The sequence below is a fragment of the Paenibacillus sp. IHB B 3415 genome (assembly GCF_000802655.2).
Lineage (GTDB): Bacteria > Bacillota > Bacilli > Paenibacillales > Paenibacillaceae > Paenibacillus_AQ > Paenibacillus_AQ phytohabitans.
The window spans coordinates 1-115,343 of the sequence record NZ_JUEI01000004.1 but is presented as its reverse complement, the minus strand read 5'-3'; the positions used below and the strand labels follow the sequence as shown (position 1 = coordinate 115,343).

General features: G+C 51.0%; 101 protein-coding genes and 2 pseudogenes (1 of these 103 running past the window's edge). 86 read left to right on the top strand and 17 right to left on the bottom strand.

Annotated features, from left to right (window positions below):
- The 6 genes from QW71_RS02665 to QW71_RS02640 all read left to right on the top strand — a co-directional run.
- Window positions 1–230, top strand: the 3' portion of a protein-coding gene (locus QW71_RS02665) for a DivIVA domain-containing protein (protein WP_039292867.1). 154 nt of this gene lie to the left of the window's left edge; 230 of the gene's 384 nt are visible here — the last part of the coding sequence; the start codon falls outside the window, past its left edge; its stop codon occupies window positions 228–230.
- A gap of 100 nt (window positions 231–330) precedes the next feature.
- Complete coding sequence (locus tag QW71_RS02660; RefSeq protein WP_039292864.1) at window positions 331–3,072, top strand: CHASE3 domain-containing protein; 2,742 nt, start codon at window positions 331–333, stop codon at window positions 3,070–3,072.
- Window positions 3,073–3,408: 336 nt separating this feature from the next.
- Window positions 3,409–4,275: a PRD domain-containing protein gene (locus QW71_RS02655; RefSeq protein ID WP_039292861.1), complete on the top strand. Its 867-nt coding sequence runs from the start codon at window positions 3,409–3,411 to the stop codon at window positions 4,273–4,275.
- Between the two features lie 21 nt (window positions 4,276–4,296).
- Window positions 4,297–4,806 (top strand): PTS glucose transporter subunit IIA, encoded by a 510-nt coding sequence (locus QW71_RS02650; RefSeq protein WP_039292858.1) that lies wholly within the window; start codon window positions 4,297–4,299, stop codon window positions 4,804–4,806.
- Between the two features lie 42 nt (window positions 4,807–4,848).
- The gene (locus tag QW71_RS02645; protein WP_039292856.1) at window positions 4,849–6,303 is read left to right on the top strand and encodes a PTS transporter subunit EIIC; all 1,455 of its coding nucleotides are present in this window, start codon (window positions 4,849–4,851) and stop codon (window positions 6,301–6,303) included.
- 125 nt (window positions 6,304–6,428) lie between these two features.
- Entirely contained in the window at window positions 6,429–6,743 is a 315-nt protein-coding gene (locus QW71_RS02640) for a hypothetical protein (protein ID WP_039292853.1), read from the top strand.
- A gap of 172 nt (window positions 6,744–6,915) precedes the next feature.
- On the opposite strand, the gene QW71_RS02635 is transcribed toward QW71_RS02640, so the two are convergent.
- On the bottom strand, window positions 6,916–7,128 hold the full coding sequence (locus QW71_RS02635; protein WP_039292850.1) for a hypothetical protein: 213 nt from the start codon (window positions 7,126–7,128) through the stop codon (window positions 6,916–6,918).
- A 357-nt stretch (window positions 7,129–7,485) separates the two neighbouring features.
- Between QW71_RS02635 and QW71_RS02630 the strand changes: the two genes are divergently transcribed.
- From QW71_RS02630 to QW71_RS02615, 4 genes are read left to right on the top strand one after another with little or no spacing between them, the layout of a single operon-like run.
- Window positions 7,486–8,001, top strand: coding sequence for a sigma-70 family RNA polymerase sigma factor (locus QW71_RS02630; protein WP_039292846.1), 516 nt, complete (start codon window positions 7,486–7,488; stop codon window positions 7,999–8,001).
- Between the two features lie 23 nt (window positions 8,002–8,024).
- Window positions 8,025–9,149 carry a hypothetical protein gene (locus tag QW71_RS02625; RefSeq protein ID WP_039292842.1) on the top strand — a complete coding sequence of 375 codons (1,125 nt, stop codon included), beginning with the start codon at window positions 8,025–8,027 and terminating at the stop codon, window positions 9,147–9,149.
- Window positions 9,146–10,141: an ABC transporter ATP-binding protein gene (locus QW71_RS02620; protein ID WP_039292839.1), complete on the top strand. Its 996-nt coding sequence runs from the start codon at window positions 9,146–9,148 to the stop codon at window positions 10,139–10,141. The genes QW71_RS02625 and QW71_RS02620 overlap by 4 nt, the downstream gene beginning before the upstream one ends.
- Entirely contained in the window at window positions 10,138–11,019 is an 882-nt protein-coding gene (locus tag QW71_RS02615; RefSeq protein WP_039292836.1) for an ABC transporter permease, read from the top strand. The genes QW71_RS02620 and QW71_RS02615 overlap by 4 nt, the downstream gene beginning before the upstream one ends.
- A 74-nt stretch (window positions 11,020–11,093) precedes the next feature.
- On the opposite strand, the gene QW71_RS02610 is transcribed toward QW71_RS02615, so the two are convergent.
- Window positions 11,094–11,420, bottom strand: coding sequence for a helix-turn-helix domain-containing protein (locus QW71_RS02610; protein WP_039292833.1), 327 nt, complete (start codon window positions 11,418–11,420; stop codon window positions 11,094–11,096).
- Window positions 11,421–11,713: 293 nt separating this feature from the next.
- Between QW71_RS02610 and QW71_RS02605 the strand changes: the two genes are divergently transcribed.
- The 9 genes from QW71_RS02605 to QW71_RS02565 all read left to right on the top strand — a co-directional run bounded on the left by QW71_RS02605 (window position 11,714) and on the right by QW71_RS02565 (window position 19,593).
- Entirely contained in the window at window positions 11,714–12,496 is a 783-nt protein-coding gene (locus tag QW71_RS02605; RefSeq protein WP_039292830.1) for a GTP cyclohydrolase II, read from the top strand.
- A gap of 110 nt (window positions 12,497–12,606) precedes the next feature.
- Complete coding sequence (locus QW71_RS02600; protein WP_039292828.1) at window positions 12,607–13,662, top strand: ATP-binding cassette domain-containing protein; 1,056 nt, start codon at window positions 12,607–12,609, stop codon at window positions 13,660–13,662.
- A gap of 70 nt (window positions 13,663–13,732) precedes the next feature.
- Window positions 13,733–14,527, top strand: a complete 795-nt coding sequence (locus QW71_RS02595) for an ABC-2 family transporter protein (RefSeq protein WP_039292934.1) — start codon at window positions 13,733–13,735, stop codon at window positions 14,525–14,527.
- 6 nt (window positions 14,528–14,533) lie between these two features.
- Window positions 14,534–15,319 carry an ABC transporter permease gene (locus QW71_RS02590; RefSeq protein ID WP_039292825.1) on the top strand — a complete coding sequence of 262 codons (786 nt, stop codon included), beginning with the start codon at window positions 14,534–14,536 and terminating at the stop codon, window positions 15,317–15,319.
- Window positions 15,320–15,509: 190 nt separating this feature from the next.
- Window positions 15,510–16,484 (top strand): ROK family protein, encoded by a 975-nt coding sequence (locus tag QW71_RS02585; protein WP_039292821.1) that lies wholly within the window; start codon window positions 15,510–15,512, stop codon window positions 16,482–16,484.
- Window positions 16,485–16,802: 318 nt separating this feature from the next.
- The gene (locus QW71_RS02580) at window positions 16,803–17,735 is read left to right on the top strand and encodes an NAD-dependent epimerase/dehydratase family protein (protein WP_039292818.1); all 933 of its coding nucleotides are present in this window, start codon (window positions 16,803–16,805) and stop codon (window positions 17,733–17,735) included.
- A 31-nt stretch (window positions 17,736–17,766) separates the two neighbouring features.
- Window positions 17,767–18,513, top strand: coding sequence for a 4'-phosphopantetheinyl transferase superfamily protein (locus QW71_RS02575; protein ID WP_039292815.1), 747 nt, complete (start codon window positions 17,767–17,769; stop codon window positions 18,511–18,513).
- Window positions 18,514–18,728: 215 nt separating this feature from the next.
- On the top strand, window positions 18,729–19,262 hold the full coding sequence (locus tag QW71_RS02570; protein WP_039292813.1) for a hypothetical protein: 534 nt from the start codon (window positions 18,729–18,731) through the stop codon (window positions 19,260–19,262).
- Complete coding sequence (locus QW71_RS02565; protein ID WP_052769846.1) at window positions 19,249–19,593, top strand: DUF6054 family protein; 345 nt, start codon at window positions 19,249–19,251, stop codon at window positions 19,591–19,593. The genes QW71_RS02570 and QW71_RS02565 overlap by 14 nt, the downstream gene beginning before the upstream one ends.
- Before the next feature lie 107 nt (window positions 19,594–19,700).
- Here the strand turns inward: QW71_RS02565 and QW71_RS02560 are convergent, their stop codons facing one another.
- Window positions 19,701–20,144, bottom strand: a complete 444-nt coding sequence (locus tag QW71_RS02560; RefSeq protein WP_039292810.1) for a DUF4395 domain-containing protein — start codon at window positions 20,142–20,144, stop codon at window positions 19,701–19,703.
- A 184-nt stretch (window positions 20,145–20,328) separates the two neighbouring features.
- Between QW71_RS02560 and QW71_RS02555 the strand changes: the two genes are divergently transcribed.
- From QW71_RS02555 to QW71_RS02510, 10 genes are all read left to right on the top strand, one after another.
- Window positions 20,329–20,898, top strand: coding sequence for a TetR/AcrR family transcriptional regulator (locus QW71_RS02555; protein WP_039292808.1), 570 nt, complete (start codon window positions 20,329–20,331; stop codon window positions 20,896–20,898).
- 107 nt (window positions 20,899–21,005) lie between these two features.
- Entirely contained in the window at window positions 21,006–22,460 is a 1,455-nt protein-coding gene (locus QW71_RS02550; RefSeq protein ID WP_039292929.1) for a DHA2 family efflux MFS transporter permease subunit, read from the top strand.
- A 445-nt stretch (window positions 22,461–22,905) separates the two neighbouring features.
- Complete coding sequence (locus tag QW71_RS02545; protein ID WP_039292805.1) at window positions 22,906–23,238, top strand: PadR family transcriptional regulator; 333 nt, start codon at window positions 22,906–22,908, stop codon at window positions 23,236–23,238.
- Window positions 23,235–24,572, top strand: a complete 1,338-nt coding sequence (locus QW71_RS02540; protein ID WP_039292801.1) for an FtsW/RodA/SpoVE family cell cycle protein — start codon at window positions 23,235–23,237, stop codon at window positions 24,570–24,572. Before QW71_RS02545 ends, QW71_RS02540 begins: the two co-directional genes overlap by 4 nt.
- Before the next feature lie 64 nt (window positions 24,573–24,636).
- Window positions 24,637–25,407, top strand: coding sequence for a M15 family metallopeptidase (locus QW71_RS02535; protein ID WP_083442378.1), 771 nt, complete (start codon window positions 24,637–24,639; stop codon window positions 25,405–25,407).
- A gap of 100 nt (window positions 25,408–25,507) precedes the next feature.
- The gene (locus QW71_RS02530; RefSeq protein WP_039292798.1) at window positions 25,508–26,278 is read left to right on the top strand and encodes a stalk domain-containing protein; all 771 of its coding nucleotides are present in this window, start codon (window positions 25,508–25,510) and stop codon (window positions 26,276–26,278) included.
- Between the two features lie 206 nt (window positions 26,279–26,484).
- A complete protein-coding gene (locus tag QW71_RS02525; protein ID WP_042236179.1) occupies window positions 26,485–27,108 on the top strand; it encodes a TetR/AcrR family transcriptional regulator in 624 nt (207 codons plus the stop codon).
- A 30-nt stretch (window positions 27,109–27,138) separates the two neighbouring features.
- A complete protein-coding gene (locus QW71_RS02520) occupies window positions 27,139–28,638 on the top strand; it encodes a DHA2 family efflux MFS transporter permease subunit (protein ID WP_039292795.1) in 1,500 nt (499 codons plus the stop codon).
- Between the two features lie 516 nt (window positions 28,639–29,154).
- Window positions 29,155–29,718, top strand: a complete 564-nt coding sequence (locus tag QW71_RS37690; RefSeq protein ID WP_052769845.1) for a PadR family transcriptional regulator — start codon at window positions 29,155–29,157, stop codon at window positions 29,716–29,718.
- Complete coding sequence (locus QW71_RS02510; protein ID WP_052769844.1) at window positions 29,715–30,632, top strand: alpha/beta hydrolase fold domain-containing protein; 918 nt, start codon at window positions 29,715–29,717, stop codon at window positions 30,630–30,632. The genes QW71_RS37690 and QW71_RS02510 overlap by 4 nt, the downstream gene beginning before the upstream one ends.
- On the opposite strand, the gene QW71_RS02505 is transcribed toward QW71_RS02510, so the two are convergent.
- Complete coding sequence (locus QW71_RS02505; RefSeq protein WP_039292792.1) at window positions 30,627–31,529, bottom strand: DMT family transporter; 903 nt, start codon at window positions 31,527–31,529, stop codon at window positions 30,627–30,629. The genes QW71_RS02510 and QW71_RS02505 overlap by 6 nt on opposite strands.
- Window positions 31,530–31,648: 119 nt before the next feature.
- Here QW71_RS02505 and QW71_RS02500 point away from each other — a divergent pair, with 119 nt between their 5' ends.
- Entirely contained in the window at window positions 31,649–32,530 is an 882-nt protein-coding gene (locus QW71_RS02500; protein ID WP_039292789.1) for a LysR family transcriptional regulator, read from the top strand.
- A gap of 66 nt (window positions 32,531–32,596) precedes the next feature.
- Here the strand turns inward: QW71_RS02500 and QW71_RS02495 are convergent, their stop codons facing one another.
- Window positions 32,597–33,910 carry a hypothetical protein gene (locus QW71_RS02495; protein ID WP_039292787.1) on the bottom strand — a complete coding sequence of 438 codons (1,314 nt, stop codon included), beginning with the start codon at window positions 33,908–33,910 and terminating at the stop codon, window positions 32,597–32,599.
- A gap of 223 nt (window positions 33,911–34,133) precedes the next feature.
- Here QW71_RS02495 and QW71_RS02490 point away from each other — a divergent pair, with 223 nt between their 5' ends.
- The 5 genes from QW71_RS02490 to QW71_RS02470 all read left to right on the top strand — a co-directional run bounded on the left by QW71_RS02490 (window position 34,134) and on the right by QW71_RS02470 (window position 39,760).
- Complete coding sequence (locus tag QW71_RS02490; protein WP_039292916.1) at window positions 34,134–35,360, top strand: M20 family metallopeptidase; 1,227 nt, start codon at window positions 34,134–34,136, stop codon at window positions 35,358–35,360.
- Between the two features lie 29 nt (window positions 35,361–35,389).
- Window positions 35,390–36,229, top strand: a complete 840-nt coding sequence (locus tag QW71_RS02485; protein WP_039292784.1) for an enoyl-CoA hydratase/isomerase family protein — start codon at window positions 35,390–35,392, stop codon at window positions 36,227–36,229.
- Window positions 36,219–37,055 carry an enoyl-CoA hydratase/isomerase family protein gene (locus QW71_RS02480; RefSeq protein ID WP_039292781.1) on the top strand — a complete coding sequence of 279 codons (837 nt, stop codon included), beginning with the start codon at window positions 36,219–36,221 and terminating at the stop codon, window positions 37,053–37,055. Before QW71_RS02485 ends, QW71_RS02480 begins: the two co-directional genes overlap by 11 nt.
- A 63-nt stretch (window positions 37,056–37,118) precedes the next feature.
- Complete coding sequence (locus QW71_RS02475; RefSeq protein WP_039292780.1) at window positions 37,119–38,327, top strand: L-serine ammonia-lyase, iron-sulfur-dependent, subunit alpha; 1,209 nt, start codon at window positions 37,119–37,121, stop codon at window positions 38,325–38,327.
- A gap of 272 nt (window positions 38,328–38,599) precedes the next feature.
- Window positions 38,600–39,760, top strand: a complete 1,161-nt coding sequence (locus QW71_RS02470) for a Gfo/Idh/MocA family protein (protein WP_039292777.1) — start codon at window positions 38,600–38,602, stop codon at window positions 39,758–39,760.
- 57 nt (window positions 39,761–39,817) lie between these two features.
- Here QW71_RS02470 and QW71_RS02465 read toward each other — a convergent pair whose 3' ends face one another.
- Complete coding sequence (locus tag QW71_RS02465; RefSeq protein ID WP_039292774.1) at window positions 39,818–40,687, bottom strand: AraC family transcriptional regulator; 870 nt, start codon at window positions 40,685–40,687, stop codon at window positions 39,818–39,820.
- 124 nt (window positions 40,688–40,811) lie between these two features.
- On the opposite strand from QW71_RS02465, the gene QW71_RS02460 reads away from it, so the two are divergent.
- The 3 genes from QW71_RS02460 to QW71_RS02450 all read left to right on the top strand — a co-directional run bounded on the left by QW71_RS02460 (window position 40,812) and on the right by QW71_RS02450 (window position 43,599).
- Window positions 40,812–41,699: a sugar phosphate isomerase/epimerase gene (locus tag QW71_RS02460; protein ID WP_039292771.1), complete on the top strand. Its 888-nt coding sequence runs from the start codon at window positions 40,812–40,814 to the stop codon at window positions 41,697–41,699.
- Window positions 41,700–41,721: 22 nt separating this feature from the next.
- Complete coding sequence (locus QW71_RS02455) at window positions 41,722–42,786, top strand: Gfo/Idh/MocA family protein (RefSeq protein ID WP_039292768.1); 1,065 nt, start codon at window positions 41,722–41,724, stop codon at window positions 42,784–42,786.
- Between the two features lie 219 nt (window positions 42,787–43,005).
- On the top strand, window positions 43,006–43,599 hold the full coding sequence (locus tag QW71_RS02450; protein WP_047013577.1) for a protein distantly related to SAM-dependent methyltransferase: 594 nt from the start codon (window positions 43,006–43,008) through the stop codon (window positions 43,597–43,599).
- Window positions 43,600–43,693: 94 nt separating this feature from the next.
- On the opposite strand, the gene QW71_RS02445 is transcribed toward QW71_RS02450, so the two are convergent.
- On the bottom strand, window positions 43,694–43,900 hold the full coding sequence (locus QW71_RS02445; RefSeq protein WP_039292765.1) for a DUF1657 domain-containing protein: 207 nt from the start codon (window positions 43,898–43,900) through the stop codon (window positions 43,694–43,696).
- Window positions 43,901–44,117: 217 nt separating this feature from the next.
- Here QW71_RS02445 and QW71_RS02435 point away from each other — a divergent pair, with 217 nt between their 5' ends.
- From QW71_RS02435 to QW71_RS02385, 11 genes and pseudogenes are all read left to right on the top strand, one after another.
- Window positions 44,118–44,978, top strand: coding sequence for a DUF421 domain-containing protein (locus QW71_RS02435; protein ID WP_039292761.1), 861 nt, complete (start codon window positions 44,118–44,120; stop codon window positions 44,976–44,978).
- A 1,181-nt stretch (window positions 44,979–46,159) separates the two neighbouring features.
- A pseudogene (locus tag QW71_RS39655) lies at window positions 46,160–47,329 on the top strand (right-handed parallel beta-helix repeat-containing protein); the annotation flags it as partial.
- Window positions 47,330–47,426: 97 nt separating this feature from the next.
- Window positions 47,427–48,404 (top strand): aldo/keto reductase, encoded by a 978-nt coding sequence (locus QW71_RS02425; RefSeq protein ID WP_039292759.1) that lies wholly within the window; start codon window positions 47,427–47,429, stop codon window positions 48,402–48,404.
- A gap of 185 nt (window positions 48,405–48,589) precedes the next feature.
- A complete protein-coding gene (locus tag QW71_RS02420) occupies window positions 48,590–50,038 on the top strand; it encodes a spore germination protein (protein ID WP_039292756.1) in 1,449 nt (482 codons plus the stop codon).
- Window positions 50,035–51,183, top strand: coding sequence for a Ger(x)C family spore germination protein (locus QW71_RS02415; protein ID WP_039292754.1), 1,149 nt, complete (start codon window positions 50,035–50,037; stop codon window positions 51,181–51,183). Before QW71_RS02420 ends, QW71_RS02415 begins: the two co-directional genes overlap by 4 nt.
- Before the next feature lie 18 nt (window positions 51,184–51,201).
- Window positions 51,202–52,293, top strand: coding sequence for a GerAB/ArcD/ProY family transporter (locus tag QW71_RS02410; RefSeq protein ID WP_039292752.1), 1,092 nt, complete (start codon window positions 51,202–51,204; stop codon window positions 52,291–52,293).
- A 94-nt stretch (window positions 52,294–52,387) separates the two neighbouring features.
- On the top strand, window positions 52,388–53,365 hold the full coding sequence (locus QW71_RS02405) for a MoxR family ATPase (protein WP_039292749.1): 978 nt from the start codon (window positions 52,388–52,390) through the stop codon (window positions 53,363–53,365).
- Window positions 53,366–53,368: 3 nt separating this feature from the next.
- Window positions 53,369–54,457: a DUF58 domain-containing protein gene (locus QW71_RS02400; protein ID WP_039292748.1), complete on the top strand. Its 1,089-nt coding sequence runs from the start codon at window positions 53,369–53,371 to the stop codon at window positions 54,455–54,457.
- Window positions 54,454–55,797, top strand: a complete 1,344-nt coding sequence (locus QW71_RS02395) for a hypothetical protein (RefSeq protein ID WP_039292745.1) — start codon at window positions 54,454–54,456, stop codon at window positions 55,795–55,797. The genes QW71_RS02400 and QW71_RS02395 overlap by 4 nt, the downstream gene beginning before the upstream one ends.
- A 27-nt stretch (window positions 55,798–55,824) precedes the next feature.
- Window positions 55,825–56,232 carry a MerR family transcriptional regulator gene (locus QW71_RS02390; protein ID WP_047013569.1) on the top strand — a complete coding sequence of 136 codons (408 nt, stop codon included), beginning with the start codon at window positions 55,825–55,827 and terminating at the stop codon, window positions 56,230–56,232.
- A 98-nt stretch (window positions 56,233–56,330) separates the two neighbouring features.
- Window positions 56,331–57,272 carry an alpha/beta hydrolase gene (locus tag QW71_RS02385; RefSeq protein ID WP_039292742.1) on the top strand — a complete coding sequence of 314 codons (942 nt, stop codon included), beginning with the start codon at window positions 56,331–56,333 and terminating at the stop codon, window positions 57,270–57,272.
- 4 nt (window positions 57,273–57,276) lie between these two features.
- Here QW71_RS02385 and QW71_RS02380 read toward each other — a convergent pair whose 3' ends face one another.
- The 3 genes from QW71_RS02380 to QW71_RS02370 form a co-directional block, all read right to left on the bottom strand.
- Complete coding sequence (locus QW71_RS02380; protein ID WP_039292740.1) at window positions 57,277–57,603, bottom strand: AzlD domain-containing protein; 327 nt, start codon at window positions 57,601–57,603, stop codon at window positions 57,277–57,279.
- Window positions 57,594–58,313 (bottom strand): AzlC family ABC transporter permease, encoded by a 720-nt coding sequence (locus QW71_RS02375; protein ID WP_042141160.1) that lies wholly within the window; start codon window positions 58,311–58,313, stop codon window positions 57,594–57,596. Before QW71_RS02375 ends, QW71_RS02380 begins: the two co-directional genes overlap by 10 nt.
- 659 nt (window positions 58,314–58,972) lie before the next feature.
- Entirely contained in the window at window positions 58,973–61,036 is a 2,064-nt protein-coding gene (locus QW71_RS02370; protein WP_039292737.1) for a beta-galactosidase, read from the bottom strand.
- A 144-nt stretch (window positions 61,037–61,180) separates the two neighbouring features.
- Here QW71_RS02370 and QW71_RS02365 point away from each other — a divergent pair, with 144 nt between their 5' ends.
- The 5 genes and pseudogenes from QW71_RS02365 (at window position 61,181) to QW71_RS02345 (ending at window position 68,259) form a co-directional block, all read left to right on the top strand.
- A complete protein-coding gene (locus QW71_RS02365) occupies window positions 61,181–62,014 on the top strand; it encodes an AraC family transcriptional regulator (RefSeq protein WP_039292734.1) in 834 nt (277 codons plus the stop codon).
- A 183-nt stretch (window positions 62,015–62,197) separates the two neighbouring features.
- Complete coding sequence (locus QW71_RS02360) at window positions 62,198–64,810, top strand: hypothetical protein (RefSeq protein ID WP_039292905.1); 2,613 nt, start codon at window positions 62,198–62,200, stop codon at window positions 64,808–64,810.
- Window positions 64,811–64,858: 48 nt separating this feature from the next.
- Window positions 64,859–65,524: pseudogene (locus QW71_RS02355) on the top strand (ABC transporter ATP-binding protein); the annotation flags it as partial.
- 215 nt (window positions 65,525–65,739) lie between these two features.
- The gene (locus QW71_RS02350) at window positions 65,740–67,131 is read left to right on the top strand and encodes an ABC transporter permease (RefSeq protein WP_200905874.1); all 1,392 of its coding nucleotides are present in this window, start codon (window positions 65,740–65,742) and stop codon (window positions 67,129–67,131) included.
- Window positions 67,132–67,155: 24 nt separating this feature from the next.
- Entirely contained in the window at window positions 67,156–68,259 is a 1,104-nt protein-coding gene (locus QW71_RS02345; protein ID WP_306766017.1) for an efflux RND transporter periplasmic adaptor subunit, read from the top strand.
- A 58-nt stretch (window positions 68,260–68,317) separates the two neighbouring features.
- Here QW71_RS02345 and nagZ read toward each other — a convergent pair whose 3' ends face one another.
- Window positions 68,318–69,685, bottom strand: a complete 1,368-nt coding sequence (nagZ, locus tag QW71_RS02340; protein WP_047013568.1) for a beta-N-acetylhexosaminidase — start codon at window positions 69,683–69,685, stop codon at window positions 68,318–68,320.
- A 116-nt stretch (window positions 69,686–69,801) separates the two neighbouring features.
- Between nagZ and QW71_RS02335 the strand changes: the two genes are divergently transcribed.
- From QW71_RS02335 to QW71_RS02315, 5 genes are all read left to right on the top strand, one after another.
- The gene (locus QW71_RS02335) at window positions 69,802–70,305 is read left to right on the top strand and encodes a ferritin (protein ID WP_039292730.1); all 504 of its coding nucleotides are present in this window, start codon (window positions 69,802–69,804) and stop codon (window positions 70,303–70,305) included.
- Window positions 70,306–70,631: 326 nt separating this feature from the next.
- Window positions 70,632–71,495 carry a cation diffusion facilitator family transporter gene (locus tag QW71_RS02330; RefSeq protein ID WP_039292727.1) on the top strand — a complete coding sequence of 288 codons (864 nt, stop codon included), beginning with the start codon at window positions 70,632–70,634 and terminating at the stop codon, window positions 71,493–71,495.
- 120 nt (window positions 71,496–71,615) lie between these two features.
- Window positions 71,616–72,521 (top strand): NUDIX domain-containing protein, encoded by a 906-nt coding sequence (locus QW71_RS02325; protein WP_039292725.1) that lies wholly within the window; start codon window positions 71,616–71,618, stop codon window positions 72,519–72,521.
- 202 nt (window positions 72,522–72,723) lie between these two features.
- A complete protein-coding gene (locus tag QW71_RS02320; RefSeq protein WP_081969990.1) occupies window positions 72,724–73,137 on the top strand; it encodes a bacteriohemerythrin in 414 nt (137 codons plus the stop codon).
- Between the two features lie 67 nt (window positions 73,138–73,204).
- Window positions 73,205–73,621: an HIT family protein gene (locus QW71_RS02315; protein WP_039292722.1), complete on the top strand. Its 417-nt coding sequence runs from the start codon at window positions 73,205–73,207 to the stop codon at window positions 73,619–73,621.
- Between the two features lie 40 nt (window positions 73,622–73,661).
- On the opposite strand, the gene QW71_RS39650 is transcribed toward QW71_RS02315, so the two are convergent.
- Entirely contained in the window at window positions 73,662–74,291 is a 630-nt protein-coding gene (locus QW71_RS39650) for a hypothetical protein (RefSeq protein ID WP_152679674.1), read from the bottom strand.
- Window positions 74,292–74,498: 207 nt separating this feature from the next.
- Here QW71_RS39650 and QW71_RS02305 point away from each other — a divergent pair, with 207 nt between their 5' ends.
- The 7 genes from QW71_RS02305 (at window position 74,499) to QW71_RS02275 (ending at window position 82,187) form a co-directional block, all read left to right on the top strand.
- Complete coding sequence (locus QW71_RS02305; RefSeq protein ID WP_047013567.1) at window positions 74,499–75,689, top strand: metallophosphoesterase; 1,191 nt, start codon at window positions 74,499–74,501, stop codon at window positions 75,687–75,689.
- A gap of 979 nt (window positions 75,690–76,668) precedes the next feature.
- Complete coding sequence (locus QW71_RS02300) at window positions 76,669–77,247, top strand: MarR family winged helix-turn-helix transcriptional regulator (protein ID WP_235441363.1); 579 nt, start codon at window positions 76,669–76,671, stop codon at window positions 77,245–77,247.
- A 2-nt stretch (window positions 77,248–77,249) separates the two neighbouring features.
- A complete protein-coding gene (locus QW71_RS02295) occupies window positions 77,250–78,083 on the top strand; it encodes an NmrA family NAD(P)-binding protein (protein ID WP_039292719.1) in 834 nt (277 codons plus the stop codon).
- Between the two features lie 72 nt (window positions 78,084–78,155).
- Window positions 78,156–78,833: a response regulator transcription factor gene (locus QW71_RS02290; protein WP_039292716.1), complete on the top strand. Its 678-nt coding sequence runs from the start codon at window positions 78,156–78,158 to the stop codon at window positions 78,831–78,833.
- Window positions 78,830–80,215, top strand: a complete 1,386-nt coding sequence (locus tag QW71_RS02285) for a cell wall metabolism sensor histidine kinase WalK (protein WP_039292713.1) — start codon at window positions 78,830–78,832, stop codon at window positions 80,213–80,215. The genes QW71_RS02290 and QW71_RS02285 overlap by 4 nt, the downstream gene beginning before the upstream one ends.
- 173 nt (window positions 80,216–80,388) lie before the next feature.
- Window positions 80,389–81,513, top strand: a complete 1,125-nt coding sequence (locus QW71_RS02280; protein WP_039292709.1) for an ABC transporter permease — start codon at window positions 80,389–80,391, stop codon at window positions 81,511–81,513.
- Window positions 81,510–82,187, top strand: a complete 678-nt coding sequence (locus tag QW71_RS02275; protein ID WP_039292708.1) for an ABC transporter ATP-binding protein — start codon at window positions 81,510–81,512, stop codon at window positions 82,185–82,187. Before QW71_RS02280 ends, QW71_RS02275 begins: the two co-directional genes overlap by 4 nt.
- Window positions 82,188–82,513: 326 nt before the next feature.
- Here QW71_RS02275 and QW71_RS02270 read toward each other — a convergent pair whose 3' ends face one another.
- On the bottom strand, window positions 82,514–83,083 hold the full coding sequence (locus QW71_RS02270) for a TetR/AcrR family transcriptional regulator (protein ID WP_039292705.1): 570 nt from the start codon (window positions 83,081–83,083) through the stop codon (window positions 82,514–82,516).
- Window positions 83,084–83,204: 121 nt separating this feature from the next.
- On the opposite strand from QW71_RS02270, the gene QW71_RS02265 reads away from it, so the two are divergent.
- From QW71_RS02265 to QW71_RS02220, 10 genes are all read left to right on the top strand, one after another.
- On the top strand, window positions 83,205–84,215 hold the full coding sequence (locus tag QW71_RS02265; protein WP_047013566.1) for an NADP-dependent oxidoreductase: 1,011 nt from the start codon (window positions 83,205–83,207) through the stop codon (window positions 84,213–84,215).
- A gap of 93 nt (window positions 84,216–84,308) precedes the next feature.
- Window positions 84,309–84,608 (top strand): putative quinol monooxygenase, encoded by a 300-nt coding sequence (locus QW71_RS02260; RefSeq protein ID WP_039292700.1) that lies wholly within the window; start codon window positions 84,309–84,311, stop codon window positions 84,606–84,608.
- A gap of 1,335 nt (window positions 84,609–85,943) precedes the next feature.
- A complete protein-coding gene (locus QW71_RS02255; RefSeq protein WP_039292697.1) occupies window positions 85,944–88,214 on the top strand; it encodes a sialidase family protein in 2,271 nt (756 codons plus the stop codon).
- Window positions 88,215–88,372: 158 nt separating this feature from the next.
- On the top strand, window positions 88,373–91,378 hold the full coding sequence (locus QW71_RS37680) for a glycosyl hydrolase (protein ID WP_052769842.1): 3,006 nt from the start codon (window positions 88,373–88,375) through the stop codon (window positions 91,376–91,378).
- 239 nt (window positions 91,379–91,617) lie between these two features.
- Window positions 91,618–92,481 (top strand): ABC transporter permease, encoded by an 864-nt coding sequence (locus tag QW71_RS02245; protein WP_373604756.1) that lies wholly within the window; start codon window positions 91,618–91,620, stop codon window positions 92,479–92,481.
- A 76-nt stretch (window positions 92,482–92,557) separates the two neighbouring features.
- The gene (locus tag QW71_RS02240; protein ID WP_039292691.1) at window positions 92,558–93,457 is read left to right on the top strand and encodes a carbohydrate ABC transporter permease; all 900 of its coding nucleotides are present in this window, start codon (window positions 92,558–92,560) and stop codon (window positions 93,455–93,457) included.
- Between the two features lie 72 nt (window positions 93,458–93,529).
- Window positions 93,530–95,170, top strand: a complete 1,641-nt coding sequence (locus tag QW71_RS02235; RefSeq protein ID WP_039292688.1) for an extracellular solute-binding protein — start codon at window positions 93,530–93,532, stop codon at window positions 95,168–95,170.
- 138 nt (window positions 95,171–95,308) lie between these two features.
- Window positions 95,309–96,874: a response regulator gene (locus tag QW71_RS02230; RefSeq protein ID WP_039292685.1), complete on the top strand. Its 1,566-nt coding sequence runs from the start codon at window positions 95,309–95,311 to the stop codon at window positions 96,872–96,874.
- Window position 96,875: 1 nt separating this feature from the next.
- Window positions 96,876–98,594 carry a sensor histidine kinase gene (locus tag QW71_RS02225; protein ID WP_039292682.1) on the top strand — a complete coding sequence of 573 codons (1,719 nt, stop codon included), beginning with the start codon at window positions 96,876–96,878 and terminating at the stop codon, window positions 98,592–98,594.
- A gap of 42 nt (window positions 98,595–98,636) precedes the next feature.
- The gene (locus QW71_RS02220; protein ID WP_039292680.1) at window positions 98,637–100,430 is read left to right on the top strand and encodes a glycoside hydrolase family 36 protein; all 1,794 of its coding nucleotides are present in this window, start codon (window positions 98,637–98,639) and stop codon (window positions 100,428–100,430) included.
- Window positions 100,431–100,539: 109 nt separating this feature from the next.
- On the opposite strand, the gene QW71_RS02215 is transcribed toward QW71_RS02220, so the two are convergent.
- Complete coding sequence (locus tag QW71_RS02215) at window positions 100,540–101,415, bottom strand: LysR family transcriptional regulator (RefSeq protein ID WP_039292678.1); 876 nt, start codon at window positions 101,413–101,415, stop codon at window positions 100,540–100,542.
- Window positions 101,416–101,613: 198 nt separating this feature from the next.
- On the opposite strand from QW71_RS02215, the gene QW71_RS02210 reads away from it, so the two are divergent.
- Window positions 101,614–102,702: a YeiH family protein gene (locus tag QW71_RS02210; RefSeq protein WP_039292676.1), complete on the top strand. Its 1,089-nt coding sequence runs from the start codon at window positions 101,614–101,616 to the stop codon at window positions 102,700–102,702.
- Window positions 102,703–102,739: 37 nt separating this feature from the next.
- Here the strand turns inward: QW71_RS02210 and QW71_RS02205 are convergent, their stop codons facing one another.
- Both QW71_RS02205 and QW71_RS02200 read right to left on the bottom strand, forming a co-directional pair.
- Window positions 102,740–103,594: an SDR family oxidoreductase gene (locus QW71_RS02205; RefSeq protein ID WP_039292674.1), complete on the bottom strand. Its 855-nt coding sequence runs from the start codon at window positions 103,592–103,594 to the stop codon at window positions 102,740–102,742.
- Window positions 103,595–103,732: 138 nt separating this feature from the next.
- Window positions 103,733–104,410: a GntR family transcriptional regulator gene (locus QW71_RS02200; protein WP_039292670.1), complete on the bottom strand. Its 678-nt coding sequence runs from the start codon at window positions 104,408–104,410 to the stop codon at window positions 103,733–103,735.
- A gap of 210 nt (window positions 104,411–104,620) precedes the next feature.
- On the opposite strand from QW71_RS02200, the gene uxaC reads away from it, so the two are divergent.
- The gene (gene uxaC / locus QW71_RS02195) at window positions 104,621–106,030 is read left to right on the top strand and encodes a glucuronate isomerase (protein WP_039292667.1); all 1,410 of its coding nucleotides are present in this window, start codon (window positions 104,621–104,623) and stop codon (window positions 106,028–106,030) included.
- Window positions 106,031–106,528: 498 nt separating this feature from the next.
- On the opposite strand, the gene QW71_RS02190 is transcribed toward uxaC, so the two are convergent.
- A complete protein-coding gene (locus QW71_RS02190; RefSeq protein ID WP_306766016.1) occupies window positions 106,529–107,362 on the bottom strand; it encodes an AraC family transcriptional regulator in 834 nt (277 codons plus the stop codon).
- Between the two features lie 159 nt (window positions 107,363–107,521).
- Between QW71_RS02190 and QW71_RS02185 the strand changes: the two genes are divergently transcribed.
- From QW71_RS02185 to QW71_RS02150, 8 genes are all read left to right on the top strand, one after another.
- Window positions 107,522–108,685, top strand: coding sequence for a Gfo/Idh/MocA family protein (locus QW71_RS02185; RefSeq protein WP_039292663.1), 1,164 nt, complete (start codon window positions 107,522–107,524; stop codon window positions 108,683–108,685).
- A gap of 70 nt (window positions 108,686–108,755) precedes the next feature.
- Entirely contained in the window at window positions 108,756–109,532 is a 777-nt protein-coding gene (locus tag QW71_RS02180; protein ID WP_039292660.1) for a sugar phosphate isomerase/epimerase, read from the top strand.
- On the top strand, window positions 109,529–110,617 hold the full coding sequence (locus tag QW71_RS02175; RefSeq protein WP_039292657.1) for a Gfo/Idh/MocA family protein: 1,089 nt from the start codon (window positions 109,529–109,531) through the stop codon (window positions 110,615–110,617). Before QW71_RS02180 ends, QW71_RS02175 begins: the two co-directional genes overlap by 4 nt.
- A gap of 38 nt (window positions 110,618–110,655) precedes the next feature.
- Window positions 110,656–111,681 (top strand): Gfo/Idh/MocA family protein, encoded by a 1,026-nt coding sequence (locus tag QW71_RS02170; protein WP_039292654.1) that lies wholly within the window; start codon window positions 110,656–110,658, stop codon window positions 111,679–111,681.
- Window positions 111,682–111,852: 171 nt separating this feature from the next.
- On the top strand, window positions 111,853–112,434 hold the full coding sequence (locus tag QW71_RS02165) for a TetR/AcrR family transcriptional regulator (protein WP_039292651.1): 582 nt from the start codon (window positions 111,853–111,855) through the stop codon (window positions 112,432–112,434).
- A 22-nt stretch (window positions 112,435–112,456) separates the two neighbouring features.
- Complete coding sequence (locus tag QW71_RS02160; protein WP_039292648.1) at window positions 112,457–112,891, top strand: GNAT family N-acetyltransferase; 435 nt, start codon at window positions 112,457–112,459, stop codon at window positions 112,889–112,891.
- 95 nt (window positions 112,892–112,986) lie between these two features.
- Entirely contained in the window at window positions 112,987–113,499 is a 513-nt protein-coding gene (gene msrA / locus QW71_RS02155) for a peptide-methionine (S)-S-oxide reductase MsrA (protein ID WP_039292646.1), read from the top strand.
- A gap of 344 nt (window positions 113,500–113,843) precedes the next feature.
- The gene (locus tag QW71_RS02150) at window positions 113,844–115,202 is read left to right on the top strand and encodes a glycoside hydrolase family 64 protein (protein WP_039292644.1); all 1,359 of its coding nucleotides are present in this window, start codon (window positions 113,844–113,846) and stop codon (window positions 115,200–115,202) included.
- The last annotated feature ends 141 nt before the right edge of the window (window positions 115,203–115,343 follow it).

Below are 115,343 nucleotides of genomic sequence, written 5' to 3'. Positions count from 1 at the left end.
TAATTAAGGATTATGAGCGGTTCTATGCTACCATTGCCGATCTGATGGACAAGTGGCAGGAGCAGCAGATTGAAATGAAGGAGTTGAAGGCCGAGGCCAAGGCAGCAACAGCACCTGCTCCGGTTATCAAAGGGATCGACCCGCTGGATTTGGAAGAAATTATTATTAAACTGGAAGCCAATGTACGGCAGCTCAAGGACAGATTGCCGCGCACAGAAGGATATTTGTAGGACTGCACACCTGGAAACCGGTCTACCGATTAACCTTTGCACCAGCCTTAACAATTATAGGAAATGCAGTACATTATAACGCAAGATGGGGGTTGAACCATTGCCGGAGAAGCATGCGTGGAGCTTGAAGATCCGTGGCAAAATCGCACTTGGATATGTCATCATTTTATTCATGCTGGGGCTGTTTCTGGTTATCGTCTCCAACAGGATTACCAGCCTGGAGAAAGAAACCGTGTTCCTGAGTGACCATGATATCAAGGTTCATGAACTTACATATCAAATCGAGAAAAATGTACTGGATATGGAGACCGGGCAAAGGGGATACGCCCTTACCGGGGATGAGTCTTACCTGGAACCATATAACAACGGACTTGTAGAATGGCGGATTAATTTCGCGAAGCTAAACGGTCTGATTATAGATAATCCAGAGCAAGTGGGGAACCTGAATAACATTTCAGATAATATTGAGAAATGGATCGATGAGGCCGGCCAATATGTAGTTGATCTGAAGCGGAATGGTCAGAATGAGACTGTAAGTGCTTTTTTTCGCAATGATGCAGGTAAAATTGTGATCGATGCGATTCGCTCGCAATCCGATTACTTCCGCGATATTGAACGAACGCTTACCAATGAGCGTATAAGCAATCTTAAAGACAGCAACCATAAGCTGCTCATTACAATGTACATTCTTTGGGGTCTTGTAGCCGTATTAGCCTCACTCATTACCTATCTGCTCTCAGCCAGCATTGTGAATCCTTTGCACAGTGTAATCCGGGCCATTAACGAAATAGCCAGCGGAGGGAATAAGTCGGAACGAATAAAAGTGAAAACGTTTGATGAAATCTATGAATTGGGAGAAGCGACCAATGGCCTGCTGGACACTGTGCAGCGGGATCAGTGGAACAGCGAACAGCTTACCTCGATGTCCATTGCACTGCAGGAAACGACGGATATGGCTGCATTGTGCAGGATTTTTGTCAATCGCTTGTCGCTAATGCTGGAAATGCAGTACGCCACTATATTTGTGCTTAATCGTGATGAGCTCTTTGAGCGGAGGTACTCCTATGCGGGATCCGAGAACAAGGAAGCCCGTCTAAGTGCAGATGTGATTCAGCCTGGAGTGGGCCTGATCGGCCAGTGCGCATTGGATCAGCGGGTTAACATTATTGAGCATCTGCCGGAGGATTATATTTATATCTCCTCTGGTTTAGGCAGGACTGCTCCGCGGTTTGCGGTCATCGCTCCGATTGTTTTTGAGAACAAGACCGTAGCGGTGCTGGAGGTTGCTGCGCTTACACGGTGGGCGCCATATCATTTCGAGCTGCTGGATGAATTGCTGCAAATGATGGGCGTGACCGTCAATTCCGTAATGACCCGGATGGAGATTCAGAAGCTCCTGCATGATTCACAGGTTATGAATGAAGAGCTACAGGTGCAATCCGAAGAGCTTCAGGTGCAATCGGAGGAGCTTCAGGTACAGACGGAGGAGCTGCAGAACCAGACCAGTGAATTGCTGACAGTGAACAAGGAGCTTGAGGATCAGAAGTCTGTGGCAGAGAACGCAGCAATAGAGCTGGAGCGGTACAATGAACAGCTTGAGCTAAGCTCCCGCTATAAATCGGAGTTTCTGGCCAATATGTCACATGAACTGCGCACACCGCTCAATAGCATGCTAATTCTCTCACAGCTGCTTACGGAGAACCGCAATCACACATTGACAGAAGAAGAACAGGGGTATGCCTCTGTAATTTACAATTCCGGCAGTGATCTGCTGAGTATGATTAATGATATTCTTGATCTCTCCAAGGTGGAGGCCGGCAAAATGCTGGTGGAAATGGATGCCGTTAATCTTACAGAGCTGCCGTCCCTGCTGCAAGGTTATTTCGGTAAGCTCGCTGAGGGAAGGAATTTAGAATTTGAGGTGACCATTGGCGCGGAGGTTCCCGATCTGTTCTTCACCGATGAAATGAGGATGCACCAGATCCTGCGTAATCTGCTATCCAATGCGTTCAAATTCACACAGCATGGTTCAGTCTCTGTGGATGTCCATAAGCTGGATTCCTACTCGGATATGAATTACGCCATGAATGAATCCTTACTTTCCTTTGCTGTAAAAGATACGGGTATCGGCATTTCGGCGGAGAACCGCGAACTGATCTTTGAGGCCTTCCGTCAGGCTGACGGGACAACTGCCCGGAGATTCGGAGGAACCGGATTGGGGCTATCCATCTCGCTTCAGTTAGCCAAGCTGCTGGGCGGACATATCAGCCTGGAGAGTGAAGAGGGTGTAGGCAGCACGTTCACGCTTTATCTTCCATGCCGTGAGCTGGACAGCGGGGAAGAGCCAGATAGCCTCCCGGGGCAGGCTCAGGCTGCAGCAGCGTCTGAACAGGCAGAGTCTGTCCGGCGGGGGACGCTGGCCCACAGCAAGGATTTACTGTTTGAAAAGGAGTTCCAGAAGCTTAAGGGCAGAACTGTTCTGATTGTTGATGATGATGCGCGTAATATTTTTGCACTGCAGAAGGGCTTGGAGCCTTATGAAATGAATATCCTCACTGCCCAGACAGGTTACGAGTGTCTGCAGATTGTCAGAGAACAGCCTGACGTGGATATTGTATTGCTCGACATCATGATGCCGAATCTCGATGGCTACGATACCTTGTCTATTATCCGGGAAGAACTATTACTCACAGAGCTTCCGATCATTGCGATTTCAGCCAAGACTATGAAGGAAGACCGTGAACGGTGTCTGACCGCTGGAGCATCAGATTTCATAAGCAAACCTGTAGTAATGAAAGATGTAGTCAGCCGGATGTGCCGGTGGATACAGGAACGGGCTTAATAAGCCTACAACTGAAGAGTCAGGCAAGAACTCCTTCTAGAGAGCTCTGTCTGACTCTTTTTTATACGAAATTAAGGGATTATTATGCATAAATACTGAATAATGGTGCAGACTACAACGATACAGCCAGACCGGCAGGGGCAAAACTTGACTTTTCGAAAAACCCATTGACGGAATACAAGGTATGATTTATTATGAGATCATAAATGATCATTTATATGCAAGTGGCGTGTTACCTTTATAGGGCATGAGCCAAGATCTGATCTCAATCATTTGAGTCAGTCTTGGCTCTTTTTTGTGCGAAAAATCAGGCAATGGACGGAAAGGAGGGAGAACTTGGCGAGGGAAAATGAACAATTTCAGGTTTTGCGGGTGATTGGAAATAATGTCGTAATGGTCCAAGGAGGCAAGAAAAGCAAGGAATACGTGATTATCGGCAAGGGCATCGGTTTTGCGCTTAAAGACGCAGGTGTGATTGATGCGGATGATCCCCGGATTGAGAAGCTGTTTCGGCTGGAGGACCGGGAAGAATGGAGCCAGTATCAGATTCTGCTGGAAGATATAGATTCCAAGGTCATGAGGATTACGGATGAGATTATTTCGGATATCGCCCGTGAGTTTCCCGGCAAGTTAAACGACAAGATCTATTTGGCGCTCCCCAGCCATATCCAGTTCACCATATTCCGCTTGCGGAGCGGTATGGACATTGTCAATCCGTTCCTTGAGGAAACCCGGATGACCTTTCCCAAGGAATTTGAGATCGCTTACAAGGCAGCGGAGAAGATCAGCGCGGAATTCGAGGTGCGGATTCCTGAAGATGAAGTCGGATTCCTCACCTATCACGTATATTCTGCGGTCAGCAATGTGCCAGTTGGTCAGCTGGTTAAAGCCTCCAACATCGTCAGTGATCTGATGGATATGATCCGCAACGAACGCAATATTATTTTTGAACAGGGCAGTATGAATCATGTCCGGCTGATGGTTCATTTGAGATTCTCTATTGAACGGATTCTGCAGGGTTCGCTCATTGATAATCCATTCGTGAAGCACATCAAGAAAGAATACAAGGATGAATACAAGCTGGCTCTCAAAATGGGAAAGATCATGCAAGGCAAGCTCGGTGTAGACGTACCGGAAGAAGAAATATGCTTCCTTGCCATGCATCTGCACCGGTTATTCCAAACCTTAGAGAAAAATAAATAACAGCAGCAAGGAGTGACATTTATGTTTTCCAGATGGAAATCAAAAAAAGAAGAGAAACATGCTGAAGCAAGTATTGAGATATCCGCTCCAGTCAGCGGGCAAGCCGTTCCGTTAACTGAAGTACCGGATGAGACGTTTGCCGGCGGGCATATGGGCAAGGGAATTGCCATAGAACCGACCGAGGGCAGATTAATCGCTCCCTTTGACGGAATAATCGCCCATGTGGTCAAAACCAATCACGCACTTATCCTGGAGCATTCCTCCGGTCTGCAGCTGCTTATGCATATTGGGATCGATACGGTCAGCCTGAAGGGAAACGGCTTCATCAGCAGTATTGCTACCGGAGATGAAGTGAAAGCAGGCCAGACGCTGATTGAATTCGATCTGGAGGCTATCCGCACCGCCGGATACCGTACCATTACACCGGTCATTGTGACCAGTAACGCGGAGTATACGCCGGTTGTGGACTTCCATTACGGCTCCGTTACTGCAGGGAAGAACAGTATTCTTACAGTGGCTTCAATGCTATAAAAACATATACGTACTAATATGAAACCGGGAGATGATTTCATTATGTTAGCTTTTTTACAGAAGTTAGGGAAGTCTCTGATGCTTCCAGTCGCCACATTGCCGGCGGCAGCGATTCTGCAAGGGCTTGGACTTCTCGATTATGAAAAAGATATGCATCTGGGCAGTGCGATCGGCGGTTTCTTGAACCAGTATGTGGTTCCATTCTTAAACGCAGGTTCCAGTGCGATCTTTGGCAATCTGGCCCTGATCTTTGCAGTGGGGGTTGCCATCGGCTTTGCCGGGGATGCCGTAGCAGCTTTATCGGCACTTATTGCTTATATGGTCCTTATCAAAGTATTGCTGATCGTACCTGCAACCTTTAGTTTCATAGGTGACGATGTAGTGCTGGATATGGGTGTGCTCGGCGGTATCTTTGCCGGTGCATGGGCAGCCTTCCTGTACAAGAAATATCATAATATCAAATTGCCGGATTGGCTCGGATTTTTTGCGGGCAAACGATTTGTTCCGATTGTTACGGCAGCTTCGACAATGGTATTGGCGGTTTTCATCGGTATGATATGGAGCCCGATACAGGATGTCATCAGTGACTTCGGGAATGGTGTAGTAGGGCTTGGCGCAATTGGTGCTTTTGTCTTTGGTACGGCGAACCGCCTACTGGTTCCTATTGGTCTTCACCATGTTATTAATACCATTGCGTGGTTCCAGCTCGGCGACTTTACGAATGCAGCTGGCGAGGTCGTCCATGGTGACGTTTGGCGCTTCCTGGCTGGAGATAAAAGTGCAGGGATGTTCACTACCGGGTTCTTCCCGATTATGATGTTCGCATTGCCCGGTGCAGCGCTTGCATTCATTCACACCGCGAAACCGGAAAAGAAAAAGATGGTAGCATCGATCTTTATTGGTTCTGCCATTGCATCACTACTTACAGGTATCACTGAACCGCTTGAATTCTCGTTCATGTTCGTGGCACCGCTTCTGTACCTGGTGCATGCGCTTCTCACCGGTGTGTCTATGGCTGTAATGTATATTCTGGATGTACGGTTGGGCTTCAGTTTCTCAGCAGGTCTGATTGACTACCTGACCAACCTCAAGCTCTCAACTAATGCATGGGTTCTGATCCCTGTAGGGCTGGCATTCTTCTTATTATATTATGTATTGTTCCGCTTCGTCATCGTCAAGTTCAATCTCAAAACACCTGGCCGTGAAGATGACACGGATGATGAAGTTATTGACCTGTCCAAAGGCGGGGGAACAGTATCAGCTTCTTCCAGAGCTGCTAAAATTCTGGAGAACATCGGCGGCCCTGCGAACATCCGCAGCATTGATGCCTGTATTACCCGTCTACGTCTTAACGTCAATGATGATAAGGCGGTTAAAGATTCCGCACTCAAGCAGCTCGGCGCTTCCGGTGTAATGAGACTGGGTCAAGGGGCCGTACAGATTGTATTCGGACCACAGTCCGAGCAGATTAAGGATGATATCAAAAAGCTGATGTAACTCTGCAGCGTAATAGTTATTCCGAAGCGGACATCTTGGATGTCTGCTTTTTTTACGCAAACTATTGCAATATACATAATACCGAGTATAATACTTGGTATAAAGAAATTAAGGAGTCGGTACACATGTCAATCGATGATTATCTGGATCTTCTAAATTACGCCATAGCAATTAACGATGAACAGTGGCAGGCTGATCTCCTGGATCGCTTGAAGAACTATAAAGAGCTTGCGGAAGCACAGAAACAAGTGGATAGCGTAAGAGAGCTTTGGTCGCGGTTCGATCACATTAACTTCATGCTGCTGCAGTTATTCGATAAGCTGAGAGATCATGAGGATGCTGAGGGTAGCGACCGGTGGAAAGAGCAGATTTGGGAGCTGAAGATGGAGCGGATCACCGTAGCCAAACAGATTCAAGAGCGGTATATCAAGATCAGATAAATAAGAAGTAAGCGGAGATATGAAAAGGTAAATATAGAGGAATAATAAATAGATATAAAATAGTAATAAAAAAAGACATAAAAAATGGCATGCAGTTAGTCTGCTCTGCCATGATATGCGAATATACTGTTGAGGTGAATTTAGCGGATTCACTTCAACAACTTGCGGTCACTTACTTGGACATTTGCATTCCTTCACGCATCATGGTCATACACATAGTCATCATTTCATCGCATTCCTGCATTTTCTTCATCATCATGTCCATATCCATGTCCATCATGCCCATTTCGGTCATTTTTTCCATGCACATCTTCATGTTCTTCATCTTGCACATCATGTCCTCCATACACATGTTCATCATCATTTCCATACACATCTTTTCCATCGTTAGCTCCACCTCTCAATTTATAATAGCTTACACTTTTAAAATTACTATATTTTACCGTTCAGAGCAACCTGTCTATACTAAATTGGTGCGTTTTTTCTTTAATTTTTGTCACATTTATGGATATTCTGATCTTGCGGATGGTAATTATCTGAATACTTAACATGGATATGTCGGGCACGGGAAGTGCCTGTTAATTGAATAATTATCGAACTTAAGGCCCCACTTTGTGGGGTTATTTTGCGTATCCGCAGCTCTTATGGTAAGAATGAGATGGAACTTTTGGAACGGGAATGATACAAATCTGCTTCAGCCTTCGTCTTACTTATAGCTGCAGCGGATAAGGAGGATTACCTGATGGACATTCCGGAATCAGACAACTTTAAATCGATTTTTTATACACATTATCCAATCGTGCGCCGAAAGCTGGCCGCGCTTGTAAGGGATGAGAGTGCAGCCGATGATTTGGCGCAGGAGGTCTTTCTGAGACTGTACAGAAATCCGCCGGATGATCCCGAAGCTCTGGGAGCCTGGCTGCATAGAGTGCTTACACGGATCGGATACGATTACCTGAACAAGCAAGTGCGGGAGCGAAGACTGATTAATAAGCAGGAGTTAATGTACGACACAGCTGCCTCAGCCCCTACGGGGGAAGAAATAGTGCTGGGCAAGCTGGACCAGGAAGATGTGAGGAACTGGCTGGACGGGCTTCCCGAGCGGGACCGGCAGGCTCTGCTGCTTAAGTATTCGGGTTACAGCTATGCGGAGATCGCCGGAGAGCTCGGTGTGAAACCGCCGGTGGTAGGCACGTTGTTAAGCCGGGCTACTGCCAAATTGAAACAGCATGCGGTGAAGTCGCTTCCGCAAGAATAAGATCATCCGGGAGGAATGAAGCAATGAACAATAGAGAGAACGGGAATTCTCAGCCTGCTGGAACAGACGAAGCATGGGCTAAACTGCAGGAGAAGCTCGGACAAGAACCGGTGAATCCGGTATGGGCGGATTGGGGCAAGCGGGAGGCAGTCCTAGCGAATCAAACAGAGGAAACCGTTAAAGCGGATTCTGCGGCAAGCGGAATCAATTCTATATTTTCAGTAAGAGCAAGAGAAAATACAGGTTCAGAGCTTCCGCAGAATACCGTCCGTAAATCACGCAGACCGGGACTTAGCCGCAGCCGTAAATGGTCTGCTGCAGCTGCAGGGGTTGCCATCTTCGCCGCTATCCTGGCTACTCCAGTGGGCAATACCGCCATGGCTGCTATCCTGAACCAGTTCCGGATGCAGGATGTAGCCGTTGTCGAAGAGAGTGATCTGCGGGATATGTTCTATCAGGTGAGCGGGGAAGGTAATTTCAACCAAACTATGAATTCCTTCGGCACCTTCACATTCGCTAACGGATCTGTCGAGGGCAAGCTCCCGGTTGGGGAAATACAAGGGGTGCTGGGATATGAACCCCTGAAGGGCCAAGATATCACTAATATGAAGACTGTAGAGGTAAGCGCGTCCCGTGATATTACCCTTACGCTGAACGTGGATGAAGTGAATCAGGCGTTGAAGCGTGTAGGCTCGAACGATCTGCTGCCGGAGTCTGTGGACGGGAAACCGCTCACACTGCATTTGCCCGAAATTGTGAATTATGACCTGTCTCCAGATCAGGAGCATTGGGCTACTCTGTCACAGATGAATACACCTGTAGTTACCGTTGATCCTTCTATAGATATAGATGAAGCGTTGGATGCGGTAGTTAACTTTCCGTTAATTCCCGATTATCTAAGAAGCGACCTGCAGAAGAGCCGGATTCTGTCCGGTGATATTCCGATGCCGCTGATAAAGGGCAGCAATGATGAACAGATTACGGTGGCCGACACCTCTGTTATTCTTACCGAAATGCAGTTCAGCAGAGGCTATAGCTATTCTGCAGTCTGGGTACAGGATGGTCAGATGCTCCAGCTTACTGGCGGAGATGTCTATCCGGATAGAGATAAGTTCATTCAGAAGGTACAGGAGTTGATCACACAATGAGCAGCGTACCTGCAATTGATGCTAACGCCCTGACCAAAGAGTATACTAATGGACGCGGTTGCCGGGATGTTACCATCACTGTGGGGAAAGGGGAAGCCTTCGGCTTCCTCGGCCCCAACGGTGCCGGCAAGAGTACTTTTGTCAAAATGCTGGTGGGACTCATCTCTCCAACGGGCGGGAATGCTTCCATCCTGGGTCACCCTCTCGGTTCTCTTGAAGCCAAAGCCAAGATGGGTTACTTGCCGGAGCTATACCGCTATCAGGAGTGGCTAACCGGAGAAGAGGTAGTCAGACTGCATGCCAAGCTATGCCGGATCGAGAAGACTCTGGCGGATAGAAGGATTCCACAGCTGCTGCAGGAAGTGGGCATTGGTCAGCGCGGGAAGGACCGGGTCAAGCATTATTCCAAGGGAATGCAGCAGCGGCTGGGACTGGCTTGTGCGCTGGTCAATGAGCCGGAAATTATTTTTCTCGATGAGCCCTCCTCTGCTCTTGATCCAATAGGGAGAATGGAAGTACGGATGATTCTGGAGCGGCTGAAGGAGAGGGGGATCACGATATTTCTCAACTCCCATTTGCTTGAGGATGTTGAAGTGCTGTGCGACCGGATGGCCCTGCTTAATAACGGGGCGGTCCTGCGGCACGGCAAAGTATCAGAGATCCTGAGCAAGCGGACCAGCTGGCATTTCAAAGTGGGCGGGTATACGCCTTTTTTGCTGTCCTGGCTGAATGAGCATACAGGGCTTACCATCCGGCAGACGGCCGCTGGAGCCGGACAAACCGGGCAGGGAACCGGACAAGAGCCGGAATTAGGCAGCAGTGTCGTATGGCTGGAAGCAGAGCTGGACAACGAAGAGCAGGCGGGCTGGCTGAACGGGCTGATTGTGGAGCAGGGGATGACTCTATATGAAGTAACCCGCAAACAAGAACGGCTGGAAGAGTGGTTCATGGATGCTGTATCCGGACTCAGCCATAGGGGAGAGAGCGAATGAGTACCATACTTGAAATGACTTGGAAGGAAATGCTGCGCAAAAAGGTGATGCTGCTGACTCTGCTGCTCACGTTTGTCTTTCTGATCGCCTTCTGGTTTGTGGCCGATACGGTTGGAAAGAATGACCCCGGGGCAGGGTCTGTACATAACGGGAGCGAGTTGTTCACACGATTTACGAACGGCGCCTTTATTCTTAGTCTGGGATACTTCTTCGGCGCTTTTGTAATCGCCTTTCTGGCGATTTTCAGCTCGTTCTCGGTAATTGCCGGGGAAGCGGAACAGGGAGTCATGCAGGCATTACTGCCCCGGCCGCTGCCCCGCTGGAAATGGTATCTTGGCCGCTGGCTCGGTTTCGTAACACTGGGTGTAGTTTATGCTTTCATTCTATTTCTGGCTATCCTGCTGATCACAAGCGCCCATGCGAGTGTTCCCAGAGATCCGGCAGCACTAGTGAAGTCATTTCTGCTGTTTGCTTCTGTGGTTCCATTATTAATCTCCGTGTCCATGCTGGGCTCAGGGATCTTCTCGGCGCTGGGTAACGGTGTGTTCATGACGATGCTATATGGGGCAGGGTTTCTGGGAGGAATGCTCGATAAGCTTAGCGGATCGCTGCGGTTGGAGAATGACGCACTGAATGTGCTGCATAATCTGACCGGGATCATGTCGATGCTGATGCCGGCAGATGCCTTGCAGCGCAGAATGACCGCCGAGCTGTTCAGTCTGAATGAGATTGGAGGTCTTGTTTCTCTTAGTAACGGCGGACTCAGCATCATTAATATCAGCGCGTACCCGTCAGTGTCATTCATCGTATATGCTGTGTGTTATACCGTAATTGTATTTGCGATAGGAATTCTGCATTTTCAGCGCAAGGATTTATAAGACAAACAAACAGCGCCCTCAAAGTTTCCTGGTTAAGGAACTTCAGGGGCGCTGCTTCGCATGCAGGCCGGCAATCATTTGGTCACGCCAATCTCAATCCAATCCGTGGACCAGTTACCGATTTCACCAAGAATGGGAGCCAGTGCTGTGCCTTTGTCGGTCAACGAATACTCAATACGCACAGGCATTTCAGGATACACCGTGCGCTGAATGATGCCTTCGTTCTCCATTTCCTTCAGCCGGTCGGATAATACTTTGCCGCTAAGATTGGATAAGCAATGCTCTATTTCCCCGAATCGCCGCGGACCATCCATCAGGACGAATACGATTAGTGCAACCCACCGTTTACTAAGCACATCCACCGCTTTTTCGAAGCGTGGACACATCTCGAAATTGTTCATTAGCATCACCTCAACATTCATTATATCATAAACTTACAATAAGTAATCATTAATATTTAAATATATATTATAACTTGACGAACTTATATTACAATGATAAACTAACTTACAAATAGTTACTAGTGCAAATAATGAATATTAAAATTTTACGAACCAGGCATAGGCTATTACGCATTTTTGGGAGAAAAGTTGCTTAGGCTATGCTATCAAAACTAAGTGTATGCTTCCGAAGCAAGTTTTGCGAAACGGAATCGAAGAAGCTAATGCTATCAAAACTTTAGGACGGTGCACTCATGATCAAACCCGATATCCTTTCCATATTACAGAACAAAATCAAACGGATCTCCATGGATGATTCCACGAATATACTGGTTGGTCCCATTACCTTGCCGGTGAACCTGGACGGGGAGACCGTTACCTTCAAATGGTACAGCTGGCTGAAAGTGACGGATGAAGAGCTTCAGCAAGCGGAAGGTAAAGAGGCTACCGAGCTGCTTATCAGCCGGTTGTCTTCGATGAACCTTGCGGATGGACAACAGTCGAGCGTTCTTGTCTATGGGGATTTCGAGAACTCCGACGAAGCGCTGATCCGGATGCACAGCATTTGCCACACCGGCGATATTTTTGGCAGCAAACGCTGCGATTGCGGCTTCCAGCTGCACACATCGATGAAGATGATTGCCCAGCATGGTTCCGGAGCACTCTTTTACCTGGCTAATCATGAGGGACGAGGCATCGGCCTGTTCAGCAAAGCCATGGCTTATATTCTGCAGGAAGAAGGATATGATACTGTTGAAGCTAATCTGGAGCTGGGCTTTGCCGATGATTCCAGAGATTACACAGACGCGATCAGTGTGCTTCAGTCCCTGCGCAGCAAACCGGTGACCCTGATCACCAATAATCCGAAGAAGATGGAAGCTCTGAGAGCTGCCGGAATGAACACGGTCAAAAGAGTACCGCTATGGGGCGATGTCTCGGTCTTCAACGAAAAGTATCTGCGGACCAAAGTAGCCCGCTCCGGACATCTGGAGGCTGTGCAGAGCGCGGATTTTTTTGAGGGCAGAGTAGCTAAATAAGCCGGCCGTACTCTGGCAGAGCAGAATGGTAAGGGAAATAGGTAGTACTTTTGGATTCATTCTATTATAATGGGGTACTGAACCCAATACTTAGCTTAGTGAGGTAACCTATGAATGCTATTCAAGTGCAGGACTTGCGCAAGACATTTAAAGTCCAAAAAAACCGCGAGGGCCTCAAAGGGGCCTTCGCTGATTTGTTTAAACGGCAATATTCCGAAGTGACCGCAGTGAAGGACATTTCGTTCAGTATTCCGGAAGGCGAAATATGCGGATACATCGGGGAGAACGGGGCCGGCAAATCGACCACGATTAAGATGCTCACCGGGATTCTCGTACCTACCGCCGGCAGTCTTTCTGTAGGCGGCTTCGTGCCGTATGCGGAACGGGAGAAGTTCGTACAGAATATCGGAGTCGTATTCGGACAGCGCAGCCAGCTCTGGTGGGATATCGGTGTCATCGAATCGTTCCAGCTGCTGCGTAAGGTGTACCGGGTCTCCGAGCAGGATTTCAAAAAACGGCTGGATGAGCTCGTCGAGCGCCTGGAGCTGCAGGAGCTGCTGAACCGTCCGGTACGCAAGCTCAGTCTCGGACAGCGGATGCGCTGTGAGCTGGTCGCTGCGCTCCTGCACAACCCGTCGATTCTGTTTCTGGATGAGCCGACGATTGGCCTTGATATTGTCGTGAAGTCAGAGATTCGTGAGTTCCTCAAGGATATGAACCGTGAGCATGGTACAACCATCCTGCTGACGACGCATGATCTGCAGGATATTGAAGCGCTCTGCTCGCGGGTAATCATGCTGGATGACGGGCGGATTATCTATGACGGGGGTCTGGAGGATCTCAAGCAGCGGTGGGGAACCGGACGTGAGGTGCAGTTCCAGTTCGGTACCGCTACGAAGCTGCAGCAGCTGGTGCAGTGGACAGAGGGGATGCCGGTTACCTGGACCGCCGAGAATGAGCTGGGTGCCAAGGTATGGATTCCGCTCGAGCTGAATGTATCGGATGTACTGGGCCGTGTGGTTGGACAGGCAGATATTACAGACATCAAAATCATTGAGACGAACACGGATGATATTGTCCGCAGTATTTATCAGTCAGGTTCGGCAGAGAAACCGGAAGAGAAGATAGCAGCACTCCGAGATGAGAAAGAGGTTATCCATGTCTGAGCAGCTTAATGGTGCAGTCGCCTCCTCCGGGGGCTCTTCTGGCGGTTCCGGAGAGAATGGACGCAGGCTGCTGCTCGGCGCTTATTTCGATTTCATCCGCATCCGCTTCCTGACGATGCTGGCTTACCGGATCAATTACTATTCAGGAATTCTGATCTACACGCTGAATATCGGGGTTAACTATTTCACCTGGAAAGCTATTTATGGCAACGGGGAGTCGCTAGGAGGCTTTACCGGAGCACAGATGACTACGTATGTGGCTGTCTCGTGGATGGCCCGGGCGTTCTATTTCAATAACCTGGACAGGGAGATTTCTACCGATATCCGTGACGGCAGCATCGCGATTCAGTTCATCCGCCCTTATAACTATGTTCTGGTCAAAATGATGCAGGGACTTGGCGAAGGCCTGTTCCGCTTCATGATGCTGATGATTCCGGGCATGGTGATTGCCATTCTGCTGTTTCCGGTGCAGCTGCCGACAGAACCATCCGCCTGGATCGGTTTCCTGGTAATGCTCTTCTTCAGCTTCCTGATCAGCTCACAGATTAATATCATAACGGGGCTCTCTGCATTCTTCGTCGAGAATAATGAGGGGATGATGCGCATGAAGCGTGTTATCGTTGACCTGTTCTCCGGCCTGATCGTCCCGATTACGCTGTTTCCGGGCTGGTTATCGTCCATTCTCAAGGTTCTGCCCTTTCAGGCCATCACGTATCTGCCGGGTTCCGTATTCACGGGCCGTGTGCAGGGAGTGGGCATTTGGAATGTGCTGGGCATCCAGGTGATCTGGTTCCTGGTCCTGCTGGTTCCGATTGTCTGGCTATATCACGCAGCGCGCCAGCGGCTGTTCGTGCAGGGAGGTTGAGCCGGAATGTACTATTTGGGCTTGTTAATTGAATATCTGAAAAATTATATGAAGACAAGGTTAACCTACCGCGCTGATTTCTGGGTGGAGGTTGTTTCCGATCTGCTCTTCCAGGCAACGAACTTTATCTTCATTCTGGTCATTTTCATGCATACCGACAGCCTGGGCGGCTGGAATCAGAACGAAGTGGTGTTCGTCTACGGCTTCTTTATGGTGCCGTTTGGCGTGTTCAGCTGCTTCGTGAATATGTGGGGCTTCAGTGAGCGATATATCGTCAAAGGCGAGATGGACCGCATTCTGACCCGTCCGGCGCATAACCTGTTCCAGATATTCCTGGAAAATGTGGACCCGCCTTCACTTGTGGGCTCCTTCATCGGACTGATTGTTATGGCAATTAGCGGCAGCAATCTGGGCTTGCCGTTCGAATGGTGGACGATTCCGATGCTGATTATCCTGACACTCAGTGCGGTAGCAATCTATACCGGCATCTATACGACACTGACTTCACTGTCTTTCTACTCAGATGCGCCGACGGGTATTCTGCCGCTGATGTATAATATCCAGACCTACGGCCGTTATCCGGTTACGATCTACAACCGGGCGATTCAGGTGCTGCTCACCTGGATTATCCCGTTTGCATTTGTCGGGATCTATCCGGCAGCCCTGTTCCTTCACCGCGATGAGATGAAGGGGATGGCGCTGCTGACCCCGGTGGTGGGTGCAGTGTTCCTCGGCATCGGCCTGATGGCCTGGAGCTATGGGGTTAAGCGGTATAAAGGTGCGGGTTCTTAAGGGATTCCGCAAAGAAAATCATACAGGGTCGTCCAAGCAGCTATTCATTGGCTGGCACGGACGGCCCTTTTTGTGTAGAAAATACTATAACAATGCTCAAAAAATCCTACCTGCCCAATAAATGAAAGCGCATAATAAGTGGTGAGAGTAAAGTAAGGACAAGGACAATTACTGTAAAGGAGCAGAAGCGATGAACAATTATACTATAGGCGTCGATTTGGGCGGAACCAATATCAAAGCGGGATTGTTCGATAGGGATTCTAAGGCAGTCGAGGAGCTGTCTCTGCCAACGGAAGCGGCGGCAGGACCGGCGCATGTGCTGGAGCGGATCAGGATGGCCGTTACGCAGCTGACAGAGGGCAAAGGGATAGATCAGCAGCAGATCACCTGTATGGGGATGGGAATTCCCGGTCTGCTGGACCCGGAGGAAGGCCTGTCGATCTTTTCGCCGAACTTTCCCGGGTGGGAACAAGTACATATAGTGAATGCAATGAAGCCCTTTTACGATTTTCCGGTCTACATCGATAATGATGTGCGGGTTAACTTATATGGGGAATGGCAGCAGGGAGCCGGAAAAGGATGCCGTAACCTGGTGCTGCTCACACTTGGAACCGGAGTGGGCTCAGGCATTGTCCATGACGGCAAGGTGTTGTACGGAACAACCTTCAGCGCTGGTGAAATCGGACATATGAATATGTACAGGCAGGGCCGGCCCTGCCGCTGCGGGAGCTCCGGCTGCCTCGGGAGGTATGTATCTGCTGTGGGTATGGTCAACACGTTCAAAGAGAAGCTGCTGGATGGCAGGAGCAGTCTGATCCAGGCCTGGACCAATGAGGATGACGGGCAAATTACCTCAAAAATGATTTCGGAGGCTTATGATCTCGGGGACCCGCTGGCGATTGAGGTCATGCATGAAACCGGAGAACTGCTGGGATACGGTCTGGCTAATGTAATTAATCTGCTGAACCCGGAGCTGATCATTATTGGAGGCGGCATGGCTGCCGCAGGAGACCGGCTGCTGGGCAGCGTCCGCGGCACTGTGAATGCTCATGCGCTGAAACTCTCAGGAGGCAGATGCAGGATCGTTCAGGCCGAACTGGGCAGCAGGGCGGGCACACTTGGCGCGGCGGTATATGCGGACCAGAGACTGAATGCTCTTAAATGATGATTGACCGGAACAATGATCGGCGAAGATTAACTTAGGGTGCTGCAAAACTATTGAATCGCAATAATTCACCATATCTACATATTAAGGACCTCAAACGACAATAATCGTCAAATTATCCCAATGATGACAGCATATTCTTGGCTGTATACTAATAGCAGGTTAAGAATTCGGCAGCAGTTCTATATCCGGCAGTTCCTGAGGAAGCGGCATGTAACGGTTCTTCATAACTGCTAAACATCATCCCGGGCAGACTGAATAAACCGTGAAGCTGGTGGCTGAAGGTATTCATACGCTCGATAAGGAGCCGGTAATGTTATGAATCTCGTAATCGGAGGCAATGGCGGTTTGGGCCATTCCATCACCCAAGAATTATTGTGGCGGGGTAAGCTGGTAACAGCGACCTATCATCGTTCTAATGAGGCACTTAGCAGACTGAGAGGACCGCTGCTGACTATGGCTTCACTGGATATACAGGATGAAAGGGCTCTTGCTTCTCTGCTGACAGGAGTAAAAACGGTCTACTTCTGTCTTAATGTGCCTTACCAGGACTGGTACACGATCATGCCCAAAGCGCTGGAACGGGTAACCGCGAAGCTGCATTCCGGGCAGACGCTGGTATTTCCCGGCAATGTTTACGGATACGGCAGATTCCAATACCTTCCTGCAGATGAAAACCATCCCAAGGCGGCACTTACCCGAAAAGGGAAGCTCCGTAACCAGCTGGAGGAGCTGCTGAAGAAGCGGGCAGCGGAGAAGGGCTTCCGCTATGTCATTCCGCGTTATCCCGACTACTATGGACCCAACGTTACGAACAGGGTATTCGGCCCGATATTCAACGGAGCGCTGCAGGCCAAAACCATCGCCTGGCCGGTCAGGCTGGATGTTCCCCATGATCTGGTCTATATCCGCGATGCGGCCAAAGCAGCCGTGCTGCTGGCGGATAGCGGGGAAGAAGGGGAATGGCATGTGTCGGGCTCCGGGGCGATTGAAGGCGGCCAGTTCCTGAATATCATCCAGGATGAAGCAGACAGTCCAAGGAAATGCCGGACCCTCCCGGGCTGGGCCGTTGGTTTGGCAGGTATATTCGATAAAGAAGCTAAGGAATTCCATGAGCTGCTATACGAATTCCAGTATCCGCTGGTGCTGAGCGAGAACAAATTCATGAAGCGGTTCCCGGAATATACTCCAACCGCTTACAAGGATGCAGTCAAAGAAACCTTGGGCTGGTTCCGGGAGCAGCAGGAATAGATCGGAGAACCGATAGGAGGCATGGCCGTTCATGCATATCATTGCTGTATCACTCGGGACCGCTTTTTCGGTTCCTGAGCTGCTGCCCCATGTGTCACCGGAGCGCCGGATGAGCAGCAGCCGGCTGAAACGTGAAGACGATGTTCGCAGGTCTCTTATCGGAGACATCCTTGCCCGGATGTTCGCCATGGATATGGAGGGAATGCGGAATGATGAGATCCGTTTTGACAAAGGGGTGTTTGGCAAACCCCGGCTGTCTGCTATGCGCGAACCGTGGGACTATAACCTCTCACATTCGGGAAAATGGGTAGCAGGTATCGTCAGCCGCAAGGGACAGCGGGTTGGAATCGACATTCAGAAGATGGCTGCCATAAATCCGGCGTTAGCCCGGTACAGCCTGTCCCCTGAAGAAATGGAGCAATACCAGAGCTTGAAATCAGAGGCTCAAATACGCTATTACTATGACTTGTGGACGCGTAAGGAGAGTTATCTGAAGATGGAGGGCATTGGCCTGACGATTCCAATCCGTTCTGTATTCTCCGAGCAGTACGCTTTGAAGTATGAGCAGTCTGTGCTTAGTGACCGGCTGCCCGATCATGCGTTCAGGCAATATCCGGTAGATCCGGGTTACGTGCTGACCGCTTGTTCAACAGATTTCCGCTTTCCTGATCAGTATTTGGTGGTCCGGGCTAAGGATCTCGTCGAAGTGTTTCTGCGGCGCTGCCGGCTGCAGGCGGAGCAATCCGCTTCAGAGCCTGACGGACTCACCGTCTTGTAGGGAAGATGGCACCTGCCAGCCGGTATTAGATATACTGGGCACAGAATGTCATTGCACTGCGCGACACTAACATATAGCAGCGATTGCCAATCATGGCACCGCTGCTTTTTTTGGCGAGTATTACCATTCAGGGCTTAGTTTCTAGGTCTCAGAATTGTACGCGATCCGGGGTAGCATGATATGCTGTAGATATTGAAGCTCACAGGAGGGTAATGATGAAACGAGACATTCAGCATGTGCCTTATGGTTATGAACCGCCAGCCGGTGAACGCAAAGGGACCTTGATCTTCTATGATTCATTCGAGCATATCTCGGATATGGATTTGCTGAAGGCGGCTGAGACAGCGATAGAGCGCAAATTCACCAAGCTGGTGCTGTATCCGCTGCATGAAGAAACCGTTAGACGGATGACGAAGGAGCCGGTGCAGGCTTTTTATAAACGGGAGGACCGGCTGCATGAGTGGAAAAGAGATCAGGGCCGGTCTTTCATTACGGTGGAAAGTCTGGAGGGGAAACGCAAGAAATACACCCCGCTCGATTCTGCGCTGCGCCATATCAGTGAGGTCTATTCCGCACCGTATTTTCTCTATCTGACTCCGGAGATGGCTAATCTGTTCGCGTCCTATTCCTCATTCGAGGAATGGATCGTCAAGCTGCGTTTGCTGTTGTCAGAAGCGCCGGCACAACTGCATCCGCGGCTGGAGAAATTCCGTCATCGCTGGGATGTGGCTGGTGATGAGCATGAATGAGGCCTATCAACTCGATGTTAGATTGCAGCCCAATGAGACGCTTGCACTGATCAAAGAGGGAATGCCGCAGGAGTCGGAGCTGCTGTACGAGGAGCTGAATGATCTCGGTGAAGGCAAGATGATCGGGACGCTGGTCTATGAGCGGTATTATTTCCGGTCCGGTAATCAGGCGGCGCTGGTGATCCTAGTCGATAATCTGAAGGGCAGAAGTAATGTCCGGCTTATTCCGGCGGGAGGTTCCAATGGGTTGATCCTTAAGCTCGATTGGGGCGCCGGCAAAAGCTTCGCTTCTTCGGTGGAGCGAATTCTGTCGGATTATATTGTGGAATAAGCGGGGAAGTTACGGAGGAGGAGCTTGGAGGCCAGCATAGGTCTGGCAGCATACTGCTGCTACCGCTTACTGGCCCTGTAAGATTCACCGCACGGGCAGACTCCTGCTTATTTGTGGAGGGCTGCCTGTTTGCGTCTGTAGGTATACATTCTCCACTGGTAGTGGATGAAGCACCCGATGCAGAAGCCGAGGATAGCTACTGTGGCTGCTACCGCAACCATGATCGTGAAGATATAAGCAGCTACGGTCCAGCCAGCTAGGAAGCTGACCAGTCCTGCAGTCAGGCAGAAGACGGCAATGCTCTGGTTGAACTGCTGCTGTTCCCAGTCTTCCAGTACATAGGCGGAGCGCTCCTTAGTCAGGAATTTCGCCGCAACCTTGATCACCGGATTATATCCGAAGATTAGACCAGACAGTCCTGCGGCAAGCGGCAGGGCAAGAATCCAGTAAGCTCCCGTAAACAGTGACAATAATACAGAAATTACGATAAAAGCCTGATTAGTTCTGACTAACGGCTGGGGAATTCCCTTAATGATTGAAGGCTCACTCATTGAAATCACACCTTTCGCATTGGAATAATTAAATTATAACCAATGATCCGCAATGTGGCAATCGGTAAGCGTAAACATTAAAATTTGAAATTATTATCCATTGACAGCGGAGCTCACTCGTGGTTTTATTATGTAGACCAATTGTTATAAAAGTGCAGAAACATCTATAAAGGAAGTGTCTGGCTTGTCAAACAAGCATAATGCACGTGAAGCTATTCTGGATACGGCTTCAAGATTGTTTTTCACACAGGGCTATCATGCAACCGGATTAAATCAGATCATCAAGGACAGCGATTCGCCCAAAGGATCATTGTATTATTATTTTCCTCACGGCAAAGAAGAGCTGGTGTTGACCTGTATTAACCGGACGAGTGAAATGGTCTCCCAAAATTTGCGGCATTATGTAGAGAGTGAAGCCTCACCTGCTCAGGCGGTGCAGAATTTCATTCTGTCTATGGCCAGGGAAGCGGAGGAATCTTCTTTTGAAGGATTGGTGCCGTTCAGCTTCTGGGTAGCCGTGGAGACTTCCTGTGTCAGCAATGAGCTGCGGACCGCTTGTCAATGTGTGTTCAAGGATTGGCAGGATGTGATCGCCCAGCGTCTGATGAAGGAAGGCATGCAGGAGGAAGCTGCTGTGGGCAAGGCGACTGTTGTGGTCTCCTTGTTTGAAGGTGCGCTGCTGCTGGCGTTGACCTGCCGAAATGTCCAGCCGCTGGTTGCGGCAGCAGAGAGTATTCCGGCAATACTGGCTTAAGGTTTCACAGTACCATCGTACCATCGCAATACTGCACTACTGCAATTAAGCAACAAATAGAGAGAGAACAAACAGATTATCAGGAGGATATGAGAGTGAACGCAACTATGACTGGTAAGGGGCACACAGAGCCCCGCAAATTTAAGACCCTTCCAATTCTCGTCTCCTTATTGCTTGCCGGATTTATCGGCATGTTCAGTGAGACCGCATTAAATGTAGCCTTAAGTGATCTTATGAATGTATTACAAATTACTCCGACCACAGCGCAATGGCTGACTACTGCTTACCTGCTGACGCTGGGTATTCTGGTTCCGATCTCCGGGCTGCTCCTGCAGTGGTTCACGACCAGACAGCTGTTCATTGCTGCACTATGCTTCTCGATTGCGGGAACATTCCTGGCTGCAATGGCGCCGAACTTCGAATTCCTGCTTACAGCGCGTGTGGTTCAGGCGATGGGAACTGCACTTCTTTTGCCGCTGATGTTCAACACGATTCTGATTATTATCCCTGCTGAGAAAAGAGGCGCAGCGATGGGTCTCATCGGACTCGTCATCATGGTTGCTCCAGCGATCGGCCCAACTATTGCAGGTCTGCTGATTGAGAGCCTCAGCTGGCACTGGATCTTCTGGCTGTCCCTGCCGTTCCTTGTGATCGCGCTGTTCAGCGGAATTTTCTTCATGCAGAACGTCACAGAAGTGACCAAGCCGAAGATTGATATCCTCTCGATTGTGTTATCGTCATTCGGTTTCGGCGGCATTGTGTATGGATTCAGCAGCGCCGGTGAAGCGGAAGGCTGGGGAAGTCCGAAGGTGATCATTGCCATTGCTATTGGTGTAATTGCGCTCGTTCTATTCTGCATCCGGCAGTTGACGATGAAGCAGCCGATGATTAATCTGCGTGCCTTCAAATTCCCGATGTTCGTGGTCGGTGTACTGATGGTCTTCATCTGTATGATGGTGATTCTGTCTTCGATGCTGATTCTTCCAATGTACCTGCAGCAGGGACAAGGCTATACAGCATTCAAAGCAGGCTTACTGCTGCTGCCGGGCGGAATTATCAACGGACTGATGTCACCGGTAATGGGACGCCTGTTCGATAAATACGGTCCGAAATGGCTCGTTATTCCAGGACTCGTGCTCGTAGCTGTCTCGCTGTGGTTCTTCTCCAGTATTACAGCAACTTCTACTGTAGTCTTCGTAATTGTACTTCACAGCATGCTCATGATCGGAATCTCGATGATTATGATGCCTGCCCAGACGAACGGGATCAACCAGCTTCCGCTGGAATACTATCCTGACGGTACAGCGATCATGAATACTCTGCAGCAGGTTGCAGGGGCTATTGGTACAGCTCTGGCAGTAAGCATTATGACCTCCGGTACCAAGAGCTACATGAAGACTGTAACTGACCCTGGTGATCCGCTGAATATTGGCGCTGCATTTACCCATGGGGTACAGAATGCGTTCATCTTCGGCATGGTGATGGCCATTATCGGTCTGGTTGTTGCTTTCTTCCTCAAACGTGTTATTGTCTCGCACAAGACACAGGCTTCCATGCACTAAACTTTAGCTTTAACTACAAGCACATCCGGAATCCGGGTGTGCTTTTTTGCTATGTGCAATATGGAGCTTAAAGAGCATTCATTGTATAAAATCCTGCCCTAAATACAACATTTCCCTCATGATAACGCTCCTAATTCATAATTGTTGTAAAAAAGGCAACATTTCTCCTACTCCAAACGGATTATTGGGGCAATTCTTGTATTTCGTACAACAATCCTCTCTGGCGCCCGGGTATCTGGGGATCAAAGTTGTAAAACGTACAACATTAATGCCCCAAGAGGCTGCTTATCCGCAAATATTAACGGGTTACTTGTCTGCAAGCGTTAACGGGTTACTCGATTGCTGGGGTTAAGACGATGACTGGACATCAACTGGGAATTAAAGTATATTAAGCATAGATTAACGATGTATCAGTGGATTGCCATTCGAACGGGAGGGGACGCCAATGAAAGTCAGTAAAGAAATGCTGAAGGGCAGCACGGGGACCTTGATTCTCACTCTGCTGCTCGATAAGCCGTTATACGGCTACGAACTGATTAAAGAGCTGGAGCAGCGCTCGCAGGGGGTATTTTCCCTGAAAGAGGGCACGCTCTACCCGATACTCCATGCGATGGAGAGCGAACGCTGGGTGGAGGCGTATTGGCTTGAGGTAGAAGGGCGCAAACGCAAATATTACCGGCTGCTGGATGAAGGCAAGGCGAAGCTGCAGGAGAAGAGAGCAGAATGGAATCTTTTTAAAGGCGCGGTGGATTCTGTGCTGGGGGAGGGCGGTGCATGATGGAGCGGCGGAAGCAGAAGCTGGACAACTATCTAGACAGGGTGTGTGTAGAGGTCAGAGCCAAAGGGATGCACAGGGAGATCCGTGAGGAGCTCAGCGGGCACTTCCAGGACTTAATGCTGGAGCGTCAGCAGCTTGGCGCAACCGAAGAAGAATCGCAGCAATATGCTATCGCACAAATGGGTGATCCGCAGGTGATCGGCCGGGATCTGCACAAAATCCATAAACCGCGGATTCCGTGGGGACTGCTCACCGCAGTAATGATGTTGTCAGCTGTAAGTCTGCTGGGGATGGGGGCGATAGAAGCAGGGGTTTCTCTAGACAGAATTCCCTCTGCCTTAATGCTGCGCCAGACTCTTTTTATCCTCCTGGGTATTTCGGTTATGACTGGAATGTATTTCATCAATTTCAAACTGCTGCAGAGAGCATCAGGAATTATATATCTCGCAGCATTAATGATGGTTGAACTCACTCTTATGCTAGATACTGTAACGATTAATGGAAGCAGGCGTTACATTGGTTTCATGGGATTCACATTTGATATCATCGGATACAGCCCTTATGTATTTGTTACTGCTTTGGCAGGAATATGGACCAGCCGCAGCTTTGTGCTGAAATGGGGTGGCCGAACCAGGGGAATAATTGAATTAGTACTGCTGATGCTGCCAGCGGGGATTTATGCTGTTATCGGCTCTCTCCCGGAGCTGATTGTTTACTTGGCAGTGTCCCTGATTGTATATGTGTGGATCACCCGCCGCTGGTTTAGTGGTGTGGTTATAGCCTTTCTATTGCTAGCCGGGGGAGCAATACGTGTGTTGAATAACAACCATTGGCGGGAGCAGTTAATTGGTGCCGTCAATTTTAACCTGAGGCCGGACAGCACAGGTTATATGAATCGTACAATCTATGAGATCGTTACTACTGCAGGCTGGAGGGGGCGTGGTTTTGGAGATACCGTGGAGTGGCTTCCTTATGCCTATACCGATTTTTTTCCGGTGTATCTGATACAATGCTTTGGCTGGGCTGGGGGTCTCTTGTTCCTTGCAATAGTAGGCTGGTTTGTTCTCAAAATGATTTCCTATGCCCGTGCTGTAAGCGATAGCTATGGGCGGATGCTAATCCTTGCTCTGGGACTTATGCTCTCGATCCGTTTAATTTATGGCCTCTTTATCCTTAGTGGCAGAGTGTTGCTTATCTCTATACCGTTCCCATTCCTTAGCTACGGACAACATGTCTTCATTGAATTCGCCGCTGTCGGGCTGCTGATGGGTGTCTACCGGCGGAAGGATATGCTCCCTGCGGACACAAGCCTAGACTTAACTATGGACGCCTAGTGCTGCTGCACGTATACTTGTAGGGTGAAAATACGGACGAGGCAGGAGAGGGGGGAGCATTGTGATGAAGCTGCGAATTACAGGTAGAAAATTAGGGCTGGTCTCATGTGCGCTTATCCTAGGCGGAGCTACGCTTCTAACGGCAACAGCAGCCACAGCGGCTGCTCCTAAGATACAGAATACAGCCGCAGCCCCGGCGCAAAGTAAGGTGGAGAAGAAACACAATCTGCCCGGCGGCTTTGTGTATCTGGATGAAGTGATTCCTACGGCGCAATATGAGATACGCTATTACAGTGAGAATAATTTTACCGGAACAAGGGTGGACGGGTATAAAGCTCCGCTGGCGATTTTCTCGCGGACAGCAGCCAATGCGCTGAAGAAAGTCAGTGACGATCTGGATGGCAAAGGGTATATCCTGAGAATCTATGATGCCTACCGTCCGCAAAAAGCCGTTAATCACTTCGTACGCTGGTCACAGGATGCCGCGGATATTAAGATGAAGCAGCAGTATTATCCCAAGCTGGACAAGCGTAATCTGTTCAAGCTGGGCTTCATCTCCAAGAAATCGGGGCATTCGCGGGGCAGCACCATTGATCTGACACTGGCTGATAAAAAAACAGGGGCGCTGGTTGACATGGGCAGCCCGTATGATTTCTTCGGTGAGATTTCTTACTATAATACCACTCTGGTCAACAGTACCCAGCATGCCAACCGTAAAGTTCTTAAGGATGCCATGTCGAAGCAGGGCTTCAAGCCCTATACCAAGGAGTGGTGGCATTTCACACTGATCAAGGAGCCTTATCCGCAGCAGTATTTTAACTTTAATGTGGAGTAAGGCTGTTCCAAAGCTGCGCAGAACGGTTAATGATTAATGTAAGTTTAGTCCCTGAAGTTTGCGTGCATAATAATTATATTACAGGAGAGGTGGGATCGATTTGAAGAACAGAATCGCAGCCGTTTTCCTAAGTGTACTGTTATTGGCAGCAGGATCGGGAGTATTAACCGGAAATAGTGTCCACGCAGCACCGGGTATAAATATTATTGTGAACGGACAAGCCTTGCAGCTGGATCGACCGCAAGCCTATACCAGCGGAACAACCCTCATGCTCCCGCTCCGGGAGACTACGGAAATCCTTAAGTATAAGACTACCTTTATAGGAGCTACAGGGCAGTTTAAGCTGAACCGGTTCCAGGAAACGATTGAATTCAGGCTGGGCGGGAAAGAGATCATTCTGAACGGCAAGGATCGGGTGCCTTTTACAGATAGCATTGAACTGAAGCAGCAGCGCGCATATGCACCATTGTCCTTTTTTACAGCGATCGGGCTGGTTACATCCTATAATCCGGCAAAGGGACAAGTTGAAATCTACTCACCGGAGGTAACTGCCGGAGCTGTAGCCGGATTGCTGGCCGCAGGCAACTATACGGGACTCCGCGAGCGTTACTTCGCTGCGGAAGCAGAGCAGCCCCCGCTGCCCGTCATTCAGCAGAACTGGGAGGGGGTAAGCGCTCCGGCAGGCCAGTACTTCGGAGTAAAAGCTACGGAGAGCCGGCAGCATGACGGGAATATGACAATAACAAGCGTGCTGTCCTTCTCCAAATCCGAGGCGCTACTGACACTGGAGCTGAATACATCGGGCAAAATCGTGAAGCTGAGCCTGGCGGCGCTGCAGGCAGCGGAAGTGCTGTCCAGCCCGTCGAAATAACAAATAACGGATCATTCATGCAGGAGCATCTCACAGCTGTAAACCGCTGCCCGAGATGCTTCTTTTTTATTAATGCTAACTCTTTTGAAAATTTCTGAAAACTTCTATTGACAGATCACTCCAAAGAGAGTAATTTTATATTCTGATTAAACGCTGTTTAAATCAATGATTAGAAATCGCGGCAAAGGAGGGCGACAAGCTGCATTATGGTTAAATCTGACAACAAAGCTGATCCTTCAGATAAAGATACGAAGCAGATTATACTCGATGCAACCGTGGATTTGATCCGCGAAGAGGGGTTCAGCTGTATCACCCTTCGGAGTATCGCAGCAAGGGCAGAGACGAATCTTGCACTGGTGAATTATTATTACGGCTCCAAGGAAAAACTGTTTGGCGACGCAGTGAAGAAACTCGTGTCTACCTTTGATGATGCCTTCAAAACACTGGAAGATGACAGCCTGCCGCCGAAGGAGCGGATGAAGCTATTTTTCATGCGTTATATTATGAATCTCAGCCGTTACCCGGGAATGGCCCGGCAGATGCTTGATCAAAGACATCATATTATGGGCTCACAGGATGAATATGCGAAGTACTCCAAGCTGATGAGACTGGAGCGCATTAAGGAAGTGCTCAGTGAGATCACAGGGGAGCAGGACCGTGACAAACTCATGATGATGATGATGCAAGTCTATGGGGCCATTGTTTTTCCGGTAATTATGGTCTCCAGCCTACCGAAGGACAGGGAGGATCTCAAGGAGTTCTTCAGGCTTTCGCCGCTTGAGGAGCAGATTGACGGGTTATTTGAACTTTATTTTCATAAGTATAACTAATTATAAACACAGAAAAGAGTGGAGAAGAGAATGACAAACACCTCAAATAAAGGAAACAGTGCAGCAGTGGAAGCGCCGTTCTCGCTGAAAGCCATTATTCCGCCGTTAATGGCTATTATCGTCGGCATGATTATGGTTATTCTGGACAGCACTGCTGTAAACGTTGCGGTACCGAATCTGGTGCAGTATTTCGCAACAGATCTTAAGACCGTTCAGTGGGCCATTACGGGTTATACGCTGGCGCTGGCTGCTGTAATTCCGCTGGCTGGCTACATGACTGACCGTTTCGGTTCCAAGCAAGTCTTTCTAACGACTATTGTTATGTTTGTACTGGGGTCCGTTCTTTGTTCGGTTGCCCAGACCTCGACGCAGCTGGTCATCTTCCGTGTCATTCAAGGTCTTGGCGGCGGGATGGTAGCTCCAATCGGTATGGCAATGGTCTTCAGACTGGCTCCGGCAGAGCGCAGAGGTTCTATTATGGGGATGCTCGGAATTCCCATGCTGCTGGCTCCGGCACTTGGTCCGATCCTCTCCGGCTGGCTGGTAGAATACGTGAGCTGGCACTGGATCTTCCTGATCAACCTGCCTATCGGTATCGTTGGTATCATTCTAGGAGTTAAATATCTGCCTGTTACCGAGAAGAAGGGCAAAGCGCATCTGGATATCTTCGGTATCATTCTGGCTCCGCTTGCGTTCTCCATGCTTGCTTATGGTGTCAATCAAGGCGGAGGCGAAAGCTGGACTTCGACGGGGGCTCTTGTAGGTTTGTCTGTCGGCGGTGTGGCGCTGGTGCTGTTCGTTATCGCTGAGCTGATGCAGAAGCATCCGCTGCTGGAGCTGCGCGTCTTCCGTTCATCGGACTTCACACGCGGCATTATCCTATCCTGGGTGACCCAGGCTGCCCTGTTCGGCTCCATGCTGTTCGTTCCGCTGTATCTGCAGCAGATCCGGAACTACACACCGCTTGAGACAGGTCTGATTCTGCTTCCGCAGGCGCTGGCATCCGGTATCGGTATGCCGGTGGGCGGCCGCTTATTTGATAAGATCGGCGCGCGGCCATTGCTGTTTGTCGGACTCAGTGTCATTTCCACTGCGCTGTTCCTGTTGTCCGGTGTTACGGTAGACACCGGTCTTCCTGTTATCATGGGCTGTCTTACTATGATGGGTCTGGGAATGGGCTTGTCGATGATGCCGGTCAACACTCATGTTCTGAACTCCGCGCCGCGTGAATGGGTTGGCCGGGTGACTCCGCTGACCGCCGCAGCCCAGCAGGTTGTTGTATCCTTCGCGGTTGCCGGTATGACCGGATACTTAACCAGCCAGATTACCGTTCATATGGGTGAGATGGCTGCCGGAAGCAATCCGCTTGTCGCCGCTGTACAGGGCTTCAACGATGTATTCTTCCTCTCCGCCTGCATCGCGCTGGCCGGAGTGGTCATCAGTCTGATTCTGCGCAAGCCGAAGACAGCCGGTTCCGCCGGAACTCCGGAAGGGGAGCAAGCGGACGCTGCTGTAATGATGGGACATTAATTCATATCTTGGGTTTACGGCCGCCACAGCTAATCGCTGCGGCGGTTTTTTCGCATTTCACCCCCGTTGTCGCGATTTCGATTCGAAATCCTGCACGAAATACAACATTTCCCTCGTCATATCGATCATATTTCAAAATTGTTGTAAGAAATGCAGCATTTCTGCTCCTCCAAGCGGATTAGCGGGATTATTCCTGTATTTCATACAACATTTCTCCCAACCATACTGGTATCTCTGCATCAGAGTTGTACTACGTACAACATTTATGTCTTTACAGCAAGAACTTAAGTAACTCAATTGCTGTCATCTTAAAGTATGGCTATACAGAAGGGCGAAAGGAGGAATTAGAGGTATACATCGCTTTGGATGCGATACAGAAGGCGAAATGGGAGGAATTACTGCTGTATGTGGAATTGTATCCGGGGCAGGCGTCAGTTGGAGTATTTTGTGAACCGCTTGACGGTTGATAAGGAATTCTATATAGTTTTATTAAAACTATCTACAAGGGGTTTCCTTATGTATGAATTACTGGTCCTGTCATTACTGATGCATTTCCCGCTGCATGCTTATCTAATTGCGAAGATTATCAGTCCGTGGGAGAAAATCAGCCGCGGAACGCTGTCCACCCTGCTATCCAGACTTGAGAAAGAGGGACTGATCTGCGAAGCCGATCCTTCTTCAGTGCCTTATCCCAGTGAACGGCCGTCCCGTGCGCTGCAGCTCACCGATAAAGGGCGGGCACGGTTCACCGAGCTGATGATGGATACGGGGACGGAGTCGGCAACCTATCAGAAGCTTTTTCATATCAAAGCCCAGCATTTGGAGTTCCTTGCCCCTGAAGCTCAGCTGGCGCTTGTAGATCATTATCTTGCGTACGCCGCTAAAGGTATTGCAGAGCTGCGAAAAGGGATAGACGCCTTCCGGAAAGAGACTGCTCCTGATGCTGCCGCACCCGGAGGGCGGTTCTATGTGACAACGATGGATCTGCTGCAGGTGCGTCTGGAGGCGCAGGAGCTGGATCTGGCCTGGGCGCAGCGTTTGCGGGAAGCCGTGATGCCGCAGAAAGAAGGACAACAATGAAGGGTTCCAAAGAAAGCTGGCAGAGCAGAGCGGTTAAGCTGGGCCTGCGCCTTATAAGGATTAACGCCATGTGGAAGAAGACAGGGATAGCCTTGCGGAAGGACATTGAATCGAAACAACGCAAGGAGAGCAGTAAGCCGCCGGCTAAAGTGTATAAGTTATGCACCATCGAAGAGCGTGAGATAGCCGGTTATCCTTACTATGTGCTTTCTGCAAAGTCTTTTTCGGGCGGCAATCAGATCCTGTATCTGCACGGCGGAGGTTATGTACTGAAGATATCACCGCTGCATTGGGAGTTCCTGGCCGGTATGGCAGACAAGCTGAAGTGTACGATTGCGGTTCCCATGTACCCTTTGGCACCGCAATATGGACATAAGGAAGTATTTCAGATGCTGGTACCGCTATATGAGGAGATGTTAGCACAGAGTTCTAAGTGTGGAGACAAGCTTGTGGTCATGGGCGATTCGGCTGGCGGCGGGATGGGGCTTGCACTAGTGCAGCTGCTTAAGGAAAAAGGGATACCACGGCCTGCACACACGATCCTGATCTCCCCGGTGCTCGACATGACCTTCAGCAACCCGGAAATCAAGGCTGTGGAGCGTAAAGATCCTGTCACGGCAGTTCCTGCCATCAAAGAAATTGCTGAGTGGTATGCGGGGGATCAGGAGATTACTTCTCATTTGATCAGCCCCGCTTATGGGGAGGTCACGGATATAGGGCCGGTCAGCATCTTCACGGGGACGCATGACATTGTGTATCCTGATGTCAAGAGGTTCAGAGACCGGCTACTGGTTGAAGGAATAAAGATCGGCTACTATGAATATCCGCAAATGCTGCATGTCTGGCCGCTGTTCTTCTTCCCGGAATCAAAGACAGCGAGAGAGCAGATCAGAGCTATTATTGCAGCCTTATAGATCTGCCCGCCGGTTCTTGAGCATTCTTGCCGGAAATGGGGCGAAGTGCAATCTGCCGAGCAGTTCGGAAGCTATAATGCCCAGCAGGACAAGGGCAGCTCCGGTGTAGCCTTGCAGCGAAAGCTGTTCATGTGCGAACCAGTAGCCGAAGAAGGCGGCAAAGACCGGTTCCAGGGCGAAGATTAATCCGGTGCGGGTCGGCGTTGTGTATTTCTGGGCAACGGGCTGCAGGATGAAGCCGCAGGCGCTGCAGAAAATTCCGAGTGCGAGGATGGCGATCCAGCCGGGAAGAGTCGAAGGCAGTGCAGGAGTCTCGAAGACTGCTGACAGAATCAGGGCATATCCCCCGGCGAAGCCCAGCTGCAGAATGCCGATATTCAGCGAATCGCTGCTCTTGACAGCGCGGCTGGTAACCAGAATCTGCACTGCGTAGAAAATGGCAGCCAGAATACAGAGCAGATCACCGGGCTGTACATGCAGCGACCCGTTCAGGGTGAGCAGCCCGATGCCGGCGATGGCCAGAATGGCACCGAAGATTTGCGGAGGGGCGACTCTTTTTTTGAAAATCAGAACATCCAGCAACGGTACAAAAACAACGGTCAGAGCGACCAGAAACCCGGCATTGGAGGTCGTGGTGGTCTTCAGTCCGAAGGTGATGCAGGTGAACACACCGAGCAGGAGAAAGCCGAGCAGGGCTCCATATTTCAATGTTCTGGCGTCCACACTGCGCAGCCGTTTGCGGAACAGCAGAGCCGCCAGAATGAAGGCCAGCCCGAAGCGCAGTGCAATCAGATTGAATTCTCCCAGTGTGCCGAGTCCCATTTTCATGAACAGGTAGGAGGAACCCCAGAACATTGTTACTACTATGAGCATTAGCTCGGCCTTTAGCGGCTTCATTCCATCATCATCCTTCTTTATTTCAAGTGATTATAGTATAATACGCTCAAATACATAAGGTAACTGAATGTTTATCATATGAAACATGAGGAATCCTCATGCAAACTTGGGGGTCAGCAATGAGCATAATCAAATACGAAGTGTTCCTCAAAGTGGTTGAACTGGGCAGTCTGACCAAAGCCGCCGATGTGCTGGGCTTCACCCAATCCGGCATCAGCCATACGATCAGCAGTCTGGAGAACGAATTCGGCTTCCCGCTGCTGGTACGGAATCGTTCCGGTGTGAAGCTGACGGTGAACGGGGAGCAGGTGCTTCAGCCGATCCGTGAAATCCTTAACTGGAATGAACAGCTGAAGCAGCAGGTAGCGGATATTCACGGTCTGGAGACAGGGACAATTACACTAGGCACCTTCACAAGCGTATCCGTTCACTGGCTGCCGGACATGATCAAACAGTTCCGCAAAGAGTACCCATACATTGAGTTCAAGCTGATGGAGGGCGGGTATTTGGAGATTGAGCAGTGGATTGAGGCCGGGGTGGTCGATTGCGGCTTCCTCTCGCTGCCTACCAGAGAGAAATTTGAGGTGTTTCCGCTTAAGCAGGACCGGATGCTGGCGATTCTTCCGTTGGACCACCCGCTGAGCAAAGCCCCGTATATGCCGCTGGCCCAGATCGCCTACGAGGATTTCATCATTCCGAGACCCGGCTCGGACTATGATGTGCAGCGGGTGCTGGAGAAGGCGGGGATTAAGCCGAACATCAAATTCTCGGCCGGGGATGACTATGCGATCATAGCCATGGTAGAGAAGGGGCTGGGCATCAGCATCCTCCCGGAGCTGGTCACCCGGTTCCAGCATGAGCATGTGACCATGCTTGAGCTGGAGGAACGGAGTTTCCGCTCATTGGGAATTGCCGTCAGCTCGATGAAATATGCTTCTCCTGCAACGAGACGATTCCTGCAGCATGTGCAGAGCTGGTCGTCCGGCCAAGAAGGGATTTGACTTGATAAATCCAGCGCAAAAAAGGCACGTTTTCAAAACTGAAAACGTGCCTTTTTGCAATGCGCATCATTTGCTTAATTTACGCCCTTCTTTGTCGAGAAACAACAGCTCGTAGTATTTTTTCGGCCGCCCTTTACTGTTGTCACGTTTTTCAAATACCGTTTGTACGTATTTTTTTTCTTCAATTTTGTTAAGGATACGGTTTGCACCTTTGACAGTCATGGACAGGCACCCAGCAACATCCTCAGAGGATAATTTATTTGTTCTCATAATTTCTGCGTAGGACATGATTTTCTGCAAATTGATGTTGTTTATTCCAATATTTTTGGCCAATGCGATGATTTCCGGGTCCCCCTGTTCAGAGAACTGTATGACATTCATGCTCTGCATTGGGCCGATAACCTTCTGATCCTCGTTTATAAAAAAGCTGCAGCTGCCCGTGTAGGCTTTCGCCTGTCTGTAAGCTTTGGCGGCGTTTTCGTTAGCTTGAAAATATTCATGTCCCGAGCCCCACCCGATCTTCACCTTGTAGCTTACGTACAATTCCAGATACTCCAGCAGTGAGCAGTTCTGCGCATTGGAGGTGATTTTCATGAAATTTCCGTAGGTGGTGTATAGTCTGACAAAGCCTTCCGAAATTTGGGCTGTGTCGGCAAGATTCACGCTGCGCAGAAACCTGCCGACAAGGATTTTCAGCTCATGAAGCTGCTCTGCGGATGGCGGCTGTGCCGTTTTGGTCGATAAACATGCTACAACTGCCCTCTGACTCTTAAGTTTGAGAATGGTAATTTCGTTGATGATCTCTCTTAGGGTCTCTTTAACATCTTCCAAAGTGGGCCGGATCAAGATATATCTGACTCCGTGCTTTTTGAGCTCTGGAACAAAGTGGCCGAACGCCGTAATGGACAGGTCTATTTTTTTTGCTTCCCACAGAGTGATATGGTTTTCGAGCATTGTTTCCACTCGTTCGAGCAGATCTTCGCCGTCAATGGGCTTTCCCTCATGAGTCAGGTATTGTTGGAATTCACTGAAAGAATCAATGATATACGCATAATCCACATAGATCCTCGATATATCAAGCCCTGGTTCTGTGACCAGCAGCCGGAAAAGTTCTCTATACAGAAGATTCTCGTTATCCTGCAAAATGTGAATAGGGACCTTCTCATCCAGGCAATCCTTATCTATTGACTCATAAAGCATCCTGCCGCTGACCACAAATCCATCCACTGAACCTAAGTTCTGCAGATATAGGTCTGTTGTTTCCCTGAAGTTGCTGACGGTAAGGAACCGGAACTGGCATAAGGGCCGCATTTCTTCTTCAATAGCGCGGAAATAATCCATATGGGTCTCTGGCGTGATAATACCCAGCTTGATTTTCATATTAGATTCCTTTCATAAACAGTTCAATCAAAAGAGTTATATCACAATAAATGTGATATTACAACGTTCCGGCACCTTAAAAATAATGTTCTTAAAAAGTCTAATAATCTCTTGACAGCGAATGAATTTAAAAGTACGATAAATACGTTCTTAAAAAGTCTTAAAATGTGAAGGAGGCCATTTAAACTCTGTTCTTACGTTCATTCAATTTATGTTGCGGGAGATGTTCATTGTGATTGAAGAAGCTGGAGACTATTTGAGTATGGCTCATCAGCTGCAGGACAAATTGGTCATGTACAGGCATCATCTTCATGCGATTCCGGAGCTTGATTTAAGTTTGCCCAGGACAACGGCCTACGTAAAAGAGGTGTTGGAGTCGATGGGTCTTAAGCCCGCTCCCTTAGGGGAATCAGGTCTAACGGTTACCATTGGCGGACAGCATGACGGGAAGGTGGTTCTTATCCGTGCAGATATGGACGCTTTGCCCATTTCAGAGGAAACGGAGCTTTCTTACGCGTCGTTGAACGGGAACATGCATGCTTGCGGTCATGACATGCATACTTCCATGCTGCTGGGAGCGGCGGAGATCCTGAAGGCTAACGAAGAGCAGCTTCGCGGGACGGTTAAGCTTATGTTTCAGCCGGGTGAAGAGACTCTGCACGGGGCAAAAATGATGCTTGAGAGCGGGATTCTCGACAATCCTAAAGTGGATGCAGCCATGATGCTTCACGTGTTGACCGGAATGCCACTTCCTATCGGACAATTTGTAGTGCTCGAGGAAGGTGGAGCGATTTCTGCTTCTTCGGACTGGTTCGAAATCATCATCCGCGGAAGGGGCTCACATGGCGCAATGCCCGAGGCCGCAGTGGACCCCTTAAATGTGGCTGCTCATCTTCATCTGGCGCTGCAGGGTATTCTTAGCCGGGAAATTTCGCCGATTGATAATGCAGTCCTTACCATCGGCGTGATGGAAGGCGGAAGTACAAACAATGTGATTCCCGATACGGCCAGATTGAAAGGCAGTGTACGCACATTTAACGCCGCATTGCGGGATAAAATGGAGATCCGTATCCGCGAAATTGCAGCAGGTATCGGAGAAACTTTTCAGGCAAAGCTGGATGTGATCTATACGAGGGGTTGTCCTGAGGTGAAAACGGATGGCGGGCTTAACCAGCAAATGAGGGCTTCGATTGCAAATACCTTTGGCGACGGTTCCTATATTGGTATAACTGAGCTGGTACCCGGTGGCAAATTAATGGGCTCGGAAGACTTCGCGTTTGTATCACAGGCAGTGCCTAGTACCACAGTATTTCTTAACGCAGGCAATGCCGAAGAAGGTTATGGTTACCCTGTACACCATCCAAAGACGATGTTCTCGGATGAGGTGCTTCATAGAGGGGCTGCGGCTTACGCTGCTTTTGCCAGAGACTGGCTTGAAAGTAACAGATAAGTTCTAAACAAAACTTAGGAGGAATTAAAATGTCAGAGAGACGTATGATTGGACCCACCAAATTTGAAGAGTACTCGGAGAAATACAAGGAATTCCTGTTAATGACCCGCCGTGACGGAATCATTGAAGTGCGGCTGCACACTGACGGAGGGCCGTACAAGCATTCATGGGAAGCCCACACGGCATGGTCCCATGCCTGGTCAGATATTGGCCGCGACCCTGAGAACGAAGTTATGATTATTTCCGGAACGGGGGATAAATGGGTTATAGGAGACCCAGAGGTCTGGAATACGAAATTTATGGACTGGCCGAAGCAAAAGAAGCTCGAACAGTATCACGAATCGCTGAGACTGCTTGAGAATTTGATCTTCTGCATTGATATTCCGACCATCGGGGCGGTCAATGGGCCGGGAACGCACTGTGAACTCGCAACGCTCTGTGACATTACCATTTGTACAGAAGACGCAGACTTTTTCGATCCGCATTATTTGGGAGGCACACCTCCCGGAGATGGAATGCTGCTCACACTGCAGAACATGATTGGCTTCAAGAAAGCAGCATACTACGCATACACCGGCAAGAATATCAATGGTCAAACCGCATTGGATCTGGGTATCGTTAGTGAAGTCCTGCCCCGCGAACAGCTTCTGCCCCGCGCATGGGAGCTTGCGGAGATGATTATGCAGGCACCGCGTTCAACGAGACATCTGTCCCATTCCATTATCTCCCGTCCATGGAAGCAGGCCCTGGTCAGTGATCAAGGGTTCCAGCTTGCCCACCAAATGTACGACATGGCCATTGATGAAGAAGGAGCTCTGGAGCGCCTGAAGAAAATGCAAGGACGCCTTATGGGCAAAGATGTTCAATAGAGAGATGACGGGACCTACACGATTCGAAGAATATTCGGAGAAGTACAAGGACTTATTCTTCATGACCCGCCGCGGCGGCATACTCGAAGTGCGTATGCACACCGGCGGGGGACCGCTTCAATTTGACTGGACGGTCCAGACTGCCTATGGCAATGTATGGTCAGATGTGGGCCGCGACCCCGAGAATGAGGTGATGATCCTTACAGGGACAGGTGATTTGTGGCAAATAGGTAATCCTGAAGTCTGGACAACCAAATTCATGGATTGGCCGAATCGCCGGAAGCTGGAGATGTATCATGAATCGCTCAAAATGATTGAAAATATGATTCATTGCCTCGATATCCCCACCATTGGGGTGATCAATGGCACAGGCTCACACTGGCAGCTGGGAACGCTTTGTGATATTACCATTTGTACTGAAGACACAGCTTTCTTCGATGCCCATTATCTGGGCGGTGTACCACCCGGAGATGGAATCGTCCTGGCACTTCAAAAGATACTGGGAAGTAAGAAAGCGGCATTTTACGCATACACGGGCCTGAACATTAATGCTCAAGAGGCATTAGATCTCGGTCTGGTCAGTGAGGTGCTGCCTCATGAACAGCTTCTTCCACGGGCATGGGAGCTGGCAGAGATGATCATGCAGGCACCCCGCTCTACAAGACATCTTACTCATTCGATTGTGTCGCACCCGTGGAAAAAAGCTCTTGCAAAAGATCAAGGTCTTCAGCTTACTCACCAATTGTATGACATGGCCATTGATGAAGAGGGGATTCATGAGCGGCTGATGAAGCTCAAGGAACGTTTTCAGGGGAATGGGCAATAAGCCTGGTCAAGCCGCAGGATGAAGATCTTAAGCCAAAGACAACCGAGAAGGGATAAGGGTGCTATGAGATCGTTGACTGAGCTATTTAAGATTGGCAGTGGACCTTCCAGCTCCCATACCATGGGGCCGGAGAAAGCGGCCAGAATCTTCAAATCAGAAAATGAAGACGCAGACCAGTTCAAAGCGTTGATCTATGGTTCCCTTGCCAAAACAGGCAAAGGCCATATGACGGACAAGGCCATTATTAGAGCATTGTCACCCGTTCGGACGGAGGTTGAATTTGTTCTACAGGCAGATTTTGTTCTGCCCCATCCCAATACCATGGACTTGTTCGCTTACAAAGACGGGCGGCAAACCAATTCCATGCGTGTTGTCAGTGTCGGCGGCGGGGACATCGTTATTGAGGGGCGGGAGGAGGTGCTGGGGCAAGATGTCTACCCTGAGAATACCTTCGCAGAGATCAGCACCTTTTGTAACGCCAATCATATTCGCCTAAGCGATTACGTCGAGCAGCGTGAAGGCAAACAGATCTGGGATTTCCTCCAAGGAATCTGGGAAGCGATGAAGCGTTCGATCGACGAAGGGCTGTCTGTCACAGGTATTCTGGAGGGCGGTCTTGAGGTCGAACGCAAGGCGAAATATCTGTATCATCAGCGGGATATGGATGAGAGCCCGGAGACGAGAGAGAACAGGATCGTCAGCGCGTACGCTTTTGCCGTCAACGAACAGAATGCCGCCGCCGGCACGGTCGTAACGGCCCCGACCTGCGGGGCCAGTGGTGTCGTGCCCGCCTCGCTCCGTTATATGCAGGAGAAGATGCAGGTCCCGGACGAACAGATCCTCCGGGCTCTGGCTGTCGGCGGGCTCATTGGCAATCTGGTCAAGCAGAACGCCTCCATCAGCGGCGCTCAGTGCGGCTGCCAGGCGGAGGTGGGCACGGCTTGCTCTATGGCAGCGGCTGCACTGGCTGAACTGTCTGGTATGGAGATCGACCAGATTGAGTATGCGGCGGAGGTTGCTATGGAACACCACTTGGGGTTAACCTGTGATCCGATTAACGGACTGGTTCAAATCCCATGCATTGAGCGGAACGCTGTCGGTGCGATGCGGGCGATCAATGCGCTGAGCCTGGCCAAATTCTTGTCTGGTACCCGTAAGATATCCTTTGATCTGGTTGTACAGACCATGTATGAGACAGGCCTGGATATGAACAGCAGGTACCGCGAAACTTCAGAAGGCGGGCTCGCTAAGCTCTACAAAGCTGACAGTTAAATGATACTTCCATGATCATGTGGCTTTAATTTCATACTTGTGTAATATGAAGAAGAACGTTCCGTGCTGCCGGTTGGCAGAAAGGACGTTCTTTTTTTAAATATAAGGATTTACTGTCCATTTCATGAAATACGTTTCGCCGGCAACGAAGCGATTCATCCAATCTGTGCAGAGCTGGTCATCTGCGCAAGAAGCAATTTGACGGAGCGCCGCCTGGATGAGAAAATGTATGCGTGTACATGGAGTAGTGAATTCAGTAGAGGAGGCTTCAAATGAAACAGCTACGGATCGGAATGATAGGTTATAAGTTCATGGGCAAAGCCCACAGTAATGCCTACCGCAGTCTGCCCATGTTCTTCCCCCAGGCACTCAAACCGCAAATGTCCGTCATTTGCGGACGGAATGAGGAAGCGCTGCAGGAGGCCGCCGGCCAGCTGGGCTGGTCGGAAGGTGTGACGGACTGGAAGGAGCTGGTCTCCCGCAGCGATATTGATCTAATCGACATCAATGCGCCAAGCAATGCCCATAAAGAGATTGCGCTGGCGGCTGCCGCTGCGGGTAAGCATATTTTCTGCGAGAAGCCGCTGGCACTGAATCTGGCAGATTCGCGAGAAATGCTCCAGGCTGCAGAGGCGGCCGGCATTGTTCATATGGTTGGCTTCAATTACCGTTTCTCCCCGGCGGTCAGGCTGGCGAAACGGCTGATCGAGAGCGGGCGGCTGGGAAAGATCTATCATTTCCGTGCCTGGTTCCTGCAGGACTGGATTCTCGACCCTGAATTCCCGCTGGTCTGGCGTCTGCAGAAGGAGATTGCCGGCTCAGGTTCGCATGGTGATCTGGGGGCGCATCTGATTGATCTGGCCCATTTCCTGGTAGGCGATGTGCAGGAGGTCATTGGCATGAGTGAGACGTTCGTCAAGGAACGGCCGCTGGCAACGGAGATGACAGGTCTCAGCGCCCGGGCCAGCAAAGATGCACCGCGCGGCGCGGTGACGGTGGATGATGCTACTTTGTTCCTGGCCCGTTTTGCAAACGGCGCATTGGGCAGCTTTGAGGCGACACGGTTCGCTGCCGGGCATCGTTCGACCAATTCTTTTGAGATCAATGGCAGTCTGGGCAGTGTGAAATTCGACTTCGAGCGGATGAACGAACTCGAGGTCTATCTGACCTCGGATGACGAGGATGTGCAGGGCTTCCGGAGAGTGCTCGCCACCGATCCCGCACATGACTATGCTGAAGCCTGGTGGCCGCCGGGCCATACCATTGGATTTGAGCACACATTCATTCACGAGATGCTGGAGCTGTCGAATGCGATTGCCGAAGGCCGTCAGTCTGAGCCGAATTTCCGGGACGGTGTGAAATGCCAGGCTGTACTGGAAGCTGTGGAACGTTCGATTGAAGAGCGGCGCTGGGTTCCGATATCTGAAATGTAGATTCTAAATGTAAAAAACAAACACCGCACATTAATGGATGTGCGGTGTTTGTTATGACTATTTACGTACCATGGAGGGTGTCAGGCCTTTGTACTGCTTATAGAGCTTCGTGAAATAATTGGGATTGTCACAGCCGACTCTGCCGGAAATCTCTGTAATGCTGAAGCCGGTCTCCCGCAGCAGCCGCTCGGCTTCATCCATCCGGCACAGGTTCACATAGTCAATGAAGGTGCGTCCGGTCAGCTTCTTGAAGGTTTTGCAGAAATGGAAAGCGTTCAGATTGACAAAGCGGGCAGCACGCTCGACCGACATTTTCTGATCGACATGTGTTTCCAGATATTCCAGCAGCGGCTTGAAGCGTTCGCGGTTGATAGAATGACGTTCACTCTGCTGGGCGGGGAAGGTACGGGACAGGTGTGTGAAGAATAAGTGGAGCTGGTTCTTCACCACGAGCTGAAAAGCCGGTTGTTTAGCCTGCACTTCCTCAATAATCCGCTCAAGCAAGGGATAATACGAGGCGCATTCCGGGTTATGGACCACTGGCATGACCGGAAACTGATACTGATTGCTAAGATAAGGGGCCACAAATTGCTCATGCTGGGAATCCTGATTCCGGTCCTTGAACAATGAGGCATGAAAAACAATCGAGACATAAGAAACATCTCCGCTATACAAGCTATAGCCGACATGCAGACCGCCGGAAGGTACCATGATCACGTCTCCGGGGCCTGCTTCATACGGTTTGCTGTCCACATGAAAGATCGCCCGGCCTTCACGCATGACAATAATTTCGAAATGCTCATGCCAGTGCAGGAACAGGATGTTCTGCTCGGGCTTGGCGCCCTGGCACTGGTTGAAGAATAAGCGGAATGGATAGATCTTCTCCTCGAGCGCAGGATATTCCTTCAGTTCCTTCGGATAAGTCAAGATGGCTTCAACTCCCACAAGATTCAGCTAGTTTAACACAAGATAAGAAGAGATTTTGCCCGAAATGAAGGATATACTTGGGTTGTTGAACTAACTATAAACCAATATTGGAGTGGTATACAAGATGCAGGATACAATGAGAATCGGGACACTGGTGGGAGGCGGAGATGCACTAAGAGTGATTCCGCAAATTATCGGACACGGATTCGAATCATTCAGCCTCACCTTCTGGCAGACGACGGGAAATACGGATCTGACAGAAACTGCTGCACGGGTTCGTGAACTGGCTGCGGAGCATGATTTCGTGATCTCTTCCGTAGGGATATTCGGGAATCCGCTTACAGGCACTGGGGACAACTCGGATGCGCTGGGCAGCTGGGAACGGCTGATCGACCACGCCCACTTATTCGGAACCGATATGGTATCCGGCTTCACCGGACGACTGCCCGGGGTTTCGATTGACGAGTCCATCCCGAAATTCGCAGAGGTGTTTGGTGAGCTCTCCAAAAGAGCTGCGGACCGTGGCGTCAGAATCGCCTTTGAGAATTGTTCTATGGATGGAAACTGGCAATCCGGAGACTGGAATATTGCCCATAACCCTACAGCGTGGGAGAAGATGTTCAATGCAGTAAATGCCGATAACCTGGGACTGGAATGGGAACCATGCCACCAGATGGTGCAGCTGATCGATCCGATTCCGCAGCTGCGGAAATGGACGGACAAAATTTTCCACGTGCACGGCAAAGATGCAACGATTGCCTGGGATATTATCAAGGAATACGGAATTCACGGACCCAAACCTTATGTGTGGCACCGGACACCGGGCTTCGGGGATACGAATTGGACCGATGTAATCTCGATACTGCGGCAGGCCGGGTACACAGGAACGATTGATATCGAAGGCTGGCATGATCCCGTTTACCGTGACGATCTGGAAATGACCGGCCAGGTTCATGCACTCCATTATTTGAAAAATTGCCGGGGCGGCAGCTTCGTGCCGAATCCTGCCTAATCCAGAAAGCGGGGAACAACCTATGACAGCAGAGTATCTTGTAGTTGTTGCGGGCTGCGGAGCCATGGCTAATGAATGGATCAGCTATGCGCTGAAGCATGCTGAAATTGAAATCGTCGGACTCGTAGATATCCGGGTGGAATCCGCGCAGGCCATGGCAGAGAAGCATGGACTCATCTGCCCGGTATATACAGATATATCACAGGCAATAGAAACTACAGCGGCCAATCTGGTGTTCGATATCACCGTGCCGTCCAGCCATTTCAGTATTGCCAGTAAGGCACTGGAAGCCGGATGTCATGTCTTCACCGAGAAGCCGCTGGCGGAAACGATGGAGCAATGTAATGAAATCGTTAACATGGCCGGACGCACAGGGCTGAGCCATGCCGTAATGCAGAACCGCAGGTATGATCCGCATATCCGCTCTTTGCGCGGGCTAATCACCTCGGGAGCCATAGGGCGGACGGGTTCCATAAGCGCGAGCTTCTTTCTGGCGCCGCATTTCGGCGGCTTCCGGGAAGCGATGGACAGCCCGCTGCTGCTGGACATGGCGATCCATACCTTCGATCAGGCCCGCTTTATCAGCGGCGCCGATCCTGTAAGTGTGTACTGCCAGGAATTCAATCCTCCCGGATCGTGGTATGAAGGGAATGCAGCAGCCATCTGTATATTCGAAATGTCAGACGGCTCTATATTCTGTTATCAGGGCTCGTGGTGTGCGGAAGGTGCGCCTACGTCCTGGGAAGCCTCATGGCGGGTTCAGGGGGAACGGGGGGCAGCGATCTGGGATGGCCGGGATATGCCGTATGCCGAGATTATCGGTGACGGTGAAGCTGCCGGACAGTTCCTCAATGAATATGAACGGGTAGAAGGGCCGGCTGTGCAGATGGAGGATACCTTCCATCAGGGCTGTCTTGAAGAGATGTTCCGCTCGCTTGCGGAGCAGCGCCCCGCCGAGACTGACTGCCGCGACAACCGCTATAGTATGGCAATGGTGCTTGGCGCTTTGGAGAGTGCGCGGACAGGCAGCAAGCTGAACATTGCGGAATTTATCCGGAAGGCCGAGCGGAATGTGCCGGATAAATAAAATGAGCGGAAGAGGGAAGATCAGCCGGCCGCTGATCTTTTCTTTTTTGAAAGATAAGGAAATCAGCGCTGATCCGGGAAACTTGTAATTTCACTGGTAGTGCAGGAGCAGGGGGGGAGTAGCGTGATGCGGACTGAGAATCCGTTATGCAAAACAAGTCACATAAATCCATCTAAATCTAACAATGCTATATTCCTGATCTCTTCAATTGAGATTACAATGAATACCAGGGTAGTGGATGCTAACCAAGGAGTGATCCGGTTGAATGAACCGTTAAGAGTAGTGATTGGAAGCGGCGGAAGTCCGCACAACAAAGGATGGCTGCATACGGAAGAGTCGGAGCTGAATCTGCTGCGGGAGGAGGACTGGTCGGGCAAATTCAGCGCTGATTCCCTGGAGGCTATTCTTGCCGAACATGTCTGGGAGCATCTGACCTTTGAGGAAGGTGTGCAGGCAGCAAGCAACTGCTATACCTATCTGGCTCCAGGCGGATATATCCGCTGTGCCGTTCCGGACGGGTTCTTCCCGGATGAAGCTTATCAGAACATTGTGCAGATCGGCGGGCCGGGACCGCTGGACCATCCTGCTGCCTCCCACCGGATCGTACATACTTATATTACTTTGCAGAAGATGTTCACTGCCGCAGGGTATCAGGTTAAACTGCTGGAGTACTGTGATGAATCCGGCCAATTTCATGAATTTCCCTGGGATGAGCGAGGCGGTTTCATCTACCGGTCGAAGCGTTTTGATCACCGTAACGCAGAGGGGAAGTTAGGTTTTATTTCATTAATTGCAGATGCTTTTAAACTGTGAGACTTGTATTCAAAAGTAACAAATAGGCTGATCCGGTAGCAGAGGAGTCTGCGTATGGATCAGCCTATTTGCCGTTCTTAATAACTAATGACGGTCAGAACCCTTTATACTGCGGCTCTTCTTTCTCGATTTCAGTCACGCGGCCTTCCACCTGCTGTACAATCTGTAGCGTCTGCTCTGCAGCATTGGTGAACAGGGTCTTGGCTTCCTCGTTCTGGGTTTCCATGGCAAACTGCTCAAGACTGGCTTGGGCGCTCTTCAGCGAAGCTACGCAGGTTTTGACTTGTGATGCAACAGTCATTGGATCATTACCTCCTAGGGTCTGGGTTGGAACAAAATCTCACAGTGTAGTATCCGCATCCGGCAGTATGACATACAGGTAATAAATCCCATTTGGTAGATGGCCTGTGCGTCCGTTTGGCAGCAGGAATTTATTCTCTTGGTTATTTTCCACCTGTTGTGACAAATAATGAAGATACATATGCGTAACATGAATAACTTTACAGGAGGTTTTACGAATGCCGGAAGCACTGGAGGTCATTCTTCGGACAATTTTTGCTGTTGTAGTGCTTTTCTTCCTTACCAAAATATTGGGGAAGCGTCAGGTTTCACAGCTGTCTTTTTTCGAATACATTACGGGAATTACTATAGGCAGCTTGGCAGCATATATCTCGCTGGATACGGACAAAACCTGGCATCTCGGCCTGATTGCACTAATTGTCTGGGTTGCCTTCTCGTTCGGGATTGAATTCCTGCAGATCAAGAGCAAGAAAGCGCGGGATTTCATTGATTTCAAATCGGCCGTGCTGATCAAGGACGGTAAGATCCTGGAAGACAATATGAAGAAGGAGCGTCTGTCGACGGACGAGCTGCTGGAGGAGCTGCGCAAGAAGGATGTCTTCAAAGTGGCCGATGTTGAATTTGCCATTATGGAGTCGGATGGTGCGATTAATGTGCTGCTTACCCGTGAGAATCAGCCGCTTACACCCAAGCATCTCGGGATTAAGGTAGCTCCAGAGAGAGAGACTCAGGCGGTGATTATGGACGGCACAATTATGGATGAACCGCTCGATGCCCTGAATCTGTCGCGCGGCTGGCTGCAGGGGGAACTGGAGAAGCTGAATCTGAGCGTGGAGAATGTATTCCTGGGCCAGGTAGACTCTTACGGCGAGCTTACCGTAGATTTGTACACGGATAGTGTGGAGGTTCAGCAGCCGCAGGACAAGCCCCAGCTGTATGCGCTGCTGAAGAAATGCGAAGCCGATCTGGAGCTGTTCAGCTTGTCTACAAAGAATAAAGAAGCCAAGCAGATGTACGAAAATTGCTCAGAACAGCTGCAGACCTTGCTGAAGAGACTGAAGCCTTTTATCCAAAATTGACAACAAATATTGGTTGAAGCTAAGACCCCACATTGTGGGGTTATTTTGTATGCACATAGCTGCGAATCCAGAAGAGTCCGGCAGAAAATTCATAGAAAATTCTATAATTCAAAAAAATACAATAAAATGGTTCTGAAACCTCTGTACAATTACAAATATTTACTTATAGTGGAGATTAGATTGACTGCTGCGAAAAAGAACACAAAGCAGTGATCTGCATAGTCGGGCAAAAGGAGGAACGCCATGTCGTATAGCTGCTGCACTTAGACAGACAAGTTTTCGTTGGAACTGCCACCGTAATGCAAACGCTGCAAATGGTTATTAAATAATCCAACACTTTGGAGGTTAATGTTAACGTGAAAATAAAAAAGCGATTTACTTATGCTTTAATGATTGCGCTTTCTTCAGTGCTCGTCTTGGGCGGGCTGCAATGGGGCATACCTTCAGCTGCTGCGGCAAGTCTGTTCACTGATGATTTTGAATCCGGCAGTGCAGGCAGCTGGACCAGTACCACGGGTACATGGTCTGTGATTCAGGATGGCAGCTCCAAGGTATATTATCAATCTGCCAGTACAGAAGGACGTACCTCCGCAGGCAGCAGCACATGGACTGATTATAGCGTGCAAGCGGATGTGAAGGTGGATAACTTCAACGGAAGCAACCGGACTTATGTGTGCGGGCGGTATACGGACGGGAACAACTACTACGCAGCTTCCTTGTCGAACAGCAATGGCGGCACACTGGAAATCCGCAAAAAAGTCTCGGGTTCGAGCGCTACGCTGGCATCCAAAGACTTCGCGGTTTCTACAGGCACTGTGTACACAGTGAAGCTTGAGCTGAGTGGAGATTCAATAAATATGTATGTAAATAATGTGCTGCAATTAAATGCACACGATAACAATTTGACTGCCGGAGGCATTGGCCTTGTCGCTTACAAAACTTCAGTCAAATTCGACAATGTCGTAGTAAACGGGGCAGGGTCGACTGTACCGACAGCCGCACCAACCTCTACACCAGCAGCGACATCAACTGCAAGTCCAACTACCGCCCCTACAGCTACTGCGACTTCAGCACCTACGGCAACCCCTGTAAGTACACCAACAGCAACAGCAACAGTAACACCGAGCACAGCACCAACTCCAGTTCCTACGGCCGCCCCGACGCCAACGGCAACACCAGTATCCGGAAGCCTATATGTTGCACCAAACGGGGCAGCCGGTAACCCGGGTACAATTGGCAGTCCGACGACACTCTCTTCGGCACTTACCAGAGTGGCTGCCGGAGGAACAATTTACATGCGCGGAGGTACCTACTCCTTCACAGCTCCGGTAACGGTTGAGCGGGAGAACAGCGGAAGCTCCGGACTGCGCAAGAACCTGGTGGCCTATGGAAGTGAGAAGCCGGTACTGGATTTCTCCGGGGAGACCTTTGCGTCCACTGAGCGCGGCCTGCAGATCTTCGGACACTACTGGAATGTAAAAGGCCTTGAAGTGAAAGGGGCGGGAGATAACGGTATCTTCATCGGCGGTAACTACAACATTATTCAGAATGTTGAGGTTCATCATAACCGGGACTCCGGGCTGCAAATCAGCCGCTATTCCTCTACCTTGTCTAACATGGCCGATTGGCCTAGCTATAACCAGATCATCGGCGTGTATTCCCATGACAACTTCGATCCGGATAATGGCGAGGATGCTGACGGTTTTGCCGCTAAGCTGACGATTGGACCCGGGAATGTGTTCGACTATTGCATCTCGGCCTGGAACACAGATGACGGCTGGGATCTCTATACCAAATCGGATACCGGCCCTATTGGGGTGGTCACGATCAAGAACAGCATTGCTTATAAGAACGGCCAGACCTCGGACGGAAACAGCACAGCGAACAGTGACGGCAACGGCTTCAAGCTCGGCGGTGAAAAGATAGCTGTCAATCACATCGTGCAGAACAGCATCGCTTTTCAGAACAAAAAACACGGGTTCACCTACAACAGCAATCCAGGTTCCATCCAAATGACCAATAATACCTCGTGGAGCAACGGTCAGAGCAATTATGCCTTTGACACAGGAACTCATCAGTTTACGAATAATCTGAGTTATGCCGGCGCTTCCAGCGATAAGACCAGCGGAACGGACATCCTCAGCACCAATGTATGGTGGAAAAGCAATGCCAGCACGAATGCCAAAGGTCTGGCCGCAAGCAGTGCCGACTTTGTCAGCCTGACCCCTTCGGTGGTAAGAAATGCTGACGGTTCGTTCAGCCTCGGCAGCTTTCTGAAACTGGCTGCCGGAAGTGATCTGATCGGGTCAGGCACGCCAAGCGGTACGAACATCGGTGCTACGTTTCAATAAGCCGGATAACAGGACGGGGTGTCCATTTCCGGCCGGCAGCGGTATACTATAATCGATTTCATAAGATCTAATTAGCTATAGGGAGGATCTGCCGATTATGGAATATGTGAAGCTGGGAACAACGGGACTGGATGTATCACGGATTTGCCTGGGGTGTATGAGCTACGGGGTGCCGGAGCGCGGGACCCATCCCTGGTCACTGAATGAGCAGGAGAGCCGGCCGTTTATCCGCAAAGCGCTGGAGCTGGGCATCAACTTCTTCGATACGGCCAACATTTATTCTGACGGTACCAGCGAAGAGATTGTCGGACGTGCACTCAAGGATTTCACCTCCCGTGATGAAGTGGTCATTGCCACGAAGGTGCATGGTAAAATGCGTCCGGGCCCCAATGGCGGAGGCTTGTCGCGCAAGGCTATTATGAGCGAGATCGACCATAGCCTGAAGCGGCTGGGGACGGATTATGTGGACTTGTACCAGATTCACCGCTGGGACCCGTCGACACCGGTTGAAGAAACGATGGAAGCGCTGCATGATGTGGTGAAGGCGGGCAAAGCACGCTACATCGGAGCATCCTCGATGTCTGCCTGGCAGTTTCTGAAGGCGCTGCATGTGGCGGAGCGGCACGGCTGGACCCGGTTCGTATCGATGCAGAATTATGTGAACCTGCTATACCGCGAAGAAGAACGGGAAATGCTGCCACTGTGCGAAGCGGAGGGCATCGGCGTTATTCCCTGGAGTCCGCTGGCCCGCGGGCGGCTGACCCGGGACTGGCAGGAGACTAGCGCCCGTTCGGAGAGTGATCAATTCGCCAAATTGCTCTACTCCCAAACCGAAGAAGCAGACCGCCTTGTGGCGCTGCGGGTGAAAGAGATTGCTGAAGAACAGGGACTTCCGCGTGCTCAGGTTGCACTAGCCTGGGTCCTGCAGAAGAAGCCGGTCACAGCACCGATTGTCGGAGCGACCAGCATGGGCCATCTGGAGGATGCCGCTGCAGCGGTGTCGGTCACGCTCAGTCCGGAAGATGTACTCCGTTTGGAGGAGCCTTATATTCCTCATCCTGTGATGGGCTTCTAAGGACAGATACAGCAACGATAATACACCGTTTAATGAAGGAGCCGGGATGATCCGGCTCCTTTTTTAATCGAATTTATAGATTTCGGGGCCCCGCTATAGTGGGGCTATTTGCGCTTAGGGGCATAAATTCAGGGTGTTCTGGCACACTAAGGAAGATTCTCTATAGCCGGAAGGAGGCAGGCAGGGTGCCGGACAAGAATATACTTGAGCTCATCAAAGAACAGCTCACGGATTGCAGCGATGCTGTATACCAGTCGATACATGTGCACGGACACGCCTGCATGCTGATCTATATTCCTGCCATCGTGGACATGCTCAGCCTGCAGGAATTTGTCGCCAGCCCGCTGAAATCAGAGGCTAACAGTGAACCGGACTGGCCGCAATTCATGGAGCATCTGGACCGCGGCTCAGCCTTTGTGATTCCATATATGAAGGCTTTTCATCCGGACAGGGCCGTGGAGCTGATTGTCAGCGGGAATCCGGTTCTATGTATTGAAGGGCTGCCGTATGTCTATTATTTCGAAATTACCCAATATCAGAAGAGGGCAGTGTCCGAATCGCAGAACGAGCTGGTGGTGATTGGACCCCAGGAGGCTTTTATCGAGGATGTTCAGACGAATCTGTCCTTGCTGCGGCACAAGATCAAACATGCCGATCTGAAGACCAAACATTTCTCGATTGGCAGATACACCAAAACCGATGTATATCTGGTTTATATCGAAGGGCTCTGTAAGCCGGAAATCCTGGCTGAAATGGAAGAGAAACTAAATAATCTCTCAGTCGACGGAATTCTGGGCATCAGCTATTTGGCTGAGCATATGCGCCAGGGGCATTTTTCACCTTTTCCAATCTATCAATATACAGAACGTCCCGACTCTGTAGCCGCATCATTGATGGAGGGCAGAATCAGCATATTGCAGGACGGTACCCCGTCGGCATTACTGGCACCTGTAACTTTCTTTGCGCTCCTGCAATCCTCTGAGGATTATTACCAGAACTTCTATGCCGGCAGCTGGATCCGGTTGGTCCGCTTCTTTTTCTCGCTGATATCAATGATTCTGCCTTCTTTATATGTGGCGATCACAACCTTCCACGCACAGATTATTCCGTCCAACCTGCTGATCACCATTGCTGCCGCCCGTGAGAATATCCCTTTCTCCGCACTGACGGAAGCTTTGCTCATGGAACTTACTTTCGAAGCACTGAGAGAAGCAGGGACCCGCATTCCGAAGCCGGTTGGCCAGACTGTCTCTATTATCGGCGGTATTGTCATTGGGCAGGCTGCGGTACAGGCGGGAATTGTCTCAGCACCCATGGTCATTGTAGTTTCCATTACGGGTATCGCCTCCTACATCATCCCCCATCTTGAGCTTGGATTGACCTTCAGGCTGCTGCGTTTCGTGCTCCTGATTCTGGGGGGGACGATGGGACTGATTGGTGTCTTCATCGCCGTTTTTATCATATATGGCCATCTGGCTAATCTAAAATCGTTTGGCACTCCCTTTCTCCAGCCGGTGGCTCCGCTGGTTCTGGAAGACTGGAAGGATACCGTGGTCCGTGTTCCGTCCCAGTATATGACGGAGCGCAGCTCCTCCTATACCGACAGGAAGAATAAAAGGAGACAGAAGCAATGAAGCCCCTCAAGCTGATCCTTGTGTTAGTGCTGCTTTTGAATCTGACCGGCTGCTGGTCCAAGCTGGAACTCGACGAATTGACCTTTGTATATGGCTTGTTTATTGATGTTGGTGAGGAACCCGGAACGGTTGAGGTGACTATCAGTTCACCGCTCCCGAACCGTCTGGATTCAGGCGCACAAGGGGGCGGGGCTGGAGACGGAAAGAGCTACTCTATGGTATCCAAGACTGCACCGACCATTCCGGAAGCTATCCTGCTGATTCAGAAGGATTTGTCACGCAAAATGGAGGCTTCACATCTCAAGATTATTGTACTGGGCAAACAATATGCCAAGCAGGGGATAGGAGATATGCTGGAATGGTTCCAGCGGCAGCCTGAGAATTCTCTCGGAACCTATATTATGGCTGCTCCAGGCAAGGCTAAGGAGATCCCGATGCTGACACCGGTCTTCGAGCAATTGCCCGATCAGGTGCTCAATAATATGGCCAGGCAAAAGATTCTGTTCAGCACTACAATCAGAGACTGCATACTGTCGGAATCCTACCATATGGGCTATGCCATGAATTATTTGTCTTTCGGCAAAAAAAGTGAAACTTCCGAGCAGGGGAAAACGGAATATTGGTGCGGGGTAGACGGTGTGATGCTGTTTCAGGATAAGAAGATGAAGGCCATACTGAAGGTGAAAGAGGGTAGAGCCTTGGCTTGGGCAGCAGATCATTACGTTCAATCTGTAAATTCGTTTGCTTGGGATGATGACGGCAAGGGGACTGCCACTGCGTATTTTCTGAATGACAAAGCCTCCTCCTCTGTCAAGATGACTCCTGAAGGGCCAGAATTCCATGTGAAGCTAAAAGGCCGGGCGAGTATAACCTCCTTCAAGGATTCCAAACAACGTAAAGCGGACCAGCTCAGCCATCTGCTTAAGACCAAACTTCAGGAGAAAGCGGTAAAGGAAGTTTCGGAGACGCTGGAAAATGTGCAGAAGGCGGGAATAGATGTACTTCAGCTCGGTATGCTGCTGGAATGGAATTATCCGGAAGAATGGAAACGTCTGCGTGATCACTGGGAGGATTATTACAGCAGGGAGGCCCGGATCAAGGTGACAGCAGATTTTAAAATTGCAGATTTTGGTTCGGAGAAATAAGGGGGCGAAGGAGGAAATATGCGGACATCGAAATGGCAAATGACTCGGTTCTCGATTGTATACCTGGGCTCTCAAAGTACGATGTTTCTGATTCCCGGTCTCATTGAAACCTCATCCTATCAAGGATGGATAAGCCTGATTCTAGGCGGTTTCCTTGGGCTGATTCTGTTATATTTCACGATCCTGGTGGGAAAGCTTAAACCGGGAATAGGCTGGGTAGAGTTCGGGGCAGAGATTATGGGGAAGTGGCTGCATGGAATCATAGTGATTCTGCTCTTGTGCTGGTGTATTAATTACGTATCATATGATATACACAATTTCGCACTGTTCTTCGGAGGCAATTATTTACGCGGAACTCCCCCGCTTTTTATTATACTTGTTGTGGGTCTGGTCATTATGTACACCGCTCATCTGGGTTTTGCCTCTATGGTGTATATGTCGGAAGGCATTGCTCTGATCTGTATTGTCTTCGCCATTCTAAGTACGTATTTATTCATCCAGCATGCAGAATATTCTATGCTTCCGGCATTTATCCATTATCATGACCCGCGCATCGTCATTAAGGATTCGATTACGGTGATGTCCTGGTTTGGCGAGTGGGTTGTGTTTCTTTTTGTTGCCCCGGAGCTTAAGATCAGTAATAAGATCATGAAGCCACTAAGTTTGGGGGGGATCACTGTGATACTGATTGTTCTGATAGTATGGCTTATGACCATGCTGAATTTCGGCCCGTATCTCGGGAAGGAACTGCAGTTTCCCTTCCTGCAGATGATCCGCAGTTCCTCGAATGATGATCTCCTGGGAAACTCTGATCCGATTCTGATTGGCATATGGTCGTCCTCAATGTTCATTCACAGCTCTTTTATGATCTATGTTGCTTATAGATGCGCCTTGTATCTTACCAGACAAAAAGCAAAAAAAGTTATGATTCCGCTCCTGACGGTCTGTTCCATTACAATTGCATTTGTATACTCGATGAATGTGGCCGTATATTACCACAATTATTATTCTTTCAATACGACTATTTTTTGGCTGATTGTGGAGTTTATACCGGTGTACTATTTTATCGTGGCATGGGTACGCTCGAAGTCCGGCAAGCAGCTGAAATGAGTGTTGATTCTCCCAATTATATAATGTAGACGCTTTCTGGTATGATTAAGCTATAGTACATACCTTTTTTTGGAATAGGATGGTGTCATTATACATGAATCTTCAAGAAGCATCTGCTCTAATTGAATCGATCCGGGGAAATTTGGCTAAGGTTATTGTCGGAAAAGAAGATGGTGTAAACCTGCTGCTGACAGCATTGCTCGCAAATGGTCATGTCCTCCTGGAGGATGTGCCCGGAACAGGCAAAACGCTGCTTGCCAAAACACTCGCCCGCTCGCTGGACTGCACATTCAAGCGGATTCAATTCACGCCCGACCTGCTGCCTTCTGATTTAAGCGGCATCAACTACTACAACCAGAAAAGCGGGGAATTTCAATTCCGTCCCGGTCCGGTATTCGCCAGTATCCTGCTCGCTGATGAGATTAACCGGGCCACTCCGCGTACCCAGTCAAGCCTGCTGGAATGTATGGAGGAGCGGCAGATTACCATCGACGGTGTGACTCATGAGCTGCAGCGGCCGTTTCTGGTCATCGCCACGCAGAATCCGATTGACAGCCAGGGGACGTTCCCGTTGCCGGAGGCACAGCTCGACCGGTTCTTAATGCGGATTACAACAGGGTACCCCACATTTGATGAAGGGGTTCATATTCTGCAGCGGTTCCGCCAGAACAACCCGCTGGAGGATACCGCTGCGGTTGCAGGTGCACAGGAAATTCAAGAGATGCAGCGGCTTGCCGCCGGTATTAATGTAAGTGATGAACTGCTGGCGTATATGATCAGTGTGGTCGAGGCTACCCGTAAATCTCCAGCCGTACGGCTGGGCGCGAGCCCCAGGGCAGGCTTCGCCCTTCTGCGCGCTTCACAGGGTTATGCTCTGATTCAAGGGCGGAATTATGTTATTCCGGATGATATTAAGTCCGTGGCCGTTCCGGTGCTAGCACACCGGCTAATCCTTCAGCGCGGGCCCGGAGTCCGCGAGGGGCAATCGGCAGAGGTCGTGCTTCAGGTGCTGCGTGAGGTGGAGGTTCCTGCGGAGGCTGCTGTCCTGTCCAGAGGCGGAAGGGTGGAATGAGCCATGTCGCTGCCGTGGTTCATTGCAAGCACGCTATTTCTGCTGTTGTTCGTCTCTGCTATATACGACCGTAACGCGCTTAAGAAGGTTACATATACCCGCTATTTCTCTGCCAAGGCCGTATATGCAGGAGAGCAGGTGGAGATGGTCGAGGAGATCATGAATAAGAAGCTGCTTCCGCTGCCTTGGCTGCGTCTGGAATCCAGTATCGCCCGGGGGCTGGAGTTCGGCTCCCAGGAGAATCTGGGCATCAGCAGCGGCGAGATCTCACAGAATCATGTCAGCCTGTTCTTTCTCAGGTCTTACCGCCACATCAAACGCCGGCATAATGTGATTTGCCGGGAGCGCGGATTGTTTCTTCTGGAGACCGCAACCATGACTACGGGGGATCTCTTCGGCATGAGCCGCAAATCGAAGACTTTCCCGCTGCAGCTGGAGCTCCTTGTCTACCCGGGGCTGCTTCAATTTCATGAGCTTCCGCTGCCGGTGCACAGCTGGCTCGGCGAGTTGCCCGTCAAGCGCTGGATTGTAGAAGATCCGTTCCTGACCGCAGGTACCCGCGAGTACAGTGCAGGGGATTCCCTGGCTTCGATCAACTGGAAAGCGACAGCCCGCACAGGAAGCATGCAGGTGCATCAGAAGGATTACACGGCCGATTCAAGGCTTGTAATCTGCCTGAACGTGGAGATCAGCGATTCCATGTGGCGGACCGTAACCGATGTGGAGCGGATTGAGCTAGGCATCCGGTATGCGGCGACCGTGGCTGAATATGCCATCAGCCATGGCATTGAGACCCGGCTGCTCAGCAACGGAAGGCTGGACGGCGGCGGGGCAAGAGATCCGGTGGATACCTGGCCGATATCACATGCTGAAGAATTCCTTGGCATGCTGGCCAGACTGAATCTGGACAGAACATTGCCAATGAGCAGGCTGATGGAGATTGAAGCAGAGAAGGATGAAGGCGATACGGATTATCTGATCATTACCTGCCACCGGGGGGCGGAACTGCAGGATGCCGCTGCGGCACTAAGCTTCATGGGGAATGGCGTAGAATGGCTGGATATTCCGGAAGAAGGCGGTGCAGCGCTATGAAACTCCGTTTCTCGTCTTCATTCCAGGCAAACCTTGCGCTATGGATTACTGCTTTCATAGACTGGCTCCTGCTTCTGCCTGTCTGGCTGGTGCTGCAGACTTATCTGCAATCCGGTGAAGCAGCGGTTCGGTGGATTTACCTATTACCGCTGCTGGTTGCAGGCGGTGTACTGCTGCGGCATAAGTGCAGCCGGTTATGGCAGCAGCTGCTGGCGGCGCTGCTGCTGGGTCTCTTGACCGGACTGATAAGCAGCACACTGACACTTCCGGGCATCCCGCTGGTAGCGGGTGCCGCAGTCTGTGCGTATCTTGGCATGACTACAGCTTCGCGGATGAACCGGTTCAGAATCTATCTGGCCGGAATCACAATCTATTTCATTGCTTCAATAGCCTTCTCCCAAATTCCGGAGCTTCAGGCTAATGTGACTATTCTAACCTGGAGCGGAAGCTTATGCCTGGTGCTGGCCCTGATTGACTCCAACAGCAGCCATCTGCGCTACAGCTCCTTAAACAGTGATTCAGCACGTCTGCCCGAAGGCCTGCGGCGGCATAACCGCCTGTATCTGGCGGGCTTCATTGTCCTGGCGGCAATTCTGGCGGCGGGCGGCGGCAAAGCGGTGGGTATGCTGCTGTGGAATGCGGTGAGGCTCTTCTTCACCTGGCTCAGCCGGCTGTCCTCCGGCGCAGAGGAACCTCCGCAGGAGGAGGCTCCTCCACAAGCCATTCAGGAATTCCCGGCAGCGGAAGCCGGTGAACCTGGCATTCTGGCCGCAATTCTTAACATTGGCTTCTATATTATAGGGGCGGCTGCAATAGTTGTGGTGCTGTATTTCGGAGTACGCTGGCTTTACAGAAATACCGGTGGACTGCTCCGCAGAGCAATGGACTGGCTGTTGACACTGCTGCGCAGAGAATCGCCTGCAGCTGCTGCCGGTTATCAGGATGAAGAGACCAGCCTGTTCACTTGGGAGCAGACCGTTCAGGGCTTCAGGGATTACTTGCGTATCAGGCTTACACCATCCAGCCGCCGGGACCGGTGGGAGACGATGGACGGAAGCCGGGCACGCATCCGCTGGCTCTATCGGCATTGGCTCCGAGCCAAGCATACCGACGGTTATGAGGTGAAGGCATATCTGACCCCTCAGGAGACGGGTGCCGATGTGGCAGCATGGTCGGAAGGACAGAAGCGGCAGCGTAAAAATCCGGTCAGCGAAGGGCAAGCCTATGACCGCCTGCTTGCACTTTATAATAAAGCCAGATATGCAGATGAAGAACAGTCAGGCCTCACTGAGCTCTCTGCTGAAGAGATTACAGCACTTAAAGAACAGTTGAAGCTTTAGCTAATCCTGCAGGAAGGAGAAATAGGGATGACCCCATATTTACGAGGCGAACTGGCCAAAGAGGCCGGAGTAAACATAGAAACGCTCAGATATTATGAGAAATACGGGCTGATTCCGCAGCCGCAGCGCACGTCCAGCGGATACCGGATGTATCCGGAGGAAGCACTGGAACGGATCGCTTTCATTCAGAATGCGAAAGCTTGCGGTTTCACTCTGCGTGAGATCAAGAAAGCTTTGGTCAAATTTGCAGACGGAAGTATCGGAATACCGGACTTTATTACAGTCATTGAGAGTAAAATGGCCGCTGTTGATCTGGAGATTGCCAAACGGCACAAGACCCGCACAAAGCTGGAAGAATTGAAGAGCAGCCTCCTTACACAGGACAGACATCCAGGTGTTCAGGAGACTCTTGATATCTTGAACATGAAAGGCTGAACCGGCGGGAATTTAATCTGAGATAGCCACTTGACCCTGTACTCCGGTACAGGGTTTATATTGTGTCTATGAACGATTAAGAGGAGGAATGAACCGTTATGATATGCCCTAGTGTAACTCCAGCCGGACAGCTGCAGGCCATTTCCAACCAGTTGAAGCACAATAAACCGTATCCGGGACAACCGGCCCAAGACATCCGCGCCGCCCTTGCGGAATCCGCCGGACAACTGCCTGTGCTAAACGGTGTGCAGGTTGAGCAGGTAAGGACAGAGAGGTTCAGTGGGGAGTGGGTCAGGGCTGGTGAAAAAACGGATGCACATAGGGATGCAAAGGTAATTCTGTATTTCCACGGCGGAGGGTTTGTGGCCGGCAGCTGTGCAGTCTACCGGGATCTGGCAGCAAGGCTCTCGGCCGCCAGCGGAATTGCTGTGCTTACTGTGGAATACCGGCTGGCTCCGGAATTCCGTTATCCGGCTGCGGGTGAAGATTGCCTGTCTGCGTACCAGTGGCTGCTGGACCAGGGCTTTAAGTCCGGGCACATCATATTTGGCGGAGATTCCGTAGGTGCCACACTTGCCCTTATGACGCTGATCTCTCTGCGGGATGAAGGGAAGGCGCTTCCGGGCGGCGCATTCCTGCTCTCGCCTCATGGAGATCTTGTTCATTTGGACGGAGAGTCTTATAAGAGCCGGGCGGATAGAGATCCTACAGGAAGCCGGGAGACTAATCAGCGTATTCTGGAAGATTATCTTGGGGAGTATGCCGGTGAAGTCCCTGCACTATTATCACCGCTGAGACAAGACCTCTCAGGATTGCCGCCTTTGTTCATTCAGGCGGGTGATCACGAGGTGCTGCTAAGCGATGCCGAGCGGCTGGCCGGTAAGGCACTTGTGGATGGGACACCCGCCAAGCTGGAAGTGTGGGAGAACATGTGGAGTGTGTTTCAGATGCTGGCCGCGCTGCTGCCTGAAGCGCAGCAGGCGATTCATCATATTGGCGAATATGTAAAAGAGACGCTGAAGCTGGAAGCTGAAGTATAAGGGCTTAAAACAGCAAGCGCAGCAGCATCAGCGCCAGGATGCCGGTAACTACGGTTCCGAGCAGGCTGCGGGTTTTGACGGCTACCCAGAAGGAGGGCAATGCCGCGATCAGCTCCACATTCGTGGATAGCCCCGCGAACTTGCCGTCTGTTACGAATAGTTCCTGGGCGACCAATGCAGCCATTACCGCAATCGGTACAAAGCTTAACCAACGCATCCCCCAGTCCGGAATGGAGATCCGGCTAAGCAGCATAAGCGGAAGAACGCGCGGGATGAAGGTAACGAGTGCAGCGCCCAGGATAATGAAGAAGATGTCCAGTCTTATTTCCATTGTTCAATCACCATTCCAATCGTAGAGGCTATAAGAGCTGCCGCAATCACACCCATGCTGGGCGACCACAGAATAGAGACCAGAACGGCAACAATGACAGCTATGAACCCGACGGTAATGTCCAGCAGATATTTGCGCCGTGCCATGACCGTCAGCACCAGCAGTCCGATGAACATGGCAGGCAGGGCGAAATCGAGCCCCCACTTCTCCGGACTGGATATCCACTGTCCGAGGAAGGCGCCGGCGATATTGGCCAGGAACCAGTTCAGATAGGCTGTAATGTTAAGCCCGTGCATCCATTTCTCGCTGATCCGCTTCCTGGAGGCACTCTTCTGGATGGCTACCCCGAAGGTCTCATCGGTAAGCAGTGATCCAATCAGCAGATTGCGCAGCGGATTCAAATGGCGGAAGTAGGGCGATATCGCCGCGCTCAGCAGCAGATGACGCAGATTGACCAGCAGAATTGTAATAATGATGCTGGAGGCGCTGCTTCCGGCCGCAATCATTCCTGCGGCGATAAACTGGGCTGATCCGGCATAAAGAATAATGGAGATCATGGCAATTTCGGCAATGGAGAGGCCGGCGGTTTTCTCCACAACGCCTGCTGCGAAGCCAATGCTTAGATAGCCGAGCAGAGTAGGAAGGCAATCTTTGACCCCTTGCAGGAAGGTGTCATTCCCCTCCGGTACCTCTAGGGCATCCCGCTGCAGGCGGCCATTCGCCGGAGACTCCTGTTGTATGAATTCTGGCTTCACGGATTCACTCCTTTTTATAGATCAAAACAATTAAATTCGTTTGAAGCAGCAGTTAAAAGCAGGCGTAATTAATTAAAATAAATTGGACAGGAACAAGTCTAACGGACCGGACAGCTCTTATTTCCCTTATAAACACCCGTTTCTTATCCTTACGGACACCAGTGCAGTTATTTGCGGATGTATACTTGATAACTCCCTAGTGGAGAGGTGATAAGGTCTATACGGTCCGTTAGTCTGTACATTTGTGCTCATTAGGGGAAATAAGGGCGCTGGTGTCCGCTGGGGTTAAGAGCAGCGGCTAAACTTGGGAATTGCCTATGAGCAATTAAGATCCGGCCAGAGTAAAGATTTCTAAGTTCAATTCGGTTCAATTGAGGGAGGATTACATTTTATTAATATCTTATAATTCACAGTGAATTGCAAGGGGATTCTATTGGCTTTGATATCCTCCAATTCATACGCCAACTTCGCCGCCGGCAGATAACAGAGTAAAAGGATTCCGTAACCGCAGAGCAATCTGCAGCAGCAAAAGGGTTCCGCTATCCGCAGAGCAATCTGCGGCGGCGGAACCCTTTTATATTGATATAGTCATGCCTTAGACTTCATAGCAATTGTTATTCCAGCACCAGAACGCCATATCCATCCAGCGTATAACTTCCCGTGACGGTTTGTCCGCTCAGCAGATCCGTTCTGGATTCCTTAAGCACGATCTCTGCCGGCTCTTCACTATAGTTAAGCAGGAAGGTGAGTCCTGCAGCGGTATCTCCCTCAGAAGCGCGGATCTGCAGCTCAATCTCCGGCGGCAATTCCAGCCATTCGGCAGCTGGTGAATTCAGCCCCAAACTTCCGATCATTTGCAGCACGGCCTGCTCATTGAATACAGCCCCGTAGTACCAGACTTCCCCCTTGCCGCGCTTGTTGCGGGTTACCGCCGGTTTGCCGGCATAATAATCGGTAGCGTAGGTTCCCATAACCTCGACACTGTCCTCTTCCACATGGAGAATATCATTGAAAGCATCCGCACCCGTGAGCGTCCCTGGATTGTTCGTCCAACGGATCGAGGTAGGCTGACGTGTTCCTTTGACCATAGTGAACTCTTCAACGGTTACACCGCACATCTCCTGAGCTGCTCCGGGAAAAGGCCGCATATAACATTGTCCGGAGGTATCCTTGTATCCGGTGCGGCAGCCGAAGATCACCTTCCCGCCTTGCTGTACATATTGATCCAGCAGGGCCGCTGTGTCGTCGCTCATAATGGCTGGATGCGGGTAGACCAGCACCTCGTAACGCACAAGCTCCGCAAGCGTTGTATTGCTGCGCATATAGAGAACATCATTGGGGATATGCTTCCGCTGCAGTGCCTTGAACCATTCCTTGTTGCTCTGCCACATGAATGGCCCGTGCCAGACGTCATATTCCCCGTCCCACTCATTATCATAATCCCGCACGATGGCGATATTAGCCTGAGTCCGGCTGCCGATGAAGGCTTTGCCGATCTTTGCCAGCTCCTTGCCGATCTGCTCAGCTTCCTTCACGCGCCGGTTCGGCTGGTTGTGATAGTCATTCAAGCCGTGCCAATAGATTTCGTTCCCCATAGTAGCTGTCCGCCAGCGGAAGTAGAGCAGCATATCTGCACCATGGGCGATAGACTGATAAGTCCACAGCCGCATCTGCCCGGGCTTCGGAGAAGGCATATCCATCCGGTTGACCCAACCGCCGGGTCCCGACTGCTGTTCCATCACACAGAAGTTGCTGCTGACCGAGCGGACCGCAGAGAGCGACAGTCCCCAGCCGCGGTCACGCAGCGGGTTGACCTCTGCCGGGTCAAAGTAAATGGTGGAGAATTGCGGATATGAATCATAGCTGAAGAAGTCCAGCAGCTCGTCATTCAGCTCATGGCTGTCCAGATGTCCGAATAAGCCGTTCGTAGTCACCCACTGGTCAGGAGCCAGTTCACGGAGGATATCCGCCTGGATCTTGGCAAAATAAATCGTGTTATAAGAGATGAAGCGCTTCTCATCCAGTGCCTGATGCGGATTGGGCTGGTTAGGCGAGGGGGTTGGCCGGGTCAGATAGACCTGTGACCAGCGTGTATAGGTCTGATTCCAGAATACAGTACCCCAGGCTTCGTTCAGCTTATCCAGTGTTACATATTTGTCCTGAAGCCATGTCCGGAAGGCAAGATGGTCACTCTCCGAGTAGAATACATTGACTTCACAGTTCAATTCGTTGTCAATCTGCCATCCGGACACACCGGGATGGCTGCCGTAATGCCCGGCAAGCTTAGTCACAATTCTGGCGCAGAGCTCGCGGTATTTGGGACTGCTGTAATTATAATGACGGCGCATGCCATGCTGCATCGTCACACCTTCATGAGTCACATTTAATACCTCAGGATATTGTTCGGTAAGCCAGGCGGGCGGAGTGGCAGTAGGTGTTCCCATAATCACCTTCAGCCCGTAGCTGTGCGCCAAATCTATAGCACGGTCAAACAGGCCGAATTGAAATTGACCTTCTTCCGGCTCAAAGACCGACCAGGCGAACTCGCCCAGACGTACAATTGTGAATCCGGTTTCAACCATACGGCGGTAATCATCCGCCCACATGGATTCAGGCCAGTGTTCGGGATAATAACAGACGCCAAGCTCGAATCGTTCTGCAGCAACAGGTTTCTTCATAGTAACCTCCAAGTGTAAATATATGCTTTATTGTTGGTACCAATCTATTGTATTATCAGCAGTGTATACACTTATATAACATAATATTGCTATTGTATTACTATATTGCGTGCTTGATTCAAGGCGGTGAGAAGAGGGGATCGTATGAAAAAGCATTATGTTCTACCGCAGCCAGCTTATGCTCATTATGTATGCTATCCGGAGATGCTGGGCCATTACAGCGACTTCCCGCAGCATGCTGAGCGCAGAAGCGAAGGTTTCCTGGGCAGCTATAACCTTCATATGGTCTTTGGCGGAGAAGGGTATGTGTTCCAGGAAGGGGAACGGATATCGATGAAGCGGGGGAGCGGATTTCTGTTCCCGCGGGGGGCTTACCAGCAATACGGTTCTGATCCGGGCCAGGCCTGGAATGTACGCTGGGTCCATTTCGGCACAGCTTTATCTTTGCCGATGCTGGAGGAGGCGGATCACTCCCGCGGTTATTTTTTCACCTTCGATCCCGGAACGGGCTATGAACCGGTCTTCGAGGAGATGTACAGGCTAAGTGCGGCTTATGAGACCCGGAGCGAACCGCGTCTGTCTACCCTGCTCTATGAGATTCTTGTGACGCTGATGCAGAATTCTGAGCCGTTGCACGGGTCGGTGCCGCTTGAGATCAGACATTCCATCCGGCTCACGGCCGACAGGATACACAGCGAATGCGAGCGGCCCTGGACACTGGAAGCGATGGCCAGGCTTGCCGGTTACAGCAGCTATCATTTTCTGCGGCTGTTCCGGAGCATAATGGGCAAGACGCCGAACCGTTATTTAAGTGACTGCCGGATGGCCCGCGCCAAGCTGCTGCTGGTCTCGACTGAGCTGTCTGTCGCGCAAATTGCGCTGCAGACCGGTTTTCACCAGTCCAGTTACTTCATTAAGGTCTTCAAACAGCTGGAAGGCATGCCGCCAAACCAGTACAGACGGTTGTTCAGCTCATAGAATCATAGTGTAGCCGAAACAATATTAACAAACTTTGTTACATTATCAGCGCTTTTTGTGCTGTACTTGACATGTTTTTGCCTGAGAAGGTTACAACCGGAGGCGAAGGGTTACAAAGTGGATACAATTTCCACGCTGTCTGCAACTATAATATTGCTAGTAAATACATCTGGAGGGAAATAAATGAGAAAGTATAGAGTTACATATGCTGCTCTGCTCGTGAGTACGCTTGTAGCCGGCCAGTTGGCCGGCAGCATCGCTGCCCCCGTTGCCGCCGCAGCCGCAACATCAAAGAACGCGGCGGCACCCGCCGCTGCACCAGCATTCAAATTCAATTCCGTTCCGCTGGGAGCCGGGGTGACTGCAGTCCTTGAGAACGTGAACATCTGGAGTCAGACCGGCGGAAATATCGTATCGTATACGCTGAAATATACCAATTCCGGTAATTCAAGCGCGAGTCTGCTGAAATATTTCTCACGGGTTGTAACACCTGGAGGTTCAGTGCTTCCGGGGAATCCGGTAGGTACGGATGCACTGAAGAAAAAAGTCGGCGCGAAAGAAAGTCTGAGCGTTACCTACTATGTAAATGTGGGACAAACTTCATCCTTGCAGGGCCTGAAGATCTCCATGCTGGTCTGGGACGCCAAGGCGAAGGGGTACTTGAAGCAGACGGGCTCTTACGCAGTTCCGGCGAATTACTCCACAGCTGCTGCAGCCGGTACAAGCCTGAATACCACCATGAACGACATTCCTGTTACAGCCAGTGCGGATTCACTGCAGCTCTACAAATACGGCGGCAAAGTTTATGCCAAGGTTGGACTCAATCTGACCAATAAAGGAAATAAGGTGCTGGGTGATCCGGGGTATTCCGCGTATCTGGTATCCGCCAGCGGGACTTCCTTTGAGCTTGCATTAAGCAGCACCCAGGCAGATTACAAGATTCAGCCGCAAGAGAAGCGGAGCATCTATTATCTGGCCGAAATACCAGCCTACCTTAAGACGGATAATATGAAGCTTCAATTTACGCAAAAGGATGAAACTACGAAGCTGGAGCTACCGAAATCGGCCTATAAGCTTCCAGCGGCCACATCACCTAATCTGGTCGTCGGCAGCGGCGTAGTCAAAAAAATCGTTGTGAACAGCAATACCATAGAAACGCTGATACGCAATGCCAATGTATATTCACAGGATGCTGATGCGGTATGGACTTTTCAGATGCAGATCAAGAATACCGGCAACAAAGCAGTAACGCTTCCAAGCTATGAGCTGGCGGTCAAATCCCAGAAAGGCACAACCTTCCCGGTGAGTGCGAAGGGGTTAAGCGGAGTTACGCTCAAGCCGCTAGAGACCAAAATTATTCCGCTTACGGTCCGCGTACCGCTTGAAGTGGAGCAGTCCGGCCTGCAGCTCATGATGATAGAGTCGGTAGGCGCGGACAATATAAGCGGGCCTGATTCATCCGGGACCAGCGAGGGAGCGGGAACTACCGGTACTCCGGGCACTCCGGCTCCGGCAAGTCCTGTGACCACGACCACTAAGATGATTTTCCCTGTAGCCTACTTCGTCATTCCTTACGCGCTTCGTACTGAGGTAATGACTGGCCAGGAGTACTTGAGTACGAATTCTTACGGTTCCTTCTCATACAGTATTCAATCTTTGCAGCGTTACCCATGGAGAGATGATGACATTGTAGCTGCAAGACTGAGAATCACCAACACACAGACTGTGTCACTTACGATCCCGGAGCTGAAGGGTTCAATCAAGCTTGACAATGACAGTCTGCCCGTGACTACGGAGTTGTATATGGACAACAAGGAATCATCGGTGCTAGCCCCCGGTAAATCGGTGGAATTGTATGTACTTGGCAAAATAGCCTACACGTCAGAGTTCCGGGACATGCGGGTTGCCTTATACGGCACACAGAATTCGGAAAGTGTTCCGTTCCTGGATCTCAGTGTCAACAACTCGATCAATAGTATCCCGACCATTGCGCAGGGCAAGAGCTACACTATAAGCAAAAAAGGTAAAGCGGCAAGTTTGAAGGAGAACAAAACCACTGTATATGAAGGAGAGAATTACAATCTGGTCTACACGGAGCTTCTGCTGAGCAGTGAAGAGAAGCGACAGAGCAAGATGGCCCGGCTGCAGGCCTACTACAAAACCAAAGATGGACAATATTTTGAAGCAAGCTCCAGCCAATCGGATAACAGTGCTTCTCCAGGTGCCAAACAGCTGGTAGTATTCTGGACCAAGCTGCCCAAAGCTGCTGATATCGCGGACATTTCACTCTACCTGGGTGCCGGTACCAACGGAGGCAAGCTGATTGAGAGTAAAGAGGAAGCGACCGGATTTGTGGATGTAGCTGCACTCCAACTGAATCCGCAGGGTAATGTACCTGCTACTACACTGGCTTCGACTGTGTTATATCCGTATACAATTTCCGTGCAGAGCTCTGAAGGCAAGCATCTGAGGTCATCGGATACCCTGGATATTACGATCAACTATGGCTTGAAGCGGGATAACCAGTATGATGCGGGAGCGCTTGAACATAAGCTGATTCTGCAGATTACCGATCCGTTCGGAATCTCTACAGAGAAGACACTTACACTCGGAACAGATCTGACCGAAGGAACCAACAACCAGTATTCGCTCTCTATCAGCAGAACCCTGTACAAAACGATGGGTGGAGGGGCCTACTCCTTAACATTCTATGATGAATTCCAGGGTGAGCGCATAAAGCTGGGCAGCCAGGCTTATGCAGTCACCAATGTGAATCCGGCCAAGCCCGAGGAATGATCTTCATAAATCAAACTAAATATACCGGTTAAAAAAGGAGCAGCTTCCATGTTGCGTGTTGAAGATATTACGCATTCGTACAAAAGCGGTAATGAATGGACATCCGTTCTTCATAAAATCAATTTTGCTGTCAAGGAGGGGGAGATGGTTGCACTACTGGGCAGTTCGGGGTCCGGCAAGTCGACGCTTCTTAATCTGATGGCCGGCTTGATGAAGCCTACGGAAGGTCATATCTTCATTGCCGACAAAGACATTGTGAAGATGGGCGAGAATAAGCTTGCCGAGTTCCGGCGCAAGCATATCGGATTTATCTTTCAGGCATATGAGCTGATTACAAGCCTTACGGTCCGTGAGAATGTGGAGCTGCCGCTGGTCTTCCAGTCGGTCTCTCCCAGGGACCGCAAGGCGAAGGCGCTTGCGCTGCTGGAGCAGGTGGGGATTCCCGACAAGGCGGATTTATTTCCTTCGCAGCTCTCCGGGGGACAGCAGCAGCGGGTCAGTATTGCACGGTCGCTGATCACAGAGCCGTCGGTCATCTTCGCTGATGAGCCGACGGGGAACCTGGATTCCAAGACCGAGGAGGAGATTATCAGCATTCTGCTGAATCTGAACCGTACGATGAAGACCACGTTTATTGTGGTTACCCATGAATACAAGGTGGCTGAACAAATGCAGCGGATTTTTACGCTCAAGGATGGCTTCCTGATTACAGAATCGCAGAGAGAAGTACAGGTTGAAGAGCAAATAGCCGAGGAAGCTGAACAGGAAGCAGTGGTAGTGGTTGAAGTTGAAGAGCAATTAGCTGCAGAAGCTGAGCAGGAAGCTCTAGAGACAGAACACCAGACATCAGCAGCGGATGAACATCTGACCGCTGAAGAACCTGAACACCAGACGCCTGCAGAAGCTAAGCCTGCAGAGGGAGGGAAGCCGTGAAGATCAGAGATATTTCACGGATGGCCTGGGAACAGGTCAAACGGCGCAAGGTGGTCACAGGTCTATGTATGACCGGGATTTCCATCGGCTGCGCAGCAATTATCGTGGCCTTGAGTGTGGGCCAATCTGCTCAAGTCTATGTGACCGAACAGGTGAACCAAAGTTTCAAAATGGACGAAATTATGGTCTCGCCGGGCGGTGGGATTCCTTCAAACGGCAAGGGCGGCAGCGGAGGCGGCGGTTCTGGAGAGGTGAATGAGAACCTCGACCCGGGCAAGCTGACCGACCAGAAGCTGAAGATTATCCAGGGACTGAATCATGTGAAGGCCGCTTCACCTTTTCAAGAGGCCGGATATCTGCAGCTGGTGACGATCGACAATAAGATTGCTGATGTCAGGATCATTGTCGCAGATCTGCAGATGCTGACGGAATACGATCATAAATTTAAGCAGGGCGGAGCGAATGGCCAGCCGGGAACGATCGTGCTCAATTACGGGGCGACGCTGGGCTTAATCGACTTGGAGACCCGCCAGAAGCTTTATGAAAGTATGGGCAATGATCCGTTCAATCAGGATATTCAGGAGCAGTATAGAAAACTATCGATCCAGCCCTCCGAGCTGTACCGCAAGCAGATTCAGATTCAGGCGCAGGACTATAGCACAATTACACCTGCGACGAAGCTTAGCTCCCCGCTTCAGGTGGGCGGCATTCTGGAAGGAGCAAAAGGGATCGACGATATGCAGGCTTCGTATGACAAGATTATGTATATATCACCTGAAACTGCAGCGCAGCTCTCCAAGGAACTGGTATTTGATAATTCCACCACCAGTGTCCTCAATCTCCCGGAAGAGGGAAGCTATAACGCAGTTACAGTCAAAGTGGATGATGTGGCGAACATCAAGTCGGTGGAGCAGACGATTCAGAAGCTGACACTGAACGCTCAAGACAATCTGTTCCAGCAGGAGATGCTGAAGGAACAATTTGACATGATTAAGATGGCAGCACTCGGAATCGGCGTATTCATTCTGATCATCGCCTCGATCTCCATTATTGTGGCCATGACGATGTCCACCCATCAGCGCCGCCGGCAGATTGGTATTATGAAAGTCCTGGGGGCTAACATGGGTCAGATCCGCAATATGTTTATAACAGAAGCCGCGCTTCTGGGATTGCTGGGCGGACTGCTTGGTGTCTTGTTCTCCTATTTAATTGTCATGGGGCTTAATAAGCTGGTCGGTTCGGCAGGCGATGGGATGAATTTCTTCATCCCGCCGATGAATTTGCCGATCGGGATGTCTTTTGCCATTATGACCGGAGTTCTGTCCGGAATCTATCCGGCCATCAGCGCCTCCCGAACAGATGCGTTGACCGCCATTAAACGAGATTAAGCCTAAGCTAGAAAGGAAGCCGAAATGATGAAGAGGACTCTAAAGAAGAGCCTGAAGTGGATCATAATCTTAGGTATCATCAGTACCGCAGGTTATCTGGGTTATACCAAATTCTTCAAGGGCAAGGAGGCGGCAGAGCTTCCGCCGGAAACGATGCAGGTAATCAGTTTCCCGGTAACGGAGGAGACGCTGACCAGCTCGATACAGGTAAAAGGAAGATCGCAATACCAGCAGGAGACGCTGGTGTATGCACCGTTTGCCTCTAAGGTGACCGCCTGGAAAGTAGAGAACGGGGCACAGGTCAAGAAAGGGGACGTCCTCTTTACCCTGGATCAGAGCATACTTCGCAATGAGATTGCGACGGCAGAAGCTGCCAACCGCAAAACGAAGCTGGAGGCGGAGCTGAACGCTTTTGTCAGCCAGCAGGAGGATGATAGTGCGGCTCCGGCCGGTACGGAAGCGGAACGGCTGAAGGCGCTGGCTGCCCAGGAGGCTGCGCGGCTGAACGACGAGCTGAATCAGGTGAATGCGGAAATCCAGGCCAAGGAGCTTGCGGATAAAAAAACGAAGCTGAACACGGCCGTCTATCATGCACCCGAGAACGGCATCTTCCTCTACGACAGCAGTACTGAACGTCCGCAGACGGTTACAGATAACCAGTACATCGGCAAGATCGTTGATCTGAACAAGCTGGAGTTCATTGCACAGGTCGGAGAGCAGGATATCTTCCGTATCAAAAAAGGGATGAAGGTACAGGTGAAGATGACAGCGATGAAGGATCTGATCCTTAATGGGGAAGTAACCGAGGTATCCAAATTTGCGACGACGACCACCGGCCAGAACACGGCTGGGCAAATTCCGCAATTCGAAGTAGTCATCTCCCTGCAGCCTGACGAGCATCTGATCGGTGGCCTCAGCCTCAGCGGTGACATCGAGACCTCACGGAAAGAGAAGGCGGTAGTGGTCTCCAGTATTGCTGTAGTCCATGAAGGTGATCTGGCCTATGTCATGCTGGACAAAGGAAACGGCAAATATGAGCGGACGGAGATCAAGGTCGGTATGGAAACGACAGAGAAGACCGAAGTACTCTCAGGCTTGAAGGCTGGAGATACGGTAGTTCTTCAGTAAAAATCAGCAAAAAACCTGCGTTCCGTTGAAATCCGGAATGCAGGTTTTTTGGTGCAAGCTATTGCTGAAATGGCTTACGCCATGCTTTGATATCGCTGTTCAGCCCGGAAAGATCCGGGACGGGGACCGCCTGATCGGTCAGCTCATATTTGGCTTTCAGCGCAAGAATGCGGTAGACACTTTCATCAATCCGTGCCTCTGTGATCGTACCGTCCTTCACGCTGCTGAGCAGAGCGGCCCGCACCGCCTGCTCATTCTTGTACTCGTGGGCGACCAGCAGAATATCACTGCCGGCCCGTACAGTATCGACTGCAGCCGCAGCGAGGCTGTAGTTCTTGACGATAGCGCCCATCGTAAGATCATCGGTTATAATGACTCCCTTGAAGCCCATCTCTCCGCGCAGCTGCTCACCGATGATTCCTTGGGACAGGGAAGCGGGTTTCTCAGGGTCCAGCTTCGGATACAGGATATGGGCTACCATTACAGCATCTGCCTTCTCCTTAATGGCCGCCTGGAAAGGCAGCCATTCCAGCTTGGCGAGCTGCGCCTCTGTTTTGTTAATTACCGGCAGCTCCAGATGGGAATCGACGGAAGTATCCCCATGGCCGGGGTAATGCTTCACTACAGGCACAATTCCTTCAGACTCCAAGCCCTTCATTTCGGCGATGCCGAGGCGGACTACAAGATCTGCAGTGCTGCCGAAGGAGCGGTCGCCAATAACCGGGTTATCCGGATTGCTGTTAATATCTAGGACAGGTGCGAAATCCATGTTGAAGCCGGAGGACTTCACCGCCCGGGCCAGAAGTTCGCCCATCGTTCCGGCAGCGGCAGCACTATTCTCTTTCCCTACTGCTGCATTGGAAGGGAACACTGCATATTCATCAGGAAGTCTGCTCACCTTGCCGCCTTCCTGGTCCACGCTCATGAACAGCGGGGCCGGATTGCCGTTATTGCTCTTCTTCAAGGCATTGGTCAGACTGACCAATTGCTTCAGGCTGCTGATATTATCGGAATAGAGGATGATTCCGCCTACCTTGTCTTCGGCAATCATCTTCTGTGCGGCTGACTCTGCCGTAGTTCCATCGATTCCGACCAGCAGCATCTGCCCGATCTTGTCCTCCAGTGTCATTCCGGCTAGCTTCCGGGCGATATCGTCGTTAGTGTCTGTACTGTTTGCTGCCGAAGCAGGAGTAGCGGAAGGCTGGACACTGGCTGCAGGTGTTTCTGCTGCTGTTGCTGCCGGTGTAGTCACCGGAGCAGAGGGAGAAGCTGATGCCGGTGCCCGCGAAGGACCCGTGCCTGCCTGTGCAGAGCTTCCGCTTCCTTCACAACCGCTTGCCAGCAGAAGACATACAACGGTTGTCAAGAGGAGGAGCGGGTGCTGATGCGGGGTCGACTTATATTGCCGTGGGCTGAACCATTTCATTGTTGAGATTCGTCCTTTCGTTTGCTGATTGGCGGGTAGGAATGATAAGATGAAGTAGATTTTACATAAGAACTGCTTACTGTGTACACAAATGAGAAGGATGAGGTGACCTGTCAATGAAAGAACAATTAATGAACACGCTTAATGAACAGATGAATTTCGAGTTCTACTCCGCTCATGTATACCTGGCGATGGCCGCGTATTGTTCCGGTGAAAGTCTCGACGGATTTGCCAACTTTTTCCTGGTGCAGGCTGAAGAAGAGCGGTTCCATGCGATGAAAATCTACAAATTCCTCAATGACCGTGACTATCGTGCCACCCTTGCCGCCCTGCCGGAGCCGAACAATGAATATTCATCCATGCTGGATGCGTTCGAGCATGCCTTCGCCCATGAGCAGCAGAATACGAAGAAATTCTATCATCTGGCTGATTTGGCCCTCGATGAACGCGAGCATGCTACAATCTATTTCCTCAAATGGTTCATTGACGAGCAGGTGGAAGAAGAAGCGCTCTTCAGCAATATTATCGCCAAGCTCAAACGGATTGAAACGGACAGCAATGCCTTCTATATGCTGGATGCCGAGTTCGCCGCCCGTTCCTTTACACCGCCGGCGGAATAATATGATTCCGGACTTGTCCCTTTCGTTTGCTTTTACAGCGGATGCCTCCTTTATAAGGAGGGTATCCGCTTTTTAATGCGGCTGCCGTGACCGCTTCCTATTAGTTAGACGATGTTTGCAATGAAAAGTTACTGGGTTCTGCAGCAGGGAGTTGTGCTCAATGTTGAACCGGGGCAAACAATGTTGTGCGAGGCAACATACTTCCGGCTCCGCAACTCTATTTGGCGGGGTTAACTCTTGCGCCGTCCGGCAACACTGTTTCTCTAGACCCACCCGCTAGTCAGCGTGTAGTATGGAACAATACTATTATTTGGAGGTCCTTTTTCTTGGATAATTACAGCGATATCAAGCAAAGTGAAAAAGGGGCTTGGCTTAGTCTACTGGCCTACATACTGCTATCTGCCGTCAAATTGTTCATCGGCTCTGTTTCAGGCTCGCAGGCATTACTTGCGGACGGACTGAATAACAGCACCGATATTATTGCTTCCATAGCAATTTTGACAGGCCTGAAGATTTCCCGCAGACCCCCGGATTCCAATCACAGCTATGGTCATTTCAGAGCAGAGACAGTTGCTGCATTGATCGCCTCCTTCATAATGATTGCTGTAGGCTTTCAAGTGCTGTATCAGGGTGTCAACAAGTTCATTCAGCCTTCACTGGAAACCCCTGATCTAATTGCCGCGTGGACGGCAGCTGCCTGTGCTGTGATTATGATCGCTGTGTTTAGGTATAACATCAAGCTTGCCCGCAAATTGAACAGCAATGCGATGCATGCCGTTGCGCAGGATAACCGTTCGGATGCGCTCGTAAGCGTGGGTGCCTTCATTGGTATTATCGGCTCACAGTTCGGCATTCCGTGGCTTGATCCGCTCACCGCTACCATTGTCGGTCTGCTGATCTGCAAAACTGCTTGGGATATCTTCCGCAAAGCCACTCATGACCTGACAGACGGATTCGATGCAAGTGAGCTGGAGTTAATGAAGCAGACGGTATCGGAGATTGAAGGCGTAGAGTTAATTAAGGATATCAAAGCCCGCATTCACGGAAACAATGTACTAGTGGATACTACGGTACTTGTGGATTCCAGACTGAATGTGGTGCAGAGCCATGACATTACGGAAGAGATTGAAGATCAGTTGAAGGACCGCCATCAAGTAGCTACGGTGCTTGTCCATATTGAACCCTTGTGACGATATATAGATGGGTTCAACACCTTTTTACTTGACGCATTCCTCGGCAGCAGGTATATAATAACGATATGTTATTAACAATGGGATAATATTAAGATATTCCTATAAAGGAGCCTGCCAATGCCTAATCAACCCGTCACTGATCACAACGGTCTAACCGAGGAGCAGTTCCTGAAGACTTATGACGCCGGGAACTATGAACGTCCGTCTGTTGCTGTGGATATGCTGATCTTCACCGTAATGGAGGAGCAGCAGGATAATTACCGCAAGCTGGCGGAGAAATCACTGCAGCTTCTGCTGATACAGCGCGGTGAACATCCTTTTCTGGGACAATGGGCGTTGCCTGGAGGATTCGTGGGGATCCACGAAAGCGTAGAGGAGGCAGCCCGCCGGGAGCTGTACAGTGAGACTAATATTGATAATATTTATATGGAGCAGTTATATACCTGGGGCGATGTTCAGCGTGATCCGCGGATGCGGGTGATCAGCTGTTCTTATATGGCACTTGTGGACCGCAAAGCCTTGACTGTACAGGCAGGGGATGATGCGGCCGCAGCCGCCTGGTTTGAGGTTTCTTACAATATACTGGAGACCCGCCGCGAGGAGCTGGAGCAGGGTATCCGGCTGGAGACATTTGTGGAGATTATTCTGCAGAATGAACAGGCGAGGCTCAGCGGTGTGGTCAAGCTTACCGAAACCATCCGGGGCCATGTCCGCCATATGGACCGTGAGATTGTCCGGAGCTCGGGATACTCTTTTGACCATCTGATGATGGTGCAGGCTGCAATCGAACGCTTGCGCGGCAAAGCTGAGTATACCGATATTGTGTTCAATCTGATGCCGCCGCTGTTCACCTTGTCCGAGCTTCAGCGTGTGTATGAAATCATCCTTGGCAAAGAGCTGCTCGCCGCCGCATTCCGCCGCAAGATTGCTGAGCGGGTGATTGAGACGGATGAGAGTACCCGCGATGCCGGACACCGCCCGTCGAAGCTGTACAGATACAATCTGGAGTGGAATCTAACTTGAGAAAGCGAAATACAGGCTCGGATATGAACAGGTTAATGACTTAGCTATATCGTACTCCTTCCATAACAAACTGCAACGCCAATTCCGCAGAAAGTTGTTTTCTGCTGTCGTGTGATGTTGTTAATAGAAGTTTTATGCAGAAAAGCGGACAATGAATTATGCTTTTCATTATGTAATTTATGGAAAAGGGTAAGGTGAGTCAATGATTAACTGGAAGGATTCATATGACATAGGAGTAGAGAAGATTGACTGCCAGCACAGACAGCTGCTTGTGAAGCTGAATGACTTTTTTGAAGCGTGTACCAACCAGCAGGGCAAAGAGAAGATCGAAGAAACACTGAAGTTCCTTAAGGACTACACCGTGGAGCATTTCGGCAGTGAAGAGCAATTGATGAAGGACATCGACTTCCCCGAACTGACAGAACACCAGAAGACGCATGCTGAATTCGTACAGACCGTTCTGGATCTGGAAGAGAGCATTAAGACCAAAGGGGTATCCGTATTGTCAACAATCAAGCTTAACCGTACTTTGACTGACTGGCTGATTAATCATATTCACAAATGTGACAAGCTGATCGGGGACTGTATCGCTGCAAAAGGTAACAAAGCCGTTTAACTACATAATCCGGAATACGAAGATGCCGCTGGGCATTTTCTTTTTTTAGAGGGGAGAGAGGTGCAATATGGATTGCCTGGGATGCAGAATTGCTAATGGTATTGAACCAGACCTGGACATTATTTTCGAAAATGAACTTATCACTTGTGTACTTGATATCGCTCCGTTCAATGAAGGGCATACCCTGATTCTTCCTAAAAAGCATTACCTGGATACTGACGAGCTGGACCCGGAAACCGCGCATGCTGTTATGGATGCTTCGCAGAAGGTTACTGCGCTGCTCAAAAGCTTGTACAAACCGGATGGGATTAGAATTTGTGCTGACGGCGGTAAATTTAACGATCTGACCCATTACCATATGCATGTTGTTCCAAGGTACGAGGGTGATGGGTTGGCCTGGAGTGAGCCCTTGCACCCGGATGGTGCAGAGACGCGGCTAAACGAGACTAAAGCGAAAATTCTGAAAGCGTTAAGTGAAGTTTAAAAGGAGCCTGTTAGGCTCTTTTTTACTATGCATACACAGTTTAATAATCTTCCAGCAGCAATTCTTTATCCTCAGGCAGAAGTTTTGCAGCAAACGCTGATGGATCTTGTTTGGTATGCTCGATTGAATCAACAATCCAAGCATTATTGCCTTGTGTATAGCGGATAATCATTACTCCATCATCGTCTAGCTTATGTTCACTTGTTGCCACCTTTTGCTGATCAGAGTAATCAAAACTCATGAAGTAAGGATCAATGTTTTTCACATCGCTTACTGTACTTTCTCCGATGGTGATCTTGCTGAAACTATCCAAACTTAACAAGTGCGTTAATCTCCATACGTCAGAAACATAGCTGCTGCTCATGTACATTATAAAGATATGACTGCCGTCAGAAACATTTCGTATTTCATAGGAATAGCCTTTCATGCGTCTGGTGATATCGGCTTTTCCCAATTGCTTCTCAATTTCTGCCTTATGAAATGCAAAAGACATGCTCGAACGAATGGAATAGGGGATATTTGAAACGGAGCTTTTGTTAAGGTCTATTGGAGTGGTTTGTATATTTGCACTTGAATCACTGCCGGTTAATACGACAATCAGAATTAATAATGAAATGAATAGAGAAAGCTTTGAATAAATACTAAACGAAATCTTAAAAGAGTGCTCCAAGGAAATCCTCACCTTTCTCCCGCTTAACGTAAATAGTTACTCAACTGTTACACAGAACGGATTCGTTTTTATTCTGTTAAGTTCCTGCATGTGTCTAAGATTTTTCATAGTGGCGGAGCACAATTTATACCTCACTAATACTTTGTGATATGATCTGAAGTAGATATTATAGAAACTTACCTTAAGGGAGTGAATAGGGTGAAAAACATGCGCATGCTGGCTTCGGGAATTATCATGCTTCTTGTGCTTGGACTTGTTAATTTCTACATTGGATGGCATCTGTGGGTTCTGCTCCAGGAATGGCTGCCGGGTATTCATGCTGCTGCTTACTGGCCTGTCTTTCTTGTGATTGCCTTCTCTTATATTATTGGCAGAGTTCCGTTGCCGAAGGCGCTTAAGCCGGTTGGCCGGTTGTTCAAGGTGGTCGGCTCCTATTATTTGGCCTGTATGGAGTTTGCCGTGATTCTGCTGCCGTTGACCGATCTGGTATATGGAGTGCTGGCGCTCACCGGTGTGGGCCTCTCGGCGTTTGTGACCGAAGCTGGAGCTACCGTGCTGGCACTGCTTGCCGTATTCCTGCTATGGGGTTCACGTAATGCCTGGAGTACAGTGGTGCGGAGCCACAGACTGAAAGTCGATAAGTCTATCGGAACCAGCGTTCCGCTGACGGTAGCTGTCGCCTCCGACCTGCATCTGGGCAATATTGTCGGGAACCGCCATTTACGCCGAATGGTCTCAGAGATTAATGCGATGAATCCCGATATCGTGCTTCTGGCCGGAGATGTGCTGGATGACAGCATTGAACCTTTTATCCGCAATGGAATGGACCAGCAGCTGAAGCAGCTTAAGGCACGTTACGGGGTCTATGCTGTGCTGGGGAATCATGAGTATTATGGCGGTTCGATTGCACAGTACACTGAAGTGATGAATAACATCGGCATTAAAGTTCTGCAGGATGAGGTTGTGGAAACCTCGGGAGTATATGTTGTGGGCCGCAAAGACAAGACGGCGGAGGCGATGGAAGCGGGCGGACGGCTCAGTGTAGACGCTCTGCTGGACGGACTTGACCGCACGAAGCCGATTATTATGATGGATCATCAGCCGACCGGCTTCGAGCTTGCTGCGCGGGCTGGAGTGGATGTACTGCTGTCGGGACATACCCACCGCGGGCAGATTGCTCCGAATCACTGGATTACGAGACGCCTGTTCGAGTTGGACTGGGGTTATCTGCTCAAAGACAAGCTGCATGTCATTGTCTCCTCCGGCTACGGAACCTGGGGACCGCCGATCCGTCTGGCCAGCCGCTCTGAACTGATCAAGCTGGAGGTTGTTCTGGAGGGTAGTATGAGCTACAACGAAGAACCAGTGACTTCAACGGCTAAGGCGGTACTGATCTAACGATTGTCTATTGGAGGCAACATAATTGTACGTGAGCCATCTACTGTGCCCTGAACCATCTACTGTGCCCTGAACCATCTACTGTGACTGTACCATCTACCGGATCTGAACCATCTACCGTAACTGTACCATCTACTGGAACTGAACCATCTACCGTGACTGAACCATCTACTGTGACTGTACCATCTACCGTAGCTTGTACCTTCTACCGTATCCCTTGTGCCTTCCGCCATGCCCCCTTCCTTCGAACTAAAGGATAGGGGGTTTTATGTTGGTTTATGTTTGGGTGTAGGGCAAATTGTATAGTGGAAATCCGGCTAAACTACCTGAGGTTATGCGAAAAACGGAACAAAGCAGGCCTGATCCGATCAAGCGAGGGAAATCCTGTACAAAGTACGACATTTTTAATTCGATCCGGCTAATCTACCGGGAATCTTGCACAAAATACAACAATTCAGTCGGATAACCCGCTGAATCGTAAGAATTGTTGTAAATAGTACAACAATAGCCAATTTTACAAGTAAATAAAGAAAAAATCTTGCATTTAGTACAACAATCCGGGTTTAGTCCGGTTAAATCACCAGTAATTCTGAGCAAGAACCGAATGAATATCCAACCGTATGTCCAACCGAATGCTCAAACCAACCGAGTACTGAAATCGTATGATCAAACTAGTACCAATACCGCACACCCACACCCACACCCAAACTATGTGTCTTAAAAATGGTTTTTAGTATAAACTCACACCTGCCGGGGGCGCTCTGATGCAACATTTTGACAATAAGAGCTGGTTGAGTTAATCTCTATATAAAATATAGTTAAGCCATTAACTAAATTGAGCTTGCGGCATTAAGAGGCGTTAAGGGGTGTTATGTCTCGTTAAGGGGCGATAATTCTCGTTAAGCGGTGTTATGTCTCATTAAAGGGCGTTATGGACGGAACTCTGAATGATAGAATGGGTGATCAAATGGGTGAGCGGATGAATAAACCAGCCGATGAACAATTGAACGGACAGATGGATGATTCTATGAATGGACTTATGAATGAAGGAATGGATGATCGGATGGATGATCGAATGAATGATCGGATGGATGCACGAATGGATACTCTGCAAAAGTATGTGCTGGAGCTGCCGCTCCACAATGAGGTTTTCTTCGCTATGGTGGGAGCGACAGCCCATGCAGTAGCCGTATCCGAGAAATACTGGCAGGCTCAAGGGCTAAACGGGGCAAGAATCCGCGTACTGGTAGAGATTGCGAAGCAAGGGGGAGCGATACTCCCTTCGCTGCTCGCTGAGAGAATCGGTGTGACCAAAGCCAATATCAGCCTCCTGCTCACTCCGCTGGAGAAAGACGGTTATATCTCCCGTGCGGATCATGCCAAGGATGGCCGCAAGACGGTAATTTCGATTACCGAAGCTGGCCGCGCCCTGCTGTCTGAACAGCTGCCTGGAAACCGGAATGCTGTTGCCAGCGTGATGAAGCGTCTGGATGAAACGGAGCTGCACCAGCTGCTGGGTCTGCTGAACAAATTGAGCGAACATACAAGGGAGAAATAATAATGAAGATAATGATTACTGGCGCTACCGGACAATTGGGAAGTTTGATCGTAGAAAATTTGCGCAGCCGTATCCCCGCAGAACAGATTGTAGCCGGAGTACGGAAGCTTGAGCAGGCGGCGTATCTCCGGGAACAAGGGGTAGAAGTCCGTTATGCCGATTACGATGTGACGGAATCGCTGGACGAAGCCTTTCACGGGATATCCCGGCTGCTGCTAATCTCCAGCTCGAATACGGATGACGCCGTCCGTCTGATCCAGCACAAGCGGGTCATTGATGCAGCGAAGCGAAGCGGTGTCGGGCATATTCTCTATACGGGCTTTGCTTTTCCCCGGCAGAGATCAGAGCAGAGCAAGCCGGACAATGTGCACACGCTAACCGAGCAGGCGATTATAGAGTCCGGACTGGAATATACCTTTTTGCGCAATGCCCTATACATTGATTTCGTAGGGGTGCTGGGGCTGAAGGAAGCACTGTCCAGCGGGGAATTGATTACTGCTCCGGGAGAATGGAAGTTCAATTCGGTAACCCGTGGAGATCTCGCGCTGGCCGCTGCGGCTGTGCTTCTTGAAGGAGAACCAGGCAATCATATTTATGAGCTGGCCGCTGCACATACCTGGGATTTTGCAGATCTGGCTGAAGTATTAACCGGGGTTGCCGGGAAGCCGGTGGTACACCGTCAGGATGCCGCAGTTCAGCACTGGATCTATGCTTTTATGAGCAAGCTGGATACATCATCCACTTCAGGAGATTTGGAACGGCTAATGGGGCGTCCTGTCACACCGCTGAAGGAGAGCATTATGCCTTTTCTCACAAGGACGGGTGAAGGCTCATAGGCTTGTCTTGATAATGGTTTGTTGCTAGTATGATGTCATTGAATTCGGCAAGCCCGGAGGGAGAGCTTACAATTGAAAAAGATTATAGTAGCCGACGATGATGTCCATATCCGCACATTGCTGCGGCATGTCTTGACGAGAGAGGGGTATCATGTCCTGGAAGCCGGCGACGGCCGGGAAGCGGTAACCCTGATGCAGGAGCAGACTGTGGATCTCGCGGTGGTGGATGTGATGATGCCGCACATGGATGGTCTGGAGCTATGCTCGTACATAAGGGAAACATACGATATTCCGGTGATCCTCCTGACGGCCCGCCAGCAGCTCAGTGACAAGGAGCAGGGGTATCTGCGCGGGACGGATGATTATGTGACCAAGCCTTTTGAACCGGAGGAGCTGCTGTTCCGCATTAAGGCACTGTTCCGCCGTTATTCGATTGCCTCTGATGACAAAATCCGCCTGAACTCACTGGTGATTGACCGTAAGAATTATGAGATCAGTGACGGGAATGAGGTGCTTTTGCTGCCGGTGAAGGAATTCGAGCTTCTCGCCCAGCTGGCGCAATATCCCGGACGGCTGTTCTCGCGCAGTGAGCTGATCGAACGGGTCTGGGGAGCGGATTATGAAGGGGATGAGCGGACGGTGGATGTGCATATCAAACGGCTGCGCCAGCGGTTCAGCGACTACCAGAATGATTTCACGATCCGCACCGTACGCGGGATTGGCTACAAAGTGGACATGGTGAACACATGAGATCGCTGTATGTAAGAATGAGTATTGTGTTCTGCTCGGTTATAGTGATCAGCAGTGTACTGGGGTTCCTGGTTTCCAATCTATATTATCAGGCCAAAATCAAACCGCAGAACGATGCCAAGCTGACCAAAATGGCCATTGGCTTGCAGCAGTTCATTCAGGACCACCCGGATGCGGTGGAAGAGTATCTGCTGAGTACAGCCTCGTTAGGGTACAAGATGTATCTATCCAATGACAAAGGCGATGAACAATTCTACGGCCTGCCTTTCCGCAAAAATGACCTGCAGGAGGGAGCGCTGCAAAAGGTGCTGGCGGGGGGCATTTACCACGGAGTCGGTAATTTCCCCAGCTCAGCATTTATCACCGGCTTCTTCGATAATCAGCTCAGCAATTCGATTGGTGTACCTGTTCAGATCACCGGACAGACTTATGCATTGTTCATGCGTCCGGATGCTGAGGTGCAGTTTGGCGAGCTGCGGATCTTTTTTGCCGTGCTGATTGGCGTCATTATCTTATTCAGCCTGTGGTTTATGCTCATTACAGTATTCCATGTGGTGAAGCCCATAACACGGCTGACCGAGGCTACACTCAAAATATCCAAAGGTAGGTACGACATCAAACTATATACCGCCCGGCGCGATGAAATCGGCCAGCTGGCCTCCCATTTCATGACGATGAGCCGGGAGCTGGAACGGACAAACCGGGCGCGTCAGGAATTTGTCGCCAATGTCTCACATGAAATTGAATCTCCGCTGACGTCCATTCAGGGTTTTGCCCATGCTCTCAAAGACGGTGCGCTGCCCGAACCCCAGAGGCTGGAGTACCTGTCGATCATTGATGAAGAGAGCCGCCGGCTATCCGTGCTCAGCAAGCAGCTGCTCACTTTATCCTCACTCGACTATGAAGAACATGCCCTGCAGAAGCGAAGCTTCGACCTCCGTGCCCAGCTCCGCCAGGTCATGCAGATTATGGAATGGCATCTTACAGAGAAGGAGCTTGCGGTCCGGCTGCACGTAGCTGAAATTACACTGGAAGGCGACCCTAACCTGCTCTATCAGGTATGGATGAACCTGGTCTCGAATGCCGTGAAGTACACTCCGGCGGGCGGCACAATCAGTATTTCAGCACGTGCAGACGATCATACCTGCACTGTAACAGTGGCGGACAACGGTGAAGGGATTCCTGCGGAGCAGCTGCCGATGATCTTCGACCGGTTCTACAAAGTGGATCAGGCGCGCACCCGTGACAGCAACAGCAGCGGGCTGGGGCTGGCCATTGCACAAAAGATTATCCAGGCGCATAACGGTACGATCGAGGTGGCAAGTACGGTTGGAGAAGGGACTACCTTTACTGTCTCCCTGCCCAGCCACTATATTGATTGAGCAGACGTTTAGTAACAGATGAAAGCAGCGGAAGTCCAACATTCACCGCAGCCTGCGCATAACATCAGTTTTGGAAAGTCTATAGTTCAATCCGTATAATGTAATTCTTTATTCATACTCCGTTCATTTTCATCCTCTAAACTGTGGATATACAGATTAGAAGGAGTGGTTATATGTTTTTGGCTTTACGGGAGATGAGGCATTCCAAAGCACGCTACAGCCTCATAATGGTGATTATGCTGCTGGTTTCGTTTCTGGTCCTGTTCGTAACGGGCCTGGCCAGAGGACTTGCCTATGCGAATATCTCGGCACTGGAGAATATGCCTGCGAATTATTTTGTCGTGCAGAGCGACGCTGACCATACGTTTAGACGTTCACAGTTAGGCGAATCGGAGCTTGCAGCAGCCCGTGCGGTAGCAGGGGAGGCGAAGGCAACTCCGCTTGGAGTGCAGACCAGTACTATTACTGCTGCCGATGCAGATGTGAAGGCGGACATTACTTTTTTTGCCGTAGATATGGCGGGGATGCTCGCTCCTGAAGTGACGGATGGTGCTGGGATCACCAATGATGTTCAAGGGAATGCCGTGGTAGATTCGAAGCTGGAAGAGTCCGGTGTCACGATCGGCAGTACAATCAGTGATCAGGCAACAGGCATGAGCTGGACGGTTAGCGGTTTTGTGAAAGACAGCTCGTACAGCCATACCCCGGTGGTATATATTAACCAGCTGGATTGGCAGGCCATGAAGCAAGGGGCAGTTCAGGGCGGCAGCTCAGACAGCACAGGCAATGCTCCTTACAACGTTATCGCGCTAAAAGTATCTTCTGCACAGGCATCTGAAATTGCCGGACAGCAGCAGGCGGTAGAGGTGATTACCCAGAAACAGGCGATTTCCAGTGTCCCCGGATATGCGGCTGAACAGAATTCACTGCTTATGATGATAGCCTTCCTGTTCATTATTGCTGCAGTTGTACTTGCCGTATTCTTCTACGTAATCACAATCCAGAAGACCAGCCAGTTCGGTATTCTTAAGGCAATGGGTACCAAAATGTCCTATTTAGCCTGGAGCGTAGTCGGCCAAGTCCTGATTCTGTCTGTAGCCAGTCTGGCACTGAGCCTGCTGCTTACGTTCGGAATGAATATGGGGCTGCCGGATGCGATGCCGTTCCAGCTGGACGGCCAGACGATGATTCTGACCAGCCTGCTGTTCATCGGAATGTCGCTGCTGGGTTCACTGATTTCTGTAGCAAGAGTAGCCAAGGTGGATGCCTTGGAAGCGATAGGGAGGACTGGAGCATGAGTGCCAAATTAATCATGAAGCAAGTGACCAAAACCTACGGGGACGGAGACGGGGCAATGACTGTTTTGAATAACCTGGATTTTACGGTAAACGAAGGTGAATTCGTAGCAGTACTGGGTCCTTCGGGGTCCGGCAAAAGCACTTTTCTCTCTGCCGCCGGTGCTCTGCTCACCCCAACAAGCGGGGAAATCTTCATCGATGGTGAATCGCTGCGTGACAAAGACAAAGGTGATTTGACGGAGCTGAGGCTGCAAAAGATTGGCTTCATGTTCCAGAGCGCACAGCTGCTGCCTTTCCTGAAGGTGGAGGAACAGCTGCTCTATGTTGCCAAGCTGGCTAAGATCACCACGAAGGAAGCCAAGGTTCGGGCAACCTATCTGCTGAAGCGTCTGGAAATCTGGGAGCGGCGCAATCAGTATCCCGAGCAGCTGTCCGGCGGTGAGAAGCAGCGTGTGGCCATTGCCCGGGCGTGGATGAACAAACCGGCTATCCTGTTCGCAGATGAGCCGACAGCGAGTCTGGATTACAGCCGCGGCAGAGAAGTAGTGCGGATGATCGCTGACGAGGTGCGGAGCGAAGGCAAGGCAGCCGTTATGGTAACCCACGATGACCGCATGCTGGAGTGGTGCGACCGTGTGCTTCATCTGGAGGATGGCGTGCTGGTTCAAGCCTAGGTTAGAACTGAAATGGTTAGTTGAGACTGAATCCCGGGGACGGGGTTCAGTTTTTTTGTTAGTTAGGAAGATGATGTACATCAGTTGTGGACAAATAAGTTTTAGACTGATCCATAAAATGAAGCAGCGGCAGAAGAAGACTGCATAGATAAAGTCTTCTTCTGCCGCTTTTGATGTTTAACTAACCTCGACTAAGGATCCAACCTACCCTAAGTTCGCTGCTATGCCTTGAAATCGCTGCTCGCTCCATTCGTAAGAATTGCGCTCACAGGCTTTTGATGTTTAACTAACCTCGACTAAGGATCCAACCTACCCTAAGTTCGCTGCTATGCCTTGAAATCGCTGCTCGCTCCATTCGTAAGAATTGCGCTCACAATAATACTGAAAACATGCTCAGCTCGTGGCACTGACGAGGGCTGGTCACCGAGCCACGCAAGTGCAGCAGCTAGCGCGAACAGGTCATCACCGTTCATGTCGGTACGCGCAAGTCCCCTGGACTGAGCGCGTACGAGAAGCCGTGCACCTGCCTCTCGTAACGTGACGCACGAAGCGTGGAGTGCGGACTCCGTGTCCTCCATGGCCTCAACCATAACTGTCACAACACCCTGATAGATCCCAGTGAATGTAACGACCTCACGTAGCCAAGACACAAGTGCATCACCGGGTGAATCCGCAGTCTCGAGCTCACATGCCTTTACGGTCAACTCGTCGAAACCTGCACGGAGCAATGTATCAAGTAGCGCCTCTCTGGTCGGAAAATGACGATATAGTGTGCCGAGCCCGACACCAGCTCTGCGTGCGATATCGCGCAGCGAGGCATCGGCGCCGTGCTCAGTTACAACGACGTTCGCGATTGTCAGTATGTGCTCATAGTTTTTCTTTGCATCGGATCGCATAGTTATTCCCCCCTTGACAATAGGAGCAGTGCTCCGTATAATCATAAACGGAACGGTGATCCGTTTAAACGGAGCGCTGCTCTGGTAAGTATAACTCATTTGCATGAAGGGAGAAAGCCAGATGTCTAAAGATACAATGAAAGCAATTCGCCAGTATGAATTCGGCGGCCCAGAGGTACTGCGTTACGAGGAGGCGCCGATTCCCGAGCTGAAACCAGGTGAGGTGCTGGTCCGCGTTCACGCGGTTGGCATCAATCCGCCTGACTGGTATTTGCGCGAAGGGTATAAGGATCTTCCTCCTGAGTGGCAGCCAGCGGTGTCCTTTCCCTTGATTCTGGGGTCGGACGTGTCGGGCGTCGTCGAGGCGGTAGCTACGGATGTGCAAGGCTTCTCCGTCGGCGATGAAGTTTTCGGTATGGTTCGTTTTCCTAGTATGGGGGAGAGCACTGCTTATGCCGAGTACGTCACCGCACCAGCATCAGATCTTGCGCTGAAACCGGCTGGCATCGATCACGTGCTTGCTGCAGGAGCGCCAATGGCAGGTCTCACCGGATGGCAGTTCCTGATTGAGCTGGGGCATAGTGAAGCGAATCCGTTTCAACCGGAGCCGCATCGTCCGGTGCCGCTTAAGGGCAAGACGGTACTCATCAATGGCGCTGCGGGCGGCGTGGGGCATATAGCGGTACAACTGGCTAAATGGCAGGGCGCGCATGTCATCGCGGTCGCATCGGGCAAACATGAGTCATTCCTGCGCGGGCTTGGTGCTGACGAATTCATTGATTATACCAAAAACTCTCCTGAGGATATCGCCAAAGACGTTGATCTCGTCCTCGATACCCTTGGTGGTCCAACAACCGGTCGATTCTTGCGCACGCTCAAGCGTGGCGGAGCTTTGTTCCCGGTATTCATAGGCTTCTCTGACGCTGAGGAAGCCGCGAAACTGGGCATCACGGTATCAATGACCCAGGTGCGCTCAAACGGTCCGCAGTTGGCGGAATTAGGACGCTTACTCGATGCCGGGACGGTTCGCGTCGCCATTGACAGTACATTCCCGCTCGCCGATGCTCGCAAGGCGCATGGGCGGGTATCCGGTGGACACATTCAAGGCAAAATCGTGCTCACGATCGTGTAAGGACGGCAGCTCGAACGATTATCACTCTCCTAGCAGAACGAGAATCAGTTATGAAGCAATTTACTCACTTAGTTAAGAAAAGGATGAACAGCAATGATGATACTCATGGGTTACGCTCACCTAAATCCGTCTGATGTGAATGAGTTCACTGCAGAAGTTCAGGCCGTTGTTTCCAGTACGAGAGCTGAAAAGGGATGCCTGTTTTATGCCTTTACTTTGGAAGATGCACGCACCGGACGTATACTGACTGTCCAGCGGTGGCAAGATCAAGAATGTCTGACAGCCCATATTGAAAGACATGAGTCAGCGCCGTTTTTGAAAAAGTGGGGGAACAGGATGACAATGGACATTCTAAAATACGACGTCTCGAACGAGCGCTCATTTATGGAGTGAAAATTGTTTAGACCGGGGAACTCCCCCAATCTCTAACAGTAAAGAACAGAACGTGAAGTTTCCCACTCATTCGGCTCTTGTTATCCAATTGCGGGCACTAGTCTCATTTTCCACTACTAAAAGAGATTTGAGCTGTTCTTGGCAACAGAAGTAAGAAGGATCCGCTGCGGCGGATCCTTCTGCTTTGTATTAATAAAGTATCGGCTCCTTAAACATAACTTCCTTTTGCATAATGAAACGCCTGCCAGTCTTCAACTTTATTTTCTTCCAACCGCGGATTCGTCTGAAGGACGAGTATTCGAAAAACCGAATACAATATGCTTCCGTGAAGGTAATAGGGCCAAATGTATGCGAAAAACCGAACACAATGTGCTTCTGCGGAGGTAACCGGGCCAGATGTATGCGAAAAACCGAATACAGTGTGCTTCAACGAAGGTAACTAGACCCAATGTATGCGGAAAACCAAATACAGTGTGCTACAGTGAAGGTAACTAGAGCAAATGTATGCGAAAAACCGAATACAATGTGCCTCCGCGAAGGTATTAGGACCGAATGTATGCGAAAAACCGAATACAATGTTCTACCGCGAAGGTAAATAGACCAAATGTATGCGAAAAACCGAATACAATGTGCTACTGCGAAGGTAAACGGGCCGAATGTATGCGAAAAACCGAACACAATGTGCTGCTGCGAAGGTATCAGGGCCGAATGTATGCGAAAAACCGAACACAATGTGCTACCGCGAAGGTAAACGGGCCGAATGTATGCGAAAAACCGAATACAATGTGCTACTGTGAAGGCATCAGGGCCGAATGTATGTGAAAAATCGAATACAATGTGCTGCTGCGAAACTACAGGCTAATAATTATGGCATAAACAAGAGGCGCTCCCCCGGATACTGTTCCAGGGGGAGCGCCTTGTTTATGACCGGGCCAGATGTATGCGAAAAACCGAATACAATGTGCTTCTGCGAAGGTAACCGGGCCAAATGTATGCGAAAAACCGAACACAATGTGCTTCTGCGGAGGTAACCGGGCCAGATGTATGCGAAAAACCGAATACAATGTGCTTCTGCGAAGGTAACCGGGCCAAATGTATGCGAAAAACTGAATACAATGTGCTCCCCAAGATGCTGCTCCCGAATAAGTCTGAATGGAGTTATGCAAGGTGAACTTGCCCTTATTTAGGCAATTATGAATTTGGAAAAGAAGCCGCAGCTTTGTACTGCGATTCACATTCTTTGTTCAGCGGTAGATTTCGTTGCTGCCGGGGATGCCGCTCTGGTCAGCTCCAAGTTATGCTTAGAGGAACTGGAGCGAGGGGGGAGAAGCTGACATGGGAAATTCATTGAACCTGGCAGGTGTCTTGCTGCCGGCGGCGCTGGGCGGAGGCGGATATATTACCGGCTTGCTGCAGCATCCGGCGGATACCCGTGTTTTATATGCCCGCTGTGATGTAGCGGGCGTCTTCCGCAGCAGTGATGGCGGGGAGAGCTGGGAGACCCTGAACCGGGGGCTGACCCAGGCATACCATCACCAGGTGCAGAGCTTTGCCATTAGCTGTCATCACCCGGAGGTGATGTTCCGCTGCTGCGGCGAAGTGAGGAGCCGGACCTTCTACGGCGCGGTGCACAAATCGGCAGATGGCGGGAACAGCTGGTATGAGGTCTGCGGCGGGATGGGCTTCTACGGCAACGGGCCGACCCGGATGTACGGGGAGGTCATTGCCGTAGATCCCGTTCATCCCGGTATTGTAGCGGCCGGCGGGTATACCGGCGGACTCTGGATCAGCAGGGATGAAGGAGAGAGCTGGGAGCAGACCAGTCTTCCGGAGGAGCGTTTCGGGTGTGTAGCTTTTCACCCGGATCAGCCGGGTATGTTATATGCCGGAACGATCAGCGATGAGGAGCTGAATATGGATTATGCCGATCCGGGGGAGTACGGCATATTAGGGCTGCTGCAGGACCGCCCGCGGGGTAAGGCGGGCAGGCTGTATCTCAGCCGTGACTCGGGACAATCGTGGGAGCTGCTGGTTGAAGGTCCCAGCTTTGCCGGGCTGTCATTCGACAGCCGGGACCCGCAGCGGCTGCGGGACCCGCAGCGGCTGCTGGCCGCCTGCATCTGGGGCGGCATCAAGAGCAGTGCAGACGGAGGGCAGACCTGGCAGTCTGCCGGAGTAGGTCTGCTGAAGGGAGCGCAGCGGTACGGGACCCTTGTCCAGGATTGGCATATCCCGGAGCGCTGGTATACTGCACCTGATCTGCGCCCGCAGATGCAGGACATTCCGCCGATACCGCTGTATGTTTCAGACGATGGCGCGGAGCGGTGGAGGCTGCTCCATCATCACAACGATAATGATTTAAGCGGCTTTCCGGCATACATGGACAGCTTTAACGGAGGTTCACGGGCTTCAGCTGCCGGCTGGGCGATCTCCAAGATTATCGTAGACCGGTTCACACCAGGCCGCCTCTATCTCTGCAACTGGTATGGGGTAGCCTACAGCGGGGATGGAGGAATGACCTGGCGGGCCGGGCAGTTCCGGGGGCTTGAGACAACCTGCATGGAAGCGGTGGTGGCAGATAAGCTGCAGCCCGGCAAGTTCTGTGTCACCATGGCGGATCATTCCCCGAAGGTGACTGAGGATGGCGGTCTCTCCTTCCGCAATCTGCCCGGACTGTCCGGCTATTCCGGAAGCTCTGCGGCTGTTATTTCCGCAGCAGATCCGGGATTGTATCTGTACGGCCTCATCGGCCACGGCCGTACAGCCTGTATCGCTGTATACCGCGATGGTGAAGACCGTGCCCGAGCAGCTCTAACACTGGGTCCCGGGTTATTCGTGCAGGCTTTGCGTGAGGACGGCAATCAGCCGGGCACCTATTATGCCTATGTGGACGGGGCAGTCAGTGCAGGCGCAGGAATCTACCGGTCGCGGGACGGCGGCACTTCATGGGACCGCACAGCTTTTCGGCCTCCGGCTTATGTGGAGACACTTCCGCATCAGAAGCGCTGGATTGAAGCTGAGCTGCTGTCCGTTGTAGTCTATCAGGTCAAGAATGCCTGCGGGTCCAACCAGCTCATGGATACGAATCCGCATCAGGCAGGACAGCTAATTGCCGGAGAAGCCACGGAGGGGATTTGGCAATCCTCAGACCATGGTGACACCTGGGATTTCATAGGAGAGGGGCTTCCTTTTCAGCTTGGCGGCCCGGCTTCAATACTGAGCGCAGTGGCGTACTCTCCCTCCCGTCCGGGGACAATCTATGCGGGGTTTATTTCAGAAGGGCTATGGCGCAGCAGTGACGGCGGACAGAGCTGGCACAAGCTGTTTCCGGTTATGGCAGGCAAGCTCTTCAATGTATCAGCACTCTCGGTTGGGCGGGGTGAACACGGTGAGGATGTGCTGATTTCAGCCAGCGAACCGATGGTCCGGACCTCCACAGAATCTGAAATGGTATGGAGCCGGGATGGGGGAGACACCTGGGAGGAGTGGGAGCATGCCCCGCTTGGAGCTGTCCGCTGGAAGGGGATTGCGCTTGATTGTGAGGTGAGACGAGTGCTTGCCGTCACCTGTGGAAACGGTGCTTTCCGCGGGACAATCAGCCTGTAGCGGGTTTAGCTGTTTTTAACTGCGTTGTCATTGCTGAAACACAGTTTTCGTTGCTGCGGGTTCTTGTTGAGTCTCAAGGAAAACGCTTACATTTGATGAGCCGGACGATGTAATCATCGAATATAATCCGGCTCTATTCAAATGGAGGACTGAACAAAGTGGCTGCACGAACGAGCAAAAAATGGTTGCATGGTTGCCTGGCCCTCGCTCTGTTTGTTGCATCAATTCTCCTGCCGCCAGCGGTATCTTATTCGGCAGGGGAGAATCTGCTTGGAAATCCCGGCTTCGAAGCGGGAGATGTGTCGTGGGAGAAATGGGGGAGTCCGGTGGTGACAACCGCCGAGAAGCATGGTGGCGCGAAGAGTCTTCAGGTGAAGCGGAATACAGGCGGGGCATCTGCGTCCGTAGCAGTGCAGGAAGGTAAAACCTACAGGGTAGGCTTGTGGGTCAAATTCGCAGGAACGGGAGTGACGAGTGCGGCGATCGATCTGGATGCCTTCGGCAGTCAGCAGACGAAGCAATATCTCTATTTCTCCGGTTCGACCCAGTGGGAGTATAAGCAGCTGCTGTACACACCGGCTCCCGGGGTGCAGTACATCCGTTTCTCCTTCTGGAACAGCACCAGCAAAGATTATTATATTGATGACGCTTTGATCCGGGAGAATGTTGACATTGAACGGCCGACAACACCAGGAACCTGGACAGCAGAGCATGAGCCGGATTCGCTTAAGCTGACCTGGGCGGGCTCTACAGATGATATGGCGGTCGAATCTTACCAGCTGTCCTACAAAAAAACGGAAGACTCCGGCTGGGATACCTTATCGGTTCCCCATCAGGAGACCGTCACATCATACACCTATACCTTGCAGAATCTTGATCCATTCTCTGTGTATGCCATTATGCTGCGTTCCAGGGATACTGCCGGCAATACTTCCGGTGCTGTGATGGGTATGGAGGCAACGCCGGGCGTCAATCTGCTAACTAATGGCGGTTTCGAAACGGCTTCGATCAGCCCGTGGACCGAGACAGGAACGGTGCAGACCACAACCTACGGAACATACGCTGGACAATATGCGGCGCGGTTGCCGGGTAATTCGGCGGTCAGAAGCGCAGAGATTTCTGTGGACAGGCAAGACTCTTATCTGGTTTCCTATTGGACCAGGTCAGCAGCGGTGCCCCCGGAAGCAATAACGGTCAGTGTCAGCGTTTATCATGAGAACTCTGATGAAATCGTTCATCCGCTCATTACGAACGCCGCTGCGGTGTGGGCGCGGTCAGAAGGACAGCTGAGCACAGTAAGTAACGGGGAATATATGCAGCTGACAGCAAAGAATCAGACAGGGACGGATCAGTTCCTGGATCAGGTATACATCGGCAAGCTGCCGGAGCTTCCAGAGGACCTTGCACCTGGGGCGCCAGCAGGGTTTACCGTGAACCGTGCCGATGGTGTGTCCGCAGATCTGGAGTGGCTGGCAGCTACGGGTCCTTTTGGTGTGAAGAATTATAGCATTACCTTCAAAAAGGCGGCGGATACTGAATGGAGCAGTATAACGGTGCCTTATGTTCCTGGTCAATCCTTGTATGCCTATAAGCTGGAAGGTCTGTCACCTGAGAGTCTCTATGAGGTGAAGGTGACAGCAGTCAGCGAAGGGACGGCAGTGTCGGCGGCGAGTTCACTTGAGCTCACTACCGGCAAGATGTTCCCGGTGAATCCGGGAGCGTCGGAGGAAGCGGCAGCACTTCTGGACCGGCTCTATGCCACGGTTGGCAGCGCCGTGTATACAGGCCAGCATAATTATTATGAAGCGCCATCCCTTTGGTATGATACGGCTGCAGAATTAACCGGATATTATCCGGCGATCTGGGGTTCGGATTTCGCCTATTATACCGGCGGGGATTTCAGCGCCCTGCGCCAGGCCATGATTGACGAGGCTATCAACAAAGGTCATACGGGCAGCATTATTACCCTGACGTATCATGAGCCCCGTCCTATGGATTCTGCCACCGCCGGCTGGGAAAGTGTCACAGGAGATGTAACGGCAGCTCAGATGACGGAGATTGTTACTCCGGGGACTGCACTCTACAATCAGTGGGCTGCTCAAGTGGATGAAGTTGCAGGATATCTTGCCCAGCTGAGAGACGAAGGCATTCCGGTGCTGTGGCGGCCGTATCATGAGATGAATGCCGAATTCTTCTGGTGGGGCGCGCGGCCGGAGCTGTTCAGGCAGCTGTGGGACAATATGTACGACCGTTTCACCCATCTGCATGGTCTGGATAATCTGATCTGGGTATGGAGCCCGAATGCCGAGAGCTCATGGGCCTATGATTCTGCTCCTTATTATCCCGGTCATGATGCCGTAGATGTGCTGGCGATGGATATCTATAACAACGATTACCGGGATACGTATTACAACAAGCTTGTGCAGCTTAGCGGCGGCAGACCGATTGCTATCGGAGAGAACGGGGAACTGCCGGACATGGATATGCTGCGGGAGAAGCAGCCCCGGTATGCGTATTTCATGACCTGGTCGCAATATTTGACCGACAAAAATTCACTCAGTGCCATTCAAGCGCTCTATAGCAATCCGCGTGCGCTCCATAACGGCGAAACAGGCAACGGTCCGTATGTGCCGCCGCCTGCGGACAGTTATCTCATTGATGATTTCGAACAGTACGGCAGCTCGAACAGCAGCCTGCGTTCCAAATGGCAGCGGAATGTCTCCGGCAATTTGGCGACGGTGACGCTGGACACTTACCATCTGAACAGCGGCATCTACGGGCTTAAGCTGGACTATACGGTTGGCAATCCCGGCTATGCGGGAGTCTACCGCAGCATGGGCAAGGAATGGCCGGGAATGGAAGCCATTTCCTTCTGGCTGCAGCCGGATGGCTCGAACCGGCAGCTTGCAGTTCAGTTTCATGAGACGAACGGTGAGGTATGGGAAGCGAGTATTCCGGTCCAAGGCACATCGCCAGTGCTTGTAAGTATTCCCTTTACCGAATTCCTGCGGCCCGGCTGGTCTACTGGCGGCAACGGCGTCATCGATCTGGGTTCCATTAAAGAGTTCGCATTCTATATTGCCCAAGGCAGCGGGACACAGGGCAGCGGAACACTGTATATAGACGATGTAAAAGCTATCAAATTGCCCGTGGAGGAAGAATAAGCCACTGTAACTAACTCAACCCAGCCGGAGTGATCCGGAAAAAATCTCCGTTGCTGGACCACAGTTTTCGTTGGCTGCGCTACTGGTAGCTCCTTCCTGGAGATCATAGAATGAAGGTGTAAAGCAAAGAAACAGGAAGGATGACCAATGTGGAAATCGAGCGGAGATTGCCCGTCGGGAAGAAAGGAAACGCAGTATCCTGGTGCAATAACTGGATCAGACAATGGGATCTTCAGCTGATGGTAGTGCCTGCTTTGATCTTCATCTTTATTTTCAGTTACCTGCCCATGTATGGAGTTCTAATGGCTTTCCAGGATTATCAGCTGTTCGGCGGATTCTTACACAGTCCATGGGTGGGGCTGAAGCATTTCGAAGCTTTCTTCAATTCCCCGGACTTCTGGAGAGTCATGCGCAACACGATGGTGATCAGTCTGCTGAAGCTCTGCTTCGGCTTCCCGGCACCGATACTGCTGGCGCTGATGCTGAATGAAGTCCGGAGTATGATGTTCAAGCGGGTCGTGCAGACTGTCAGCTATCTGCCGCATTTTCTATCGTGGGTGATCGTCGGCGGTTTCGTAGGCTCGATGCTGTCGACTGATAATGGAAGCGTTAACATGCTGCTGATGAGTCTGAATCTAACATCTGAACCGATCAGCTTTCTGTCTGTGCCGGAGTATTTCTGGGGTATTCTCGTAGGGACGGGGATGTGGAAGGAGATGGGGTTTGCCGCCATTGTCTATCTGGCTGCCATTGCCGGAATTGATCCGGATCTGTATGAAGCCGCTTCCATCGACGGGGCGGGGAGATTCAAGCAGATCCAGCTGATCATACTGCCTTGTATCCGGCCGGTCATTATTATCTTCATGATTCTGGCGGTGGGCAATATTCTTAACGCCGGGTTTGAAGATATTCTCATTCTGGCCACGAATCCGATACTCCGTGATGTGTCGGATGTGATCGATACCTATGTGTACCGGATGGGGATTCTGAATAACCGCTTCTCATACGCGGCAGCAGCAGGGTTGTTCAAGGCAGTTGTGAGTGTAACACTGCTGGCTCTAGCCAATAAAGCAGCCAGAAAAATGGGCTCCAGCCTATGGTGAGCGAAGCAGCATCAAAGCGGTATAGATGCAGAAATGTTCATGAAATCAGACTCTGCGGGGAAAGGAGTTACAGGTTATGATGAAGCTGTCAACGGGGGATAAAGTGCTGCAGCTGTTCATTTATATCATTCTGATCCTGCTGGGCTTCGTCACCCTGTATCCCTTCTGGAATTCCCTGGTTATATCTTTCAATATGGGCTCGGATACATCGCTGGGCGGCATCACGTTCTGGCCCCGGGTCCCAACGTTTGATAACTATGAGGTCGTCTTCCAGGACAGCCGGATCGGGCAGGCGTTCATGATATCCATTCTGAGAACGCTAACCGGAACGATCCTGTCCGTGCTGTTCACAGCTATCCTGGCTTACGGGCTATCGCGTCATGAGCTGATCGGGCGCAGGTTCTATATGGTCTTCTGCATCATTACAATGTATTTCAGCGGCGGCTTAATTCCTACCTTTCTGCTGCTGCGGGAGTTTGGCATGATGGACACCTTTTGGGTTCTCGTTATTCCCGGGTTAATCAGTGTATATAATATGATTATTTTCCGGACCTTCTTTCTTGGCCTGCCGGCGGGACTGGCGGAGTCGGCACGGATTGACGGCTGCAATCATATCGGTGTGCTGATCCGTATCATATTGCCCATATCAGGTCCTGTCGTGGCTACGCTGTCTCTATTTACCGCTGTCTATCACTGGAATGACTGGTTCTCAGCCAGTATATATATCAACGATCCGAGCCTGATTCCGATTCAGACGCTTCTGAAGCAGATCCTGAATTCTAACATTGTGACGGATCAGCTTCAGTCTGTAGGCAATGCGGCGGCCCAGGACCGTCTGGCACTGGTGCAGTCAGTTACCACCAAGTCGCTGATTATGGCTACCACTATGGTGGCAACGCTGCCAATCATTATGGTGTATCCGTTTCTGCAAAAATATTTTGTCAAAGGGGTACTCATCGGTTCCTTGAAAGAGTAGCGCAAATTTCTTGAACTCACATGTAGAGAGGGGTTACTTAATTTGAAACGGACGACCAAACGATGGACACAAATGACGGTTGTATTATGTACGGTGCTGCTGATGGCCGGGTGCGGCGGGGGGAATAACGCAGCGGTTCAGAGTACGGCAGAACCCGGTAAAGAACCGGCGGCAGCCACTGCTGCAGCGGAAACGGCGGTACCCGCAACTACGGAGCCTTCCACAGACGCAGTAAGCACAGTGAAGCCGGTAACCTTCAGCTATTACAGCAATTATGACTGGGATACTACTGAGCAGTGGGGCGCCGACTCAACCACGCGCTGGATTGCCGATACCCTGAAGGTCAACATGACTCCCGTTCAGTCAAGCGGCGCCGCCGAGACGAAGTTCAGCACCATGATTGCTTCAGGCAGTCTGCCGGATGTCATTATGACGGACCGCGGTGCAAGTGTCGAGCGTCTGCGGCAAGGCGGAATGCTGGTGGCACTGGATGATTATCTCGACAAATATCCGAATTTGAAAAATAACGCCGGGGAAGCCACACTTGGTATGCTCTGCTCAGACGACGGCAAGCTGTACCAGTTCCCGAACTGGTATACCTCAAGCCCCAACGGCAACGGCGGTTGGATCATTAACAAGAAAATTTATAAAGAGCTGGGCTCGCCGAAGCTGGAAACCTTTGATGATCTATATGCCTATCTGAAGCTGGTGAAGGAGAAGTACAGTGATGTTGTTCCCCTCGAGGTTGGAGCCAAAGGCCGGGGCATTGATACCATGTATGGCGGATGGGCGGAGAACAAACCTTATCTGACAAGAGCTAATCCTGTGGGCAATGAACTGAAGTCGATCTTTGAAGATCCGATTTTCATTGAGAATATGCAGTATGCCAGCAAGCTGTTCCGCGACAAGCTGATTTCACAGGATGTATTCACGCAGACCGGCGACCAGATTAACGAAAAGCTGAAAACAGGCCGCGTCGCGGTATACGTGGATGGCGATGTGGTCAATCCGGGCCGGGGAGCGGACGGTGCCCTGAAGGCAACCGATCCGGAAGCGGGCTACGAGATCATCTGGCCGATCCACAAGGCCGGCCTGGATGCCACCAAAATCACTCCGAATAATTACAATTCCCTCGGCTGGAATGTGCTCGTGATTACGAAGAATGCCAAGGACCCTGAAGCGATTTTCTCATACCTGGACTGGTTGACCGGGGAGGAGGGCCAGCGTATTATCAACTTCGGACGTAAGGGACTCTACTGGGATGAGACTGACGCAGATGGAGTACCGATTCTAAATGCCGGGGGACTTAGCACAGAGCAGGCAGGGAAAGACAAGGAAAGAATCGGCCGCTTCAACTGGGTAGGCAACACGACATTCATCGATCAGACCAAAGCCAAGATGGATGCGCAGCTGCCGGCTGATAAGCAGAATTGGACGACGCTGGCCCAGCAGAAAGTGACCTGGAAGACTTCCCGGAACTTTACGGAATTCGTGAACCTTGATCCGCTTCCGGATTCGGAAGAAGGAACCATTGCCACTGCCGTTAACGATATCTATCAGGAGGCTTTTGCCAAGACGCTGTACGCCAAGAGTGATGAAGAGGTGCTGAGCCTGATTAACCAAGCGAATGAAGACGCCTCAAAAGCGGGTTACGGCAAGCTGCTGGCGTACCAGACGGAAAGATGGCAGAACAACCTCAGCAAGATGAAATAACAATAGAGTCTGCTTGGGGCGTGGGGTATACTGAAGCCAAGTATACCCCATTATTTGGGAAGGGGCTGCCTTCCGCCTTATGGGGATAACCTCCGCTCTTGCGCCTTGGCAGCAAGCGGGTCCGAAGGAGGGGATGGAATGTATAAGGTGCTGCTGGTTGACGATGAGCTGCTGGATCTGAAGGGTCTGCAATACTTCATGAACTGGGAAGACATGGACATGGAAGTGTGTGCAGCTGCAAGCAGCGGCTTCGAGGCGCTTGAAGTGCTGGAAGCGCAGCAGGTGGATATTGTCGTCACGGATATCAAGATGCCGATTATGACCGGGATGGAGCTTGCCCGCAGAGCACTTGAGCTGAATCCGAAGCTGAAGATTGTTTTTGTCAGCGGCTATGAGGATTTCCAGTATGCCAAACAGGCCATTTCCATGAGTGCCTGCGGTTATGTTCTGAAGCCTGTGGACGATGAGGATATGCGGCGGACGTTGATTGATGTGAAGGAGGCCCTGAACAAGGAACGGGCGCATAGCCATCTGGAGCATTACTTCTCGGAGTCGGAACCCCTGCTGAAGCGTGAGCTGTTCATGCAGCTTCTCGACGGAACACCGGATGAGGACCGGGTATTGCCGCTGCTTCAGCGCATGGGGATTGCATGGCAAAGATCCCGCCTGTACACCGCTCTGCTGGAACCGGATGACCTGGCCTGGAAGCTGAACGGCTATAGTGAGGAGGTCAAAGCGGAAATAGAGCGGCAGCTGAGCCTGTCGGTTGAACAGTTCTGTGCGATGGAACGGATTCAGGTCTGCAGACTGGATCAGTTCCATTTTGCTCTAATCCTTGAAGAACGTGTAGACCATGGACGGCTAAGGGAATTCATTCATCATGCGGTCAGCGGAACTCCGCTGACAGTGACCATAGGAGCCGGACCGCTGGTGAACAGTCTGAAGGAGCTGCATTTCTCCTTCCAGCGGGCCAAGGAAGCCCTTGGATTGAAGCTGTTCCTGGGCAAAGGCAAACTGATACTGCACACGGATGCCAGAGGGCCGGTTACGGCTGAAGCCAAGGATCTTGACGATATTCTCCAGGCCTTGTTTCAGGCCATGTCCTCTTACCGGCTGGTTGCCATCGACGATTGTAATGAAGAGCTGTTCGTGTGGGTAGGGCATATGGAGACCAAGCTGGAGATCTATCAGCTGTTTCTGCATGTGGTGTCGAAGCTCGATGCTTATTTGCATACGATTAATGAGGACTTCTACGAGGTGCTCGGACTGGACCGGAAGCATCTGAGCATTCTCTATCATTTCGAGACTACCCAGGATATGAAATCCTGGCTGCGCCGCCGTATGTTCGAGCTGTCGGAGCATTTGCAGCGCAAACGGCAGGGCAAGAAACGCAAGCTCGTGCAGGAGATTCAAGCTTATATAGAGGAACGTCTGGAGCACAACGTGATGCTGCGGGATGCTGCCAATCATTTCTCCTTCTCGCCTAATCATCTGGGGCAGATTTTCTACGAAGAGAAGGGAATCTATTTCTCCGACTATGTCTCCTTAAGACGGCTGGAACGGGTGAAGCTGCTGCTTGGTGACCCGAAGCTTAAGGTTTATGAAGCTGCCCAGCGGGTCGGCTATAAGAATCTGTCGCATTTCAGCAAGCAATTCAAGGATTATTACGGAGTCAGCCCGGGCGACTACAGGAGACATCTGTAAGATGCGGCGCAGGCTAAGCATACCTTACGGATACAAGCTGATTCTGCCTTATGTGTTCTGCCTGCTGGTAGCTGTGGGTACGGTAGGCATGTTCGCTTACAGTCATTCCGTAAACTCGCTGAAACAGAAGACGAGGGAGAACATACAAGGCACACTGCAGCAAATGCGGGATAACATCACCTACCGTACGGATAATATTGAACGTATATCCAGCACTTTATACTACAATTTCAATCTGCAAAGTGCCCTGCGGCGCTATGATCAAGGCTGGTACAGCTATGAGACCATGACGAAGACCCTGATGCCTACGCTTGAGAATCTGCTCAATTACACGGCAGGCAATGTCGGACTGTCGCTGTATCTGGAGAATGAGTCCATTCCTGAACTATACTACAGCGAGATTGGACCCAATCCTCTGCTCTCGACCAAGCGGTATGAAATTTTTCATGTACAAAGAATACGGAAAGAGGAATGGTACCAGGCTCTTGTGATGCCGGAAGCCAAGGCCGGTACCGGACAATGGCGGCAGGTTCTGCGCGATGAGGCGAATGGAAATATCTCACTGATCCAGCGGCTGGATGATATTCAGAAGCAGCGGAGCATAGGTCTAATCCGGGTGACAGTTCAGATGCAGGATCTGCTGGATTCGGTGGATTACCGCAAGATCGGCGAATATGCCACCCTTGTGGTGACCGACCGCAGCGGCCGAATGGTGATGGAATCTTCGCCGGAGAATACGGAAGCCGCCAGCCTGCAATCTGCCGGTAACCTGCTGAAACTGAGTGAGCCGCTGGAAGGCATCGGCTGGGTGCTGCAGGCCTATATTCCGAACAGCCAGTTCGATGAGAGCGCAAACGAAGTGCGGAGAATGACACTGCTGGTCTGTCTGGCCAGTGCGCTGGTCCTGGCCTGTCTCGGCATCGGAGTATCCAGCTATTTCACCCGGCGGATTCAGAAGATCGTCGGATCGCTGAACGCTTTTCACGATGGAGACTTTCACAAAAGAATTAAGTATAAGGGCAATGACGAACTGGCACAGATTGCCGTAGCCTTCAACCGGATGGGCAGTAATATCGAAGAGCTGATTCACAAGAATTATGTCGCCAATCTTCAGAAAAAAGAAGCGGAGCTGGAATCGCTGCAGGCGCAGATCAATCCGCATTTCCTCTACAATACACTCTCCTCGATCAATCGTCTGGCCCAATTCGGAGATATTCAGAAGCTGCACACCCTCGTTCAGGAGCTGGCCAAGTTCTACCGTCTGTCTTTGAACCGGGGCGGAATTATCACAACCGTGGGCAATGAAATTGAGCATGCCAAGGCTTATATTGCCATTCAGGGCATCAAATACGGGGAGCGGATGTCGGTATATTACGATATTGACCCCGGGGTGCTGGAGTATGCGACGGTGAAGCTGATTCTGCAGCCGATGATTGAGAATGTGCTGGAGCATGCCTGGTTCGGCAGCACCATCGGAATCCGGCTGGTGGCGGAGAAGAGGGAGGACAGCATCATATTCAAGATTATAGACAATGGGGTGGGCATGAATGCGGATACCATCCGGCAGATTCTGTCCCCTGAGGGGACACGGATCGGCTACGGCATCCGTAATGTAGATTCCCGGATTAAGCTGCATGGAGGCAGTGAATACGGAGTGCTGATCGCCAGCCGTTCCGGAATCGGCACCTGTGTGCAGATTTCGATTCCCTGCCGGTTATAACCGTATAAGCAGTCAATCGGCTACAAAGGAGTTTGGACCGTATTGAAGACTATTCACACAGGAGATTACGAGATCCTTCTTGAAGGAAGCAGTCCGGACTTTCAATCTCAGCTTCATATGGAGCACGGAGTAGAGGGCGTTGCCTATGCCATCCTGACACTCAGTGCTCCTGTTCCGGCAACTCCCCCCCAGCTAACCCTTCGCTGGAGCTGCCAGGCCATTGATATTCAAGGAATGTGGCATCCGGCAGCGGAACGAAACAGGGGACTGGTTCCCGATTGGCGGGAGGGGTTCCTGTCCAGATCCACTTTCTCTGCACCGGTTGTCAGCCTGTATGGCAGCAGGGGGAACAATGCTCTGACCTTTGCCTGCTCAGACGTCTTGAATCCGCTGGAGCTGCGTGCGGGGCTGAATGAAGAAACGTCCAGCTTTCAATGTGCTGTAACGCTGTTCGCAGGCGATGTCTCTCCCATAACACATTATGAGCTCATCCTGCGGCTGGATTCCCGCAGCGTTCCTTACTATGAAGCACTGGACGCAGCGGGGAAATGGTGGGCAGGCTTGAAAGGGAGTGAGCCGTCCCCGGTTCCTGATACCGCAAGGGAGCCGGTGTATTCCACCTGGTACAGCTTCCATCAGCAGCTGAAGCCTGAGACCGTAGAGCTGGAGTGCAGACTCGCAGCTGAACTGGGCTGCGGCGCGGTAATTGTGGATGACGGCTGGCAGACGTCAGATGAAGCCCGGGGGTATGCGTATTGCGGAGACTGGAAGGCCAGCCCGGACAAAATAGCGGATATGCAGGCTCATGTAGCCCGTGTCCATGACCTTGGCATGAAATACCTCCTGTGGTATGCCGTGCCGCTCATCGGCAAGCATAGTGAAGCCTGGCTGCGCTTCAAGGATAAGTTACTCTACTATAGTGAGAGCTTCGGAGCAGGCGTGGCAGACCCCCGTTATCCGGAAGTCCGGGAATATATAATTTCCTTATATGAGCAGGCATTGCTGGATTGGGATCTGGACGGCTTCAAGCTCGACTTCGTGGATAGCTTCTATACGGCCCGGGAGGCTGAGGGCCAGAAGGATGAAGACTGGGGCAGCCGGGATACAGGCTCGGTTCCGGAAGCCGTCGATCTGTTGTTAAGCGGAGTCCTCTCCCGCTTGCGGCAGCTGAAGCCGGATATTATGATCGAATTCCGCCAGAATTATACCGGACCGCTGATGCGCAAATACGGCAATATGTTCCGGGCAGCAGATTGTCCGAACGATGCCCTGCAGAACCGGATGCATACAATCGATATCCGGCTGATCTGCGGGGATACCGCGGCACATGCCGATATGCTGATGTGGAATCCGGAGGAACAGGTCGAGGCAGCGGCATTGCAGTTCATTAACATTCTGTTCGCTGTGCCGCAGATATCCGTCCGGCTGGATACTCTGCCAGAGCCGCATAAGGCTATGCTGGGCTTCTGGCTAAGCTTCTGGCGCGGGCATCGGGATGTATTGCTGGACGGCATATTGGAGCCGGTGAGTCCCGAGCTGCTGTATCCGCTTGTCATCGCCCGGACCGCACAGAAGTGGGTGTTTGCCGCTTATCATGATACAGTGATCCCTTTAGCAGGGGATTTGCCCGGGCTGGTTCTGGTAATCAACGGGACGCTGAACCCGCGCCTGGTACTGGAGCTGGACCGCGATCCGGGTCTGCTGCTCGTGAATATCCGCGACTGCCGGGGAACTGTTATTGCGGATCACAGGCTGGTGCGGGAGAAAGGTGTGCATGCTCTGGAGGTTCCGCCGGCAGGGGTAATCATGATTCGGCCTGCCAGAATAGCTGAATAATTGATCTTACAAGACGCCCGGTCCCCCACACGTATACCAGTGGAGGACCGGGCGTCTTGAAGCTGTTCTGTTCTGGCTTCTGCTGGCTGATTAACTGGAGCAGAGTAAATCAATCCAGCAGCTTCCCGATAAAGACCCGCATAGCCAGTGTATCTGGAGCATTCTTCTGCCGGATGATCCGGAAATCCCGTTCAGTCAGTGTATGCCTGATTCTTAGTTCACTTAATTCGCCGCTGGCCAGCTCTTTGCGTACAATCCATCTGGACAGCAGGGACAGTCCAAGTCCGGCACTGACCGCTTCCTTGACACCCTGGCTGCTGTTGAATACGTAGGAGCGTTTGACCTGAATACCTGATTCCTGCAAAAAACGGTCGCTGAAAGCCCGGGTGCCGGAACCCGGTTCCCGCAGCACCCAGACTTCATTACGCAGCATCTGGTCCTCTACAGCGAGTTCACTGCTTAGCGGGTGAGCGGAGGGTGCGACCAGAATCATCTTGTCCTTCATATACGGGATGATGGACAGATCGGAGCCCGACGTTTCACCTTCGATGAAGCCGATATCCAGCCGGTTAGACCGGACCGCAGCAATAATCTCTTCCGTATTTCCAATGGTGACTTGTAGACTGACCAGCGGATATTGTCTGGCGAAATCAGCCAGCCTTGCTGGCAGCACATATTCCCCTATCGTGAAGCTTGCTCCGATCTGCAGAGTGCCGGTCACCTCGTCCTGCAGCAGCCGGATCTCCCGGCCAGCCTCTTCATAATGTGCGAGCATCTGTTTCGCGTGTCTGTAGAGAATGGCTCCGGCTTCAGTAAGACGCACTTGCTTGGGGGAACGGTGCAGCAGCTTCACTGCGAATTCGTTCTCCAGATTGCGGATATGCAGGCTGACCCCGGGCTGGGAGAGGTTGAGCAGCTCGCCCGCCTTAGAGAAATGCTGCTGCTCTACTACAGTGACGAAAACGCGGAGCGCATCAGTAATCATAATAATCCCTCATTTATTGAAGATGAATGTAGCGGTATTTGCGATTTTTCACTATTTTAACATAGTGAATTCGCCTAAGCATAAGTATTTGTAATGATTGAAATAGCAAACCTGTATTTCACATTCCGTAAGCATGCTTATATAGTAAAGCTATAAAAGCGGCGTTATAACGAAGTAGTGAATGGGGCGCGGGTACGGATGAATGGAAGCGGAAGTTACAGATTGCAGCGGAGTAATCATAGATATGTCTACTTTGCCAGCGGGATTGTTGTTACACTCACACTGGCGGTTGCGGCGAAATATTTAGCCTTGCTGCCGGTCCTCGGCATTATGGGCCAGCTGGTGCTGGCCATTCTGCTGGGGATTGGCCTCAGAGCAGTAGCCGGTGTTCCGGAGCAGGCCATGGCAGGCGTACGGTTCTCGGGCAAAAGACTGCTCAGAGCAGGAATCATTCTGCTGGGGATGAGACTGAATCTGGGGGATATCGTACAGGCGGGTCCAAAGGTGGCCGGGATTGCAGCTATTAACCTGGTGTTCACGCTGTTCACTGTGTATGGTTTGGCGCGTTGGCTGAAGATGGACAGAAGACTGGGGCTGCTGACTGCGTGCGGAACAGCCATCTGCGGCGCAGCAGCAGTAGCTGCCATTGCCCCGCAGATCAAAGCGACAGACAACGAGACGGCAGTAGGAGCGGCAACAGTGGCGATTCTGGGAACTGTTTTTACACTTGTATATACGATTCTATATCCATATATGGGCTTAAGTGCTTCGGGGTACGGAATCTTCGCAGGAGCAACCCTGCATGAGGTGGCACATGTCATCGCTGCAGCCGTACCTGCCGGGCAGCAAGGCTCCGATCTGGCAGTACTGGTGAAGCTGACGCGGGTAGCAATGCTGGTACCGGTCGCTCTGATTCTGGGCCTGATAGAAGGCCGCAGGGAGCGGAAGCTACACCGCCGCATGAAACTATCTGATGGAGCAGAAGGATATGCCGCCGAAATGGAAGGAAACCGGGAGCGCAAGAAGCTCCCGGTCCCCTGGTTTATTGCAGGCTTTCTGTTGATGAGCGGCATTAATACACTTGAGGTCATCCCTCAGCAGCTTGCGTCAGACATGATCACGCTTGCCTATCTGCTGCTGGCCATGGCGATGGCGGGACTTGGACTCGGGATAGACCTCAAGACCTTCAGCAGTATGGGGCGTAAGCCGGTAATCGCCGGATTCATAGGTTCGGTATTCATGTCGCTGCTCGGATTTGGGCTGGTACATTGGTTGGGATTATCTTAGTCCAGTGGAACGGAACACATCACATCATAGATCACGCTCAAACCCCTGAGTAAGCCATGAATCCGCCGTCCACAGGCACGGTGATTCCGGTGACGAACCCCGACATTTGCTCATCTGCCAGCCAGAGCAGGGTGCCGAGCAGATCCTTGGGCGTACCGAAACGGCGCATCGGGGTTTGGGAGATGATTTTGCGGGAACGTTCTGTCAGCTCTCCATTACTGTCCACAAGCAGCTGTTCATTCTGAGCGGTTACGAAGAAGCCCGGGGCTATAGCGTTAACCCGTATTCCCGCATCTGCCAGATGGACGGCCAGCCATTGCGTGAAGTTGTTAATCCCCGCCTTGGCAGCACTGTATGCCGGAACTTTGGTCATCGGGGAAGCGGCACTCATAGAGGAAATGTTGATGACAGATGTTCCGGTGCGCCCGAGCATCTGCTTGGCGAAGATCTGGGTCGGAATTAACGTTCCGGTCATATTTAAATCTAGGACATTGCGGAACCCGCTTACAGACAGATCGAAGAAGGAGACGATATCCGGGTTCTCCAGGTCTCCGTCCGCGAAGGTCTCATGAGTCGTAATTGCCGAAGGCTGATTACCGCCGGCTCCGTTAATTAATAAATCACAAGGCCCCCAGTGCTGCAGAAGTTCATCGGCCGCCTGCTGCACATTGTTGGAATCCATAACATCACAGGCCAGGGAAAGTGCTTGGCCTCCGGCTGCGGTTATCTGCGCAGCCAGAGCGGCGCCTTTGTCCGCAGTGCGGTTCAGAATGGCGACCTTGGCGCCTTGACGGGCTAATTCCAGGGCCATCACGCTGCAAAGTGCGCCGGCTCCTCCGGTAATCACGGTGATTTTGCCTGCCAGTTGAGGCTGTAGTGCCAACTCAGACATAAGTATCCAACCCTTCTCTAATGTAAGTATGTTCCTAAGTAGGACTAAGTCTGTTTACTATCGGGCATCATTACCCGCCGGGCGGGGCTTCTATTCAGTTCTCTCGGATTCCTTGTTAAATGGACGGCAAAGCCGTTTCTACTTGTAGTACTGCGGATATTTCTCCATCAGCATCTCCTGATCGGCAATGGTTAATGCCATATGCTCCTGCATCATATGATCACCCTGCGAAACATCATGTGTCTGAATCGCTTCATAGAGGCAATAATGCTGCTGATACAGATGCTCCCAATTATGATCTGCCGTAAGCTTAAGCATCCGGCTGCGGTTCAGATGGACCTTGATCTGCTGGACTACTTCCCAGGTATTCTTCTTGCTGCAGCCTGTAAAGATCAGATGATGAAATTCTTCATCCAGCATGAACATTTCCTTATAGTCCTGATCTTCAATGCAGAGTCTCTGTTTATCCAGATTCGCCTTGAGATCTATAAGATGTTTGGCCTGAAAAGAGCTGCAGGCCTCACGCATAACCGCCCGCTCCAGATGCTCACGCATGAAGCGGGCTTCTTCGACGAGTCCGGAATCAATAAGAGAGACAACCGTTCCGCGCTGGGGATAGACATCGAGCAGGCCCTCTTGGGCCAGCCGGACGAAGCTCTCTCTGACGGGAGTTCGGCTAACATTGAATTTAAGTGAAATCTCCTTCTCCGAGATGCTGGTGCCGGGAGGCAGCTCCAACAGCAAAATCTGATTCTTCAAAGAACGATACACGATGTCCCGTGTGGAAACCGCTTGTGTACCGATAATGTATTCCATCGCGTAGCCCTCCTGTTAAGTTGTTCAGAAGCACTACCATACTACCATACAAGTATGGTAGTATGGTAGTGCAAACAGGCAGAAACGGCTAATACCGTCCTTACCAGGACAAATTTCCGCTTCTGCGGAAAAGATAAGAACGTTATATTGCGAGTAGCTTATACATTCTTATCTTCTAAAATACGGTATGACGAAAGGCTGGAGAACACATTGAGTACCTCACCTTTTATTCATGAAGATTGGCTGCTCCTCAACAAAAGTGCGCAAACCCTGTACCATGACTATGCCCAAAAAATGCCGATCTACGATTTCCACAGTCATCTGAATCCTCAGGAGATCAGCAGCAACCGCAAGTTCCGCAATATCGCCGATCTGGCGTTATCCGGGGACCATTACAAGTGGCGTGCGCTGCGCTGGCTCGGCATCGATGAACAGCTGATTACCGGGAACGCTCCGGACAAAGACAAATTTATGGTCTGGGCGCGTTCAGTACCCGAGATGCTGGGCAATCCGCTGTACCATTGGACACATCTGGAGCTGAAGCGCTACTTCGGCATCGATGAGCTGCTCTCGGCCGATAATGCGGAGAGCGTCTGGGACCGCTGTAATGAACAGCTGCAAGGAGACGGCATGACTACACAGGGCATCCTTAAGAAGCAGAATGTTGACGTCGTCTGCACAACGGATGATCCGGCTGATTCCTTGGAGCATCACATTCTTATTAAGAATGACAGTGCACTGGAGACCGTGGTTGCTCCAACCTTCAGACCGGACCGGGTGCTGAATATCCGCGATGAAGGTTTTGCCGGCTATGTTGCCACGCTCAGTGAAGCCAGCGGACTGGAAGTTCACTGTTATTCCGAATTCATGAAGGCTGTGACTTCGCGGATCGATTATTTCCACAAGCATGGCTGCCGCCTGTCGGATCAGGCCTTCGGTGAGCTTCCGCATGCACATTCGACGGAACATGAAGCAGCTTACATATTTGCCCGTGCCTTCAAAGGCGAGGAGATCAGCGCCCAGGAGGAACAGAAGTTCCAGAGCTACACACTGCTCAAATTAGGCCGGCTGTATCACGAGCGGGGCTGGAGCATGCAGCTGCATATCGGGGCGCTCCGCAATAACAACTCACGGATGTTCGATGCGCTTGGCAAGGACAGCGGGTTCGATTCCATTCTGGACTTCAATATGGCCCGCAGCCTGAACGCCTTGCTGAATGATCTGGACGCCAGCGGACAGCTTCCGAAGACCATTGTGTATACGCTGAATCCGTCACAGTACGAGATGATTGCAACATCGATCGGTAATTTCCAGGGCTCGGGGATCAAAGGCAAAGTGCAGATGGGCTCAGGCTGGTGGTTCCATGATCAGAAGGAAGGCATGCTGCAGCAATTGAAGGCGCTCTCCAGCATCGGCCTGATCAGTCCATTCGTCGGCATGCTGACCGACTCCAGAAGCTTCCTCTCCTTCACGCGTCATGAATACTTCCGCCGGATTCTCTGCAACCTGTTCGGCACATGGATTGAAGAGGGCGATCTGCCGCGTGATTATGCTTTTGTAGGCAGGACGATTGAGAATATTTGTTACAACAATGCCGAGGCTTATTTCGGGATAAAATAGTATGTAGTTACAAAAAGGAACAGTCTCATCAACCATTATATGGCTTGGGATTGTTCCTTTTTTTGTGTGCGCACATGTTCTGGTGATTTAAACTCGTGAAAACCAATTTGGCAATTCACTTGCTGCGTGGTTGCAGTGACCGGATTAAGGTATGTCCTCATAGGTCCCGCAATTCTTAATTGCACTTTGTACAACTAAATCGCCTGATTTACAACCGGTCATCCGTTTAGTTGTATTTCGTACAATTAAATTATCGGTTGTAGATGGTTTTCACCGTTCCGGGCAGATTTAGTTGTACAGACTACAGTTATTGGATGCAAGTATACCTTTTCGCTGTTTTTAATTGCACAATATACAACTATTAATGAAATCATCAAGTATGGATTTTGAATGATTCTCTGTAACTTTTTCCGCTTAAACAGCGACCCAAACAAAGGTCCGTTCGCGGAGCGTCCACCCAAGGACTGCGTAAATCTTAATCCAACTAACAAATCCCCCCTACTTCGTACTACTCCGGTAAGCAGAAGGAGAAACGCCAGTAGTCTTCTTGAATACCTTGGAGAAATGAGCAAGCTCCATGCCGACCTGCTCGGCGATATTGGAGATGCTGAAATCGGTGTAGGAGAGCTGTCTTTTGGCGAGCTCCATCCGTTTCAGCTGAACGAACTGCATCGGGGGAACGCCGATGAATTTCTTGAAATAGGGAATGAAATAGTTCGGATGCAGATGGACGAGCTCCGCCAGCTCTTCCACATCAAGCGGACGCATCAGGCGCTGGTCAATGTAAGTCAGCACATTGGCAAGCTTCCCCTGATCGCTGGTATGTGTCAGGTCATCCAGGAAATTGCTGTAGCCTCCCGATTCCAGACATAGCGCCAATAGCGTGAGCAGCGAAGCCTGAGTCCGCAGAGTCGCCAGAAAGCCGGTATCCTGAAACAAATCAATCATTTCCGTGAAAATCGCCCTTACCGCATCCGGATCCGGCACATCGCTGATATAGAGCTTATTGGCAGAATGAAACAGCGGCCATTCCCCGATCTGCGCATCGAAATGGCAATAATACCGCGTATAAGGATCATTGGGCGAGGTGTCCGTGGTCTGGGTAGACCCCGCCGGCATGATCATTAATTGCCCGGGCTTGGGATAATAGGCCACGCCGTTGATGATCACTTTGCCTTCGCCGGAATCAATATAGTACAGCCGGTTGAAGGAAGGGGTCTCGTTTGTCCTATTCCATCCGGGGTATCTGCTGGTTAACTGGGCATGCGTAACGGTAACGGTCAGATTCTGAAGCAGGCGTCCGGTCAGATTTCCGCTAGCATTCATATTCATAGGTTTAGCTCCTTTACAACGCTCATAAACTCATTATACCGCTTTCATTTATCTAATACATCTTATTTATATACAAAAATACCTTAATTACAGTCATGTTCAGCGGGGGCGATTAAGGTTATCCTCATATCATAAACTGTAATAGGAAGTGATTGGGAGATGGAAAAGGTACGATTTGGCATTATCGGAGTAGGCAATATGGGGCGAGCGCATGCGCAGAGCCTGCTGAGTGATATTAAGGGAGCCGAGCTGGCAGCCGTATGTGACACCAGCCCGGAAAGGCTGGACTGGGCGGAAGAGCATTTGCCGGATAGCGTGCAGCGGTTCCTGTCACCGGAAGAGCTGTTCAAGTCCGGTGCCATCGATGCTGTGCTGATTGCTACACCGCATTATGACCACCCGCCGCTCGCGGTTGAGGCACTGGGTTACGGGCTGCATGTTCTGATAGAGAAGCCCGCAGGCGTGTACACCAAAGCTGTTCAGGAGATGAACGACGCTGCTGCGAAGTCTGACCGCAAGTTCGGCATTATGTACAACCAGCGGACCAACCCGCTTTACCAGAAGCTGAGAGAGCTGATCAAGTCAGGGGAGCTGGGGGAAATCCGGCGGACGAACTGGATTATCACCAATTGGTACCGCTCTCAGAGTTACTATGACTCCGGCGGCTGGCGGGCGACCTGGGGCGGAGAAGGCGGCGGTGTACTGCTTAACCAGGACCCGCATCAGCTGGATCTCTGGCAGTGGACGACCGGAATGATGCCGAAGAGGGTACGGGCTTTTTGCCACTTCGGGAAGTACCGCAACATTGAGGTGGAGGATGATGTGACTGCCTATGTGGAATACGAGAACGGCGCAACGGGGCTGTTCATCACCACCACAGGGGAAGCGCCGGGTACTAACCGGTTCGAGATTACAGGCGACAACGGTAAAATCGTAATTGAAGACGGGAAGCTGACGTTCTTCCGCCTGCGCACACCGGAGCCGCAATTCAATGCTGAATTTACCGGAGGATTCGGAGCACCCGAGTGCTGGAAATGCGAGATTCCGGTTGCACCTGGTGATGGAGATCAGCATAAAGGCATTATGCGAAATTTCACCAATGCCATTCTTCATGACGAGCCGCTTCTGGCGCCTGGCGAAGAGGGGATTCACGGATTGACTCTTTCCAATGCGATGTACCTGTCAGCGTGGACCGACAACTGGGTGGACCTGCCGATCGACAGCGACCTGTTCCACGAGAAGCTGATGGTGCAGGTGCAGAACTCTACTTTTCAAAAGGCACCCGTCAGCCAGAAAGCCCTGGATGTATCGGGAACCCACTAGCATCACTCTTTAATCTGCAGGTATAGCATCATCTAACCAATTCAAACTAATCTAGGAGTGGATGAATGAAATGGAGCGTTCAACGATTGCCGCACAAATGTATACCTTACGTGAATTTACCCAGACCCCGGAGGGGTTAAGAGAAAGTCTGCGGAAGGTGAGTGAAATTGGCTACCAGGCCGTGCAGATCTCGGGGATTGGTCCCATTGACCCACAGCTGGTGAAGGAGTATGCGGATGAATACGGCTTGAAAATATGTGCAACGCATGTCCCCTGGAACCGGCTGGTGAATGATCTGGATGCGCTCGCAGCTGAACATAAGCTCTGGAACTGCAAGTACATCGGCCTTGGCGCACTGCCGGCAGAATATCAGACCAGCCAGGAAGGCTACCGCACCTTTGCCAAGCTGGCTTCCGGAATTGCGCGTACGCTGAAGGAGCAGTATGGCCTGCAATTTGTCTATCATAATCATGATTTTGAATTTGAACGGTTCGAAGGCATGACTGGTATGGAAATTCTGCTGCGGGAAAGTGATCCGGAGGTTTTCGGTTTTGAGCTCGATCTGTACTGGGTTCAGGCTGGTGGCGGCGATCCTGTAGAGTGGATTCATAAAGTGAAGGGCAGAATGCAGGCGGTGCATTTCAAAGATATGACGATTCTGTCGCGCAAACCGGTTTTTGCCGAAATCGGCCAGGGGAACATGAATTACGGAGCGATTATTGAAGCCTGCCGCAAGACAGGGGTGGAATGGCATATCGTGGAGCAGGATGTGTGCCAGCGTGATCCGTTTGAGAGCCTGGAGATTAGTCTGAACTATCTGCACGCCAAGCTGGAGGTTGAAGCATGAGCCGCAAGGATGGAATGATGTATGCCCCGGTACATGAGGCCAAGCCTGTTGTGGGCCCGGGTGAATTCGTAATTGCTGCACTGGCGCTGGATCACGGGCATATCTACGGGATGTGCAACGGGCTTGTGGAAGCGGGAGCACAGCTGAAATGGGTATACGATCCTGACCCCGAGAAGGTAAAAGTGTTCCAGAACACCTATCCCGGCGTCCGGGCCGCACGTTCGGCTGAAGAGATTCTGGAAGATCCTGAAGTCCGGCTCGTAGCGGCGGCGGCGGTCCCTTCGGAACGGGGTCCGCTGGGTCTGCGCGTCATGGCGCACGGGAAGGATTATTTCACGGACAAAACACCGTTCACCTCGCTGGATCAGCTGGCAGCAGCACGGACTCAGGCGGAACAGACGAAGCAGAAATACATGACTTATTTCAGTGAAAGACTGCATGTGGAGAGTGCTGTGTATGCAGGTCAGCTTGTGCAAATGGGGGCAATCGGCCGTGTTCTCCAGGTCATTGGAATGGGACCTCACCGGTTAAATGCGCCAAGCCGTCCGGACTGGTTCTTCCAGCGCGATAAATACGGCGGCATTCTCTGTGATATTGGCAGCCACCAGATTGAACAGTTCCTGTTCTACGCCGGTTGCCGCGATGCCAAGGTTTTGCACAGTAAGGTAGCCAATTATAACAATCCGGCTTACCCGGAGCTGGAGGATTTCGGTGATGCAACGCTAGTGGGCGATAACGGGGCGACCCAATATTTTCGCGTGGACTGGTTCACTCCGGAGGGGTTAGGGACCTGGGGCGATGGACGGACGATCATTATGGGCACCGAAGGGTATATCGAGCTGCGTAAATACAGCGATATTGGCCGCTCCAGCACCCCTGACCATGTCTACTATGTGGACCGTGAAGGAGAGCATTATGAGCATGTAGCAGGTAAAATCGGCTTTCCGTTCTTTGGCGAGCTAATCCTGGACTGCCTGCAGCGTACAGAAAATGCCATGACCCAGGAGCATGCCTTCAAGGCTGCTGAACTATGCCTGGAGGCGCAGCGGCAAGCGCTCAATCTGACCCCGGATACTCTCAAATAGTTGTATAACAGCTACCACAAGAATGGAAGGTGTATAAGATGAACACCATTGGAGCAGCGATTATCGGCTGCGGTGCGATTGCTCCGCTGCATGCCAGGGCTATTGCTTCCATAGAGGATGCACGGCTGCTGGCCGTGGCAGACAGTGATCCCGTTCAGGCAGCACAATCCGCACAGGATTACGGGTGTGAGGGCCTGAAGGATTACAAGCAGCTTCTGGAGCGGGCAGATATCGGAATTGTCCATTTGTGCACGCCCCATCATCTGCATGCAGGGATGGCGGTTGAACTGCTGAAGGCCGGCAAACATGTATTAACCGAGAAGCCGATAGCGCTGGATGTACCTTCAGCCCGGTTAATGCAGGCAGCAGCGGATCAAGCGGAGGGGCAACTCGGTGTAGTCTTCCAGAACCGTTACAATGACCCTTCGGTACGGATCAAGACGATGATAGATTCCGGCGAACTGGGAGCCCTTATTTGTATGAAGGGGGTGGTTACCTGGACCCGGAGTGAAGATTATTACAAGAATAGCAGCTGGAGAGGCCGCTGGGCTACTGAAGGCGGAGGTGTGCTCATCAACCAGACTATTCATACTCTGGATCTGCTGCAATGGTTCGGCGGTGAAATCTCTTCCGTGAAGGGCAGTGTCACCACTGATGTGCTGAATGATATCATTGAGGTGGAGGATAGTGCACATGCCTGCATCAGCTTCAAGAATAAGGTGCGCGGACTCTTTTACGGAACCAATGCTTATGGGGTGAATTCTCCCGTTGAACTGGAGCTGGTCTTCGAGCAGGGAACGCTGCTGCAGCGCCGGGATTGCCTGTATCTGTTGAAGGACGGGCAAGAAACGCTGCTCAGCGAACCGGCAACTGGCAGCACCGGAGGTAAATCGTATTGGGGGACCGGACATTCACGGTTAATTCATGATTTCTATGCCCACACCCGTGACGGCCGTAAGTTCTGGATTGACGCTGCAGAGGGCATTAAGGCGCTGGAGCTGATCGATGGAATCTACAAGTCCTCGGCGAGCAGAAATCCGCTGAGCGCAGGACAGTATGTGTAGTACTGAACATGAGTGAGATCATACATTCTTGATAGCCAGGGAGAAAGGATCACGTGCTGTGATCCTTTTTTTGGCGTGCTGTAACGGGAATACAAGGCAGGTAACCACCCGATTGACAAATTATAATCTGCATGTGATAATTACCTGACGATCGTCAGGGGGGCTGGAGAGATGACTGCTAACGCGATACTGCAGGCTGCATGTTCACAATTCGCCGAGAAGGGCTTTGAAGGAGCTTCGTTGGCCGGGATTGCCCAGGCGGTAGGGATTAAGAAGCAATCCATTGCTACCTATTTTCCCAAAAAAGAAGATTTGTTCATGGCCGCCTTTGGCGAAATGGCCCGGCATTACTATGAATTTCTTGAACAGCTGTATAAGGGCCTCAGTGATACACCTATAGAGATGAAGCTGCGTGAGATTATGTATAAGAACTATTATTACAAAGTGGAGCACCCGGTATTGACCGCATTCTATAAAATGGCCGTGCAATTTCCTCCTCCTTTCTTCCAGAACTTGCTGAAAGCGCAGATTGCGGGGATGGAGCAGCGTTCCGCTGTGTTGTACCGGGCGATTTTTGAGGAAGGCATGAATACGGGGATCATACGGCAGCAGCGGGCAGACAGTCTGCTCTCGGCTTATTACTGTTTGCTTGACGGGATCGCCATGCAGATGTTTTTTTACAAGCAAGCGGAATTTGAACAGCGCCTGGAGGACATCTGGGGGATTTTCTGGGTGGGCATTAAGCAATCTTAACCGGAGCGGGAGGCAGGATGATATGCGTGTAGACAAGGTTACGAATGAAGCAGGATTACAAGAGGCCTTCCGGATCAGACGTGAAGTGTTTGTGGAGGAGCAGGGCGTACCGCTGGCTGATGAATTTGATCAATATGAGAGCCAGGCAGAGCATATATTGGTGTTTCATGAGGCGGAGGAGGCTCCAGTAGGGACAGCCAGATTGCGGGTTGTGGACGGATGGGCCAAGCTGGAGCGGATTTGTCTGCTGGCTCCGTACCGCCGAAGCGGGCTGGGGTCCGTAATTATCGGCACACTGGAGGCCATGGCTGCAGAGAAGGGACTCCGGCAAGCCAAGCTGCATGGCCAGAAGCAGGCCGAAGGCTTTTATCAGAAGCTGGGGTATGAGACTTCCTCGCCTGTCTTTATGGAGGATGGAATTCCCCACGTCATTATGGTCAAAAGCCTGCAGGTCTAATCTCTCAAATTGACTTTATGACCAGCAGGCCTTATCTTCATTACATGTGATAATGTATGAATTGCAGATGAGAGACAGGGAGAGGGATTAAGCTTATGGAACAGGCAATGTTTGCCGGGGGCTGCTTCTGGTGCATGGTTACACCGTTTGAAGAGCTTCCAGGAATTCACGGAATCGTATCAGGGTACGCCGGAGGCACGGTAGAGAATCCTACATACGAACAGGTCAAGACAGGGACAACCGGTCACTATGAGGTGGTTCAGATTACGTTTGATCCGGCACTTTTCCCCTACGAGAGACTGCTGGAGCTGTTCTGGCCGCAGATTGATCCGACGGATGACGGCGGACAGTTTCAGGATCGCGGAACACAGTACCGGACAGCGGTATTCTACTATAATGAAGAGCAGCGGCTGGCGGCTTTGGCTTCCCGGGAGCAAGTGGCGGTCAGCGGCAGATTTGAGCTTCCTGTGGTGACGGAGATTCTGCCTGCACCCCATTTCTATCCGGCTGAGGACTATCATCAGGACTATCACAAGAAGAATCCGAAGCATTATAAAGAGGACCGTGAGCAATCCGGACGGGATACCTTTATTTCGCAGCACTGGTAAAAGCGGATAGGGGAATTAGTTTTAAGAAAGCCTTTAATCACCTGGCATCTGGGGATTGAGGGCTTTTTGCTATTTTTGCAGCGCGGTAGTAATGAAACGGAAGAATTTAAGGCATAAAACCAAAAAATGGGAACCTAAATCCGAAATTTCGAGCCTACTAAATGGAGATTTGCCCTACTATAATCATATTTGTAAACGCATACAATTATACATGATTCTGGCTTTGATCCGGGGAATGGAGGAGGGTGGAGGCTTTCTGAAATGCTGAATGATCTGTCTGTAGCTTCCTATTGCCAAAGGTAATGATTACAGTAATACCACTATAATTCAGGAGGAATATTACGATGCCTAAAAAATGGCTAATGTCCATGCTTGCGTTCGTGCTTCTGCTCTCTTGCCTGCCTTTCTTTGGTTCCAAAGCTGCCGCCGCTGATTATACACAGGGAGTAGATTTGTCGGGAACTTCAGCGACGATCTGGTTCAAATCTACGGTAAGCACCAGTTGGGTCGATGTACATTATAAGGTCAATTCCGGAACGCAGCTCAATTACCGTACAACCTACAACAGCAGCAAGGCCCGCTATGAGCAGGTGGTCACAGGCGTTGCCAGCGGAACCGTTCTCACCTATTTCTTCACGTACAACAATGGAACACCGGCATATGATACCGGTTGGTTTACGTATACCGCCGGAACGGCGCCGACTACCCCGCCTGGGGGTTCCTCTGCTTCGATATATTCCATTGCTGCCTCTTCCATTCCCACCCCGCCGGGAGGTTCCGTGTCGGTGAAGGTCATGAACGGCACGGGCGGAGCCTATCCTGACAACCAGATATATTGGGGTGTGATCGGCATCAATCCGGCCAACGGCAAATGGAGTTATCTGGATCTGAGCGGGAATCTGCTCCCAATCTCAAATGCGCTGAATGATGCCTCCGGCCATCTGACCAAGAACGGGGTAAACTACGCCAATATTTATCATACGGTCAACCAGGCTTCCTGGGTAACGATGCCCAAAATCACCTCCGGCCGCATGTTCCTCAGTGTAGGCACGCCGCTGTACATCAAGACTTATGATGACGGCTTTGCCGGACCGGATATCGATAATCCAACCGATCCTAACCGTAATCTCTATTTCGATTTCGTTGAATTCACAGTGGATGCTACAGGCTATCACGGCAACACGACACGCGTAGATGCCTTCGGCTTCCCGATCCAGCACCGGCTGGTAGGCTTGTCGGGCGGCTATGATAAGACTGTAGGCGAGCTGGAATCGGAGACACGCGCCGGCATCTTCAGCAAATACCAGAATGAAGTGCCGTCCGCCTTCAAATCCCTTGCTACGGATCAGGCGCCTTACCGGATTATCGCTCCTGTCCATGGATCGTTTAAAGCCGGCGGGGCCAATGGCAATTATTTCGCAGGTTATTCCAGCTACAGCACCCAGGATATTCTCCGCAACGATGGCTCGCTTATTGATGCTGCCACCAGCGCTGCCATTAACCGCCATGTCTACACCTCCGGCAACTGGAACAATGTCGCGGACTATTACAAAGCGGCTCCAGCCAATTACTATGCGAAATTCTGGCATGATCACAGCATCAGCGGGCTGGCCTACGGCTTCCCTTATGATGATGTCAACGGCCAGGCGGCCTATCTCGAAGTCGGCGATCCCAAAGGCCTGATTATCCGCGTGGCCTGGTAGTAATCCGGTTTGATGTTTGATTAAGTTCACGATTGGACAAAGAGGCTGTCCCAAAAGCCATGTAATGGCTTCTGGGACGCCTCTTATTTTTGAGGCGTGCCCAGAGGCACGCATTATCTAGTTGGTGCAAGTCCAACCAAG

Bases quoted from the DNA above. Each gene is read 5' to 3' on its own strand.
- QW71_RS02650 (WP_039292858.1), top strand. From the start codon at position 4,297: ATGTTTTCCAGATGGAAATCAAAAAAAGAAGAGAAACATGCTGAAGCA.
- QW71_RS02645 (WP_039292856.1), top strand. From the start codon at position 4,849: ATGTTAGCTTTTTTACAGAAGTTAGGGAAGTCTCTGATGCTTCCAGTC.
- QW71_RS02640 (WP_039292853.1), top strand. From the start codon at position 6,429: ATGTCAATCGATGATTATCTGGATCTTCTAAATTACGCCATAGCAATT.
- QW71_RS02635 (WP_039292850.1), bottom strand. From the start codon at position 7,128: ATGGAAAAGATGTGTATGGAAATGATGATGAACATGTGTATGGAGGAC.
- QW71_RS02630 (WP_039292846.1), top strand. From the start codon at position 7,486: ATGGACATTCCGGAATCAGACAACTTTAAATCGATTTTTTATACACAT.
- QW71_RS02625 (WP_039292842.1), top strand. From the start codon at position 8,025: ATGAACAATAGAGAGAACGGGAATTCTCAGCCTGCTGGAACAGACGAA.
- QW71_RS02620 (WP_039292839.1), top strand. From the start codon at position 9,146: ATGAGCAGCGTACCTGCAATTGATGCTAACGCCCTGACCAAAGAGTAT.
- QW71_RS02615 (WP_039292836.1), top strand. From the start codon at position 10,138: ATGAGTACCATACTTGAAATGACTTGGAAGGAAATGCTGCGCAAAAAG.
- QW71_RS02610 (WP_039292833.1), bottom strand. From the start codon at position 11,420: ATGAACAATTTCGAGATGTGTCCACGCTTCGAAAAAGCGGTGGATGTG.
- QW71_RS02605 (WP_039292830.1), top strand. From the start codon at position 11,714: ATGATCAAACCCGATATCCTTTCCATATTACAGAACAAAATCAAACGG.
- QW71_RS02600 (WP_039292828.1), top strand. From the start codon at position 12,607: ATGAATGCTATTCAAGTGCAGGACTTGCGCAAGACATTTAAAGTCCAA.
- QW71_RS02590 (WP_039292825.1), top strand. From the start codon at position 14,534: ATGTACTATTTGGGCTTGTTAATTGAATATCTGAAAAATTATATGAAG.
- QW71_RS02585 (WP_039292821.1), top strand. From the start codon at position 15,510: ATGAACAATTATACTATAGGCGTCGATTTGGGCGGAACCAATATCAAA.
- QW71_RS02580 (WP_039292818.1), top strand. From the start codon at position 16,803: ATGAATCTCGTAATCGGAGGCAATGGCGGTTTGGGCCATTCCATCACC.
- QW71_RS02575 (WP_039292815.1), top strand. From the start codon at position 17,767: ATGCATATCATTGCTGTATCACTCGGGACCGCTTTTTCGGTTCCTGAG.
- QW71_RS02570 (WP_039292813.1), top strand. From the start codon at position 18,729: ATGAAACGAGACATTCAGCATGTGCCTTATGGTTATGAACCGCCAGCC.
- QW71_RS02565 (WP_052769846.1), top strand. From the start codon at position 19,249: ATGAGCATGAATGAGGCCTATCAACTCGATGTTAGATTGCAGCCCAAT.
- QW71_RS02560 (WP_039292810.1), bottom strand. From the start codon at position 20,144: ATGAGTGAGCCTTCAATCATTAAGGGAATTCCCCAGCCGTTAGTCAGA.
- QW71_RS02550 (WP_039292929.1), top strand. From the start codon at position 21,006: ATGACTGGTAAGGGGCACACAGAGCCCCGCAAATTTAAGACCCTTCCA.
- QW71_RS02545 (WP_039292805.1), top strand. From the start codon at position 22,906: ATGAAAGTCAGTAAAGAAATGCTGAAGGGCAGCACGGGGACCTTGATT.
- QW71_RS02540 (WP_039292801.1), top strand. From the start codon at position 23,235: ATGATGGAGCGGCGGAAGCAGAAGCTGGACAACTATCTAGACAGGGTG.
- QW71_RS02535 (WP_083442378.1), top strand. From the start codon at position 24,637: ATGAAGCTGCGAATTACAGGTAGAAAATTAGGGCTGGTCTCATGTGCG.
- QW71_RS02525 (WP_042236179.1), top strand. From the start codon at position 26,485: ATGGTTAAATCTGACAACAAAGCTGATCCTTCAGATAAAGATACGAAG.
- QW71_RS02520 (WP_039292795.1), top strand. From the start codon at position 27,139: ATGACAAACACCTCAAATAAAGGAAACAGTGCAGCAGTGGAAGCGCCG.
- QW71_RS37690 (WP_052769845.1), top strand. From the start codon at position 29,155: ATGTATGAATTACTGGTCCTGTCATTACTGATGCATTTCCCGCTGCAT.
- QW71_RS02510 (WP_052769844.1), top strand. From the start codon at position 29,715: ATGAAGGGTTCCAAAGAAAGCTGGCAGAGCAGAGCGGTTAAGCTGGGC.
- QW71_RS02505 (WP_039292792.1), bottom strand. From the start codon at position 31,529: ATGAAGCCGCTAAAGGCCGAGCTAATGCTCATAGTAGTAACAATGTTC.
- QW71_RS02500 (WP_039292789.1), top strand. From the start codon at position 31,649: ATGAGCATAATCAAATACGAAGTGTTCCTCAAAGTGGTTGAACTGGGC.
- QW71_RS02495 (WP_039292787.1), bottom strand. From the start codon at position 33,910: ATGAAAATCAAGCTGGGTATTATCACGCCAGAGACCCATATGGATTAT.
- QW71_RS02490 (WP_039292916.1), top strand. From the start codon at position 34,134: ATGTTCATTGTGATTGAAGAAGCTGGAGACTATTTGAGTATGGCTCAT.
- QW71_RS02485 (WP_039292784.1), top strand. From the start codon at position 35,390: ATGTCAGAGAGACGTATGATTGGACCCACCAAATTTGAAGAGTACTCG.
- QW71_RS02480 (WP_039292781.1), top strand. From the start codon at position 36,219: ATGTTCAATAGAGAGATGACGGGACCTACACGATTCGAAGAATATTCG.
- QW71_RS02475 (WP_039292780.1), top strand. From the start codon at position 37,119: ATGAGATCGTTGACTGAGCTATTTAAGATTGGCAGTGGACCTTCCAGC.
- QW71_RS02470 (WP_039292777.1), top strand. From the start codon at position 38,600: ATGAAACAGCTACGGATCGGAATGATAGGTTATAAGTTCATGGGCAAA.
- QW71_RS02460 (WP_039292771.1), top strand. From the start codon at position 40,812: ATGCAGGATACAATGAGAATCGGGACACTGGTGGGAGGCGGAGATGCA.
- QW71_RS02455 (WP_039292768.1), top strand. From the start codon at position 41,722: ATGACAGCAGAGTATCTTGTAGTTGTTGCGGGCTGCGGAGCCATGGCT.
- QW71_RS02450 (WP_047013577.1), top strand. From the start codon at position 43,006: ATGAATACCAGGGTAGTGGATGCTAACCAAGGAGTGATCCGGTTGAAT.
- QW71_RS02445 (WP_039292765.1), bottom strand. From the start codon at position 43,900: ATGACTGTTGCATCACAAGTCAAAACCTGCGTAGCTTCGCTGAAGAGC.
- QW71_RS02435 (WP_039292761.1), top strand. From the start codon at position 44,118: ATGCCGGAAGCACTGGAGGTCATTCTTCGGACAATTTTTGCTGTTGTA.
- QW71_RS02425 (WP_039292759.1), top strand. From the start codon at position 47,427: ATGGAATATGTGAAGCTGGGAACAACGGGACTGGATGTATCACGGATT.
- QW71_RS02415 (WP_039292754.1), top strand. From the start codon at position 50,035: ATGAAGCCCCTCAAGCTGATCCTTGTGTTAGTGCTGCTTTTGAATCTG.
- QW71_RS02410 (WP_039292752.1), top strand. From the start codon at position 51,202: ATGCGGACATCGAAATGGCAAATGACTCGGTTCTCGATTGTATACCTG.
- QW71_RS02405 (WP_039292749.1), top strand. From the start codon at position 52,388: ATGAATCTTCAAGAAGCATCTGCTCTAATTGAATCGATCCGGGGAAAT.
- QW71_RS02400 (WP_039292748.1), top strand. From the start codon at position 53,369: ATGTCGCTGCCGTGGTTCATTGCAAGCACGCTATTTCTGCTGTTGTTC.
- QW71_RS02395 (WP_039292745.1), top strand. From the start codon at position 54,454: ATGAAACTCCGTTTCTCGTCTTCATTCCAGGCAAACCTTGCGCTATGG.
- QW71_RS02390 (WP_047013569.1), top strand. From the start codon at position 55,825: ATGACCCCATATTTACGAGGCGAACTGGCCAAAGAGGCCGGAGTAAAC.
- QW71_RS02385 (WP_039292742.1), top strand. From the start codon at position 56,331: ATGATATGCCCTAGTGTAACTCCAGCCGGACAGCTGCAGGCCATTTCC.
- QW71_RS02380 (WP_039292740.1), bottom strand. From the start codon at position 57,603: ATGGAAATAAGACTGGACATCTTCTTCATTATCCTGGGCGCTGCACTC.
- QW71_RS02370 (WP_039292737.1), bottom strand. From the start codon at position 61,036: ATGAAGAAACCTGTTGCTGCAGAACGATTCGAGCTTGGCGTCTGTTAT.
- QW71_RS02365 (WP_039292734.1), top strand. From the start codon at position 61,181: ATGAAAAAGCATTATGTTCTACCGCAGCCAGCTTATGCTCATTATGTA.
- QW71_RS02360 (WP_039292905.1), top strand. From the start codon at position 62,198: ATGAGAAAGTATAGAGTTACATATGCTGCTCTGCTCGTGAGTACGCTT.
- QW71_RS02345 (WP_306766017.1), top strand. From the start codon at position 67,156: ATGATGAAGAGGACTCTAAAGAAGAGCCTGAAGTGGATCATAATCTTA.
- nagZ (WP_047013568.1), bottom strand. From the start codon at position 69,685: ATGAAATGGTTCAGCCCACGGCAATATAAGTCGACCCCGCATCAGCAC.
- QW71_RS02335 (WP_039292730.1), top strand. From the start codon at position 69,802: ATGAAAGAACAATTAATGAACACGCTTAATGAACAGATGAATTTCGAG.
- QW71_RS02325 (WP_039292725.1), top strand. From the start codon at position 71,616: ATGCCTAATCAACCCGTCACTGATCACAACGGTCTAACCGAGGAGCAG.
- QW71_RS02320 (WP_081969990.1), top strand. From the start codon at position 72,724: ATGATTAACTGGAAGGATTCATATGACATAGGAGTAGAGAAGATTGAC.
- QW71_RS02315 (WP_039292722.1), top strand. From the start codon at position 73,205: ATGGATTGCCTGGGATGCAGAATTGCTAATGGTATTGAACCAGACCTG.
- QW71_RS02305 (WP_047013567.1), top strand. From the start codon at position 74,499: ATGCGCATGCTGGCTTCGGGAATTATCATGCTTCTTGTGCTTGGACTT.
- QW71_RS02300 (WP_235441363.1), top strand. From the start codon at position 76,669: ATGAATAAACCAGCCGATGAACAATTGAACGGACAGATGGATGATTCT.
- QW71_RS02295 (WP_039292719.1), top strand. From the start codon at position 77,250: ATGAAGATAATGATTACTGGCGCTACCGGACAATTGGGAAGTTTGATC.
- QW71_RS02285 (WP_039292713.1), top strand. From the start codon at position 78,830: ATGAGATCGCTGTATGTAAGAATGAGTATTGTGTTCTGCTCGGTTATA.
- QW71_RS02280 (WP_039292709.1), top strand. From the start codon at position 80,389: ATGTTTTTGGCTTTACGGGAGATGAGGCATTCCAAAGCACGCTACAGC.
- QW71_RS02275 (WP_039292708.1), top strand. From the start codon at position 81,510: ATGAGTGCCAAATTAATCATGAAGCAAGTGACCAAAACCTACGGGGAC.
- QW71_RS02270 (WP_039292705.1), bottom strand. From the start codon at position 83,083: ATGCGATCCGATGCAAAGAAAAACTATGAGCACATACTGACAATCGCG.
- QW71_RS02265 (WP_047013566.1), top strand. From the start codon at position 83,205: ATGTCTAAAGATACAATGAAAGCAATTCGCCAGTATGAATTCGGCGGC.
- QW71_RS02260 (WP_039292700.1), top strand. From the start codon at position 84,309: ATGATGATACTCATGGGTTACGCTCACCTAAATCCGTCTGATGTGAAT.
- QW71_RS02255 (WP_039292697.1), top strand. From the start codon at position 85,944: ATGGGAAATTCATTGAACCTGGCAGGTGTCTTGCTGCCGGCGGCGCTG.
- QW71_RS02245 (WP_373604756.1), top strand. From the start codon at position 91,618: ATGGTAGTGCCTGCTTTGATCTTCATCTTTATTTTCAGTTACCTGCCC.
- QW71_RS02240 (WP_039292691.1), top strand. From the start codon at position 92,558: ATGATGAAGCTGTCAACGGGGGATAAAGTGCTGCAGCTGTTCATTTAT.
- QW71_RS02235 (WP_039292688.1), top strand. From the start codon at position 93,530: ATGACGGTTGTATTATGTACGGTGCTGCTGATGGCCGGGTGCGGCGGG.
- QW71_RS02230 (WP_039292685.1), top strand. From the start codon at position 95,309: ATGTATAAGGTGCTGCTGGTTGACGATGAGCTGCTGGATCTGAAGGGT.
- QW71_RS02225 (WP_039292682.1), top strand. From the start codon at position 96,876: ATGCGGCGCAGGCTAAGCATACCTTACGGATACAAGCTGATTCTGCCT.
- QW71_RS02215 (WP_039292678.1), bottom strand. From the start codon at position 101,415: ATGATTACTGATGCGCTCCGCGTTTTCGTCACTGTAGTAGAGCAGCAG.
- QW71_RS02210 (WP_039292676.1), top strand. From the start codon at position 101,614: ATGAATGGAAGCGGAAGTTACAGATTGCAGCGGAGTAATCATAGATAT.
- QW71_RS02205 (WP_039292674.1), bottom strand. From the start codon at position 103,594: ATGTCTGAGTTGGCACTACAGCCTCAACTGGCAGGCAAAATCACCGTG.
- QW71_RS02200 (WP_039292670.1), bottom strand. From the start codon at position 104,410: ATGGAATACATTATCGGTACACAAGCGGTTTCCACACGGGACATCGTG.
- QW71_RS02190 (WP_306766016.1), bottom strand. From the start codon at position 107,362: ATGAATATGAATGCTAGCGGAAATCTGACCGGACGCCTGCTTCAGAAT.
- QW71_RS02185 (WP_039292663.1), top strand. From the start codon at position 107,522: ATGGAAAAGGTACGATTTGGCATTATCGGAGTAGGCAATATGGGGCGA.
- QW71_RS02180 (WP_039292660.1), top strand. From the start codon at position 108,756: ATGGAGCGTTCAACGATTGCCGCACAAATGTATACCTTACGTGAATTT.
- QW71_RS02175 (WP_039292657.1), top strand. From the start codon at position 109,529: ATGAGCCGCAAGGATGGAATGATGTATGCCCCGGTACATGAGGCCAAG.
- QW71_RS02170 (WP_039292654.1), top strand. From the start codon at position 110,656: ATGAACACCATTGGAGCAGCGATTATCGGCTGCGGTGCGATTGCTCCG.
- QW71_RS02165 (WP_039292651.1), top strand. From the start codon at position 111,853: ATGACTGCTAACGCGATACTGCAGGCTGCATGTTCACAATTCGCCGAG.
- QW71_RS02160 (WP_039292648.1), top strand. From the start codon at position 112,457: ATGCGTGTAGACAAGGTTACGAATGAAGCAGGATTACAAGAGGCCTTC.
- msrA (WP_039292646.1), top strand. From the start codon at position 112,987: ATGGAACAGGCAATGTTTGCCGGGGGCTGCTTCTGGTGCATGGTTACA.
- QW71_RS02150 (WP_039292644.1), top strand. From the start codon at position 113,844: ATGCCTAAAAAATGGCTAATGTCCATGCTTGCGTTCGTGCTTCTGCTC.